The 115,343-nt window shown below is 48.2% G+C and carries 85 protein-coding genes and 1 riboswitch (1 of these 86 running past the window's edge); of the genes, 53 read left to right on the top strand and 32 right to left on the bottom strand.

What is annotated here, in order from left to right; translation table 11 throughout:
- Both ACYVGO_RS00425 and ACYVGO_RS00420 read right to left on the bottom strand, forming a co-directional pair.
- Positions 1-865, bottom strand: the start of a protein-coding gene (locus ACYVGO_RS00425; protein WP_460966703.1) for an ATP-binding protein. 1,274 nt of this gene lie to the left of the window's left edge; only the first 865 of its 2,139 coding nucleotides appear in the window; it begins with the start codon at positions 863-865; its stop codon lies beyond the left edge, outside the window.
- Positions 774-1,508: a LytR/AlgR family response regulator transcription factor gene (locus ACYVGO_RS00420; protein ID WP_460966700.1), complete on the bottom strand. Its 735-nt coding sequence runs from the start codon at positions 1,506-1,508 to the stop codon at positions 774-776. The genes ACYVGO_RS00425 and ACYVGO_RS00420 overlap by 92 nt, the downstream gene beginning before the upstream one ends.
- Positions 1,509-1,677: 169 nt before the next feature.
- Between ACYVGO_RS00420 and ACYVGO_RS00415 the strand changes: the two genes are divergently transcribed.
- The 4 genes from ACYVGO_RS00415 to ACYVGO_RS00400 all read left to right on the top strand — a co-directional run bounded on the left by ACYVGO_RS00415 (position 1,678) and on the right by ACYVGO_RS00400 (position 6,193).
- On the top strand, positions 1,678-2,538 hold the full coding sequence (locus ACYVGO_RS00415) for an SGNH/GDSL hydrolase family protein (RefSeq protein WP_460966698.1): 861 nt from the start codon (positions 1,678-1,680) through the stop codon (positions 2,536-2,538).
- 100 nt (positions 2,539-2,638) lie between these two features.
- Positions 2,639-3,250 carry a hypothetical protein gene (locus ACYVGO_RS00410; protein ID WP_460966696.1) on the top strand — a complete coding sequence of 204 codons (612 nt, stop codon included), beginning with the start codon at positions 2,639-2,641 and terminating at the stop codon, positions 3,248-3,250.
- A 9-nt stretch (positions 3,251-3,259) separates the two neighbouring features.
- Positions 3,260-5,473 carry a VWD domain-containing protein gene (locus ACYVGO_RS00405; protein ID WP_460966694.1) on the top strand — a complete coding sequence of 738 codons (2,214 nt, stop codon included), beginning with the start codon at positions 3,260-3,262 and terminating at the stop codon, positions 5,471-5,473.
- A 150-nt stretch (positions 5,474-5,623) separates the two neighbouring features.
- Positions 5,624-6,193, top strand: a complete 570-nt coding sequence (locus ACYVGO_RS00400) for a hypothetical protein (RefSeq protein ID WP_460966692.1) — start codon at positions 5,624-5,626, stop codon at positions 6,191-6,193.
- Here the strand turns inward: ACYVGO_RS00400 and ACYVGO_RS00395 are convergent.
- On the bottom strand, positions 6,187-7,221 hold the full coding sequence (locus ACYVGO_RS00395; protein ID WP_460966690.1) for a LacI family DNA-binding transcriptional regulator: 1,035 nt from the start codon (positions 7,219-7,221) through the stop codon (positions 6,187-6,189). The two genes, ACYVGO_RS00400 and ACYVGO_RS00395, sit on opposite strands and share 7 nt — an antisense overlap.
- A 439-nt stretch (positions 7,222-7,660) precedes the next feature.
- Here ACYVGO_RS00395 and ACYVGO_RS00390 point away from each other — a divergent pair, with 439 nt between their 5' ends.
- The 4 genes from ACYVGO_RS00390 to ACYVGO_RS00375 all read left to right on the top strand — a co-directional run bounded on the left by ACYVGO_RS00390 (position 7,661) and on the right by ACYVGO_RS00375 (position 15,558).
- Complete coding sequence (locus tag ACYVGO_RS00390) at positions 7,661-8,254, top strand: RNA polymerase sigma factor (RefSeq protein ID WP_460966688.1); 594 nt, start codon at positions 7,661-7,663, stop codon at positions 8,252-8,254.
- Positions 8,255-8,632: 378 nt separating this feature from the next.
- The gene (locus ACYVGO_RS00385) at positions 8,633-9,748 is read left to right on the top strand and encodes a FecR family protein (protein WP_460966686.1); all 1,116 of its coding nucleotides are present in this window, start codon (positions 8,633-8,635) and stop codon (positions 9,746-9,748) included.
- A 401-nt stretch (positions 9,749-10,149) separates the two neighbouring features.
- A complete protein-coding gene (locus ACYVGO_RS00380; RefSeq protein ID WP_460966684.1) occupies positions 10,150-13,737 on the top strand; it encodes a TonB-dependent receptor in 3,588 nt (1,195 codons plus the stop codon).
- 63 nt (positions 13,738-13,800) lie between these two features.
- Positions 13,801-15,558: a RagB/SusD family nutrient uptake outer membrane protein gene (locus ACYVGO_RS00375; protein ID WP_460966682.1), complete on the top strand. Its 1,758-nt coding sequence runs from the start codon at positions 13,801-13,803 to the stop codon at positions 15,556-15,558.
- Between the two features lie 279 nt (positions 15,559-15,837).
- Here the strand turns inward: ACYVGO_RS00375 and ACYVGO_RS00370 are convergent, their stop codons facing one another.
- From ACYVGO_RS00370 to ACYVGO_RS00355, 4 genes are all read right to left on the bottom strand, one after another.
- Positions 15,838-16,179 (bottom strand): L-rhamnose mutarotase, encoded by a 342-nt coding sequence (locus ACYVGO_RS00370; protein WP_460966680.1) that lies wholly within the window; start codon positions 16,177-16,179, stop codon positions 15,838-15,840.
- 110 nt (positions 16,180-16,289) lie between these two features.
- Positions 16,290-17,102 carry a TIM barrel protein gene (locus ACYVGO_RS00365; RefSeq protein ID WP_460966678.1) on the bottom strand — a complete coding sequence of 271 codons (813 nt, stop codon included), beginning with the start codon at positions 17,100-17,102 and terminating at the stop codon, positions 16,290-16,292.
- Positions 17,102-18,139, bottom strand: coding sequence for a zinc-binding alcohol dehydrogenase family protein (locus ACYVGO_RS00360; RefSeq protein WP_460966676.1), 1,038 nt, complete (start codon positions 18,137-18,139; stop codon positions 17,102-17,104). Before ACYVGO_RS00360 ends, ACYVGO_RS00365 begins: the two co-directional genes overlap by 1 nt.
- A 194-nt stretch (positions 18,140-18,333) precedes the next feature.
- Complete coding sequence (locus ACYVGO_RS00355; RefSeq protein ID WP_460966674.1) at positions 18,334-19,281, bottom strand: aldo/keto reductase; 948 nt, start codon at positions 19,279-19,281, stop codon at positions 18,334-18,336.
- A gap of 230 nt (positions 19,282-19,511) precedes the next feature.
- Here ACYVGO_RS00355 and ACYVGO_RS00350 point away from each other — a divergent pair, with 230 nt between their 5' ends.
- The gene (locus tag ACYVGO_RS00350) at positions 19,512-21,146 is read left to right on the top strand and encodes a hypothetical protein (protein ID WP_460966672.1); all 1,635 of its coding nucleotides are present in this window, start codon (positions 19,512-19,514) and stop codon (positions 21,144-21,146) included.
- Positions 21,147-21,298: 152 nt separating this feature from the next.
- On the top strand, positions 21,299-23,689 hold the full coding sequence (locus ACYVGO_RS00345; protein WP_460966670.1) for a heparinase II/III domain-containing protein: 2,391 nt from the start codon (positions 21,299-21,301) through the stop codon (positions 23,687-23,689).
- 26 nt (positions 23,690-23,715) lie between these two features.
- Here ACYVGO_RS00345 and ACYVGO_RS00340 read toward each other — a convergent pair whose 3' ends face one another.
- From ACYVGO_RS00340 to ACYVGO_RS00325, 4 genes are all read right to left on the bottom strand, one after another.
- Positions 23,716-24,342, bottom strand: coding sequence for an MOSC domain-containing protein (locus ACYVGO_RS00340; protein ID WP_460966668.1), 627 nt, complete (start codon positions 24,340-24,342; stop codon positions 23,716-23,718).
- Positions 24,343-24,370: 28 nt separating this feature from the next.
- The gene (locus ACYVGO_RS00335; protein ID WP_460966666.1) at positions 24,371-24,892 is read right to left on the bottom strand and encodes a nuclear transport factor 2 family protein; all 522 of its coding nucleotides are present in this window, start codon (positions 24,890-24,892) and stop codon (positions 24,371-24,373) included.
- A gap of 81 nt (positions 24,893-24,973) precedes the next feature.
- On the bottom strand, positions 24,974-25,513 hold the full coding sequence (locus tag ACYVGO_RS00330) for a carboxymuconolactone decarboxylase family protein (protein WP_460966664.1): 540 nt from the start codon (positions 25,511-25,513) through the stop codon (positions 24,974-24,976).
- A gap of 147 nt (positions 25,514-25,660) precedes the next feature.
- Entirely contained in the window at positions 25,661-26,221 is a 561-nt protein-coding gene (locus tag ACYVGO_RS00325) for a TetR/AcrR family transcriptional regulator (protein ID WP_460966662.1), read from the bottom strand.
- A 220-nt stretch (positions 26,222-26,441) separates the two neighbouring features.
- Between ACYVGO_RS00325 and ACYVGO_RS00320 the strand changes: the two genes are divergently transcribed.
- From ACYVGO_RS00320 to ACYVGO_RS00290, 7 genes are all read left to right on the top strand, one after another.
- Positions 26,442-28,379, top strand: coding sequence for a glycoside hydrolase family 97 protein (locus ACYVGO_RS00320; protein WP_460966660.1), 1,938 nt, complete (start codon positions 26,442-26,444; stop codon positions 28,377-28,379).
- A gap of 84 nt (positions 28,380-28,463) precedes the next feature.
- A complete protein-coding gene (locus ACYVGO_RS00315) occupies positions 28,464-29,249 on the top strand; it encodes a hypothetical protein (RefSeq protein ID WP_460966657.1) in 786 nt (261 codons plus the stop codon).
- Positions 29,250-29,361: 112 nt separating this feature from the next.
- Complete coding sequence (locus ACYVGO_RS00310) at positions 29,362-30,603, top strand: glycoside hydrolase family 88 protein (RefSeq protein WP_460966655.1); 1,242 nt, start codon at positions 29,362-29,364, stop codon at positions 30,601-30,603.
- Positions 30,604-30,808: 205 nt separating this feature from the next.
- A complete protein-coding gene (locus ACYVGO_RS00305) occupies positions 30,809-31,576 on the top strand; it encodes an SDR family oxidoreductase (protein ID WP_460966653.1) in 768 nt (255 codons plus the stop codon).
- Positions 31,577-31,836: 260 nt separating this feature from the next.
- Entirely contained in the window at positions 31,837-34,977 is a 3,141-nt protein-coding gene (locus tag ACYVGO_RS00300) for a DUF1553 domain-containing protein (protein ID WP_460966651.1), read from the top strand.
- Positions 34,978-35,233: 256 nt separating this feature from the next.
- Positions 35,234-36,682 (top strand): DUF1501 domain-containing protein, encoded by a 1,449-nt coding sequence (locus ACYVGO_RS00295; protein ID WP_460966649.1) that lies wholly within the window; start codon positions 35,234-35,236, stop codon positions 36,680-36,682.
- 129 nt (positions 36,683-36,811) lie between these two features.
- Positions 36,812-37,906 carry an NHL repeat-containing protein gene (locus tag ACYVGO_RS00290; RefSeq protein WP_460966647.1) on the top strand — a complete coding sequence of 365 codons (1,095 nt, stop codon included), beginning with the start codon at positions 36,812-36,814 and terminating at the stop codon, positions 37,904-37,906.
- Positions 37,907-38,001: 95 nt separating this feature from the next.
- On the opposite strand, the gene ACYVGO_RS00285 is transcribed toward ACYVGO_RS00290, so the two are convergent.
- Positions 38,002-40,281 carry a DUF5703 domain-containing protein gene (locus ACYVGO_RS00285; protein WP_460966645.1) on the bottom strand — a complete coding sequence of 760 codons (2,280 nt, stop codon included), beginning with the start codon at positions 40,279-40,281 and terminating at the stop codon, positions 38,002-38,004.
- A 146-nt stretch (positions 40,282-40,427) separates the two neighbouring features.
- Here ACYVGO_RS00285 and ACYVGO_RS00280 point away from each other — a divergent pair, with 146 nt between their 5' ends.
- The 8 genes from ACYVGO_RS00280 (at position 40,428) to ACYVGO_RS00245 (ending at position 50,204) form a co-directional block, all read left to right on the top strand.
- Positions 40,428-41,360, top strand: coding sequence for an AraC family transcriptional regulator (locus ACYVGO_RS00280; protein WP_460966643.1), 933 nt, complete (start codon positions 40,428-40,430; stop codon positions 41,358-41,360).
- Positions 41,361-41,424: 64 nt separating this feature from the next.
- Complete coding sequence (locus ACYVGO_RS00275) at positions 41,425-43,932, top strand: glycoside hydrolase family 95 protein (RefSeq protein WP_460966641.1); 2,508 nt, start codon at positions 41,425-41,427, stop codon at positions 43,930-43,932.
- 10 nt (positions 43,933-43,942) lie between these two features.
- Positions 43,943-44,893 carry an SGNH/GDSL hydrolase family protein gene (locus tag ACYVGO_RS00270; RefSeq protein WP_460966639.1) on the top strand — a complete coding sequence of 317 codons (951 nt, stop codon included), beginning with the start codon at positions 43,943-43,945 and terminating at the stop codon, positions 44,891-44,893.
- Between the two features lie 30 nt (positions 44,894-44,923).
- Positions 44,924-45,049, top strand: coding sequence for a hypothetical protein (locus ACYVGO_RS00265; RefSeq protein WP_460966637.1), 126 nt, complete (start codon positions 44,924-44,926; stop codon positions 45,047-45,049).
- A gap of 236 nt (positions 45,050-45,285) precedes the next feature.
- Positions 45,286-46,338 (top strand): LLM class flavin-dependent oxidoreductase, encoded by a 1,053-nt coding sequence (locus tag ACYVGO_RS00260; RefSeq protein ID WP_460966635.1) that lies wholly within the window; start codon positions 45,286-45,288, stop codon positions 46,336-46,338.
- Positions 46,339-46,454: 116 nt separating this feature from the next.
- A complete protein-coding gene (locus tag ACYVGO_RS00255) occupies positions 46,455-47,711 on the top strand; it encodes an alpha/beta hydrolase family protein (protein ID WP_460966633.1) in 1,257 nt (418 codons plus the stop codon).
- Between the two features lie 132 nt (positions 47,712-47,843).
- Positions 47,844-48,671 (top strand): alpha/beta hydrolase, encoded by an 828-nt coding sequence (locus tag ACYVGO_RS00250; protein ID WP_460966631.1) that lies wholly within the window; start codon positions 47,844-47,846, stop codon positions 48,669-48,671.
- An 87-nt stretch (positions 48,672-48,758) separates the two neighbouring features.
- Positions 48,759-50,204, top strand: coding sequence for a GDSL-type esterase/lipase family protein (locus tag ACYVGO_RS00245; RefSeq protein ID WP_460966629.1), 1,446 nt, complete (start codon positions 48,759-48,761; stop codon positions 50,202-50,204).
- A 119-nt stretch (positions 50,205-50,323) separates the two neighbouring features.
- Here ACYVGO_RS00245 and ACYVGO_RS00240 read toward each other — a convergent pair whose 3' ends face one another.
- Complete coding sequence (locus ACYVGO_RS00240) at positions 50,324-51,373, bottom strand: helix-turn-helix transcriptional regulator (protein WP_460966627.1); 1,050 nt, start codon at positions 51,371-51,373, stop codon at positions 50,324-50,326.
- A gap of 344 nt (positions 51,374-51,717) precedes the next feature.
- Between ACYVGO_RS00240 and ACYVGO_RS00235 the strand changes: the two genes are divergently transcribed.
- Positions 51,718-53,244 (top strand): RtcB family protein, encoded by a 1,527-nt coding sequence (locus ACYVGO_RS00235; RefSeq protein ID WP_460966625.1) that lies wholly within the window; start codon positions 51,718-51,720, stop codon positions 53,242-53,244.
- A gap of 45 nt (positions 53,245-53,289) precedes the next feature.
- Here ACYVGO_RS00235 and ACYVGO_RS00230 read toward each other — a convergent pair whose 3' ends face one another.
- The 5 genes from ACYVGO_RS00230 to ACYVGO_RS00210 all read right to left on the bottom strand — a co-directional run bounded on the left by ACYVGO_RS00230 (position 53,290) and on the right by ACYVGO_RS00210 (position 57,287).
- Entirely contained in the window at positions 53,290-53,673 is a 384-nt protein-coding gene (locus tag ACYVGO_RS00230; RefSeq protein WP_460966623.1) for a hypothetical protein, read from the bottom strand.
- 76 nt (positions 53,674-53,749) lie between these two features.
- Positions 53,750-54,712 carry an extracellular catalytic domain type 1 short-chain-length polyhydroxyalkanoate depolymerase gene (locus ACYVGO_RS00225; RefSeq protein WP_460966621.1) on the bottom strand — a complete coding sequence of 321 codons (963 nt, stop codon included), beginning with the start codon at positions 54,710-54,712 and terminating at the stop codon, positions 53,750-53,752.
- A gap of 222 nt (positions 54,713-54,934) precedes the next feature.
- Complete coding sequence (locus tag ACYVGO_RS00220) at positions 54,935-55,327, bottom strand: hypothetical protein (protein WP_460966620.1); 393 nt, start codon at positions 55,325-55,327, stop codon at positions 54,935-54,937.
- Between the two features lie 56 nt (positions 55,328-55,383).
- Complete coding sequence (locus ACYVGO_RS00215) at positions 55,384-56,196, bottom strand: LytR/AlgR family response regulator transcription factor (protein ID WP_460966618.1); 813 nt, start codon at positions 56,194-56,196, stop codon at positions 55,384-55,386.
- Positions 56,196-57,287 carry a sensor histidine kinase gene (locus ACYVGO_RS00210; protein WP_460966616.1) on the bottom strand — a complete coding sequence of 364 codons (1,092 nt, stop codon included), beginning with the start codon at positions 57,285-57,287 and terminating at the stop codon, positions 56,196-56,198. Before ACYVGO_RS00210 ends, ACYVGO_RS00215 begins: the two co-directional genes overlap by 1 nt.
- Before the next feature lie 211 nt (positions 57,288-57,498).
- On the opposite strand from ACYVGO_RS00210, the gene ACYVGO_RS00205 reads away from it, so the two are divergent.
- The 6 genes from ACYVGO_RS00205 (at position 57,499) to ACYVGO_RS00180 (ending at position 64,040) form a co-directional block, all read left to right on the top strand.
- The gene (locus ACYVGO_RS00205) at positions 57,499-58,425 is read left to right on the top strand and encodes a nucleotidyltransferase domain-containing protein (protein ID WP_460966614.1); all 927 of its coding nucleotides are present in this window, start codon (positions 57,499-57,501) and stop codon (positions 58,423-58,425) included.
- The gene (locus ACYVGO_RS00200) at positions 58,422-59,873 is read left to right on the top strand and encodes a B12-binding domain-containing radical SAM protein (RefSeq protein WP_460966612.1); all 1,452 of its coding nucleotides are present in this window, start codon (positions 58,422-58,424) and stop codon (positions 59,871-59,873) included. Before ACYVGO_RS00205 ends, ACYVGO_RS00200 begins: the two co-directional genes overlap by 4 nt.
- A 293-nt stretch (positions 59,874-60,166) precedes the next feature.
- Positions 60,167-61,015 carry a class I SAM-dependent methyltransferase gene (locus tag ACYVGO_RS00195; protein ID WP_460966610.1) on the top strand — a complete coding sequence of 283 codons (849 nt, stop codon included), beginning with the start codon at positions 60,167-60,169 and terminating at the stop codon, positions 61,013-61,015.
- Entirely contained in the window at positions 61,012-61,686 is a 675-nt protein-coding gene (locus tag ACYVGO_RS00190) for a methyltransferase (RefSeq protein ID WP_460966608.1), read from the top strand. The genes ACYVGO_RS00195 and ACYVGO_RS00190 overlap by 4 nt, the downstream gene beginning before the upstream one ends.
- Positions 61,687-61,725: 39 nt before the next feature.
- A complete protein-coding gene (locus tag ACYVGO_RS00185; protein ID WP_460966607.1) occupies positions 61,726-63,246 on the top strand; it encodes a B12-binding domain-containing radical SAM protein in 1,521 nt (506 codons plus the stop codon).
- Complete coding sequence (locus tag ACYVGO_RS00180) at positions 63,243-64,040, top strand: class I SAM-dependent methyltransferase (RefSeq protein ID WP_460966605.1); 798 nt, start codon at positions 63,243-63,245, stop codon at positions 64,038-64,040. The genes ACYVGO_RS00185 and ACYVGO_RS00180 overlap by 4 nt, the downstream gene beginning before the upstream one ends.
- Positions 64,041-64,044: 4 nt before the next feature.
- On the opposite strand, the gene ACYVGO_RS00175 is transcribed toward ACYVGO_RS00180, so the two are convergent.
- Genes ACYVGO_RS00175 through ACYVGO_RS00160 form a run of 4 tightly spaced genes read right to left on the bottom strand, consistent with a single transcriptional unit; the run spans position 64,045 to position 68,130 of the window.
- On the bottom strand, positions 64,045-65,163 hold the full coding sequence (locus ACYVGO_RS00175) for a glycosyltransferase family 4 protein (RefSeq protein WP_460966603.1): 1,119 nt from the start codon (positions 65,161-65,163) through the stop codon (positions 64,045-64,047).
- Positions 65,163-66,185 (bottom strand): glycosyltransferase family 9 protein, encoded by a 1,023-nt coding sequence (locus ACYVGO_RS00170; protein WP_460966601.1) that lies wholly within the window; start codon positions 66,183-66,185, stop codon positions 65,163-65,165. The genes ACYVGO_RS00175 and ACYVGO_RS00170 overlap by 1 nt, the downstream gene beginning before the upstream one ends.
- 3 nt (positions 66,186-66,188) lie before the next feature.
- Positions 66,189-67,151, bottom strand: coding sequence for a GNAT family protein (locus ACYVGO_RS00165; protein WP_460966599.1), 963 nt, complete (start codon positions 67,149-67,151; stop codon positions 66,189-66,191).
- A complete protein-coding gene (locus ACYVGO_RS00160; protein WP_460966597.1) occupies positions 67,135-68,130 on the bottom strand; it encodes a polysaccharide deacetylase family protein in 996 nt (331 codons plus the stop codon). Before ACYVGO_RS00160 ends, ACYVGO_RS00165 begins: the two co-directional genes overlap by 17 nt.
- Before the next feature lie 102 nt (positions 68,131-68,232).
- On the opposite strand from ACYVGO_RS00160, the gene ACYVGO_RS00155 reads away from it, so the two are divergent.
- Positions 68,233-69,108 (top strand): glycosyltransferase family 2 protein, encoded by an 876-nt coding sequence (locus tag ACYVGO_RS00155; RefSeq protein WP_460966595.1) that lies wholly within the window; start codon positions 68,233-68,235, stop codon positions 69,106-69,108.
- A gap of 96 nt (positions 69,109-69,204) precedes the next feature.
- Here ACYVGO_RS00155 and ACYVGO_RS00150 read toward each other — a convergent pair whose 3' ends face one another.
- Together ACYVGO_RS00150 and ACYVGO_RS00145 are read right to left on the bottom strand one after the other, a co-directional pair.
- A complete protein-coding gene (locus ACYVGO_RS00150) occupies positions 69,205-72,558 on the bottom strand; it encodes a UTP--glucose-1-phosphate uridylyltransferase (protein ID WP_460966593.1) in 3,354 nt (1,117 codons plus the stop codon).
- A 64-nt stretch (positions 72,559-72,622) separates the two neighbouring features.
- On the bottom strand, positions 72,623-73,582 hold the full coding sequence (locus tag ACYVGO_RS00145; RefSeq protein WP_142774094.1) for a UTP--glucose-1-phosphate uridylyltransferase: 960 nt from the start codon (positions 73,580-73,582) through the stop codon (positions 72,623-72,625).
- Between the two features lie 776 nt (positions 73,583-74,358).
- Here ACYVGO_RS00145 and ACYVGO_RS00140 point away from each other — a divergent pair.
- The 3 genes from ACYVGO_RS00140 (at position 74,359) to ACYVGO_RS00130 (ending at position 77,738) form a co-directional block, all read left to right on the top strand.
- Positions 74,359-74,922, top strand: coding sequence for an RNA polymerase sigma factor (locus ACYVGO_RS00140; RefSeq protein WP_142774095.1), 564 nt, complete (start codon positions 74,359-74,361; stop codon positions 74,920-74,922).
- A 291-nt stretch (positions 74,923-75,213) separates the two neighbouring features.
- Positions 75,214-76,518, top strand: a complete 1,305-nt coding sequence (locus tag ACYVGO_RS00135) for an APC family permease (protein WP_460966592.1) — start codon at positions 75,214-75,216, stop codon at positions 76,516-76,518.
- Positions 76,519-76,586: 68 nt separating this feature from the next.
- Complete coding sequence (locus ACYVGO_RS00130) at positions 76,587-77,738, top strand: LLM class flavin-dependent oxidoreductase (protein WP_460966590.1); 1,152 nt, start codon at positions 76,587-76,589, stop codon at positions 77,736-77,738.
- On the opposite strand, the gene ACYVGO_RS00125 is transcribed toward ACYVGO_RS00130, so the two are convergent.
- Complete coding sequence (locus ACYVGO_RS00125; RefSeq protein ID WP_460966588.1) at positions 77,710-78,762, bottom strand: uroporphyrinogen decarboxylase family protein; 1,053 nt, start codon at positions 78,760-78,762, stop codon at positions 77,710-77,712. The two genes, ACYVGO_RS00130 and ACYVGO_RS00125, sit on opposite strands and share 29 nt — an antisense overlap.
- Before the next feature lie 349 nt (positions 78,763-79,111).
- Positions 79,112-79,211: riboswitch (SAM riboswitch) on the top strand.
- 489 nt (positions 79,212-79,700) lie between these two features.
- On the opposite strand from ACYVGO_RS00125, the gene ACYVGO_RS00120 reads away from it, so the two are divergent.
- The 13 genes from ACYVGO_RS00120 (at position 79,701) to soxC (ending at position 101,147) form a co-directional block, all read left to right on the top strand.
- Entirely contained in the window at positions 79,701-80,330 is a 630-nt protein-coding gene (locus tag ACYVGO_RS00120; protein WP_460966586.1) for a YceI family protein, read from the top strand.
- Positions 80,331-80,388: 58 nt separating this feature from the next.
- On the top strand, positions 80,389-81,684 hold the full coding sequence (locus ACYVGO_RS00115; RefSeq protein ID WP_460966584.1) for a dipeptidase: 1,296 nt from the start codon (positions 80,389-80,391) through the stop codon (positions 81,682-81,684).
- Between the two features lie 162 nt (positions 81,685-81,846).
- Complete coding sequence (locus ACYVGO_RS00110) at positions 81,847-85,038, top strand: SusC/RagA family TonB-linked outer membrane protein (RefSeq protein ID WP_460966583.1); 3,192 nt, start codon at positions 81,847-81,849, stop codon at positions 85,036-85,038.
- Positions 85,039-85,140: 102 nt separating this feature from the next.
- On the top strand, positions 85,141-86,601 hold the full coding sequence (locus ACYVGO_RS00105; RefSeq protein WP_460966581.1) for a RagB/SusD family nutrient uptake outer membrane protein: 1,461 nt from the start codon (positions 85,141-85,143) through the stop codon (positions 86,599-86,601).
- 114 nt (positions 86,602-86,715) lie between these two features.
- Positions 86,716-88,437 (top strand): tetratricopeptide repeat protein, encoded by a 1,722-nt coding sequence (locus ACYVGO_RS00100; protein WP_460966579.1) that lies wholly within the window; start codon positions 86,716-86,718, stop codon positions 88,435-88,437.
- 35 nt (positions 88,438-88,472) lie between these two features.
- On the top strand, positions 88,473-89,348 hold the full coding sequence (locus tag ACYVGO_RS00095) for a DUF1684 domain-containing protein (RefSeq protein ID WP_460966577.1): 876 nt from the start codon (positions 88,473-88,475) through the stop codon (positions 89,346-89,348).
- 846 nt (positions 89,349-90,194) lie between these two features.
- Positions 90,195-93,359: a SusC/RagA family TonB-linked outer membrane protein gene (locus ACYVGO_RS00090; protein ID WP_460966575.1), complete on the top strand. Its 3,165-nt coding sequence runs from the start codon at positions 90,195-90,197 to the stop codon at positions 93,357-93,359.
- A 21-nt stretch (positions 93,360-93,380) separates the two neighbouring features.
- A complete protein-coding gene (locus ACYVGO_RS00085; protein ID WP_460966572.1) occupies positions 93,381-94,850 on the top strand; it encodes a RagB/SusD family nutrient uptake outer membrane protein in 1,470 nt (489 codons plus the stop codon).
- Between the two features lie 53 nt (positions 94,851-94,903).
- On the top strand, positions 94,904-96,631 hold the full coding sequence (locus ACYVGO_RS00080; RefSeq protein WP_460966570.1) for an amidohydrolase: 1,728 nt from the start codon (positions 94,904-94,906) through the stop codon (positions 96,629-96,631).
- A gap of 53 nt (positions 96,632-96,684) precedes the next feature.
- Positions 96,685-97,851 (top strand): LLM class flavin-dependent oxidoreductase, encoded by a 1,167-nt coding sequence (locus tag ACYVGO_RS00075; protein WP_460966568.1) that lies wholly within the window; start codon positions 96,685-96,687, stop codon positions 97,849-97,851.
- Between the two features lie 9 nt (positions 97,852-97,860).
- Complete coding sequence (locus ACYVGO_RS00070) at positions 97,861-99,300, top strand: APC family permease (RefSeq protein WP_460966566.1); 1,440 nt, start codon at positions 97,861-97,863, stop codon at positions 99,298-99,300.
- Positions 99,281-99,904: a c-type cytochrome gene (locus ACYVGO_RS00065; RefSeq protein ID WP_460966564.1), complete on the top strand. Its 624-nt coding sequence runs from the start codon at positions 99,281-99,283 to the stop codon at positions 99,902-99,904. Before ACYVGO_RS00070 ends, ACYVGO_RS00065 begins: the two co-directional genes overlap by 20 nt.
- A gap of 1 nt (position 99,905) precedes the next feature.
- Entirely contained in the window at positions 99,906-101,147 is a 1,242-nt protein-coding gene (gene soxC, locus ACYVGO_RS00060) for a sulfite dehydrogenase (RefSeq protein ID WP_460966562.1), read from the top strand.
- 259 nt (positions 101,148-101,406) lie between these two features.
- On the opposite strand, the gene ACYVGO_RS00055 is transcribed toward soxC, so the two are convergent.
- The 3 genes from ACYVGO_RS00055 to ACYVGO_RS00045 form a co-directional block, all read right to left on the bottom strand.
- The gene (locus tag ACYVGO_RS00055; RefSeq protein ID WP_460966560.1) at positions 101,407-101,847 is read right to left on the bottom strand and encodes a DUF4395 domain-containing protein; all 441 of its coding nucleotides are present in this window, start codon (positions 101,845-101,847) and stop codon (positions 101,407-101,409) included.
- A 45-nt stretch (positions 101,848-101,892) separates the two neighbouring features.
- The gene (locus tag ACYVGO_RS00050) at positions 101,893-102,489 is read right to left on the bottom strand and encodes a redoxin domain-containing protein (protein ID WP_460966558.1); all 597 of its coding nucleotides are present in this window, start codon (positions 102,487-102,489) and stop codon (positions 101,893-101,895) included.
- Between the two features lie 289 nt (positions 102,490-102,778).
- Complete coding sequence (locus ACYVGO_RS00045) at positions 102,779-103,711, bottom strand: alpha/beta fold hydrolase (protein ID WP_460966557.1); 933 nt, start codon at positions 103,709-103,711, stop codon at positions 102,779-102,781.
- 255 nt (positions 103,712-103,966) lie between these two features.
- On the opposite strand from ACYVGO_RS00045, the gene ACYVGO_RS00040 reads away from it, so the two are divergent.
- Complete coding sequence (locus ACYVGO_RS00040) at positions 103,967-104,839, top strand: porin family protein (protein ID WP_460966555.1); 873 nt, start codon at positions 103,967-103,969, stop codon at positions 104,837-104,839.
- Between the two features lie 452 nt (positions 104,840-105,291).
- Entirely contained in the window at positions 105,292-105,657 is a 366-nt protein-coding gene (locus ACYVGO_RS00035) for a LytR/AlgR family response regulator transcription factor (RefSeq protein WP_460966554.1), read from the top strand.
- A 19-nt stretch (positions 105,658-105,676) separates the two neighbouring features.
- Here the strand turns inward: ACYVGO_RS00035 and ACYVGO_RS00030 are convergent, their stop codons facing one another.
- From ACYVGO_RS00030 to ACYVGO_RS00015, 4 genes are all read right to left on the bottom strand, one after another.
- The gene (locus tag ACYVGO_RS00030) at positions 105,677-109,405 is read right to left on the bottom strand and encodes a sensor histidine kinase (protein ID WP_460966552.1); all 3,729 of its coding nucleotides are present in this window, start codon (positions 109,403-109,405) and stop codon (positions 105,677-105,679) included.
- 314 nt (positions 109,406-109,719) lie between these two features.
- Positions 109,720-110,583 (bottom strand): helix-turn-helix domain-containing protein, encoded by an 864-nt coding sequence (locus tag ACYVGO_RS00025; protein WP_460966550.1) that lies wholly within the window; start codon positions 110,581-110,583, stop codon positions 109,720-109,722.
- Positions 110,584-110,653: 70 nt separating this feature from the next.
- Positions 110,654-113,098 (bottom strand): TonB-dependent receptor, encoded by a 2,445-nt coding sequence (locus ACYVGO_RS00020; protein WP_460966548.1) that lies wholly within the window; start codon positions 113,096-113,098, stop codon positions 110,654-110,656.
- An 83-nt stretch (positions 113,099-113,181) separates the two neighbouring features.
- Entirely contained in the window at positions 113,182-113,388 is a 207-nt protein-coding gene (locus ACYVGO_RS00015) for a hypothetical protein (protein WP_142774119.1), read from the bottom strand.
- Positions 113,389-113,497: 109 nt separating this feature from the next.
- On the opposite strand from ACYVGO_RS00015, the gene ACYVGO_RS00010 reads away from it, so the two are divergent.
- Both ACYVGO_RS00010 and ACYVGO_RS00005 read left to right on the top strand, forming a co-directional pair.
- Positions 113,498-114,388: a helix-turn-helix transcriptional regulator gene (locus tag ACYVGO_RS00010; RefSeq protein ID WP_460966546.1), complete on the top strand. Its 891-nt coding sequence runs from the start codon at positions 113,498-113,500 to the stop codon at positions 114,386-114,388.
- Between the two features lie 67 nt (positions 114,389-114,455).
- A complete protein-coding gene (locus ACYVGO_RS00005) occupies positions 114,456-115,193 on the top strand; it encodes an SDR family oxidoreductase (RefSeq protein ID WP_460966545.1) in 738 nt (245 codons plus the stop codon).
- Positions 115,194-115,343 lie beyond the last annotated feature (150 nt).

Genomic DNA, 115,343 nt, shown 5'->3' with positions numbered 1-115,343 from the left:
AGGTCTTGGCCAATCCCTCTTTATTATCCACTTTCTCATGCTCGGCCAGGGCCTTTAGACCGTACTGGCGGGCCTTCGTCCAGTTTTTCATCTGGGTGTACAGCGCAGCCATGCTGGTCAGTGAAGCCGCCAGTTCACGACGGGCATTAATGTCGGGGTTATGCTGCTGTTGCCGGAGCGCCAAGGCCCGCAAGCCAAATTGGAGTGCTTTGGGGTAATTTTTCTGAATCCGATAGATTTCCGAGATATTATCGAGATTGAGACCAATAAGGTAGTTGTCGTGGGTGGCCTCTGCGTAACCTAAGGCTTCGAAATAATAGTGGGTAGCGGCCGGGTAATTGGATCGGATGTTCTGTTCGGCCACGCCGATGTTGTTGGTGGTGCTGGCCAGATTCCAGGTGTCGCCCAGAGTCTTATAGATACGTACCGCTTTTTTAAAGTAGTATAGGCAAGAGTCGTAGTTGCCTTTATCGCTGTAGGCTCGACCAATGTACCCATTGAAAACCCCGATGCCCCGCTCCCACTTCATACGGGTGGTGTGCTGCAAGCCTAACCGACTGTAGTGCAGGGCCTGGTCGATATTGGTAAAAAACCATTCTTCGGCAATAACCCGATACAACCGACCTTTCACGGTGTCATTGGCAGCCTTAGGCAATTCAGCCACTAACGAATCGATGAGGGCGCGTCCCTGCTTCTGTGCCTGCACAGGGGCGCCAATAAACAACAAAAGAACCAGCAGAAGCCCGTACATCGAACGGGTCGATTGACAAACCTCATGACAATCGGTCGGCCTGCCGATGGGCATATACCCCTTCGAGTACCGCCCGGTAGCTTCGCCCAACCGGCAATATAAACCCCTGAACATAAATCTGTTGACTAACAACTTTATCAATATAATGCGGTTGTACCGCGTAACTCCGATGAATCCGTAAAAACGACTGGAACGGCACCTCCTGAAGCAGCTTTCCAATGGACGACAGCACGGTATACTGCTGGGTGGTCGTTACGATACGGGTGTAATCTTTTAGTCCCTCCAGATACACTATTTCGTAGAGGTTCAGCTTAATCTGCTGATGCCCATCCCGAATGAAGACCGTATCGGCCCCCAAACTCAGGTCAAACAGTTGTGCTTTGCGCGTCAGGTCGCAAAACGTCTGAACACGGGCCATGGTGTGGCCGAACCGCTCAGCCCGAATCGGTTTCACCAGATAATCGAAGGCATCGACCGCGAAACTCTCGGCGGCATAATCGGGATAGGCGGTAATAAATATGCAAACGGGCACCTGCATCAGACTGGCCCGTAACTCCAACCCACTCAGGTCGGGCATATCGATATCGAGCAGCAACACATCGACGGGCCGTTTTTGTAACACGGGCAACGCTTCGGTGGCCGATGAAAACACCCCGTCGATGGTGAGTAACGGGTACTGCCGGGCATGAGCCAGTGTGGTCAGCCGATCAATTTCGTTGTCATCGACAATAATACAGGAATAAGTACTTTGAGGCATTGGCTTACCAACTGGTCGGTTACTCAAATGTATGTGCTTTTTGTATTGCAAATTAACCGCTCGCTCAATTCAACCGGCTGTTAGTCGATTCAACTGGTCGTTGGTCGAGTGTGTGTTGCGAGCCTAGGCGAATTCGGGCAATTTCGGCTATCAAACGTCGATTTCACCCATGAGACACCTCTTGTTTCTGCTACTGCTGGCCGGATGCAGCAGTCCTGCCAATGACCCCAATCCGAGTAATCCAGCCAATCCCATCGACCCAAACCCTGGTGGCAACGGAACCACGGGCAACGGGCAGGCGGGTGTCGTGGGCATCAGTGGGATCAGCGCCTGGGACAATCTGTCGACCACCGAAAAAACGAAAGTGACGAGCTGGAACAGTCTGTTCGTCCATGCTTCGGTTGGAGGGGATCTGGAAGATGGCAGTCAGCATAACGGCTTCAAGTTTGAGTTCTATGACGGCGATAAGCTGAACGACGGGCTGAACGGAACCGACTGGAACTCCATCAACAACGGCAATAACATCTCGAACGGAGAACCCGAGAAAAAACTGGCCGCTTTTAAACGCGAAGCACTCCAGCAAAAAGATAAGCTCCAGATTGCCATTTTCAAGTTTGGCTACGCCGACATCACCGACGCCAACGTAGCGAGTGTCAAAACAGCCTACAAGCAAATGATCGACGAACTACGGTCGAGCGGGATCAAACGGTTCGTACACATCACCCCGCCCCTCATTTACATTGTCACGAAAGACGACGGCAATGCCGCCAAAATGAACGTTGGTCAGTGGATGAAAGACACCTTCAAAGCGCAGGACGTCGTATTCGATTTGCAGGAGATCGAGTCCGATAATGGTGCCTGCAAACTCGGTAGCGTTTGGAGTATTTGCGACAAATACCGCTCCACGGCCAGTTGCCCCAGCAAAGGTCAGGGCATTGATGCGCCCGAAGGCCAGGGCCATATCTGCGAAAAAGAAGCCACCCGCATCAGCAAGGCATTTTTGATGGCAATCTACAACGCCGGAAAATGATTAAAACGGAACGCAGATCGCTATGATCTTTATGATATCCTCGGATAAATATCATTTTTAAATAATACCGATCATACGAATCAGCGTTCCATTAATTTTTATGACAAAAGGCACAAAATTAATCTTGTTTTTTCTGGCATTGGCTGGCCTTAGCTGGGGCGTGTATGAATGTAAGTATTATTACAGTTATTACACTGATTTGAAAGATCGTCCCTGGGCTTACAGCCGGGACGAGAACGCCAAACTGCTTGTCGGTACATGGCAGGGCGAATTCAGCGACCCAAATAATGTAACGAAAACGATCCGACTCACCATTCTACCGCCTGTATCGGACGAAGAGCGGGCGAAAAAAGCAGCCCGACGGACGCGCAAACGCAGTGGTTTAGGGTCCCAAACCGATAAAAAACGGTTCGACGGTATCGCTACCGTGACCAGCCCGCGTGGACAGGAAGCATACGAACTCAACGGCCATGTACAAACCGAAGCAGGAAACCAGCTCGCTGTGATTCACTTTCAAACGGGCGATGAGTTTCAAAGACTACAGAACAATTTCAACCTACTGTCGGCACTCGAAGGGGGGCAATGGCAGGGCGACAGCCTGACGCTCACGCTGGCGTTAGCATACACGACAGCAACCGGCTCAAGCTATTCGAGCAGCGGTGACCCTCGCTACGAAAAAACAGTACCTGTTCATCTTTCGCGCATAAAATAAGCTCTATCTATGAAATCCTTTCTTTCGCTTACCTGTCGCCGGGCACTACTCTTTTCGGGAACATTGCTATTCCTTTTATTCCCGCAATCCTGCAAACAAACCGACAGCACGCCAGCCGCTACATCCGACGGTCCACTGGAAATTCGGTATCACCAGCTCATCATTGAATGTACCGAATTCCCCTCCCAGAATAAGGGGGTGGCCATCCTTGATTTCCGGTTCGATACCTATGCGGGTGGAGTATCAGGCTACGCATCAGGCAAATACCTGTCGTTTGCGACAACGAACTATACACCGATAGACGCGGCTATTCAGACGGCCAGTTCAGACATCGCCAATAAACTCCCGGAGGTAAAAACAGTGCCCACCCTGACCGATTTTATGGTAAACAGGCTCTCGAAAGTGCCCAATTACACGGCTACGAAAGAGCTGAGTATCGAGGCCATTTGGGGAATTCTGGGCCATGAAAAAACAACGATTGCCCACCTGACCACCAAACCGGGTAAATCGTGGTTCAATGTGCAGTCGTTTCTGGCCGCTCTTATTGCCACGCCCGCCCTGGCGCAGGGAGACAAGTCAATACAGGCGGGCACAGGCTATGCCCACAGCAACTACTTCTACAGCCCACCACCACAACCCGGCTCTCCCCTACCCGAATACCGGTTTATAAATCCCGTTACGCAGGCTCCCATGCCGTCTAGCAGTGCGCCCGTGCAGCGCAATTCGCGGGGCGAAACCCCTGCCGAACAGGCTGCCCGTGAGGAAGCGGCCCGGCAGGCTGCTCAGGCAGGCCGAACCAACCGGGGACCGCGCGATATTGGAGATATTTTCAACGGTATTTTTGATCGGCTGGGCAATGCGCTGGGCTTTCCATCGGGCCAGGGCGGCTCTTCCGGCGATCCACACATACGGATGCACGATGGCTTAGGCTATAGCTTTCAGACCATTGGGGAATTTGTGGCCACAAAAGGAGCGAATCTGGAAGTACAGGCCCGGCAGGAGGATAGCTATAAAACCAATCAGGGAACTGTAAACACGGGCGTAGCGGCCAAGCTGGGCAGCGATGAAATCTGCCTTCTAGTCAACCCATCAGATCTCCGGTCTCCCCGTCTGTTTGTCAACAAAAAAGAAACCGCGCTCTCAGCCCTGGCGCAGGTGTCACTGGCGGGTGGCAACAAACTCCAACTGGCCGGATCCGAAAAGCTGTTTTTTAGCAATGCCCAGAATGAAGGGGTGATTATTTACTGGAACACGCCCTATCTAAACTACTCCGTTGTATTGGGCGATGCCCGAAAAGGGAATGTAACGGGTCTGATGGGCAATTACGATGGCAACTATGCCAACGATTTTTTACTTCGTGATGGCTCTTCCGTGGAGTCCATTTTCTCGGTTATTCATGGCTCGTTTGCCGATAGCTGGCGCGTCACAAACGCAACCTCCTTATTCGTGTATGATGCGGGCAAAAACACCGACTCCTACACGGACCGGACATTCCCGAAAACATTTCCGGTCGTTTCGGCGGAGAAATTAGCCTGGGCCGAAGGGGTTTGTACGGCGGCTGGTGTAACACGGCAACCCGAACTGGGCCAATGCATGTTCGATGTGGGACTTACGGGCGATACGCGTCTGGCACAGTCGGCACTGCTGAGTCAGCGGGAATTTCCGGCCAGCCCCGACGTAGCTACCTTTGCCAATCTCAAACTGGATCTGAAAGAAGGGCAGTCTAACGATCCACAAACCCGCAATCTGCTCGATCTCGACAATGGCATGTTCTATCCATTTGCCAAAGGCGCATCAGTGGCTTACGATATCGACGTCGTGTTCGATTATTATTCAGGACCCTGGTTTGCCGGCCCCCGTGCCGTCAAAAACTGTGGGGTTTCCTGTGGAGCGTACACCATCTGGCCCCACATCGATCAGCAGAAATGGCCGTATTTCCAGAACACATTCCTGCGTTACACAAACATCCCGGTCAATCAGTGGGACACGTTTGTGACGGCCGCCGATTTGCGCCGTGCCTGGACGTTCGATTCGGGAGCTGACGAAAAATCGGAGTTAGTTAGCTCGCTGGTCGATCTGAACACCGCTCAACCACGCTCGCAGTACTTGTGGTCATTTAAAACGCAGCAGGGCAAAAAAGGGCTGATTCGGTTCACACAGGCGCAACATAACAAGACAGGCAGCACAGCCTCGTTTACGTTCGACGTCAAAATTGAGCGGTAATACATCTCGTTTTCTCTATGAAAACAAAGGGAGACAGGCAGACTCCAGGTAACGAGGGCGTTCGCAATGGGAAGTAAAAGCTTTGGTTAAATCCGTATCGGATTAAACTTCGTTGATATGTACTATACATAACATACTAACTCAACGGATATGAAAACCCTAACGAACCTCTTTAACCAATTCGATCAACTGGATACGGCAATCAATCGCTGGTTGGTTACCAATAGCATTTTCATTCTGCGCGTGTGCATGGGAATTATCTTTTTCGGATTCGGCATACTAAAGTTTTTTCCCGGAATTAGCCCCATCGAATCCCTGGCCTCCCGCACCACAGCCGTCTTGACTCTTGGCGTATTTACAGGAGCCAGTGCCCGGGATTTTGTTGCCGGTCTCGAATGTATTATTGGTATCTGCTTTATCAGCGGTCGGTTTTTACGGGTGGGCGTGTGGCTGATGGCTGCGCAAATGATTGGCGCAATGTCGCCCCTGTTGATCTTTCCGGGCGAGCTGTTTCCGGGCCCACAGCATTCGCCCACGTTAGCGGCTCAGTACATCATAAAGGATATTATTCTGATAGCTGCCGGTATGGTGATTGCCTCCACCTGGACCGGAGCCCGCATTGTGGCGGAACCAAAAAGCCTGCGCAGTTCATTACGCTCACGCATTTCTGGCGTTCACCGAGCACAACGCACAAACGTATCCGTAAATCAGTCCTACTGAACAGTCAGTTGGCGCATTGATGAGGCCCTGACAATCAGTTGCGTTTCCATCACTTTAGTTTCCTTCGGAATATTCGTATCGGTGGCATTCAATTCGCGCAGGAGCAGCCGTACAGTTTCGGTTCCCATCTCCTGGATAGGCTGGCTAATGCTGCTCAGGGTCGGTGAAAACAGGGCCGATACCGGCTCATTATTGAAACTTACCACAGCTACATCCTCCGGAATCCGTACGCCCTTCTGCTTCATGGCATACATCGCCGAATACGCCATTCGGTCGCTGATAATCACGACGCCGTCGGGTGGTTGTGGCAGGCTCATCAGCGCCAGTGTCTGCATAATCGTGTTCTCCTGCGTATAATCGCAGTGAAATACATATTGCTCGCCAACTGACAGCCCATGTTTGGCCAATGCTGCCCGATAACCCGCCACCCGCTGGTTACTCAATACTAACTGAGTGGGGCCCGCCAGAAACCCAATTCGTCGGCAACCATTTTCAATTAAATGTTCGGTCGCCTTAAAGGCCGCAGCATGGTTATCGACAATGACTTTAGACACGTCGATGCTCTCCGCATAGCGGTCAAACAGCACCAGCGGAATATTCTTGCGAACCAGTCGTTCTACATGGTCATAATTGTCGGTATCGCGCGATAACGAAATAATAAACCCCTCCACCTGACTCCGCAGCAGGTTCTGAATATTGGTGGTTTCCCGTAAATACGACTCGTTCGTCTGGCAGACCAGCACACTATAACCCGCCTGTAAAGCTGCCTCCTCAATGCTGTTGAGCATGGCGGAGAAATAATGGTAGCTCAGGTTTGGCACGATGACCCCAATGGTTTTTGTCCGGCTCTTGGCCAGATTTTTGGCAAGCTGATTGGGCTGATAATCCAGCTCTTCGGCCAGCCGCATCACTGCCTTGCGCGTGTCGGGATGAATCTCCTGCATGCCCCGTAAGGCCCGCGAAACGGTAGAGATCGAAATGTTCAGCGACCGGGCAATGTCTTTGATCGTAACCGGGGTATTTTTCATAGGCTTTGGCCTGGTTGTCTAATTATCACTTTTACAAGATTGGGCTTGATTAGACAGGGATGCACGTCACTTTTACTAAAAACGCGAATAGCAATTATACGAAGAAAACTTTACTCTTTTTAAGTTCATTAGGTCGTATGCAACCGTTTGCGGTAACGGTTGCGGCAACGTTTGCAAATAAAAAGTAATTTCATGCAGCAAAAAGGACTTGACATCTTGTACTAAGCGGGTATATTAGTAGAAGATACCCAGAAAAAGGCTTGGTAGTGGGTTTTGTAGATTTTGTTCTAGCTTCGTGATTCCGCTTACCAATATTGTACTTTATCTGGAAACAAGAGCAATAAAAGATACTATCTGATCCATAAAAATCGGGCTTTTATCTTGTAGAACGTGTCTGTTACACACAGCAAAATTCGTTAACCTTTTTACGTAAAACGGTATGGCTACCTCTCCGTCAATTCCTTCCGATGAAGTGCTCATGGCACAACTCTGGGTTCGTTTTAAAGCCGACGACGAGAAAGCATTCGATCAACTGGTAGAGGCCCGGTATCGCCTGTTATTTAACTACGCAACCCGGTTTACCAGAGACCGTGACCTGATTAAAGATTGTGTTCAGGACCTGTTTCTGGAGCTGTGGAATCGGCGCAAAGCCATTGTCGAAACGCCCTACGTAACCATCTATTTAATTAAAGCCCTCCGCAACAATCTATTGCGTAAACTACGTCGGGAAACGGGCTGGCGCTCAACGACCGAAGAGGGCATCGAAGCGGAATCCATGCTCACCGACGATCTGACGGCCGAAAACGAGTGGATTGCCGGCGAAACGCTGATCAATACGGAGCAGAGCCTTCGACGAGCCGTTGCCCAACTGCCGAAACGACAGCAGGAAGTTGTCTTCCTGAAATTCTACGAAGGCCTTTCTAACGACGATATTGCGCAGGTAATGGAGATTGAAAAACAGACCGTTGCCAATTTTCTCTATCGCGCTATGAACCAATTACGCACCTTCCTCCCCGTGCGCATTTTCTCGTAATACAGTTTAACCACAGAGGCACGGAGAACACAGAGAAAAGGAAAAACCATTCTTCTCTGTGTTCTCCGTGCCTCTGTGGTTAAACTGTATTACAAGTGATCAAGTGATGTCAGGTTCTTCAACCTGACACCTAAGGTTTCTCAAAACCTACTTTACAAAATCACATAGGTTTTGAGAAACCTTAAGTGTCGGATTTAAGAATCCGACACCACGTGTACCCCTTGTGTTCTCCGTGAGACCTCCATATCTCCGTGTTTAATACACCCTCCTTCGCAGATCCCTGCAAGAAAATCACAAAAAAATTTTGTTCCGAACGAGTATGGTCGAAAGTGAGCTGTCTACTTCTTTATAAAAAGGGGGAAACCGTCAGCCTTTCGTATGCCTGATTATACCAACTATACGTTCGAGGATTTTGTACTGGATAGTCGGTTTCGGCAGTGGGTGCTCAGTGATGACCCCGCCGATCGGGACTTCTGGAACAACTGGCTCCAGGCCAATCCGGACAAACTCGATCTGGTGTTGGCAGCCCGGCAATTCGTGAGTCAAATGCAGCAGGCTCAGGAAGAACTATCGGATGACGAGTTAACCAGTGAAGTAAATCGCATACGCATAAACAGGCAGCAAGCACAGGATTGGGAGGGTCGTGTGGCGTACCAACGGAAGGTCGGCTGGTTACGCGTGGCCGCTGCGGTCGTGCTTGTCGGGTTGGGAAGCTGGTTCTTTTTTTACCAGCAATCGAACGATACGCCCCTGAAGGTTTATCAGCAGCTAGCGGAACAGCAAACAGGTTCGCCATTGACCGAAATCAAGAATGAAACCAGGGCTAATCAGGTCGTTCGTTTGCCCGATGGAAGCCAGGTAACGCTTCACCAGGGTAGTCAGATTAGTTTTCCGCGTGCTTTTTCAACTCGGCAGCGCGAAGTATTCCTCATTGGCGAAGCGTTTTTCGATGTCGTTCGTCGGCCTAAGCAGCCGTTCCTGGTGTACACGAATCAACTCACGACCAAAGTATTAGGCACAAGCTTCACCGTTCGCGCTTATGCCAATGATAAAGAAGCGAAAGTGATCGTTCGAACGGGGAAAGTATCGGTTTTTAACACCCCAGCCAACGGAAAGCCGGGGGAGTTGGCCAGTAAAGAACCGGCGTTTATCCTGACCCCGAACCAGCAGGTCACGTTCGATTCACAGGAGAAGCAGATGAAACGCTCATTGGTAGCTGCCCCAGAACCCATTGCAACGCCCACCGCTCAGGCGCAGCTTATGGTGTTCGAGCACACGCCGGTCGTAACGATATTCAAAAAGCTCGAAGCCACCTACGGCATTCTGATGAATTACGATGCCGATCTGCTGGCCGACTGCGAGCTGACCGCTGAATTTGGTTCAGAATCCCTGTTTGAGAAGTTAGACCTGATTTGCCGGGCAACCGAATCGAGGTATGAGGTGATCGATGCGCAGATTGTTATCTATAGCAAAGGGTGTCGCCCAACGAAGTAAATGCTGAAGCTGTTTAAACTTTTCAAATTAACCGCAAAGAACGCTAAGGCAAAGCGCAAAGAGCGCAAAGAAATTCAGTCAGCAAACTTAGCGTTCTTTGCGCTTTGTCTCAGCGCTCTCTGCGGTTAAACTAAAACGCATTGGAGATATAAAAAATAAAGTTTAAACAGGTTCGCTTATAATCCTTAACCAATCCTACTAACCTCAATATGAGAAAACGCTCCCAGTCACCAATTGACCGATCATCGTAGCGCCGTTCCGGCCGCCAGAACAAGCTCCATGTAAGCGAAACGCTTAATTCGTCTCCCAACATCCACCATTTCAGGCTTTTATCAACCCAGTTGACCTGGGTAAGGGAATTCTTTGTGCTAAACGTTTACCAAGTACCTTTTCTTACATTTATGACAACCACTACAAAACCACGGGTGCTATTCGGAAAAATCATGCGAACGGCATTTTATCAGGTCTTTATCCTGGTCTGGTGTTCCAGCCTGGTACTGGCCTTCGACGGAAAGGGGCAGGAGGTACTGAACCGCCCAATTTCAGTCACGATCGAAAACCAGCAGGTCGAACAGGCGATCAAAAAGATTTCGAAGCTGGCATCGGTCAGGTTCATTTATAGCCCGCAGGTGATTCGTTCCGATCGAAAAGTGAACCTGTCGGTGCAAAACCAGCCGCTTTCCGACGTACTCAATACGCTATTGACACCCCTACACGTCACCTACGAAGTCGTTGGTTCACAGATCATTCTGCGTACTACCAGTACTAACCAAAGTTCTGTAACCCAACCCGTACCGGTGAAAGAGGCACCGGTGGCCCCAGCGGACCAAAGCGTAGCCGGAACGGTATCCGACGAAAAAGATCTCCCCTTACCCGGCGTCACCATCGCCGTAAAAGGCACCACACGCGGCACCACAACCGACGCCAACGGAAAGTATTCACTCACCGTGCCCGATAACGCCGTACTCGTGTTCTCTTTTGTGGGCTACGAACGTCAGGAAGTGGTTTTAGGGAAGCAGACAACCCTGAACATTCAGTTGAAGGCCGAAGCGAGGGGGCTGGATGAAGTGGTTGTCGTTGGGTATGGCTCGCAGAAACGGACAACGTTGACGGGTGCCATTGCTACGATCGACAATAAAGTATTTCAGGACAGAGGGGTTGTTGAAAACCCATTGTCGGCCTTGCAGGGCCAGGTACCGGGCGTTATGGTAACCCGTTCATCGGCAGCACCGGGCCGGGCTAGCTGGAACTTCCAGATTCGGGGCGCTTCCTCAACGAATGGTACCGAACCGCTGATTATTATCGATGGTGTACCCGTAAGCAGTCAGGCAGCCCTGAACTCGATCAACCCCAACGACATTGAAAATATGTCGTTTCTGAAAGATGCTTCGGCGGCTATTTACGGTGCCCGCGCTGCGGGTGGGGTTGTTCTGGTAACGACCAAGCGGGCCAAATCGGGCAAGACCGTGGTTCAGTACGACGGTTCCGTATCGCAGAAAGTACTGGGTTTGCAACCGCATTTGCTGAATGTGCAGCAGTTTGGTCAGGGGCTCATCGATGGCACCACCAACGACTATTATGGGGTACCGCCAACGTCTTTTATCTGGTATAAACTGGGGCAGCTGATGGTCAATCCACCGGCCTCAGGTTTCATCGATTACACGATGAGCAATGGCCAGCCTGTTTCACCCGCGAACAACCCGCTGAATCCCGGCTTTGGCGACGTGAAAGATCAGACGTTTTTCAACACCAATGCGGTCGATATTCTGTGGGGCAAAGCGACGTCTACCCAGCATAACCTGAGCGTTTCGGGGCGGGGTGAGCGATCTGGCTATCGGGTCTCGCTGGGTTACTTACGGGATGGCAGTTTGCTGCAATGGGGCCAAAACTCCAACAGCCGCTATAATCTTCGGTTGACCCACGATTATCAGTTCACCAACAAGCTGAAACTGGAATCCAATATTTCGCTGGAAAAGAATGATATCATTCAGCCAACACTGATTGGTACGGTCATGGGCCAATACTCCCAACCGGGCTTCCCCGTCTCAACCGTCGATGGTAAGCCCTATGCCTGGGGAACGCAATACAGCCCCAACTGGCAGGCCGAACTGGGTGGCGAAAATAAAGAATATAACAACCGGGTTTTCACCAACTTCCGCTTAACCTACCAGCTCAATAAGAACTTCACCATAGTGGGTCAGGCGGGGTACAACTGGACTGCTACCGATATAAAGGAACAGCAGAAGGTGATTCCCTGGTACAACTATTTGGGTACCATTCAGGCTGCCGATAATCCAACCCGGCAGAACTCGTATTACTTACGCCGACTCAACAAAGACGCGTACGCCAACCTGAACGCCTACATCAACTACGCCAAAACCTTTGCGCAGAACCATGATATCAGTGTGACGCTGGGCACCAACTACGAGCGCGACGAGGTCGACCAGTATCAGGCGCGTACCAACTACATAGCCAACGACAATGTGCCCTCGCTGGGCCTGGGTATTGGCGATGCTACCACCAAAAGTGTATTAGAAGTCCAAAACCACTATGCCATCGGCTCGTATTTTGGCCGGTTCAACTACGCGTATCAGCAGAAATACCTGATCGAAGTGAATGCCCGCTTCGATGGTTCATCCAAGTTCGATGCGTCCAATCGCTGGCAGCTATTCTATGGCATATCGGGCGGCTGGCGTATTTCGCAGGAGAATTTCATGAAGAACCTGGCGTTCGTGAGCGACCTGAAACTCCGCGCTTCTTACGGAACCGTGGGTAACCAGAGCGGCATTGGCCTTTATGATTACATCCAGCTGTTGAATGTGACGGCCACAGCCGGGGCTACCAGCGCAGGATTCCCCATTATTGGAGCAAGCCCGGCGGTTATCGTATCGCCTACTTCGAGCCTGGTGAGTTTAAACCGGACCTGGGAGCGGGTTGAAACGACCAACTTCGGGCTTGATTTTTCGTTCCTGAACCGCCATCTGTCGGGTAGCTTCGATTACTTCGTGAAGCACAACCGCAATATGCTGTTGGGCCAAACATTCCCGGCGGTTTTGGGTGCCACAGCACCAACGGCCAATATCGGTCACCTCAAAACCTGGGGCTGGGAAGGTAGTATACAATGGAACGATCGGGTTGGCCAGTTTGGCTATCGGGTTGGTGCCAGCCTGACTGATAACCAGAACACACTGGTGAGTTATGGCGGAGCCAACGTGATCAACCAGGGCTATAACACAGCCGTTGAAGGTTATCCCATCGGCTCTTATTTCGGGCTGGAATATGCCGGACGGATTCAGACGGCCGAGCAGTTAGCTACGTATCGGCCCTTAGCTACGGGCAACAACATCAGCATGCCCGTTACAACCGCTACGGTACCGGGGGTGCGGCTGGGCGATAATATGTTCCGGGACCTTAACGGCGATGGCAAACTGACCGTACCGGGCGATTTGAAATACCTGGGCCGCGATGATCCCCGTTACAGCTTCGCCATTAATCTGGGTGCCGACTGGAAAGGCTTTGATTTTCAGGCTGTTTTTCAGGGTGTAGGTCAGCGTACGATTTTCCGGGAAGGGAACTGGCGCGTGCCGTTCGGTTCGATCTTCCAGGGCCAAACCGATTTCTGGGTGGGCAAAACCTGGACCCCGACCAATACCGACGCCTATTACCCGGTGCTATCGACGGGTCAGAATGGAACGACCTACAACACCTACAACTACCAGATTTCGGATTGGTCGGTGGAAAATGGGGCTTATGTGCGCCTGAAAAATCTGGTTGTGGGCTATACGCTCCCTACGAGTATTACCCGCAAAATTGGGGTGGATCGGTTCCGGATTTACTACTCGGGGAACGATCTGTGGGAAATTACCCACATTCGCGATGGCTGGGACCCCGAAGCAACGCGTAACGTGGGGCGGGCCAATAGCGAGAACGGCATTACCCGGTACCCATTTTACCGACTGCATACGGTAGGTGTAAACTTAACCTTTTAGTTGCTGGGTTTACAACCGATTAACAGCCTGCTGTAAACCCGAAATCCCAAACTTCGTTAAACTATGAACTCCTTTCGTAAACTATATCTGCTCCTGCTGGCCGGCACGCTGACGATCACGCAGAACGGTTGCAATAAAGTGCTGGATCTGGACCCGCTGGATCAGCTTTCGGATGCCTCCTACTGGCAAACGGCCAACGATTTTATGCTGGCGGCCAACCAGTTTTATACCTACGAGCGCACATTTGCCGATGTGCTCTACGATACCAACCCGAACAACGCGGCTATCCAGAATTACCATTCCGATTATAAGAGCGACTTTCTGGCTTCGCAAAATCCGTACAGCCGGGGGCTGAATACCGTACAAACCACAGATCCAAACTACTCGACGGATTATACCCGGATTCGGAACATCAACTACCTGCTCGACAAAGCACAGTCGTACGGCAATCAGGCCGAAATTGCCAAATACGTAGCTGAAGCCAGGTTCTTTCGGGCCTATGTGTACTTCGATCTGCTTCAGATTTATGGCGGAGTTCCCATTATCAGCAAGCTTCTAAGCACCAGTTCGGCGGAGTTACAGGCTCCTCGTAACACCCGCGACGAAGTCGTTGATTTTATTCTTAAAGACCTCAACGATGCCATTGCGGGTCTACCCGCGAAAACGGCGCAGAATGCTGCAACGGAACTTGGTCGGATCAATAAAGAATCGGCACAGTCGTTTCTGGGTCGGGTAGCGTTGTACGAAGGCACCTGGCAAAAGTTTCGCAATAATTCGGGGCGGGCCAATACCTTGCTCGATGCGTCGGTGGCTGCCAGCGGTGCCGTCATTACGGGTGCTCAATATCAATTGTTTGCCCCTGCTGCCTTAGGCGATTCGGCACAGAAATACATGTTCATTCTGGAAAATCAGAAGTCGAACCCGGCCAACATTACCAAAACGTCGAACAACGAGTACATTCTGGCCAATCGCTACGATTGGACGCTTCGGCAAATTCGAAATAACGTGTCACGCCAGGCAAACAATGCCAACCCGACCAAGAATTTTGCCAATCAGTACCTGAGTCAGGACGGACTACCAATCGAAAAATCGCCCCTCTTCAAAGGCTACGCTACGTTGAATTCGGAGTTCGCGAACCGGGATAACCGCATGCAATACAGCCTGAAACAGGCCAATGGCTATTACTGGTTCGGTATCAATAACCCACGGGTTGATTGGACGGGTGGAGCCGCCGATAAAGCCACGGCCAATGCATCGCCCTTCAAACCCTACGCGAATACCTTGAGCGGGTATGCGAACCAGAAATGGATTTCGGAACGGGCCGTGGCCGATAATGAAGAAGCCTACGATTATCCCGTCATCCGATACGCCGAAGTATTACTGAACTATGCCGAAGCCGTCTTTGAACGCAACGGAACCATCAGTGATGCCGACCTCGATAAATCGCTGAATCTGGTTCGCCAGCGTGTCAACAAGAAAATGCCGAAACTGAGTACGGCCTTTGCGGAGGCAAATGGGCTGGATATGCGTACCGAAATCCGTCGGGAACGCAACGTCGAGCTTTTTTACGAAGGTTTCCGGGTCGATGATCTGAAGCGCTGGGCCGCTGCCGACGTACTGAAACAGCCGTTGGTTGGCGTTAAATGGACTGGCACCGAATTCCAGTCGCTGTGGCCTTCTCAATCCTCTACCGCCAAAGATGCCGACGGTAATATTGTGGTGGATGGTAGCCGCTCGTTCACCGACAAGAACTACTTGATCCCCATTCCAACGCAGCAGATCCAGTTAAACCCGCAACTCACCCAGAATCCAGGCTGGTAATTTTTCATCATAGGTTAGGTAAAGTAAATGGCCCGTTCAGTTTTGACCGGGCCATTTTGTGTTTAGTTCTCCTTCTCAAACTCTGTTCTCGCTTGGCTTCGCCGAGTGAGGACTATTAGTTCAAGGGCCTCTGGCCCGTTTTCACTATACGTCACCGGCCAGAGGCCCTTGAACTAATAGTCCTCACTCGGCGAAGCCAAGCGAGAACATAAGAACCCGGCATCGGTTCCCGATTAATTAGGGTTTAATTTTTCAGACTGTTAGTAACAGCCAATTCCCTCACTTCTCAAACTGAAAAATCTGATCCATCAGCACCCACTTTTCCCCTTCTTTTGCCCAGGGCAGGGGTTGCTGAAAGGTCCACATAAGTCGTTCCCACTCCTGCACGTGTGGACTAAGGGCATCCAGTTCGGCTTTTTTTTCGAAGGTGAACTGATCATCGGTTTCCAGAATCATGAACATCCGGTTGCCCGTCCGGTAAATCTGAAGGTCCTGAATGCCCGCCTTCAGATCATTGGCGCGCACTTCTGCCCAGCCACTTCCTTTGGCATGCCAGCGTTCGTATTCAGCAATCAGGTCGGGGTCGTCTTTCAGGTCGAGCGATAAACAAAATCGTTGCATTGGGGATGGGTTTATGAATAGTAATTAGATTCGTCAATAGTGTTTTTTTTGTCATGGCTCCGGCCACCCGGCTCGACGCAAGGAGAGATGACAAAAAAACTTCTCGCTACTCAGCCGAAATAGCGATTAAAGGAGTCGATTGTTTGCTTCGCGGCCTGGTCAGGGTCAGGATAGGGAAAAGCCTCAGCCGATATAAAACCGGAATAACCAATTTCGTTGAGCGCAACGGCAACGTCATCCATGGCCGTATGTCCCATACTTATTGGCCGCCGATTGCTGTCAGCAAAATGCACATGGCCAATGAACGGCCCTGCCAGGCGGATGCTTTCAGACAACGATGTCTCTTCGATGTTCATGTGGAATAAATCAGCCAGTAACACCACCTGCTTCGTAGTCAGACTATTGAGCAAGCTAACACCCGATTCGAGCCTGTTTATCAGATTCGTTTCATAGCGATTGAGCGGTTCATAAATCAGGTTTACGCCCTGCTCACCAGCCCGATGCCCCAGCGTGTTCAAGCCATCGGCCAGCCAGTTCAACGCCTGTTCATGCTCGACACCCGGCGCTACATTTCCCTGCATCGACCCGATGATCGCTGGTGCACCAAGTTCGGCCCCAAAGGCAATCATATCGGTGATGAACGCTACGGCTTGCGCCCGAATAGCGGGGTCAGGATCGGTCAGGGTTAGACCATGAATGACTTTCCCGGTGCCAGTACCCACGGCACCGATTTGCAGCTTGTACTGATCGGCCAGTTGGGCTACCCGTTGCGGAGAAATGGCCTCGGCCGATGCGGTAAACAATTCAACCCCATCGAATCCTAATGCCGACGCTTTGGCCATGCTGGCTTCCAGGTCGTTCCAGTAAATCCAGGGGCCTGTTTTAATTTGAGGGACTAACGCAATGGTTACGCAGGATTTCATCAGTTGGATTCAGGATCAAAATTCACCATGATTTTCGTTATCGGTCCCGGATTTTCGGACCAGTCGGCCAGGGCTGCCCCGGCCTCATCCAATGATACAACTTTACTAATAACGGCATCGACGGGAAATTTTCCGGCTTCCAGGTACGAAATCACATCCGGGAAATCGCCCAGGCAATTGCGCGAACCCAGAATCTCGATTTCTTTCCGAACAAAGGTTCCGGTATTATAATCGACGGGCTTTTTGGCGTACCCAATGTACACCACACGTCCGGTATAGGCCACTTCGTCTACGGCAGCGCGGTACGTAGCTGCATTCCCAACAGCTTCGATAATGACATCGGGGCCGTCGCCATCCGTAATTTCCATCAGGGCCTCGTGCAGATCCACCTTCGTTGTATTGATCGTATGAGCTGCTCCCGCCAGTTTGGCCGTCCGCATTTTCGCGTCGTCAATATCAATGGCGATGACGTCGGCACCCCGGCTTACGGAAGCGGCCACAGCGCCCATCCCCACAATGCCGCAGCCAATAACGGCTACTTTTTCGCCCGCCATCACCCGCCCTCTGGCCACTGCGTGAAACCCAACCGTGAGCGGTTCTACCAGCGCCAGTTCCCGAACCGACAAGCGATCAGAGGCATGCAGTTTTTGCCAGGGAACGGCAATGAAGTCGGTCATGGCTCCCGGCCGACGAACACCCATCGTTTTGTTATCCTGACAGGCATTTGGTCGGCCCTTCCGACAGGAAAGGCAGGTTCCGCAATTCTGGTAAGGATTTAGAGTAACCTTCATACCGGGCTTGAACTGATCTGGTACCTGGCTACCGGTTTCCACAACGGTTGCCCCTACTTCGTGGCCCAGCACGTTGGGGTATTCCTGCAATTCGAACAAGCCGCGAAAGCCGTTGAGATCACCTCCACAAAAGCCAACCATGTTGATTTTCAACAAAACTTCGTCGGCGCTCAACTCCGGTATATCAATGGTGCGTACTTCGGTCCTGCCGGGTTCGACCAATACTAAGGCACGTTGTTTATTCATAGTATGTAAGGGCGTAATGGATAATGGACAATGGACAATGGACAATGGACAATGAATAATGGACAATGAATAATGAATAATGGACAATGAGTAAGCTATGATTATTGGCGTATTATTCATTATTCATTATTCATTATTCATTATTCATTATTCATTATTCATTATTCATTATTCATTGCCCATTATCCATTAATTTAAAAAGTTGGCTTAGGAATGTTATTTTCTGGTTTCCCCTCAAACCACATCTGGTTTTTGACCGGAGCAACCAACGTTTCGATCCGTTGACGAAGTTCATCAGGAATCGTGAGCTGTAACGCCCGCAGGTTTTGCGCTACCTGCCGCTGCTCCGACATACCGACAATCGTGGTCGCGATGACAGGGTGATTGACCGCATATCGTAAGGCGACATCACTCAACGCCAGTCCATATTCGCGACACAAGGCCAGCAATTTAGGCTGCATGTCCTTAACGGCCTGCGGTGAACTTTGCCAGACGGGCACCGGCGCATCCGACAGAATTCGTTGCATCAGGGGCGCGGCATTCATCAGACCAAACCCTTTCTGCTGGGCAAGGGGGACTAATTCGTCATTGATTTCATCTTCCAATAAAGTGTAATGCCCCCAGGATAAAACCGTGTCCACCTCCACTTCACGGGCAATCTGGGCGAGGTAGCGAACCGGCAATCCGGAGAAACCCACGTAGCGGGCTTTCCCCATTTCTTTAAGTTTCAGAACGGCCGGAATGGCTTCGTTAAGGACCTGCTCCCGGTCGCCGAACTCAATATCGTGGACCTGCAATAGATCGACATAATCGACCTGCAACCGGGCCAGGGATTCGTCAATGCTTCGCATGACGCGCTCGTACGAGAAATCGAAGACACCCTGTCCGTACCGGCAGCATTTCGTGGCCAGAAAAATGGAATTCCGCTTGGTCTTCAGGGCTTTCCCAAGTCGCGTCTCAGCCAGGGTATCGCCGTAAAAGGGGGCTACATCAAAAAAGTTAATGCCCTGATCGATGGCTGCGTGAACGGCCCGTATACCCTCATTCTCATCGGTCTCATCAAATACATTCCCTAACGGAGACGCCCCAAAACTGAGCTGCGAAACGTTCAGGTCTGTCTTCCCTAATTTACGATACTGCATAATCTGCTTTATAATTTACAAAAACCGGGCGTTTCTTACCCTCGAACTGTGAGGATACTATGGAAGTACATCTGTCTATTAATAATCAAAATCCTCTCGGCTCTACTCCTTTTTCAGCAAAAAACTTACCTCAATGCCTCAATAAAATAATTGCAACCTGACGGTTATCAACCTCAGTCAACCGACTATTTACAGCTAGTCTCAGGCATCGGACAACAAGCCATAAACTTATGAGTAAGCGGAAAATATATTGGCTGTGGTTGTGGGTATGCTTCGGATTTATCAATCCTACTAAAGCTCAGGTTTGGCAATGGTCGGCCCCGGTTCAATCCGTGATTTCGCCCGAGACCAACGACCATCCGCAGGCTTTTTTATGGATTCCGGAGGATTGCCAATACGTACGGGGCGTGGTGGTCGGGCAGCACAACATGCTTGAAGAAGGGATTTTTGAGCATCCGGATTTCCGAAAAACCATGACTAAACTGGGCTTTGCTATCGTCTGGGTGACGCCTATGTTTAATCAAACTTTCGACTGGAACCCAACTGCTACCACAAAAGCCGCGGGCGTTGCGTTTACGGACATGATGAATCGGCTGGCCGATGTTTCTGACTATCGGGAATTGAAATTTGCGCCCGTTGTGCCCATTGGCCATTCGGCGTTGGCCAGCTATCCCTGGAATTTTGCCGCCTGGAATCCCGGTCGTACCCTTGCCGCTATTTCTGTTCATGGCGATGCACCGCTTACCAAACTCACCGGCAGCGGCCGTCCCAATCCAGATTGGGAAAATCGCACAATTGAAGGCGTTCCTGGCCTGATGGTCATGGGCGAATACGAATGGAGGGAAGACCGGCTCGCTCCCGCTTTTGCGTATGTGGCCCAACATCCCAAAACGCCGTTTAGCTTACTGGCCGATGCCGGACGCGGCCATTTCGATACTTCAGATCAGTTGGTGAACTTCCTGGCGCTCTATCTTGAAAAGGTGGCTAACTTCCGATTGCCCAAGACATTCCGCCCGCAAGACAGTGTCGCTTTAAAACCAATTGATCCACAAAAAGGCTGGCTGATCGATCGCTGGAGAAAAGACAGTTTACCCACGGCCAGTGCAGCTCCTTACGCGTCCTATAAGGGCAATAAAGCAGTAGCAACCTGGTGCTTCGACAAGGAAATGGCCGATGCGACCGAAGCGATCTACCGGCAGTCCAGAGGTAAAACGTCACAGTATTTGGGTTTCCTGCAAAACGGCAAATTCCTGGAACCGAAGAAAACCCACGGCAATTATCAGATCTCATTTTTGCCCGATGCAGACGGTATTACGTTCCACCTAAAAAGTGCGTTTACGGATAGTTCACGGGTACGTTCTACGTCCGATCATGCCAGCACCCGCATTTCAATAGACCGAATTTGCGGCCCGGTGAAGAAACTGAATGACAGCACCTTCCAGATCAGCTTCTACCGAATGGGGTTCAACAACCCCAAACGATCCAACGACATCTGGTTACTGGCCTCTAACAACGGCGACAAAACCTACAAAAGCATCGTGCAACAAGCCGACATGCGGTTTCCGTTAACTAACAAAGGGGGCAACCCCCAAACGATCAATTTTCGGCCAATACCGAATCAAAAAGCTGGCGTAAAAGCATTAACGCTCAAGGCCGTTTCAGATTCGCAACTGCCCGTGTCTTATTATGTAAAAGAAGGCCCGGCGGTTATCGAAGGCAATGAACTGATCTTTACAAAAATCCCACCACGTAGTAAACTACCCATAAAAGTAACGGTAGTGGCCTGGCAATATGGGACGAGCGCAGGAGAGAAAGTGCAATCGGCGGTGCCGGTTGAGCGAACGTTTTTCATAACAGAAAAATAGTAAGTAACTGATAATTAATAGCCTGTTTGTAATTCCGACTTCAGGAGGAATCTCAATATCCTCGTTAGTCAAGCTTGAGATTCCTCCTGAAGTCGGAATGACAAACAGGTGCATTTGTAGCACACACTTAATAGTTTAAACAGAAACCTTTTGTGAGCAACTCAACCAAACCTTACCTGTTTCTTTTAACCATCATCCTGCTTTTTGTGCTTCAACTCCCCACGCAGGCGCAAACGCCCAAAGCCCACCCCTACCTGTTCTACACGCCACAACGTACGGAGCGCCTGAAAGAACGAATCAAAACCGATACGCTCCTTGCCAATCGCTGGAACGCTATGCAGAAACGCTGCGATACGTGGATCGGTGAGCCAAAAGGGGGCAATATGGAGCAGTTGGCAATGGCCTACACCATGACGAATGACAAACGCTACGCCGACCGGGCCAAAGCGTTGCTGTTCGATCTGGTAGGTCGCTCAGCCTGGGACGGTATGGACGACCGAACTCCCCGCTGGAATGCGGGACTCGGCACCAGCCATAACAACTGGGCCGCTTCTGTCACCTACGATGCCATCTATACCGCCCTCACCAAAGAAGAACGAAAAGCCATTGCCGAAAAGATTGTAAAGCTGGGCATCGAGCCGTCCATTGCCGACTGGGTGTCGAAAGACAAGCGCATCCAGTCGCTGAACAACATGGGCCACAACTGGTGGGCGGCTGTGGTATTTGAAGCAGGCATTGCCTCGCTGGCCGTGATGGGCGAGGTGCCGGAAGCCAAAAAATGGGCCTCCGATATTATGCAGGACAGCAAGCAATGGTTCGCCTTTGCGGGGAGCGTATTGGAAAACAAACCATCCAATTTCGACCCCGACGGTGGGTTTTACGAGAGTGTTAGCTATGCCAACTACGGCGTATCGGAATACCTGTTATTTCGGGTTGCTTATACGAATGCAACAGCTGCCATTAAAATGCCTTACGACGGATTATTGCAGAAAACCGTCGACTGGTTCATGAATGTGTCTTATCCCCGCACTGGTAAGCCACTGCTGTCACTGAACTTTGGCGATAGCAACGATTTTGCTAATGGCGATCGGCCCGCTAAACTATTGATTGCCTTAGGGTTGGGCAAAGATGATTATTACTGGTATCTGCAACAGACTACCCGTAACCAGTTTGGCGAAGACCTGAATGTGGCCACGCCGATGGGGATGCTCTATCAGCCTGAGAACAAGCCGGTTCCGACTACCCCTGCCCTACCAACGTCTGCTCTGTATTCGTCATTAGGTTGGGGCATGCTTCGTTCGTCGTGGAAACCCGATGCCACAATGCTGGGCGTAAAATCTGGATTTACCTGGAACCATGCCCACGCCGATGCAGGCTCGTTTGTGCTGTACCACAAAGGCGAAAATCTGCTCATCGACGGGGGCGATGTAGGTTACGGCAATCCGGAATACAGTAGTTACTTCGTCACCAGTCGGGCACACAACGTCCTGCTGTTTAACGGCGAGGCACAGGACCCGCGCGATCAATATAGCGCCGTAAAAAACCCCGGTTATTTGTACCACATGCTGGATGGTGGCAACGTGAAGTATATACTAGCCGATGCCACCGGCCCAACGGCGAAGAACTTCCTTCGGAACTACCGCAATTTCCTGTGGATCGGAAATGTCATTCTGGTGATCGATGACGTAAAGACCTACGAGATCGGCAAGTTCGACTACCTGCTGCACTTTGCCGACAAAGCCGTAAAACGTGGCCCCGATCTGGAAATCACCAAAGACAGTGCGGCCATCCTGTTCCGCCCCTTATATCCCGAAACATTGCCCCTCGGCTATCCGCACGACTTTCCCGAAAAAATGAAGTATCGCATTGAACAGGGCATTAAGGACAGAACGACCAATGTGCAGATTCCCTATTACGTCCTGTCGCCCCCCGAAAAAAGCGACCGTACCAAGTTCGTGAACGCCATCATTTTGCTCGACGAAACCAACAAACCCGTGACGACTTTCACCGGTTCATCGGGAGCGAGTGGTGGGGCAGGACGTAGCAATCTGCCAGTGATTGAAAAATTTGAAGGCACGAATTACATCGGTATACGCATCACTCAAAATGGGCAGGTAACCGAAGTATATATCAACCTCCTGGCCGACGGCCGGTTAATGCACCGGAATGCCAATGCGACCATGAGCCGTGCGACCGGTACGCCAGAGCGGGACTGTACTTGGGAAACGGACGCTTACATCTCGGCGGTAACCTTTCCAGAGGGCACCAACCAGCAAGATCCGTCGAAACTAACCTCCTTTTTCATCAGCAATGGCAGCTACCTCCGCCAAAACGGAAAGCCCTTACTGAATTCACTCTCTAAAGTTTTCATGTATGCCGAGAAGGCTGGTAGTCAATTGAACGTGCAGCTACAAGGCCAGCCCTTAATTCAGGCGTCGTTAGGGTTCGATAAAATCAGTAAACTGACTGTCAATAACAAAGCCGTAATGCCACAGTATGATGCGGATAAACTGCTGGTGATTGATCTGGAAGAGGAAAAATAGGTTATCGTGGCGCGGCAATAGACAGGTCAGCGTCCAAACTGACTCCTCAACGAATCCGGCAAATGCGGAAGCGCTACGATTTCGGCCAGCACGTTCGCTTCTACTTTTCGAGTTAAAACGATCTGGTTAATTACGTCAATGGTAATCGTCGTGTCTGCAGCTTCGACTAGTTCAATCGAGTCGCCCGCCTGCACGGTTCCTGGTTCAACAACCCGGAAATAAATCCCTGATCGACCTTCTTTTGCGAAGTGTCGGGTCATGCCGGGATCATCGAATCGAACACTGAGTTTATAGCACGGAAACCGGGGTTGCACCGCTCGAAGCAAAGCCGACCCAACCCGAAACAGATCACCGATTCGTACCTCGGTTTCAAGTAATCCCTCCGTCGTTAAATTCTCACCGAATAAGCCGGGTGCCCAGTCATCGCGCTCAAGTTGGTGCATCCAATGCGTATAATGCGTGCTATCGTAGGCATAAACGGCCTTGTCGGGTCCACCATGAACCGTCAGATCGGCCTGCTGATCACCCAAAAAATTGAGTACGTCGAGTGCGACTGGCCCCTCAACGGGCTGCTTGAAAAAACCAGTCGTAATCGTCCGACCTCTCCATTCCACCGAACGAGGTAAGCCAACATTGACAGACAGGATATTCATGGTCTTCGGCGCGTTAGTAGGTTAGACATCAGACCAATTGGCGTTCGCTGGCCTGAATGGGTAAGTCATTGATGCTGGCAAACCGTTTCCGCATCAAGCCGTTTTCATCGAACTCCCAAAGTTCGTTGCCGTAGCTGCGGTACCACTGTCCAGCGGCATCATGCCACTCATAGTTGAACTGGACAGCCATCCGATTCTCCCGAAAACCCCACAATTCTTTTTTCAATTTGTAATCGAGTTCTTTCTCCCATTTACGTGTCAAAAATGCTTTGACAGCCTCACGTCCGTTAATGAACTCGGTACGATTGCGCCATTCGGTGTCCTCCGTGTAGGCTAAGGAAACTTTTTCCGGGTCTCGGCTATTCCAGGCATTTTCGGCTAGCTGCACTTTTTGCAAAGCCGTTTCAAGGGTAAACGGCGGCACAGGTGCCCGCAAGGCCGGATTGTACGGAGGCTGAGCCAGCACCTCATCCCACATATCGTCGCCACAGGCTTCGTTAACAAAAGGCAAACCGTCCTCAAACGGTTCAATAGACTCGGGCGTGTTCATGATTATAAAAGTTGATTTTGTTTGAAGAGAAAAGTCGTGCAGACCAGTGCCTACTACCTGCACAACCTATTTACATTAGTACTAAACCGTTTCGAGTTCGGCAGCTATTGGAAAATCAATGGGAATCTGCGTCAGGTTATGCAGATAATTCATGGCAATCTTATCGCTTATTTGCAAAATCACGTCAACCAGATTACCATCTGTATACCCTACAGCATAAAAAGCCGCCAATGCGTCCGATGATGCATGCCCTTTGTTTTCAGTAATATCTTTGGTCAATTTAGCCAGTGCATCTAATTTTGGAGTCGTGCTTTGTCCACTCCTAAGATCCAGAATTTGTTCGTCCGAGAATCCATTCATCTTCCCCAGTACGGTATGTGCACTTAGGCAGTATCGGCACCCATTGACTTCGCTTACGACCAAATTAACCACCTCTTTTTCTTTGTTAGTCAGAGACGTTTTGGCACCCTGAAACGCCAGGTATTTTGCCAGCCCATTATCGGAGTGAGCAATTGTAGCGTACAGATTAGGTACGAAACCAAGCCCTTTTTGCAGGTTGTCAAATAAAACCTGGTTGTTTTCTGAAACCTCGTCTCGGGTAGGTACTGTGAAAGTTTTCATTGAAGGAATTAATTAAACGTGAAAAAACAGAAAAAACATTAACTTTTAACAAACTGAAAATCAAAATCATACAAAAACAAACTAGTCAATCCATAAACGGGATTTATTGCATTACAGACCGGTCTGTCTATAATTTGACAAAAAAAATTAGAGCAGCTTTTCGAGCAACGCGTGAGCCGATTGAACTGGCCAGATAGCCTGTTGCGTCTGCCCGGCAATCAATGCCCCCTCAAAGAGCACCGTAACGGCATCTGCCAGCTCCGCGTGAGCTGTTTCTGCCAGCAAGTCGGTAAAAAATTGGCGCATTTTAGCTTTGTGGGTGCGGATCACCGAACGAACAGTCTCACTTTCCAGGGGAACTTCGGAAATGATATTCTGAAAGTTACAGCCGCGAAACGAGACGGATTCCGAGAAGTTAAGCAGCAGATCAAAGGAAGCAAGCACTTTGGCTTTAGGCGTGTCGTAGGGAGATACGTGCTCCGTTAATTGATCGAACCACTCATTACTGGTCTTCGTCAAATAGGCAATCAGTAGGTCTTCTTTTGACGCAAAGTGCTGATACAAACTGGCTTTGGCCACGCCCGCTTCATCGATCAATTGATTGATTCCCGTGAGATTATAGCCCTGCGTATAGAATAGTCGCGCAGCGGTATCCACAATGCGCTGACGGGTTTCAGAGGGACGGAGTACAGAAGCGTTCGATTTCATGTTAATTCCTGTTGCTTTTTCGTAATACAGACTTGTCTGTCTATAAGTTCACGAATGGATAAAATTTCGAATAAAAATGATTTTTGAAGCGACAATAAATCGCAATCAGCGAAAATTATCCTGTACAACGGTTATCCAGACGCCCAACCGGTCTATTTACAGCTAGCAGATTGACAGATTCGGTCAGTGCCGTCTGTGCCGAACTTACCGTTTTAACCAAATGACCATTCAAACCAAATTCCAGCCTTGCTTTCTGATTTTAATCGTTACACTCCTGAGCGTTAGGCCAACCTTCAGCCAGGGCACTGAAACCCGCCTTCAATCGCCCGATGGCAAGCTGGAACTGGTGTTTTCGCAGAAAGAAGTCAGCCCTGGTAAACGCCAGATGCTGTACCGGGTCGATTACCAGAAAAAGCCGGTTATTCTCGAATCAGGTTTGGGTATTCAGATTGATAACCACGTGTTTGAACATGCCATGGCGCACAAGGTGACCACCCCTCCCGGAACCCTGGGCGTCAACTGGTGCGATAATCTGGTCATTAAAAACGTCGTTACCACAACCAAAGACACCACCTGGAAACCCGTATACGGCGAACGCAGCCAGATTCGGGACAACTACAACCAGGTCGAAATTCAGCTACAGAAAGAAGATAGCCCCGATTATACCGTCAGTGTTATTTTCCGGGCCTACAATGCCGGAGTTGCCTTTCGCTATTTCTTCCCCGAACATCCAAACGGGATGTATTATCGCGTAGCGGCCGAAAACAGTGAGTTTGCCTTGCCTGCCAACACCAAAGCCTGGTACACAGCCTGGGCGCAGGGGCCGTATTCAGCGTTGCCCCTGGCGAATTGGCCGGAAAATTCGGAGCGGCCCTTGACGCTTTCGTTGCCCAATGGCCTGTATGCGAGTCTGGCCGAAGCGCAGTTGACGGATTACGCGATGACGAAATTCAAACTCTCGCCCGATAAGCCGAGCACAGTTCTTACGTCCATGTACGAAAGCGCCGACCTGATGTCGGATGTGGGTACGCCCTGGCGGGTGATCATGGTGGCCGAACGATTGGGGCAACTGCTCGAAAACAACGACATCATGCTGAACCTAAACCCGCCCACCACGCTCCAGAATACCGACTGGATCAAGCCAGGTAAGGTGATGCGTGAGGTAACTCTCACCGATGCGGGAGCCAATGCCTGTATCGACTTTGCAGCCGCCCACAACCTGCAATACATTCTGTTCGACTGGAAATGGTACGGCCCTGCGTTTAGCTTCAATTCCGATGCGACAAAGGTGGTCGCCAAAATGAATCTTCAGAAAATCATTGACTACGGCAAGTCAAAGGAACGGTCCGGCGCTCCGGTTGGCGTGATTCTGTACGTCAACTTGCAGGCGCTCTACAAACAGATGGACGAGATTTTCCCGCTGTACAAAAAATGGGGTGTAAAAGGGGTCAAGTTTGGCTTCGTTGAAGTGGGCTCTCACCGCTGGACAACCTGGCTAACGGAGGCCAAGCGCAAAGCCATGGAAAACGGCCTGATGGTGAATATCCACGACGAATACCGCCCAACGGGCACCAGCCGCACCTACCCGAACGTGATGACGCAGGAAGGCATTCGCGGCAATGAAGAATTCCCGGATGCCACGCACGACACCGTTTTACCCTTCACCCGCTACCTCGCCGGAGCGGGCGACTACACGATTTGCTACTATGATAAACGGCTAAAAAATACCCATGCGCATCAACTGGCCATGAATGTCATTTCCTACAGTCCGCTACAATCGGTGTTCTGGTACGACAAACCTGAACTCTACGGCGGTGAGCCTGAAATCGAGTTTTTCGCCAAAGTACCCACCGTTTGGGATGACACCAAAGTCATTCACGACGCCATCGGTGAGTACGTGACCATCGCCCGCCGACGTGGCGACGACTGGTTTGTGGGCACCATCAGCAACAACGACGGACGTAGCCTGGAACTTCCGCTGGATTTTCTGCCGAAAGGAAAAACCTACACCGCCCATATTTATTCCGACGATCCGACGGTGAAAACCAAAACACAGGTGCGCGTAAGCACGAAGAGCGTAAAAGCCGGACAATCGCTGGATATGAACCTGCTGCCCCGCGGTGGGCAGGCGGTTTGGTTAACTCCAGAGGCAAAGTAGCTCTTGTTAACTAGTATACACGCAATGGTTTGAGTAAATGGAACATATTTCAATAGCTTTGATAGCTGTTTATCAATTGCTAGCATGTCCATAGATTCAAAGCTTAAAGTTTTTAGAAAAGTATGCCGTAATGGTTCTAGGGCTGTAATGGATCACGTTATTAAAAACTTTTTATCTAGGTCGGAAGGCAAAGCCATTATCGTCGGAGAACCAGAGATATGTGTATTTTGTGGATCTACAGAAAATATCACTAAAGAGCATGTGCTTCCAAAATGGACTTTTGAAGGCGCTACTGAACGTTTCTTTATTACGAATATGAACGGGGTCAGTCAGACTTATAACAAAACCACCGTACCAGCTTGTAATATTTGCAATAATGATTTGCTTTCCGATTTGGAAAAGTATATCACGAACCTTCTTGTAAATACAGATACGAAAAATTTAAACTTATCAACATCTGAAAAGGCAAATGTTATAAGATGGCTAGAGACAATCGATTATAAATTTCAAATACTTAATATTCGACGTAAATTCCTGAGGTTTGCCTCTGGAAGCTACATACCGTATCTAGCGGATTTTCCTCTTTCACTGCTGCGGTTGGATAATGTCCATACAGATCATTCTGTTATTGCCGAGATAAGGCGATCACGTAAAAGGCTAATAGTTAAAAATAAAAACCAGTCTATCAATTCTCTTGTAATTATTAGAACAAGGAATAAAAGCTTTTACTTCTTTCATGAAATGGATGATTTCATATTTCTTGAATTACCCCAATATGGATTAGCCTTATTTTATTTTTACAATAAAATATTTGAAACTGCCCAAGCAGCTCAGAATGAGGCAAGAATATTAGTTGAAAAGCATTACTAATTGTTTATCAAATTAAAATACATTAGAATTCAATCTTTTAAAAGAGTACAGATTAACCGGGGAAGACTATTTATATCCGCTAAACTTTTATATATGGTTAGCTAATCAGCCAATGTCTTTTCCCCGTTTCAAGAAAACAACCATGTTGCTCCCGCTCGTAGGCAGCATAGGCTTGTGTCTCAACCTCTCAATCCAACTCAATGTCGATCAGGCATTAACGTATTGTGTAGATCAGGCAGCCAAAACATCGGCAACGCTCCCCACAACGGCACCGAACCTGCCCCGAAACATCCTCAACGGCAAAACGCAGTGGAAATACATCGACTACAAAGACTGGACGAGCGGTTTCTGGCCGGGGACTCTGTGGTACGTCTATGAATACACGAAAGACCCGAAATGGAAAGCCAAAGCCGATTCATTCTCGCGTGAATTGACGCCTTTAGCCTACAGCAAAGCCATCGACCACGACCTGGGCTTCCAAATGTATTGCAGCTTTGGCAATGGCCTTCGACTGACGGGGAATCCAGACTACAAGAAAATTCTGCTGGCAACAGCGGACACACTGGCCACCTTGTTCAATCCGAAAGTGGGTACGATTTTGTCGTGGCCCCGCCCCGTACCGAATATGGAATGGCCACAGCACAACACGATCATGGACAACATGATCAACCTCGAACTTCTATTCTGGGCATCGAAGAATGGGGGATCGAAGACGTTATACGACATCGCCGTTTCCCACGCAACAACGACCATGAACAACCATTTCCGACCTGATTATACATCTTACCACGTTGTAGTGTATGACAAGGAAACCGGCAAAAAAATTAAGGGCGTTACTCACCAGGGCTATGCGGACAACAGTATGTGGGCCAGGGGCCAAAGCTGGGCTATTTACGGCTATACGATGACCTACCGGGAAACCAAAGACCCCAAATTTCTGGATTTCGCTCAAAAAGTGTCGGATGTGTATCTGGAACGCTTACCGCATGACCTGATTCCCTATTGGGATTTTAGTGCGCCCGGCGTGGATTCGCCTGACCGACCAAATGCGCCAAAAGATGCCTCAGCTGCAGCTGTGACGGCGTCTGCCCTGCTGGAACTCTCTACCTTTGTCAAGGACAAAACGAAAGCGCAGATGTACCGAACCAAAGCGGAGCAAATGCTGGAAACACTGTCGTCTGCTGCCTACCAGAGTCGGTCAGTGAACAACGCCTTTCTGCTGCACAGTACGGGTCACAAACCCAATAATAGCGAAGTAGATGCATCGATCAACTACGCCGATTATTACTACATCGAAGCGTTGTTACGAGCGAAAAAGCTGCGAGAAGGGAAGGGTGTTTTGTCAAAACTATAGTTGCTTTTTTGTCATGGCGTCGAACCGAGGATACGGAGAAAGGAAGGGGGTTTTGTCTAAATTTTAATTGTATTTTTTTGTCATTTCGACGTCAGGAGAAATCTCAAGTCTCGTAATAATCAAGCTTGAGATTTCTCCTGACGTCGAAATGACAAAAAACGCAATTCCAAAAAACACAATTGAGTCAATTTAACCAGTATCATCAATGAGTAGTCTAAACCAATTCAGCCTTGCTGGTAAAACCGCCTTAGTGACCGGCAGTAACACCGGATTAGGACAAGCGATGGCTATTGCGCTGGCCGAAGCCGGGGCCAATATTATTGGCACATCCAATTCCGGTGTCATCAACGGGGGAGACACCGAAAAAGCCGTCACGGCCTTTGGTCGAACGTTCGACGGGTATCAGGTTGATCTTTCAGATCGGGATGCTCTGTATCAGTTTATCAACGCCGTAAAAGCAGCCCATTCCATTGATATTTTAGTCAACAATGCGGGGACAATTCTGCGCAAACCCGTTGCCGAACACCCCGATGAATGGTGGGATAAGGTGATCGCGGTCAACCTGGATGCGCAATTTATTCTGGCCAGAGAGTTTGGTAAGGACATGATTGCCAGAGGGTCGGGCAAAATTATATTTACCTGTTCCTTATTGAGCTTCCAGGGCGGCATCAATGTGCCGGGCTATACCGCCAGCAAAAGTGCCGTGGCCGGACTAGTTAAGGCGTTTTCGAACGAATGGGCGTCTAAAGGCGTGAATGTGAATGGCATTGCGCCGGGCTATATTTCGACCAATAATACAAAAGCACTACGCGCTGATCCGGATCGATCAAAATCCATTCTGGATCGGATTCCAGCCGGTCGCTGGGGTGAACCTGAAGATTTCAAAGGGCCAATCGTATTCCTGGCCTCGGACGCAAGCGCTTATGTCCATGGTACCATCCTGACGGTCGACGGGGGCTGGATGGGGCGATAGTCGGATTTGTGTAAAACAACCTCTTATTTGTGTATTTCGATTTGCCCGTTTAAATCCTATTTTTGCTACCGATTAGACAATTGGTAGTGATAATGGGAAAGGATTCGTTTTCAGGGTTGTTGAAAAGGGGTAGGACTGGGTATGCCATATCTTGGAGATGTGGCATACCCAATCCTACCCCTTTTCAACAACCCTTCTTTTTTCTTCTAACAAGCTTCGCTTGCCTCGTTACCATTGGCTTGCTACAAAGCTGCAACCGCGTGGAGAAACCCGCAGCCATTGCAAAGCTGGCGGATAAGCTTCCTGAAACCGTTGATTATAACCTCCACGTCAAGCCCATCCTTTCCGACAAATGTTTCTTTTGCCACGGCCCGGACAAAAACAGTCAGAAGGCAGGTTTAGAACTGGCTACGCCAGAAGGTGCCATGGCCGCGCTGAAAAAAGCCAAAGGCAAACACGCCATTGTGCCCGGCGATCTGGCCAATAGTGAAGTTTACCACCGCATCATCACTGCCGATGAGCATGAGATGATGCCGCCCAAAGCATCGAACCGCGTTTTGTCGGATTACGAAAAAGCGGTGCTCATCAAATGGATTGAGCAGGGAGCCGAATACAAACCGCACTGGGCGCTCATCAAACCCCAGAAGCTGGACTTGCCAACTGTGACTGACGCACGCTGGCCCAAAAACGGGATTGACAACTTCGTGCTCCAAAAAATGGAGGAAAAAGGATTAAAACCCGCTCCCGAAGCCGACAAAGAAACACTGCTCCGACGGGTCTCACTCGATCTTACCGGCCTCCCGCCTACCCTTGCCGAACTGGACGCTTTTCTGGCCGATACTTCACCAAACGCCTACGAAAAAGTGGTTGATCGACTATTGCAGTCACCCCATTACGGCGAGAAAATGGCCGTCGACTGGCTCGATCTGGCCCGTTATGCCGATACGCATGGCTACACCGTTGACCGCTACCGACCTATGTGGCCCTGGCGCGATTGGGTCATTAAGTCGTTCAACCAGAATCAGCCGTTTAGCCAGTTTCTGACCTGGCAATTGGCGGGCGATCTCCTCCCCCAGCCCAGCCGCGAACAACGCCTGGCTACGGGCTTCAATCGCAACCATTCTCAAAATACGGAGGGCGGCATTATTAACGAAGAGTTTCGGGTGGAATACGTTGCCGACCGTACCAACACGTTGGGCACCGCCATGCTCGGTATGACCGTAGAATGCGCCCGCTGCCACGACCATAAGTTCGACCCGATTTCACAGAAGGATTATTACAGCCTGTTTGCCTTTTTCAATAACGTAGACGAAGCCGGTCAAATCTCCTGGGACGATGCCATGCCCGTGCCCACGATGCTCCTCTCTGAGAAAAAACAGGACAGCCTGCTCACGTTTATCGACACCAAAATCAAAACAGCAGAAACCGCGCTGAATCAAACGAAACAGGCCGAACAAACTACTTTTACTCAATGGCAGGCAAACACTGGCAACAACATCGCGTTCGATCTACGTAAAGGTTTACAGGCCCGGTTTACGTTCGACAAGCTGGTGGATGGAAAGTTTGTCAGTGACGTTTCATCCACCGACAAAGGCACTGTACTTGAGCCGGTTCTGGCAGCGGGCAAATTCGGGCAGGCTTTCCATTCCAATGGCGATGATATTCTGAACCTTGGCAAGGTGGGCGTTTTCAACCGATCGCAGCCGTTTTCGATTGGTGTGTGGGTAAACATTCCCAACGACCTCAACAAAGGCGTCATTCTGCACAAAGGTCAGGGCGATATTCTGTATAATTTCCGGGGTTATTTTCTGAATATCCGCGATGGAAAAGCCGAACTCCTGATGGCCCACACCTGGCCTTACAACAGCATCATTAAGGTGAGCCAGCAACGGCTACCAAAGCAAACATGGGTTCAGTTGACGATGACCTACGATGGGTCGAGTAAGGCATCTGGCCTGAAGCTCTACATCGATGGGAAAGAGGCCGCGATGGTGACTGAAAAAGATAATCTCTACAAAGACATCATCTGGCCTAAAGGCAAACACATGGGGAAAGACCAGCCCGGTTTGCAGGTCGGGGCCGATATGCGGGGAACGGGTTTTAAGAATGGGCTGGTCGATGAGCTGGTTGTCTATAGTCGTGAACTCACCGCGCCAGAAGTAGCTCTATTGCCCATATCAGCGGGTGTTACGTCGCCTATATCAGTCAAAAAACCTGATACTAAAACCCTGTTCCCCTACTACTTAGCTAACGTATCGGCGTCTTATCAGCATCAACGCGATGAACTGCTGAAACTTCGGGCCGAGCGCAACCGGGTTGTCGAAGAGATACCGGAGATTATGGTGATGGAGGACATGAAAACACCGCGCCCTACCTACCTGCTCAAGCGGGGGGTGTACGATGCCCACGGCGAACGGGTTCGTCCTGATGTACCCGCCAGCATCCTCCCCTTCTCGCCCGAATTTCCCCGCAATCGGCTTGGCCTGGCAAAGTGGTTGCTACACCCTGATAATCCACTCACAGCCCGCGTCGTGGTTAACCGCTACTGGCAAACCTATTTCGGAACGGGGCTTCAGAAATCGTCCAATAATTTCGGAAATCAGGGCGGCTTGCCCACCCACCCCGAACTGCTCGACTGGATGGCCATTAACTTTAGAGAGTCGGGATGGAATGTAAAGGCGATGCAGAAGTTGATCGTACTATCGGCAACTTATCAACAATCGTCCCGTGGCACGCGGGAAGGCCTGGCGAAAGATCCCGAAAACACCTGGTTATCACGTGGCCCACTGTCAAGACTAACCGCCGAAATGATTCGGGATAATGCACTTGCGGCCAGTGGATTGCTGTCAACAAAAATGGGTGGCCCGAGTGTAAAACCCTATCAACCTGAAGGCCTTTGGGCCGTTAACAGCGCGGTGTATGAGCAGGATAAAGGCGAAGGTTTGTATCGGCGGAGTTTGTACACATTCTGGCGTCGGACGAACCCACCCCCATCGATGAATACGTTTGACGCACCTTCGCGCAGCTATTGCGTGGTACAACGACAGAAAACCAGTACGCCTTTGCAAGCCCTGATTCTGCTCAACGATCCGCAGTTTGTAGAAGCCGCCAAAGTGGTTGCCGAACGATCAATGAGCCAGTCCAAGCCCCTACCGGACCAACTCACGGAGGTATTCCGGCTTTTGACCAGTCGAAAACCCCAGCCCAAAGAACTGGCGATTTTAACCCGACTCTACGAGCAGGAATACCAGACGTTCAGGAAAAGTCCGGCCAAAATGCAGGGTTGGCTGCAGGCTGGGGAGCATAAATCAACAGGCATTAGCGACCTACCAGCCTTAGCCGCTGGAGCCGTAGTAGCGAGTACAGTCATGAATTCGGAAGCGTTCGTGACGAAGCATTGAGATGTAAGAAGCAAGTCAGTGATGTCGGTTACTTATAACCGACACGCGAGGTTTCTCAAAACCTCCTGTCATTAGGTTTTGAGAAACCTAACCAGCTGTCAGGTTCTTAACCTGACAGCACAATCAGGCAACTGACACCACATAAAGGCCTCTGGCCTGTTTATTTTATTTAATACGGGCCAGAGGCCCTAAAGAATAGTCCACACTCGGCAAAGCCAAGCGTGAACAACAGCGTGAACGAAACGAACCAAAACCAATGACCAACAAACTAGCACAAACTCTGGCCGACACATTCAACCGGCGGTCGTTTCTGACCAAGGCGTCTATTGGCTTAGGCTCATTGGCCTTAGGTTCGTTGTTGCCGCGCAACCTATTCTCGACTCCCGGTCCAGAGCCAACGTTACTGGTTCCGCATCGGGCACCGAAGGCCAAACGGATTGTGTATCTGTGCCAGAGTGGGGGGCCATCTCAACTGGAAATGTTCGACTATAAGCCCTATCTGGAGAAAATGCACGGTAAAGACCTGCCCGCTTCGGTTCGGAAAGGGCAGCGGCTGACGAGCATGAGCGCTCAGCAGTCGGTATTGCCGCTGGTGAGTTCGCCCTATACATTTGCCCAGCACGGGAAAAGTGGGGCCTGGCTCAGCGAATTGATGCCCTACACTGGCAAGGTCGCGGATGAGTTGTGCTTCATTAAGTCGATGTACACCGAGCAGATTAACCATGACCCTGCGCTGACGTTTTTCCAAACGGGAAACCAGTTGGCCGGACGTCCCAGCATCGGCTCCTGGATCAGTTACGGACTGGGTTCAGCCAACGAGAATCTGCCTTCCTTTATCGTACTGGTCTCGAATGATGCGCCTAAAGACCAGCCTCTCTACGCCCGGCTTTGGGGAAACGGCTTTCTGCCCTCCAAGCATCAGGGTGTGCAGTTTCGCTCGGGGGCCGATCCGGTATTGTACCTCAACAACCCGAACGGCTTCACCACCTCCGACCGGCGCTATATGCTCGACGCCCTGAAAGATCTGAACCAGGTGCAGGAAGGAATTTACGGCGACCCCGAAGTGGCGAACCACATTGCCCAGTACGAAATGGCGTTTCGGATGCAAACGTCGGTGCCCGATGTCAACGATATGTCTGATGAACCTGATTGGGTATTTGACCTGTATGGCCCCGAAGCGCGTAATCCGGGAACCTTTGCCGCCAATTGCCTGATGGCCCGCCGATTACTGGAACGCGACGTCAAATTCGTGCAACTCTACCATCAGGGCTGGGACCAACACGGCGATTTACCAAAAGGCATCGCCCGTCAATGTAAAGCTACCGACCAGGCATCGGCGGCCCTGGTTCAGGATCTCAAACAACGGGGATTGCTGGACGATACGGTGGTCGTTTGGGGCGGAGAATTTGGCCGAACGAACTATTCGCAGGGGAAACTGACGAAAGACAATTACGGGCGCGACCATCACCCCCGCTGTTTCACGATCTGGATGGCCGGTGGCGGTATCAAACCCGGCATTACCTACGGCGAAACCGATGAGTTTGGGTATAATATCGCCCACAATCCGGTGCATGTACATGATTTCCAGGCAACATTGCTCCATCTGATGGGCATCGATCACGAGAAACTGGTTTACGAATTTCAGGGCCGACGCTTCCGATTGACGGATGTGGAAGGCAAGCTCGTGAAGGGAATTTTAGCGTGACTATCTAGTAAGCATAGTGTTTTTGTCATCCCGACGTCAGGAGGGATCTCAAGCTTGACTAATGCGAAACTTGAGATCCCTCCTGGCGTCGGAATGACAAAAAACAGGTTCATTAAAGCTAAACCAACCATGACTCAAACTCGCAGAACCTTCCTTAAAAACTCGACTGCTTTGGCAGCCAGTTCGTTGGCCGTGAATCTCGTTGGCTACGCTCGCAATACCGATCATGAAATTATCGGGCATGGGGCTTATCGCTACCGGGTCAATAAAGAATGGGGTGTCCTGGACCCGACTAAAACGCCCGTTTTCAACTGCCACGAAATGGTTAAAGACTCGAAAGGTCGATTGATCATGATCAATGATGAGGTCAAAAATAATATTCTGGTGTACGACAAATCGGGAAAGTTACTCGATTCCTGGGGGACGCGTTATCCCGGTGGTCATGGCCTCACACTGGCACCGGAAGGTGGTGAAGATGCGCTATTCATTACCGATTGCGGGTATTTTTTCGGGCGGGATAACAAGTGGCACGCGCAGTCGGGAGGGGTTTTCAAAACCACTGTTGATGGAAGTCTGATCTTTAGCATTGGCCACCCGTCGACCATTGTCGTGTACAAACCGGAGCAGAAATTCATGCCTACGGAAGTCGCTGTAGCGCCCAACGGTGATTTTTACGTGGCGGATGGATATGGTTCGGATTACATCATTCAGTACAATCAACAAGGGCAATATATCCGTCATTTTGGCGGCCATGACAATAAGAACTCTGCTCACAACCTCAACAACGCCCACGGTGTAGCGGTCGATTTACGGCAACCCAATAACCCAAAACTCATCTGCACCTCCCGGGAAGACAACGCCTTTAAATTCTTCACCCTCGATGGCAACTACCTCGAAACCGTTCAGCTACCCGGCGCTTACGTTTGCCGCCCTGTCATCAACGGGGAAAACATCTTCGCCGGGGTTTGCTGGTCGAAATCGCGGGAAACAGGGAAGCGGTTCGACAATTCGGGTTTCGTGACCATTCTGGACAAGAACAATAAGGTGGTATCGAATCCAGGCGGAACCCAGCCCGAGTATAAGAATGGGCAGTTACAGCAACTGTTTCAGGACGGGAACACCTTCTACCACGGCCACGACGTCTGCGTCGACGAAGATCATAATCTGTACGTCTGTCAATGGAACGCCAACCGAACGTATCCGGTGAAATTGGAACGGGTGTAGTTTTTTGTCATCTCGACGTAAGGAGAGATCTCAAGGTGGCAATGTTGAGATCTCTCCTTACGTCGAGATGACAAAAAAACGAAGAAAATCGTCAATTAGCCATTCGGCAAAATCACATCCTTAGCCCGTTCCTGCGGGGTAACGATCAACTTCTCAACCTTGCCACTCACCACACGCCCTTCTACAATCGTGTTGTAAGGCGCGTGTAGTTTGAATGTTACGTTCCAGTCCTTAGGCCAGGCGGGGAGCAGCCGGATGGTTTTTCCATCGGTTTGCATCAGCATTTCCTGCAAACCGATCATGGCCGAACCACCCCAGTTATGATCGGGTGTCCAGTCGAAGCCGGGACCCCAGAACGTCGGGAATCTGTGCGATGAGTTTTTGAATTTCAGTTTGGTTAGGCTGGCGGCTTCTTCTGTAAGGCCCAGGCGAGCGGCAAAAATGTTATGCTGCCGCCAGCCAACGTGACTCCGGTATTTAACGACTAGTGTATCGTAGTTCCAGGTATTGATGGCTATGTCTAAATCGGGTTTCCCAAGGCCGTAAATGCCCCACGGATAGACTGGATACAGTTGTGGCGATTCGGAGTTTTGGATTCGGGCCCAGGCTACAGCGGGCGCTAATGTCTTATGTCCATCATAGTCCTGAAACGGAAGTGGTGGAATCCGTTTTAACATCGTTCCCCATTTTTCGCGCTGTTTCGTATCCAGGTACTTGTCAGGCAGTTCCAGCATTCGGCCCAGAATTACCTTAAGGGCCGAAATCACCGTCGCCGAATTATAGGTCATTTTGTACGTTTCACAGGCCGAAGTCGGATACAGAATATAGTGTCCCTGTGCATCGAAAGGTCGGATTCCTCGCTTTTTCGCCAGTTGCTGGTAATGCTCATCGTAAAACGTCAGGCAACTTTCAATGAACGGAACGTACTCGGTAATGTCGCGACCTTCGTAACGCTCAGTTTCCAGCATCATCAGGCAAAACTCAAACACGGTGTCCCACTCATACTCCAGCCAGGCGTTGTATTCCATGCCGGGATCGTAGCCGTCGGGGCGTTTCGTGCCGTATTCGGTGATATTCGGCAATCCGAAATTTTCAATTTGTTCCGTAAAGCAGGCCCCATTATGCTGCCAGTACACCTGACTCCGAAGCTCAGCGTTGGTCTGATTTCGGAGGTAAAAATCGAACTGCGACTTTAGCATGTCGAAATCCCCGCTTTTCAGCATCGGATGGTAGACCAGCCGCTGATTCTGAGCCGTCATGGTGCCTCCGCCCCAAAGTCGAAAATCGGGTGAATACGCGTATTTGGCATCGACGTATTCCGGGTCGAAGGTGAACAGGCCGCCGTTGAATTTAGTCGGCCATTTTCCGTAGGCATTGCAGCCCAACTGATAGCGAAACAGTTGATAATTTCGGGAGATCGCAGCCACTGCTGAGTCTTTGCTGTCAATCGAAATATAGCTCCGATTCCAGAATTGCTGCCACCAGTCGCGGCTGGTTTGCTGCGCCGTTTTTTTCGTCCGGTCAGCCTCGTTCATGATCCTGGTTAACCCAGCCTTCCACTCATCAAGCGTCGTAGTTTGGGCAACGTTAAGCCCTATTTCAATCTCCTGCGAACGTACTGGTTTTGCGGTAGCGATCCTCCAGGCCCTGAAAGGCGCGTGTGCATAGGTGCCCGTATCTGTTCCAACAGGCTTCATACCATGCCCCCGCATCAACCCACCAAACGTGTTATTGTTCAACGGGTTAAACAACTTTCCTTTCACCGAGTCCATGCCTTCCAGCCGCACGGTATAATCGAAAATATTCTCGACATCACTCCGGTTTCGATGATAAAACAATACCTCGTTGTCCTGAAAAGCAATGTCATCTTTCCGCGTTATGACGTCGAATTTCTGCGGGGCTTTATAGGAGTTTGTTCTGAATTCAGTGCCTTGCACAACGTGGTCTTCGTATCGCCAAGATTCATAAGCGGCTGTTAGGCTAACGGGTTTGGTACTTTGCAAAGCCACATGCACCACAGGCCGTAATACATCGACCCAGAGGTTAACCTGCGTGTTGGCTCCGCTTATCGTTACGCCCCCTTCGGTCAGCTTTAGCTCCTGCTTAAAATCGGTTCCGGTAAACGGGTTGGGCGATAATTTCAGCCGCACACGTCCGAGTTTGAGCATGGCGTTGTTCTCATCGAATGTGCCACTTCTGGATAAATAGAACAGTACGTCACCTTTTTCCACCCATACATTTAACCCAATATCGCCACCACCACAAGGCATCGACTCCGACGAGTTTTTGCTCTGGCTCGTCCAGATTACGGGCTGCGCTGATCCTGGCAAATAACCAGTGAAAATTAGCAATAGGCTCCAGAGAATGTAGTTCATGGTGGATGGAACGCAGATTTTTATGATCTGTATGATTTAATAATGATGTCAAAAATCCAGAAACACGCCTAAAAATCATAATTGATCTTAGCCGCACCGGTGCCCGGAATCATAAAGATCTGCGTTCTATCGTCATTAGTAAATTCATGATAACGGCTTTCTTTTACACGATTCCGACTTTCACTGTTTACCGACTCTTACTATCTGTGTTTGATATCATCAAAAGTCTGCAACTGAGTCTTCTGCATATGGGCTTTATCCAGTTGGATTCTCGCTGGCAGTACGACAACGTAATCAGCCCCTTCTCCCGGCTTTACCTGATTACGGCTGGCGAGGGTTGGGTTTTGCATAATGGTCAGAAGTTTATTCTGAAACCGGGGCACCTCTATCTCATTCCCAGCTTCACCTACAGCCGTTACCACTGCGACCAGTTTCTGGAGCAATATTATATCAGTTTCTTCGATGAATTACAGGAAGGTTTGTCGATTTACGACCTAAAATCAATGGCCTATGAGGTCGAAGCCAGTCCGATTGACTACGCCCTGATGGAGCGGCTTTTAGCCCAGAATCCCGGCCGAGCGATTACCGAATCAGACCCTAAGGCCTATGATAATCGGCCGGAAGTGTTACCCTTTAATCAGCCAAAATCAACTCAGTCGATGAGTGCGTATGTTGAAACGCATGGTATCCTGCTCCAACTATTTTCCCGCTTTTTAGGCGCAGAGAACGATAAAGACCAACAGCGGGCCAAGGGGTTTCATCAACTAGCATCGGTCTTGCAATACATCGACAGTCATCTCCACGAAAAATTAACCGTGGAGCAACTAGCCCGGAAGGCGAACTTGAATGCTGATTATTTCTCCCGTTTATTTCTGAGCATTGTAGGTATCCGTCCCATGGATTACCTGATCAACAAACGACTGGAGCGGGCACAACGCCTGATGATGACATCTTCGATGGCCCTAAAAAGCGTTGCCGAATCGGTTGGCATTCCGAGTATCTATTACTTCTCCCGGCTGTTTAAACGTCGATTTGGTAGTCCACCCGGTCAGTATCGCGAAACGGCCTGGCATATGTAGACCCCTAACCCAGCTCGTACAGACGCATCAAGTAGCTAGCAAAGACAAAAGCCTTTACTAGTCAATGAAGACGTTATTCTCCCTACTCACAGCCGTACTCTTCGCCGTTTCGGCCTTTGCTCAAAGCCCAGTTCCATTAAAATTATGGTATGATAAACCCGCCAATACCGTCTGGACCGATGCCCTGCCCATTGGTAATGGCCGATTGGGTGCTATGGTTTACGGCAACGTAGCCAATGAGACGATTCAATTAAATGAAAGCACGGTCTGGACAGGCAGTCCCAACCGCAACGATAACCCCGATGCCCTGGCTTCCCTGCCCGAAATCAGGCAGTTAGTCTTCGCCGGAAAACAGCGGGAAGCGCAGAAACTGGCCGAACAGACGATGCAGTCAAAAAAATCGAACGGGCAGATGTATCAGCCTGTGGGTAATTTACGGTTGCACTTTCCCGGTCACGAAACCTATACCAACTACTACCGTGAACTAGATATTGAGAACGCCATAGCAACAACTACCTATACGGTTAATGGCGTAAACTACACCCGTAATGTGTTTGCCTCTGTGCCGGCTCAAACAATCCTGGTTCGGCTGTCGGCAGATAAAACCGGAATGATTTCGTTTACGGCGGGTTTATCGACTTTGCAGAAAAATGCGATTATCGCCACTCAAAAAAACGGGCTGGTCATCAATGGCATGACGGCAGGCCATGAAGGTGTGGACGGAAAGGTTCGATTCAACGGCATTGCGCATATCCAAACCGAAGGCGGTACCTTATCAATCACCGATTCGACCCTTCAGGTTCGACAGGCGAACTCGGCCCTGATCACGATTTCCATCGCCACTAATTACGTGAACTATCACGATCTGAGCGCTGATGCCATTAAACGGTCTGAAAAATACCTGGCTGCTGCCACAAAACAGCCCTATCTGCAAGTACTGAACGAACATATACGTGCCTACCAAACCTATTTCAACCGGGTAAAAATCGATCTCGGCAGCACAGATGCGATTCGTAAACCTACGGATGTACGGCTGAAGGAATTTGCCAAGGCCAACGATCCGCAACTGGTAAGCCTGTATTATCAGTTTGGTCGGTATTTACTCATTTCATCCTCACAGCCTGATGCCACCCTGCATACCGGCGACGGCTTACATACGCAACCCGCTACGCTGCAAGGGCTCTGGAACGACCGCATGGACCCGCCCTGGGACAGTAAGTACACCATCAATATCAACACCCAGATGAATTACTGGCCTGCCGAAAAAACCAACCTGAGCGAGATGCACGAGCCTTTGTTGCAGATGGTCCGGGAGCTTGCCGAAACAGGACCGGAAACCGCACGAGTCATGTATGGAGCCAGAGGTTGGATGGCCCACCACAATACGGATTTATGGCGAATTACCGGCCCGGTCGATGCCATTTACTGGGGCGTATGGAGCATGGGCGGAGCCTGGCTTTCGCAACACTTATGGGAGCGGTATCTGTATTCCGGCGATAAAAAATACCTGGCATCAATCTATCCGATTTTGAAAGGTGCTGCCACCTTTTTTGTCGATGATCTGGTAGAAGATCCCAAACGTAAGTACCTGGTCATCAACCCTGGCACGTCGCCTGAAAATGCGCCGGATTTCCGAAAAGGGGTTTCATTCGATGCGGGCTGCACAATGGACAATCAGATTGTATACGATATGCTGACAGTAGCCATGCGAGCCGCCCGGACATTGAACAAGGATGACCGATTTGTTGACACCTTGCTTGCTGTTCGGCAGCGGCTCCCGCCCATGCAAATAGGTCAGCATGGCCAGTTGCAGGAATGGATTGAGGATTTAGACGACCCAAAGGACAAACATCGGCACATTTCTCACCTCTACGGCCTATTCCCTTCGCAGCAGATTTCTCCCTACCGAAACCCAGACTTATTCAGTGCGGCCCGAACAACGCTTATCCAGCGCGGGGATATTTCGACCGGCTGGAGCATGGGCTGGAAAGTAAACTGGTGGGCACGGATGCAGGATGGTAATCATGCTTACAAACTAATCCAGAACCAGCTTACGCCCGTTGGCCTCAACGAAGGCGGAGGTGGTACGTACAACAACCTGTTCGATGCCCATGCGCCTTTTCAGATCGACGGTAATTTTGGCTGCACATCAGGCATTACCGAAATGCTAATGCAAAGTCACGAAGGTGCCATTCATCTCCTCCCCGCCTTGCCCGACGGCTGGAGAAATGGCCATATTTCGGGAATTAGAGCGCGGGGGGGATTCGAGATCGTTTCCCTGGAATGGAAAGATGGCAAAGTGGCTAAAGTGGTTATCAAGTCAAATCTGGGTGGTAACTGTCGCCTGCGTTTGCCTAACTCTCTACGTGCAGATGGCCTTGAAGTTGCTCTGGCGCAGGGGCCTAACCCAAATCCACTCTACGCCATTGATGGTATTCCCAAACCGCTGATTTCACCCAAAGCAACGGCGATTCAACCCGTTGTTATTGCCGAAACTCAGTTGGTTGAATTCGATACACAGGCCGGGAAAAGTTATACGTTGGTGAATGCAGGTACTGGCGGCAATAAATAAGGAAAAGGCCATGGAACGATACAAACCATCTATAAACCGCTTTATCCTAGTCTGTTACCTCCTCATTTCAGCCGCCTTTGCATCGGCACAAACCACTGCGCCCTTCCCGAAAGATACCAGGCGTATCCTGTTTCTGGGGAATAGCATTACGTATGCGGGTACGTATGTCACAGCTATTGAGGCTTATTTTATTGCCCACTATCCAACCCAATCCTTCGAATTCATCAATGTTGGTCTGCCAAGTGAAACGGTCTCCGGCCTGAGTGAACCGAATCATGCCGATGGCCGATTCCCCCGCCCTGATCTGCACGAACGGCTGGCCAGAGTACTGGAACAAACCAGGCCCGATGTCGTTTTTGCCTGCTATGGCATGAACGATGGCATTTATCTCCCACTTGATGAAGCGCGCTTCCGTCCTTACCGCGAAGGCCAAAAATGGTTACACACCGAGCTGGAAAAGATTGGGGCAAAACGGATTATCTTCCTGACTCCCCCCGTTCATGATGACAAAAAACTGGGTACACAAGGATATAACCTGACCCTGGACAAGTATGCCGAATGGCTGCTCGCACAACGGGATTCATTAAAATGGGAAGTGGCAGACATTCATTTCCCCATGAAGCGTTATCTGGAAGAAAAGCGAAAGATAGACCCTTCTTTTAAGCTGGCCAACGATGGCGTTCACCCCGGCGACGAAGGCCACTGGCTAATGGCACAAGCGGCATTAAACTACCTCGGCGAGAACGTAGCGAATACTTCCGATATACACACGGCGCTATTGGTCACCCCTCATGGGGAAGACATCCTGAAGCTGGTAAGCGAACGACAAGCCATTATGAAAGATGCCTGGCTTAGTGCTACTGGCCATAAGCGCCCTGAAATGCGCCAGGGAATTCCACTAACAGAAGCCCGAAAACGTTATGATGAATTGGAGGAAAAAATTCGGTCAGTGGTAAAATAGAGATATCCACAACACGACCTCAAACCCGATGTGCTGAGTATATTAATCGGCATTAAGGATGGCATTCACCCGACTGTGTTTGCCCATGAACTGATGGCACGGGAATGGCTAAAGCAGGTCAGTACACAGCTTAAATTCCTGAAGAAATATCGGTAAGTTAAGTGAATGAATAGTGAGTAATGGATAGTAAGCAATGGATAATTGATAATGTACAATGAATAATGGACAGCCTCAACATATTCATTATTCATTGTACATTATCAATTATTCATTGCTTACTATCCATTACTCACTATTCATTACCCATTATCCATTATCCACCATCCATTCACGTGTTGGGAACCGTATTCGGGTTTAAAGCGATTGTAACAGCATATCAGCAATAACCAATCATGGAATTAGGAATCAGTAGTTTTGGCGATGTTCGGCCGGATGGCGTAGCCGGTAAAGCGGTGAATGCACATCAGCGTATGCAGGAGCTTCTCGAAGAAATAAAATTGGCCGATGAAGTTGGTCTGGATGTCTTCGCCCTGGGGGAACACCACCGCCCCGATTTCGTCATCTCTGCCCCCGAAGTGATTCTGGCCGCTGCGGCTACGATCACCAAAACAATAAAGCTTTCCAGCGCCGTTACGGTACTAAGTTCTGCCGATCCGGTCAGGACATTTCAGAACTTTGCCACGCTGGATCTTATTTCGAACGGGCGGGCCGAAATTATGGCTGGGCGCGGGTCATTCATTGAATCCTTCCCCTTGTTTGGCTATGATTTACGGGATTACGATGAGCTGTTCACCGAAAAACTGGATCTGCTGGTTACTATCAATCAGCACGAAGTTGTCGATTGGGTCGGTAAACATAGGGCTTCCATACAGCATCTGGGCGTTTATCCCCGCCCCTATCAGGAATCCCTCCCCATCTGGCTGGCCGTTGGCGGTACACCTGCCTCAGCCGTTCGGGCAGGTACGATGAATCTGCCCATGACCGTGGCCATTCTGGGCGGCCCGCCAGATCGGTTCGTTTCGTTTGTCAACCTATACCGGCAGGCGGCTCAACGAGCAGGGCATGATGTGAGCAAACTTCAACTGGCCATCAATTCTCATTTTTATATGTCCGACGAATCGCAACAGGCTTCGGACGAGTTTTTCCCGACTTATGCTCTGCTGATGAATCGGGTTGGAAAAGAACGCGGCTGGTCACCCATTACCAGAGATCAGTTCGAGTACGGTCGCGAATACGGCCCACTAATGGTGGGTAGTCCCCAGCAACTCATCGACAAGATTCTGTACTTTCATGAATTGTTCGGCAATACCCGTTATCTGGCTCAGATGATCAGTGGACCCGATCTCTCGCATACCAAAATGCTCCACGCCATCGAATTATTCGGCACCAAAGTAGCGCCCGAGGTTCGGAAGGCACTGGCGCAGAAAACAACGATAGACCACTGATTATCATGATTTTTATGACGAGTGATGATTTAAAAATAATGGCAAAAAATCATGATTAATCAAAAGGATCATAACAATCAGCGTTCTATCATTCCAGTTTAACCTTACCTCCCGGAATGCTAAAAACAATCCTCTTCTATTCTCTGCTTTATGGGGTAGCCCTGCCCCTGCTTGCCCAGAAGCACCCGTTGCCCGACCCATTGATGCTCAATAACGGCAAGCGGGTAACCAGTGCGAACGAATGGCGATCTCAACGACGACCGGAATTACTGGAACGTTTTGCGAATGAGATGTATGGGCACTCGCCCAGTAAACCATCGGGTATGACGTTCGAGGTATTTGATACCGACCCGAAAGCACTGGGTGGAAAAGCAACGCGGAAACAGGTGGCCGTCTATTTTAATGGAAAGCATGAAGGTCCCCGAATGGATGTGTTGATCTACATTCCCAATCAGGTGAAAGGGCCCGTTCCAGCCATCGTCGGGTTGAATTTTTGGGGTAACCACAGCATTAATTCCGATCCCGGCATTCGCATTTCGCCAAGCTGGATGGAGTCGAACCGGGGGAATCCGTACATTGATGTTTCCTGTGTAGTCAACCACCGATCAACCGAAGCCTGCCGGGGCATCAATGCTCGCCAATGGCCCATCGACAGTATTTTGGAACGGGGATATGCACTCGTGACCGCTTACCGGGAAGACATTGCGTCTGATGAACCAGCCATGAAATTCACAACGGGCGTTCATACGCTGTACCCTGAACTCCAGAATCGGGGGGATAATTTTGGAACGGTTGCCGCCTGGGCGTGGGGCTTGAGTCGGATTATGGATTATGTGCAAACCGATAAACGTATTGATGCCAAACGGGTCGCCGTCTTTGGCTGGTCGCGACTGGGCAAAGCGGCTCTTTGGGCAGGCGCTACAGATGAACGGTTTGCACTGGTTATCAGCCATGAATCGGGGGCAGGCGGTGCCAAACTATTCCATCGGGGCGTAGGCGAAAACATCCGGCGGCTCTGCACAGTCTTTCCGCATTGGTACGCGGGTAATTTCAGGAAGTACATGGATCAGGATACCCTCCTCCCCTTCGACCAGCACCTGGTAATTTCACTGGTTGCGCCCCGTCCAGTCTATGTGGCGAGTGCGGAGCAAGACAAAGGCTCTGATCCCGAAGGTGAATTTGACGGAGCGAAAGCCGCCAGTGCAGTCTACCAATTTCTAGGAACGACAGGATTACCAACGGCTCAACTACCGCCTTTACATCAGTCTGTGCAAGGGCAGATCGGTTATCATATCCGCCCCGGCGGTCATGACGTTACCAACTACGACTGGGCACAGTACTTAGACTTTATGGATAAACACATCAAAAAGTAACGAGGCAATCTGGCACTGGTAGAGACATAAAAACAGCTATTTTGTCATTTTTTTGTACAAATTATCCATCCCACTAAATAGTCAACTACTTTACGAATCTTCCTACTTTACCCTCTATTTTATCAAACCAATATGAATGCCCTTCGTACATTCCTCATCATTAGCCTTTTATCACTAGCCAACCTTAGCCACGCAGCTAAGATCGATACGGTGTCTACTTATAGCCCGTCGATGAAAAAGACGATTAAAGCTGTAATCATGACTCCAGAGTCGTACACGCTGGGTAGTGAGTTTCCGGTGGTTTACCTGCTGCACGGTTACAGCGGCAATTACAGCGATTGGGCTAAAAAAGTACCGAATCTTGGCCAGATTGTGGACGCGCAACAACTCATTGTTGTTTGCGCCGATGGCAACTTCGGTAGCTGGTATTTCGATAGTCCGATTGACCCTGCCTTTAAGTACGAAACCTACGTAGCCAGCGAACTGGTGTCGTGGGTAGACACCCATTACAAAACCATTAAAAACCGGCAGGCGCGCGCTATTACAGGCCTGAGTATGGGCGGACATGGTGCATTATACCTCGCGTTCCGGCATCAGGATGTGTTCGGGGCAGCGGGCAGCATGAGTGGTGGCGTCGATATTCGCCCGTTTCCGAATAACTGGGACATGGCGAAACGATTGGGAACCTACGCCCAGTTTCCCGAACGATGGGAGCAAAATACGGTTATTAATCTGCTCCATTTGCTCACACCGGGAGCTCTGTCGCTAATCGTTGACTGTGGCACCGACGATTTTTTCTTCCGGGTCAATAACAACCTCCACGACAAATTATTGGAGCGCAATATTGCCCACGACTACATCACCCGCCCCGGCGCTCATAACTGGAATTACTGGGCTAATGCGGTAACGTATCAATTGCTGTTTATGCGGCAGTATTTCGACAAACAGAAACGGGAATAACGGGTGTAGAGCCGACCGTCCCGGTCGGTAGCGAACTCGTTAACTTCACAACCGACCGGGACGGTCGGCTCTACAAATTGCACTTATATGATCTTTCCCACCTGCTACCGATTTTCGTTTCTCCTATTTTTCTTATTGTCCGTATCAGTCTACGCCCAACAGACAATTCGGATCGCCTGCGTGGGCAATAGCATTACCTACGGAGCTACCCTTAAAAACCGGGAACAGGATTCCTATCCCGCCCAGCTTCAAAACCTGCTTGGGGCTGGCTACGAAGTGATGAATTTTGGCGTGAGTGGCCGAACTCTGCTTCGGGATACGCCAAGTGCCTATACGGCGACGGAGCAATACAAAGAAGCGCTGAAAAGCAACCCAACCATTGTGTTCATTAAACTTGGCACCAATGATAGCCGGTTACCGTATCGCCTGAAAATCGACCAGTTTGTAGGTGATTATAAATCGCTGATTCAGTCGTTCAAAACCCTGCCTTCCAATCCCCGCATCATTCTACTACTGCCCGTAACGTCGTTTCTGACCGATACTACCCGCCAGGTCGATGCTGCCATCAGGAAACTGATAATTCCCCGCATTCAACAAGTGGCTTTCGAGGAAAAGCTGGAGTTGATCGACTTACACGCCCTGACCGTAACCGACAGCCTTTTATTCCCCGATAAACTGCACCCATCCGCTCCTGTGATGACCACCATTGCCCGGCGTTTGTACGAAGCGGTTACGCTGAAAACACAACCGAATTTTGACATCTTCCCGAAAATCAAAGAGCCCATGACGGTCTCCTCTTTCTACGGGTATGATTGTGCCGATTTCACCTTCGAAGGCAGAGCCTGTAAGGTAGTTAAACCGCGTGTTGTGGCCGCCGGAAAACCCTGGATCTGGCGGGCGCGTTTCTGGGGACATGAGCCACAGACCGATATTGCCTTGCTGGATCGTGGTTTTCATCTGGTGTATTGCGATGTGGCCGAACTCTTTGGCAATGCGGAAGCCGTTTCGCTCTGGAACAAATTTTACAAGTACCTGCACAAAGCTGGCCTATCTGATAAAGTAAGTCTGGAAGGCTTAAGCCGGGGTGGTATCTATGCGTACAACTGGGCTGTTGAAAATCCGAAGAAAGTAGCTTGTGTGTATGTCGATGCGCCTGTTCTGGACCTAAAAAGCTGGCCGGGTGGCAAAGGAAAAAGCAAGGGCAGCCCAAGCGATTGGGAGATTTTCAAGAAAGATTACGGATTCACCACAGAGGAGGAAGCAGTTAACTTCAACGGGAATCCCTTAGACCGGGTGGCGCAGATTGTAAAAGGGAACTTCCCAATGCTACACATTGTAGGTGATGCCGACGATGCCGTACCTGTCAGCGAAAATACCGAACCGTTTGAAAAACAAGTGGTAGCGTTGGGCGGCAACATCACCGTTATCCATAAACCCGGCGTCAACCACCACCCACACAGCCTGCCTAACCCAACACCCATAGTTGTGTTCATTTTAAAATCGGCAGGGCAGTATGTGTCTTTTGCTCAATAAGCGGCAGTTGGTTCGAAGTAATTGGTTCATGACATTTGACCTCACGGCAGCGGCCCCCGTTCTTGCTTGGTAAAGCCAAGCAAGAACGGGGGTAACCAACTTTAGCCCCTTCCCTTATTTCAAGGGGAGGGGTTGGGTGGGGTATTATCAGTCCCTACAACTTTATAGGCATCCAGCCCAGCCTGTAATCGTTTCTGAATAACCCGCCGAAGTCGTTCAGGCTCAAGTACGTGCATGCCCTCACCGAAGCCCAGAATCTCCTTCTCCAGCTCAAAATTATGCTGTACCCGAAGTTGAATAACAATGCCCTGTTCCGTTCGCTCCACAACGTGCTGCGAATGGTGAAGCGGTTTAGTTTCAACATAGGGGGCATGCAGCCGATTAACAAATAACTTCACGTTAATAGGCCGTAGATTCTCGCTGACCGATACGCCAATCACGTCGTGATAATGTGCATTAGGGTCGATGCTCTGATTACATACATAGTCAACCTCAGGGTCAACACGAATAGAGAGCATCCGATCAAGCGCCAGGTTCATGAGATACCCTTTACCATCGCGCACGCCAACGGCAAACCAGCGGTTTTTAAACTCTTTCAGCCACCAGACATGAAAGCAAAAGGTTTGTGATAGCCGCGCGGAAAAGGACTGGTATTCAATCTGGAGAGTCCGCTTCTGGATAACCGCCTGATACAGCTCGTCCAGAAAATGAAGCCCTTTGAGGTGCTCGTTTTTCTCAAAATCAATAACCGGCACCGACTTCTGGGCCGTTGAATACACATGATCTTCCAGCTTCTGGACCACTTCGTTAAGTGCCGTAAAATGCGAAAATCCTTTAAATTGCTTTAAAACCTCTACGGCTTCGTTCATCCGTGACAAGTCGCCGTCCGACAGCGGAATGTTGGTAATGCTGTAGTTCGGGTCTTCGTAGGTATAGTATTTTTTATCCAGTACAACAATGGGAGCAAAGTAACCCAGCTTATCGCTTCGCATCAGTTGAAGGTCAGCCTGAACGGTACGCCGGCTGATGCCTTTGTCGATGCCTTCGTACTCATAAAGGGCTTCTGAAACCGCTTCAATCAGGTCATCGAGTGCCCATTTGCGCATCCGATTGCGTAGGCAGGCATCCAGCGTTTTGTAGCGTACAAGGGCATTTCGGTTAGCAGGCATATTGATTTACGACTTTTGACCGCGCGGGTGGCCCCGTTACGATTTACGAGGTCTGGTTGCTGGTCAGTTTATTCAGTGTATCGACTAAGTCTTCGCTTTTTTCAGAAAAATGAAAAAAAGTACCGAACTACGCAAAAAGACTGCGCAATAACCAGTAACCTTTGAGTCATAAAGTTAATCATCCTTCGAATCGCCGTGGGGAAGTTGACTTAACAGCAATAGAACGCTGATTTTTAGGATCAATACGATCTGTCCTGATAAACTACAATTTTAGGCTAATTTATTGATTGGCCTAAATTATAATCATCCTAAAAATCAGCGTTCCAGCACAACAGTAAAAGACAATGGAAACACCAATTTCACTAGACGATCTATTAACATTGGGGCCAATCCCCGATCAGTTGCAGGGAACGTTTCTTCGCGTGGCAAATGGCCTGGTACAACGGGCCGGATACCCTAAAGAAAAAGTAATGGGCTTGCTGGCGCAGATGCTCCAGAATCCTAAAAAGTACGCTTACTCTAAAAACAAGGTCACTAATCTGGCCCAGTCGATCTATGCGTTGAACAAACAGGGTATAGCCGTTCCACTGAGCGAGACAGGCGTAACGTACCTGCCTCCTGACCCAGCACCGTATGTGGTAACCGCTCAGGGAGAACAAGCTGAACAAACCTTCGACCTGCGTACGGGACCACTCCCCTATGCTGTATTTGGGCGTGAGCAGATTGAAGAAGGTGCGTTAAAACAAATGGAAACAGCCGCTAGCCTACCCATTTCGGTAGCGGGTGCGCTCATGCCCGATGCCCACCAAGGGTATGGGCTTCCTATTGGTGGCGTACTGGCTACAGAAGCGAACACGGTCATTCCGTTTGCGGTTGGGGTCGATATTGCCTGCCGAATGTGCCTGTCGGTTTTCGATTTACCGCCCGCCTTTTTGAAACGCGAACCGCATTTATTGAAGAAGTCGCTGGTGGAGCAAACCAAATTCGGAATTGGGGGCGAAACCCGCGAGAAAATCGACGAGAGCGTTATGGATTTACCCGAATGGCAGGCCACCAAAGTGATCCGCGATTTAAAAGACAAAGCGTATAGGCAGTTGGGAAGCTCGGGCACAGGCAACCATTTTGTGGAGTGGGGCATCGTGGAGGTATATGCTCATGACGATCTCCTGAATCTGCCATCGGGCGAATACCTGGCCCTGTTATCGCACTCAGGATCGCGCGGATTTGGGGGTAATGTGGCCAATTATTACTCAAAACTGGCCATGCAGAAAACCAAACTACCCAAACAGGCTGCCCATTTAGCTTGGCTGGATTTGGCTACGGAAGAAGGACAGGCATACTGGATTGCCATGAATCTAGCGGGCGAGTATGCCTCTGCCAACCATCATGAAATCCATAGAAAACTGGCAAAAGCCCTACGTGAAAAGCCATTGGTGATGGTTGAAAACCACCACAACTTTGCGTGGAAGGAGAAACTGGCCGATGGCCAGGAGGTGATTGTTCACCGAAAAGGAGCCACACCCGCCGGATCTAACGTGCTGGGAATTATTCCTGGATCGATGACACAACCGGGCTTTGTGGTGCGGGGAAAAGGCAATGCAGAATCGTTGAATTCAGCCTCGCACGGAGCTGGCCGACTGATGTCGCGAACCCAGGCGTTTAATACGCTCACCCGCTCCCAATGGAACAAAGCCTTAACAGAAGCCGATATTCAACTTATTGGCGGGGACCTGGATGAGGCCCCAATGGTTTACAAAAACATTGAGACCGTCATCAACGCGCAAAGCGACCTGGTTTCGGTGCTGGCAAAGTTCACGCCCAAAATTGTTCGGATGGCCGATGCCAACCGGAAGGAAGGACGTGAAGATTAACCCTATGAAGCGGTCGAACCAATTCGACCGCTTCTATTTTTAGCATCAGGACCGTTGCCGACGGCGTTCTTTTAGCTGATTCATCATCTCCTCTTTAATGGTCAGGTATTGCTTAAACTGATCTTTGTCCAGAACCTCCTTCAGTTCCTTATCCTTATTTTTCATAATGGATTTGGCTTCCCGTGCGGTTTTTAAATTTCGCCCACCAGTTTCGATCACCGATTGCATCTGTTTGGCATACTTAAGATTGATGTCAGACACGGAAGTTTCCTGCTCGGGCGATAGCTTCAGCGTTTCTTTCATGCGGGCCGTTTGGCGCGTAGCTCGCTCTTCGGGTGTGCCAAGTTGACTACCACGTTGGGCAAATGAAGCAATAGAAATGAGAATCAGGGAAACGGAAAGAATGAGTGTTACAATATTGCTTTTCATGATGATTTGATTGGTTTGAATATCGTAGCGTGGCCGGGACTGGCAGACAAGATGCTGGTACGCCAGCCCGGCCGCGTTACTTAAGTGAATAATTCTTAAAAAAACTCCAGAGGAGGTCATTATTGACGAAGGCTGTGGAAGGTTCATCGCCAATAAAACGAACGGCTTTCGTACCACCCGGCCAGGAATGGCCTCCATCGGTGGTCAGGTAATACTGAATTTCAGCCCCATCCTGACAACCCGACCATTTATAAAAGCTGTACTTGTCGGTGGTTTTGACAGTCTCCTTTGTGGTCGAGCACCTGGCTAGTTGCGCAAAAACTGTCAAGGTGCTATCTACCGGCGAATTCCATTGCTTATTGATACTTTTCGTGCCAACGCCCCCTGTATACGGCACATTCCGATCCAGTTGCGAATGAATGTGAAGAATCGGTATGATCCGGTTGGGTTTACAGGCAGTTTTTAATTGCATAGTTCCTGAATTGGCCGCAATAGCCGCCAGTTTATCCGGTAACTCACAGGCTAACCGGTAGCAGAGCATAGCACCATTGGAATGCCCCAGCGCATATACTTTCTTAGGATCGACTCGGCGGGTAGCCACTAGTTTATCAATCAGCTTTCGGATAAACCCCACATCGTCACTGTGCTGAACCGACGCAATTTGCCCACAACACGCGCCCGCATTCCAAGTGCGTAAGCCTAACACACCAGGGTTTTGCAGCCCATCCGGATAAACGGTAATAAATCCTTCCTGATCCGCTTTTTCGCTCAGCTTCGACTGTGATTCAAACTGCTGACCACTACCCCCTCCCCCATGCAAAGCGATAACCAGGGGCAACAGCTCATCATGTTGCTTGTAGGCAGGTGGCAGGTGTAGCCAATAAATTCGCGTCTGCTCATCATACCGCAACGTATCGCGAACACTCAGTTCTGGTGGCGAAACAGGTGCCAACTGTTGAGTTGAAACGTAATGGTTAACAGGCGAATACCGTCCAAGTGAAGCCCAAAAGGCCAGCATAATATAAAGCAGCTTACTCATGATAAAACGAGTTTTGTCGTGTTGCCAGATCTATACTCCCTAGTTGTTTCATAATCACAGATTGGTTTTAGTTGTTCGTCTGTTAGGTGATTTAGACGATACAAACCTATCGCTTTGACGAGGTGACTGCTGAAAAACAAAGGTGAAGACGACAAATTGGACAGTTAAACCGCTAATGAGCAAGTTGACTGTGGCAATGCTGGTTATACCAATCTACTATGATCAATGATGAGATATTGCTTTCTTATCCCGATGGTAGGAACGATAGGCAGCCACTAAATACGCTAAGCTGGCTACTATATAGGCAATGGGCAGTGCTTTTTTACCATCCTGCAAATACAGAATACTCACGATGCTTAAAACGATAGCCTCAACCAGAAACACCAACGCATCGAAGCTTTTGATATACTTTGCCAGTCGATGATGATAAATGGTTAAGCCGATGATAACCACGCCTATACCTATTAATACTGAACCCATTATCTCATGGTGATGCTCAATTTTATCAATCCCTTTAATACTGATAATTACACCTGCTAAGGCATGAGCCATTTGCTTCCGGGTTTCTTTCGATAAGGCCATCAGATCGTTTTTAGTAAAGAGTGTATAGTTCAATTAGCAGTAACAAATCGTATAAATTACCCTACGTAAGTATACAAATAAAATTAGTGTCAAAAGTCCTCCATCCATTTTTTAAATAGACTAACCCGCTCTTTACTAATAAACACTAGCTCTCTGGGCGTCGGTTGAAGCTTGAGTTGAAGACGCCCATTGACATACAGTTCGGCCTCCCGAATACTGTTTCGGGACACAATATATTGGCGGTTGGCCCGAAAAAACTGTTGTGGGTCAAGCTGGGCATCCAAGTCCTCCAGTTTCAGATCGATGGGATAACTGAGTGGGCGGTCCGTCGCACGGTGGTCCGTCACACGGTGGTCCGTCGTGCGATCAAAAAGGGTTGCCGAAACGACCCCACCGGCAATGGAACAATAGGCTACATCAGCCACTTTAAGCGGCAGCAACTTATCGCGAAACTGAATCAGAAAACTTTGCCGATACGTGGGAGTCAGGAAAGTCTTTCCACTTAACAGGATTTTTACCTGCTGAACCAGTTCGTCGGCAACGGGTGTGGCAAGTGACCGGTATTTTTGTAGACTGGCTTGTAGAGCATCACGCTCAATCGGCTTCAGTAGGTAGTCTATACTATTATGCCGGAACGCCCGGATTGCATATTCATCAAAGGCCGTTGTAAAAATGATCGGGCAGGCTACAGGCACCTGCTCCAGCAAGGTAAACGACAGTCCATCAGCCAGTTGAATGTCCGAAAAAATAAGATCGGGCTTGGGTAGCTGAGGCCATTGTAATTGGCCTTCCTCAATGCTATCAAAGACAGCGAGTACAGTTACCTCTGGCTCAAGTTCGTGCAGCAAGGCCGCTAAATGGTTAGCCGCTGTCTGTTCATCTTCAATCAGGAGAACACGCATCAGGTTGCTGGAATAATGGGTAAATGGACGATAAATTCATCATCCGTGCGCAAAATTTGAATCGACTTGCCAGTTAGCAGGTGAAATCGACCGTCAAGATTCGTAAGCCCGCTTCCCATTCCATCTGAGGGGTCGAGCTTGGGCTGATAGGTATTACGCACAATAATACACCCCCTGGCAACATCCGCACTCAACTGAATTGCAAGGGGTCGGCTGGTAGAAACGATGTTATGTTTTACTGCATTTTCAATCAGCAGTTGCAGCGACATAGGCGGAATCTTCCAGGGAGCATCCGTGGGCAATTGATTGTTGATGTGCAAGTTGCTTCCAAATCGAATTGACAGTAGATAGGAAAACGCAGATGTGAATTGGAGCTCATCGGCAAAAGAAACCAGCGATTGTTGTTGAACCTGCAAAGAGTAACGTAACACCTGCGATAATTTAGCCAGGTACTGTTGGCTCTTAGGTTCCCCTTCCCGAATGAGCGAGCTAAGTGCGTTCAGCGAATTAAACAGAAAATGCGGATTTAACTGGTTTCTGAGCGTATCCAGTTGTGCCTGTAAACTTTGTTGTTTCAGTTGTTGGTTCTCGGCCTGCATCAGTCTGTTCTGCTGTAATACGTTCAGGAAATTACCAATGAGTAAAGCAGTTACCCAAACAAAAAAAGTCCGAAAATAAGAGGTAGCCATTACTAATATGGGTCGCTCTAGATACCAGGATAACAAGACAAAGGCAAATAAACCAGTCAGGAGTAGAAATAACAGGAAGTTGAGCGCATACCAGCTCAATACACTAAATCGGGGGTGATGGGGTTGATCCGTTAACCCATATCGGTCTTTCGTGACCCGGTCTTTCGTGACCCGGTCTTTCGTGACCCGGTCTTTCGCGACCCGGTCTTTCACAACGCGATTCAGTTCAATAAAGAGAAACGTGAATACAATATGAAAGCATAGACGACCCATCGAAAAACCTGCATCAGGAATACCCGGCATCCCAACCCAGCGAGAGCGGGCTGTTAAGGTGATCAACGGTAAATCAACTAATACAGCCACAATAACGGATGCAAACCCGGCAATCTGGCGCCAAGACATACGAGTATTCATACGTCCAAGATAAGAAACCAGGTCAGCACTTCTGGCCAGAAAGCAGGTAAAGCTGGAAAATCCGTTAGTCAACCAGATAAATTAGTGCCTAAAGATTCATGCCTCTTCTTCTCTTCTACTGAGTGAATTCTTTTTCGCCAACTACGCAACCATCCAGACGGCCCCAACGTACCGAGTAACATATCGAAGCCCGGTGACTATGCAAGACATAGATGTAGAGGAATCAAATTTCAGCATTCGTACACAAGAAACCTTACAGATTCTTGTGTACTCTGATGTATTCCAGTATCCACTCACAAAAAAAGAAATTTATGAACGAGGCAAAATAACGGTCAACGAATTAGAACTATGTTTAAATAAATTAATTCAGGAGAACAAACTATATTTAATAAACGGCTTTTACACATTACATAATGACAACCAACTAGTTAGCACCAGGCTAAAACGAAATCAATTAGCCAAAAAATTTATGACCTCTGCCATTCTCATGACAAAGATTATTGCCAATTTCCCCTTTATAAGGGGTGTATTTCTGTCTGGATCAATGTCGAAAGAGTGTATGGATGAAGATAGTGATATTGACTTTTTTATTATAACCAGCCCAAAAAGGCTGTGGGTTTCTCATTTGTTTTGCAGTTTATTTAAGAAAATATTTTTATTAAATGAAAGAAAATATTTTTGCTATAATTATTTTATCGACAGCGAACATCTGAAAATAACAAATAAAAGTATTTATACAGCAATAGAGCTAAAAACGCTAATTCCTTTATACGGATATTCATACTACAAGCAACTGCAAGATGAAAACAATTGGGCAACTGATTTTTTTCCTAATTATCCTCTTTTAAAAAACAATGACGTATTTACAAAGCAAACTTATTTTCAAAAAACACTTGAATTCATATTAGATAATAAACTAGGGGATTGGATTGACCAGCGTTTTTTAAATTGGTCTGTAGCCAGGCGAAGAAAAAAGCTTGATCCAAAATTATTTCAAAATGCAGATTATTATACTAACTTACAGAGTTACGTTGCTAAAGCGCACATAACAGATACGCACCCAAATATCATTAATGAATACGCTAAAAAGTTACAGTATTACTCTTACTTTGAAGCTGATAAATGAAAACAAAAATCTTATTCAGCAATACCTATTTTTATCGTTTTGACAAAAAACAGTGGGAAAGCAAAAAGCCGTATCCGCCCTATGGAACTATGCTTGCTGCTGCTATAATGCGGAGTACTGGTTATGATGTAGAATTGTTTGACGCTAGCCTGGCAAAATCACCTGCCGATATTAGTGATTGCTTAACTAAATTTCAACCAGACTATTTAGTCATTTTTGACGATAATTTTAATTATCTAAGTAAGATGTGCCTAACGGTGATGCGAGAAGCCTGCTTTGAGATGATACGGTTAGGCAAAAAAGCGGGTTGTAAGGTAGCTGTAAATAGCGCCGATGCAACCGACCACTTTGATAAATATGTACAAGTTGGCGCCGATGTAGTCATGTTGGGTGAAGCAGAACAGACTTTACAGGAATTAATTAGTCAAAATTTTACAAAGCCAGATACTATAAACGGAATTGCTTTTAAAGATGGAGAATATATAGTAACAACTCCAAAAAGAAAACCGTTTAATAAGCTAGATTCATACCCAATACCTGCATGGGATCTACTCTCAATAGGTGAGTATAAACAAATATGGGAAAAATCGCAAGGTTATTTTTCTCTGAATATAGCCACCACCAGAGGTTGCCCTTTTAAATGTAACTGGTGTGCGAAACCCATATACGGCAACAAATACAATTCCAGGTCTCCTAAACAAGTAGCTGAAGAATTAAAACTTCTAGTAGAAAAAGGAGCCAGTCATTTTTGGGTATGTGATGACATTTTTGGGTTGAAACCCGGTTGGGTAAACGAATTCAAAAAACACATACAAGAAATAGGCTTGAAAATAAAATTAAAAATTCAATCACGAGCCGATTTATTGGTAAAAGAAGATGCTATTCAAGATTTGGTAGACGCTGGCCTTAACGAAGTCTGGATAGGAGCAGAAAGTGGATCACAGAAAATTTTAGATGCGATGGACAAAGGCATTACACTAAATGAAATTGAAGTAGCCACACAGCTCTTAAGGAATAAAGGCGTAAAAGTCGCCTTTTTCTTGCAGTACGGATACATAGGTGAACAATGGGAAGATATTCAAAAAACGTTAACAATGGTAAAGAAACTATTGCCAGATGATATAGGCATTTCAATCTCTTATCCATTGCCAGGGACTTTATTTTACTACAAAGTAAAATCTCAATTACAAAGCAAACAAAATTGGGAGAACTCCAATGACCTTGCCATGATGTACAAAAGTACGTTTTCTCCAAGATTTTATCGGCAATTATATAAATATACGCACAAAGTTTATCGGAAAGAAATAGCGATGAATAACGTTAAAAATTATTCATTGCTGGCAGCGGTGAAGCTGCCTTACCTATGGTTACAAGAAACAATAAGTAAAAATTACATCTTACCATATTTAAGCGACAAAAGCCTCAAGAAGCAAGAGTCGATTAATTAGCTTACCATAGCTATATCATATAGAACTAGCCAGCCCTAACCGATTTGTGAGGGAGTTAGTAGTAAACAAGTTGAACCTGTTTAAACTTTATTTTTTATATCTCCAATGCGCTTTAGTTTAACCGCAGAGAGCGCTGAGACAAAGTCGCAAAGAACGCTGAGTTTGCTGACTGAATTTCTTTGCGCTCTTTGCGCTTTGCCTTAGCGTTCTTTGCGGTTAATTTGAAAAGTTTAAACAGCTTCGTTAATTAAGGCTTCCAAAGCCAAAAGAAATGATATATATAAAAAAAAAAAATGAAAGAAAATAATACTAACACCAAAAATGCAAAAATTGCTTTTGATACTCAGTCTATCATCTTTGATAACCTATATGCAGACAATTCAATTATAGACTATAAAAGGGCAAGAACTAGATCTCACTTAGAAAAATACCTGATAAAGGAAAGTAAATTATTAGAATTAAATGCAGGAACGGGCCAAGATGCTGTTTATTTTGCCCTTAAAGGTCACCGGGTCCATGCAACAGATATATCAGATGGCATGCTCTCCCAACTGGCGAAAAAAATAGTAGAAAAAAATTTATCTAAATCAATTTCATACGAAAAATTATCTTTTGATAAGCTTAGCAGCATACAAAACAGAGGACCATACGATGCCATATTCTCAAATTTTGGCGGATTGAATTGTACAGATAGATTAGATAATGTACTAGATTCATTCGCGCCATTACTTAAGCCAGAAGGAACAGCAACGCTAGTTATAATGCCTCCTTTTTGCTTTTGGGAGTTTATGATGCTTATTAAAGGAAACTTTAGATTAGCCTTCCGTCGATTATTTGCAAAAAAAGGCACCAGTGCTCATATAGAAGGAGTATATTTTTCATGTTGGTATTACTGGCCTTCTTTTATAATAAATCGATTAAATACGAAATTTAAGATGGTGGAACTTGTAGGTTTATGTACAATTGTGCCGCCTTCTTATCTTGATAAATTCCCGCAAAAATACTCAACGCTATATAACCTTCTTATAAATCTAGAGAATAAACTAAAAAACAGGAGTCCATTCAAGTATATTGGTGATTATTACATTATTACACTGAAGAAAAATGCACAAAACTACCACTTACCAAATTCTGCAAAATGAATGTAGTGAAAGGTATTCGAAAGGCTATTGGGAGGTGGGTGTTGGTCCCTTTGACAAAACAGTATTTATCTAAGGACAGGTATGTGCAGATAGTAAATATACATTTGAAAGTACCAACAGGCGTTTTTCACCCTACTCTATTTTTTAGCACTAAATTCTTGCTTGATTACATAAATAGTCAGGTAGTATCGCAGGCAAGTGTCCTGGAACTAGGCGCTGGGTCGGGGCTTTTATCTATAGTATTAGCAAAAAAGGGAGCACTAGTTACTGCATCGGATATTAGTGCCATAGCCTGTAAAACAGTGGCCTACAATGCAACGGTTAATGATGTTTCCATTGAAATCATCGAGTCCGATGTCTTTGATGATTTTGCAAATCAATCTTTTGATTTAATAGTCATAAATCCACCATATTACCCCATAAACCCAAATACAGAAGCAGAAAAAGCCTGGTATTGTGGCGTCGATTACGACTATTTTCATAAATTATTTGGTCAATTAGCAGCCTTTATGGCAAAAGACGGATTTGCCGTCATGGTACTTTCGGAGGACTGCAATAGTAAGTTGATCAGCCAATTAGCAATTAAGTATGGATATGAATGGGCAGAAATCCGTCGAAAGAGATTTAGATTTGAATGGAATTATATTTTTAAAATCAAACACACAAATTAACTAGCCAGTAATTATAAAGATGCAGATCATTTTGTCTTTATGAATAAGAAAAATAAAATTCTTTTATTCAATCCACTTGTAACAAAATTCAAGGCACGGCTACCGCTCTCTATTTTACAGGTTGCTGCATCTGTTTATGGACAATATGATTTTGTACTGGTAGATGGGAATCGCGAAAAAGACGCCTGGAATAAAATAAAAAACTATCTTGACACAGGAGATATTAGTTATTTTGGATGCACTGTTATGCCTGGGCCACAATTACGGCAGGCTATACCTTACACAAAACAAATTAAAGAACAGTATCCTTATATTACCACTATTTGGGGTGGTTATTTTGCATCAAATCAGTACAAAGTTTGCATGGATTCAGGTTATGTAGATTATATTATAAATGGAATTGGGGATTTAGCTTTCCCTGCTTTATTATTTGCTTTAGAAAATAAACAACCTCTATCAACTATTAATAATCTAATTTTCAAGGAGAATAACAAAGTAGTAAAAACGCATAAAATTACATCGCTTGATATGGATGCCTTACCAGCATTACCTTATCAGCAACTTGAAGCCCACTACCCTATCCAATCTTATTTTGGCAAAACTCACCTTGGCAACAAAACTTCATTATACCATAGTAGTTTTGGTTGCCCATTTACATGTTCCTTCTGTGGAATAGTGCCAATTTTTGAAGCAAGATGGAAAGGTGTATCTGCTGAAAGGCTATATCATGATGTAAAATATTTAAAAGATACTTATGGTGTAGATTCTATTGAATTCTGCGATAATAACTTCTTTGTATCTGAAAAAAGAGTTAGTTCATTTTGTGAATTAATTAAAAACGAAGGTATAAACTGGTGGGGAGAAGCGCGTATAGATACCCTTGATAAGTTTTCTGATAAAACGCTCGCTGCCATGGCAACTGCCGGATGTAAAATGATTTTTCTTGGAGCTGAGACGGGTAATGAAGAAACCCTCAAAGCTATTGACAAAGGTGGCACCCAAAACGCAAATCAAATGATCCGGTTTGCGGCCCGGCTTAAACAGTTTTCTATTATTCCTGAATATTCATTTGTACTAGGTTTTCCTGCCGAAAATCCGGAAAAAGTAATGGCAATGATAGATGAGGACATTCGTTTTATTAAACGCGTAAAAGAAGCTAATCCTGATACAGAAATCATACTTTATGTGTACAGTCCTGTGCTAACAGAAGGTAGTGACTTATACGAGCAGGTAAAAGCCAGCGGCTTCCAGTTTCCATCCAAATTAGAAGATTGGCTGGAGCAGGAATGGAAGGGTTTCGACTTACGTAAAAACCCATTGACACCCTGGCTTACAGCATCTATGATTGATAAGATCAGAAATTTCGAAGTTGTATTGAACGCACGCTTTCCAACTGCACAGGATGTTAAATTAACCAACTTCCAACGAAAGTCTATTTCTTTGCTCTCAAAAATAAGGTACCAAACCAACTTCTTCCACTTCCCTTATGAGCTTAAATTTTTACAGCGGTATTGGCTCAGGTATCGACAACCTGAGATTGAAGGAGCAACTGTATTATGAACACTAATTTACTAGCTGTTATAAAAAAAGAATCCTATTCATCAGATGAGGGGGTACCATTATTGACTGAGTATTTACCTAAGCAAACCCATGAAGAGTTTTATTTGAAACTTAGAGCAAAAGAAAATAGAATCTTAACTGATGACATTGTAAAAGCATTACCAAATATATCTAAAGCGGTTCCACATTCTGATGAATGGTCATTTCGGAAAGCTACTTCAGATCAATTTTGCAAAAATCTATGTGACCAAAACAAAATGGCAAACGTCCTTGACCTAGGTTGTGGGAATGGATGGTTCTCTGCTAAAATGGCATCGCACTCATTCATACATGTTATTGGAATAGATTTAAATTTACCAGAGTTAAAACAAGCTCAACGGCTTTTCGCTTCTCCTAATTTACAGTTCTGCTATGGAAATATTTTCGATGATATTTTTTTAGAAAAACAGTTTGACTATGTTGTATTAAACGCATCTGTTCAGTATTTCCCTTCTACATCTGCTTTATTTAATCTTTTATTCACTTTATTAAAGCCATCTGGACAGATTCATATTCTTGATAGCCCATTTTACGAAGCCAACGATCTGGAGCAAGCCAGAAAAAGAACATCCATATATTATCAGTCAATGCATCAGCCCGAAATGATAAATTATTACTTTCATCATAGTTTTAATAGCCTGATGCCTTTTAATCCTATTTATACAAAAATTAAACTTCCATTTTGGCATAAAGTAATTAAAAAATCGATACACCCATTTTTGTGGGTTACCATAAAAAACTCGTTAACATCATAGGTAATTAATTAGCAAGTAAGCTTTTATACAAGTTCGCATATTTCTCTGACTGAGCAGTTAAATCATGGGTTTTGCTCCAGGCAATCCCATTTAATCTAAGCTCATTATATAATTCTGGTTTCCTGATTAATAGGAGCACGTTTTCAACTAAAGCATTTATATCACCAACAGGAGCCGCTAATGTAATCCTATTTTCTAAATCGTCGATAAGGCCAACGCGTGTTCCGCATACAACTACGCCTGAAGCCAGCGCTTCATTAACAGCTACAATTTGAGCATCTGATAAGGCGGTATGCAATAAAATGTGTGCTTGTCTAAGATAAGTAGTGAGTTCCCGATTGGGTTGACGTCCATGAAACGTAACTTTATCGCTTAAATCCATTTGTTTTGCAAGCGCCTGTATCTCTCCATCTAGTGTATCCAATCCAAGTACATCCAGTTGAGCATCCACATACTGAGTTATTTTTTGGAATGTTTTAATAAGTGTTGGCAAATCTTTTACTTTATTTATATCACCCAGGTAGATAAACTGATAGGGAGATTCTAGCGTTTTTTCCGTGACAGGAAATTTTGCTAAATCAATACCAAATGGTATAACCACAATTTTTCGGTATGAGAGCGCGCTGTTCAGTTTCTTTGACTGATAATGGGAAGGCGCGATTAGTACGTCAACGTATTTAGCCGTGTACTTTATAAAGTTCTTGGTCAATCCGGATTGAAAAAGGCCATAGTTTATGGCTGGAATACTAGTTACTTCTCCTCCCGCAACCGTAATAGCGGTTTTTATACCCAATAGCTTGCCAATCATTAAAGCCAATGTACCAGACGGAAAGGCCCAAAAAGCATGAATAATCGTGTATCTATATTTAACACAAAAATAAATTAACTTAAAAAACAGATAGATAAATCGGATAAGTACGTGTGTGTACCCTTCAAATGGTATCCCAATTAATTTATAACCTTTAGGTTTAAAATCTGGCACAACTCGTACGAACGAAAAAACGGTTAACTCATAGCTCTTTGCTATTTCTTCACACAACTCAATAAACCAGCAATTGCCTTCCCCCTTATAATTTCCGCCTATTCCTCCATTTACGATGAAAGCAATACGTTTTTTTTTCATTATCTAATCAGCAAACTTTCTGCAATCGAAATGATCATTTCAGGTGAATAACGGCTTAAACACAAGGGCACCTGCCCAAACTGGCAGTGAGTTTTCATACAATTTCCACAAGGCAAATCATCTGAATTTAAAATATGTACATTTTCCCCTTCTTGTGCGCTTCTATTTTTATGGGTTGATCCAATTAGGGCTACGGTAGGAATTTTCAAGAGCCAGCAAATATGTAATAGTCCAGAATCTTCAGAAATAAGTAACTGCACTTTTCGGGTAATCAAAAATGCTTGTAATAAAGAAGTTTTTTCTGTTAAATTAATTAATCTTTCCCCTAGTTCTGCCTTAATGTACGCACTTTTAGTGTTTATTTTTTCGGTACCAAGCATCAGGAATTGAGTATGTGGGTATTTCTCAAGCCAAATCCTGGCGAAAATTACGTAGTTTTCTATTGGCCAGTGACGGCTCGGAAAAGCACCTGCTGGATTCAGGATTACAAGTTTTGAGTGGCCGTCCCACCCATTATCTACTAAAAGCTCAGTAGTAAGTTTCGAATCCGTTACCTGCAAGTCGGCCTGCTCATAGGTATTCAGTAATCCGCATCGTTCAATAGTTTGAAAGTACCTAATCGAGCCCATTTCATCACCTAACGGGTCGAATTCGGCAAATGCTTTTGGGGCTAAAATTTTTCTGATCCACTGGCTTACCGTGTGATTTTGAAAATCCAATACTACTTCGTAACGCTGTGGAATAAGTTTAATCGCCAACCAAATGGCATGGAAGAGCTGCCTAAACCGTTCGTTTGAATCAGTGAGTGACCAAACGTTACAAAATATACCCACGTATTCTGCTACTTCAACTTTTTCGTACTTTGTTAATAGATCAATCTGAGCCGTGGGATATTTATTCTTTAATGCCTGTAAATATGGGTAAATCCCCAGCACATCACCAACTGCCTGAAAACGCATAGCGAGAATACGCTTAGGTGGTCGATTTAATTGCCAGGGCTTTGTTGAAATTTCTTTTTTCATATTTCAGAAAGTATCTAAATCCGCATAGGTGCATCTAAAGAGATGGTATGGTACATTAGAATTAAATTTTTTATATAATATCGGCATTGTTTCCATTCCCTGATAATACGTAGCAAACAACGATTCTTCAAAGCTGCCTTCATGAGTTTGAAAAATAATAGCATCAAGTCCGCTCCAGTAACAAATGGATCTTAATTTTCGCATTGCCTGTTCGAATCTCTCGGATGAATGTGTTTTTAAATCGCCAATAAATAAATGCTGCCCACGAACTTTTATCCAAAATGTAGTGCCATAAAGGCTAATAAAAAAACTACCCATTTTTGTTTTATAATTTACAAATTCAGGTGTCCGATTTATGGTTAAATATTCATTACTATCAAATGAATTAAAGGGTTCAGGGCAACATTGATATCGCTTTAAACTTTTCTCTGCTTGCAGTGAAATCCATTCGCCCAAACCAATCCGGTTCGCCACTTTCCAGACTGGTATATGTCGTAACGTAATACTATAGTTTTTAAAAATACGCCCAACCTGATAGCCTAGTTTATTGACAGCAATCCCATACGAATTTTGATTAGGCAAACCTAAGACACCTGTTATACCTTCAGCAGGTAGTTGCCGAAACATATAGTCGTTCAAAACAGCCCATAAGCCTTTTTTTGCATAGTCGGGGTGCGTTGCAGAATCACAGGATTGTACGCCTGTATAAGCCTCTCCTTTGTATAATAGTGGGACTAACAAGCCCATTTGATGGCTGACTGCAAGGTCATCATCAAAAGCAGTATAACCCACATTATTAGTCCCTAAGAACTGAGTGGCATACTTTTTTTGTAAGGAATCCTGATTAAAATTTGCCCTCGAAGCGGCATTAAGCAATTTACTTATTGCCAGATAATGCGAACTATTCGATCGTTCAATCCGAAAACCATTCCAATTTTCGGTTACGGGTTTAGAGGTAGCGCTCATTCAGTAGGCACCAGATTTGGTTATTTACTGATAAAAATGGGTTATTGCCGAACCGTTTTTGTAATTCAGGTATCTGCTCATCTGATTCACAATTTAAATTTCCGGGTAACTGCCTGCGGTAGCCCAGCTCGTTTGCAGCTTTCACCACATCCAGATTATAGAGTCCATACGGAAAGGCAAACGAATCAATTTCGGTATTTGTAATACGCGTTAGCCATTGCTTTGAAAACCTCATCTCCTCAATGACTTCGTCAAGAGGCCTTCGGGTTAAGTCAGCGTGAGTATGCGTATGTGATCCAATGGTTGCATAAGGTGATTTTGCCATAGCAGCAATTTGCCCCTCCGTCATTTGCAAATAATAATCCTCAGGAAAGTCACTCATTTTCAGGCCTAATTGAGCTTCCATTTCCTGCATAAACTCTTCAATTTCACAGAATGGAAGCTTCCTCAATTCAAGATGCAACGGGTCAGCTTTTTTTTGGGAATAAAAAACCCTGTGTTGGTTTTGGCTGTAGCTTTCTCCTTTAAACACAAGGCGCTGGGCTTTAAAGCGCAACATGTCGTAAAAGTCCGTCCAAAGATAATCGTAGCCTTTCTCTCTAATGGCAGTGACAAAAAAGGTGGCCGGTACTTGATATTTTTCTAAAATGGGTAAAACACGTGTATAGTTATTTTTGTAGCCATCATCGAAGGTTAAAGCAATAGTCAGTCGGTCAGTTGGAAGTGTACTTTCATAATACTCCTTTAATGGTACAATATTGAAATTTTCTTTATAATATCGTATCTGTTGCTCAAATGAATACTCACTAATAAATCGGCTATTAAAGTCTTGTAAGCCCACAGCATCGACCCCATGATAGACCATAATACGTTTACCAGAAACATGTCTCAACAGCTGATCTTTCCCACCAACAGTACAAATAAGATCGTTGAGCGGATAACGTATTTTTCGATAGATCTTTTCGACGAATGCCTTCATCTCGACCACATCTTATGTTCAAATTAAGTATTTCCTAGAGCCCAGATAAATAAGCTTCTAAATATAGCAGAAAAGCACGATCAATTTGAATCGAAAAAACAAATGTTTAGTATAATTACAATAACATATAACAGAAAAGACCTTCTGAAAATTGCGATCAATTCCGTATTAGCGCAATCCTACAGTGATTTTGAATTTATTATTATTGATGACGGATCGACCGATGGCACCCGGCAAATGGTTACTGAGTTTATCGACTCCAGAGTTAGCTATTATTATGTAAATCATATTGGCTGGCTCTCTAAAATCAGAAACATTGGTCTAGCCAAATCGACTAGAAGTATCATTTGTTTACTAGACTCCGATGACTATTGGCATGTTAATTATCTTCAGGAATTAAGCAGTATTTACGCCAATAAGCAGATAAATTCTGTTATTTCAAATGCGTTAATCTTTAACAATACTACAGAAAAAACTTTATTTTATGCTTCAGAATTACTATTAGGTCCGGGGTATATTTTAACGTATAGATTAAAAAATCACTCTCCCCTTATTTACCCAAGTTGCTTCTCATTTCTCAAAAAACCAAACCTGCGATTTAATGAAAATTTAAAATGGGGTGATAACGATCTATTTTTACGTATTTTAGCTCTTGGAGGCACTTACATAAGCAAATCAGAGCTGGTTTTTATTCAAAAACATGACAAAAATATGAGTAACAATAAAACTAAGGATTCGCTATTTATACAGGCGTATACTGAAGAGTTTATTACACTTAATTATTTAAAAGATAATAAATTTATTAGTGGATATTTGTACAGAGAGACTTATTCAACTTACCTGTATAAACAAGGAAATAATTTTCTAGAAATTGGCCTCAAATCCGATGCGTGGTTAGCTTATCTGAAATCATTTATACTGTTTCCGCTAAGGCTAAAACCATTTTTCAAGCTCTTCTTAATCCACCGATATGTTTAGGCCAGGGCAAGTAGATAGTTAACAGGCACAAAAAAAGAGACTACTCGAATGGGTAGCCTCTTTTTGTACAAATTGCAACCAGTTGACACGGTGCGTTTACTGGTTTACATCCGACGGAACAAACGTACCCAACGACGCTACATACGCTTTACTGCCATCGGTAACCCAGGAATCTAACTGCGCGGGGTCTTTCATCTGCTGCCCACGGTATCGGGGAACCTCAATGTAGCCACACTTGACATCCGGTAGCGCCGACATATCGCTCCACAGTTTTTCAATTTGTGCAACTGGGTAAATATCTTCCTGCCCGTGTCCCCAGCGATATTTTACATCTTTTATAGTCACGTAGGTCGGAATCCGATGCGCTACACTTCGTACCGCTTTGGCCAGTTGAGCCTCATCTCCGGTTTGCAAATCGGCGCGCGTCAGGCCAAATAGTTGAAGGAGTAAGTCGATCTGAATCCAGGTTGTATTCGTATTGTAATAGCTCAGATTTAATTCATCCTCCTCTCGGGGTTGCGCTAACCCTTCTAACAGACGGAGCTGCCCATTAACCCGAGCCAATCCCCCCCCACGATCTTCAATACGGCGGGGAACAACCTCAAACGTAAGCGCATTGCCCGATTCGAGATGATACCCAAAAGCAGCCGGATCGATGTCGGCTCCGAGCGTATCAATATTATTCAGTATAATGGTTTCCACCTGCGGGTGCTCGGTAAGTAGTCGGGCCAGGGTTCCGTTACGCAACAAATTTGACACCTCATACCAGTGACCTAATGGCGAAAACCGTTGGGCAGCAATATTATCCACATAATCGGTGCCCTCTCCTTTTGATTTAGCCCAACTGATCATCGACTGGCGCACAGCATCCCGAACTTTTTGCTTATTTTCATCGAGCGCTTCCTGCGGCATCTCTTCCCATAAAAATCGCAGATCCCGCTCCATGGGTACAAACCGCTGCCCAATGGAACGACCAGGTGACAGGTAGGTTGGACCCTGGTATCCGAAATTACCCGTTTGCTCCAGTTTTTTTCGAATGGGTTCGTGCGTCAGATAGCTGGTGGCCACAATGTGCGGAATGGTAGCACCGTATTTTTCGGCCAGTTTCTGCGTTTTAGCCATGTGTATTTCCAGAAAGCTCCGATGTACACCCTCTATCTCGACAAAGGGGTTAATCGCTTTGATGACCCCAGCCCCTTTGGTCCATCGGCTGCCTACACCAGCCGCCAGATTCATAACTGCAACTTTACCCGCCCGAATGGCCTCTTCCCCAACGCTGGTTAACGACCCTAACGCTTCCAGTTGAGCAATATCTCTCGGCTGAACATCGTCAATCGTTGTTTCGGCCAGCAACCGGTTACGGGCTAATCCTATCCGGCCTTTTTGCAGTTCTTCCCGAATTTCTTCGTGCTGAATGTAATCAAACCCGTTTTGTTTCTTAATCCGATCCGCTTTTTCATTTTCAACACTTCGATTACTCTGCGATGTGGGGTCCGAAACGTTGAACAGGTTACTAATAATGGTTCGCAATAACGGATAGGCCAGGTTATTTTTTTCGCAGTAGGTGGTGAAGTAATCTATTTCCGCCCGACGAACATACGGGATCGTAGTTGGGTCTTTCCGAACCAGTTCCGATACATGAATGCCGTAATATTGCTCTGGCATCAGTGCTTCGTTTCCCTCGTGCAGAGTTGCCCATGTACCTTTCGGGTTGATACTCCAATTATATACCACTGGTTCCATGGCAAACGGAAGTGAGTCCGATAACTCCCGTTTGGTCTTCAGAAGAATGTCCAGCACCTGCATTTTGTAGTCTTCATACCTGGCAGGGTTAACAAACATCCCCATTCCCCCGCCCGACATTCCGCCGAGCATCAGGAAACCATAGTAATCGGATCCAAACTGCTTTTTAGCTTTGGCAATAATCTGTTCGGTAAAATAGGTTGAGGCCCAGGGAATGATCGTTTTAATGGGCCCTTCCCAGTTTCGGGCCGTATTGGCACCGAGCTTTTTAATATCTCCTTCCTTAATAGCATCCAGAATCGTATCGAAGATCTGATTCGTTTGCTGGCGCGCAGCCCATTCGTTATCACCCCGGAGCAGATATTTTTCGGATACCATTTCCAGGATCGGGCCAACGTTGGAGGCCATACCGCCATGCATAAGCACCAGCGAATTCATAATTTTATCCTGAATCTCGGGATGCACATCATCGCCCTGTAGTACGCGGTGACGCGGCAATAAAGTCCCCCGGCTAATACCGTATTCAGGATCGCCTTCCTGCGCAAACGTACCCTGAATGGCCTTGATTCCTGGCCAAACCCCACCAGAATCCTGCCAGCCACCGCCAGAGCCTCCAATCCACTCGCCCAGAATAGCCCGTGAGGCAACCAACCGTCGTTCACTTTCATCAAGCCCACCTTCCAGGTGTCGGGTTTGTCCCGTAGCACGCATCAGCAAACTAATGATTGACCCTAGCAGGTTGGTAGAAACGGCGAAGCGGGAACCCTTGGGAATGTCATTTACTTTTGTGACAAGTTCAATTCCCATTCCGGGAGCCACAATACGGGTCAGAATTTCCGCTAAGGATTGATTGGTCCCCTCAAACGATGGAGGAATTAGTCCGGAGGCAATAACCCCGGCTTTCACCAGACTCAGGTAATCATTACCGAAATTGAACAGATCGGCAAGGTCATGAATATCTTTGGTCGTATTTAAGTCAACACTGGTCAGGCGCAATACCGGCTCCGAAATAACCCGCACATAACAATGCAAGGGCGGGCGAATATCCTTGTCGCGACCAAACACGCCCAGGTCGATGGATGTATTAATGACGCGTGCACCTTCGGGATAATCCATCCCCAGAAAGAAGATATCAGACCAGCCGCTGTGCGTTAAGTCCATCCGGACGGATGTTTGCTCATGCAGAATTGGGTAGAAAAGGGAGTTCTCTGAACGCTGTAGCAGTTTTGCGTGCAACCGAATGGGGTGTTCGTCCTGATGCCCTACCCGAAACATCCACTGATTGCCTTTACTGGAACGAACGCTTTTCCGCACCTGATCGGCCAGCGTCTGGAACGATAACTGGTGGTAACTATCGGCCAATGCACTGAACAAGGTAGCATTTGGGCCATGTTTATCTAAATCCTGAAGGAACGTTGCAATAGCTTGCTCAAATCGGCGAGATAATAGATCCTCAAAGCCTGCATAGGGAATTTTGCCAATAGTTGGTGTTTCACTGGCTTCCATCAGGAAAAAGCGAAAACCGGCGTACAAGAAGAGAATAGATCTAACTTTATCGTATAAACTCGGCGTAGACTTTCTGAATTCATCCAGTTCACGCAGTGCTTTTAATAGGTTTTGAGTAGATAAATTTCGGCTTAATTCAAAAAAGGATCGATTACGTATAGCAGGGTCAGGAGAAGTAATTGTTTCTATAAGAACATTCATAGTAGCTTAGTTAGAATCCAGGTTGACATGTGGGCTCAGGGTTGATAAGGTTGCAAGTAATTACCTACTGAACGAGCTGGGTTTTTCGCGCATTGGTTTCGGCCAGGAGCTCTACCATGGTTGTTAGGGTTTCATCGTGGGCTACCCCTGCCAGTCCCAGGGCTATTTGAGCCCGTAAAAGACCTTGCCGTCCGCTTAAATCATACCGGTTCCCTTTCACTTCCAGGGCAAGGTACTTCTCCGTATCAGCCAACTCCTGTAAGGTGGGCGTAAGGGGGGTATTTGTTGAGCCCAGGGCTATATGTTTCTCAAGAATGTCAAAAACGGTAGGCGTAAGCACATGCATCCCAAAGAAACAGAGATAATAGCCAACTCGTAAACCAGGGGTTAGTAATTCAAGCTCCGCCAGGCTCAAGGATGGTTTTTCAATTAGCTTTTCAATTTGATAAACGCCTATCTGATTTGGCACATGTTTGCCCGTTAAGGTACCATATCGGCCTATTTGATGCTCAATGGTGGGGTTAACGGCCGATACTGAACAGTTTTCCTGGGTAGCCAGCTCAATTAGCTGGGCAGCACACCGTTTGCTGGTACTGTTCGAGACATACAGGTAATCCCCTAAGAGCAATAGAAAAGGCTCATTATCAACAAATTCTTTGGCACAATAAACGGCGTGACCATAGCCAAGGGGCTCTTTTTGTTCAGTAAACTGAACCCGGCTAATCAGATTATCAATTTTATCGGCTTCTTCTTTAGCCCAGTCAACACTTTTAAATGACTTAACTAAATTGTCGCGTAAGGATGTGAAGGCATTGATGTATCGCTCATCATCCCCTGGCGCACAAACAACGCAGATTTCCTCAATGCCGCTTAAAAAGGCCTCTTCGGCAATTGCCTGAATAACTGGTTTGTGCAAACCATCGATATCAATAACCGGTAACATAGCCTTCTGTATCGTATCAGCTACCGGATACAAACGTTCTCCGCGAGCGGCTGCGGTAATAACTGCTTTTCTTACTTTCATTTATCAAGATGTATGAATCATCGAATATAGGGGAACTACCTTTATTTAACCAAAGTGTATGTTACTGAAATGAGTTAATGAGCAAAAAAATTGCTTAGTGAACGGGTACAAAGAAATAAAATGGCAATCTATAAACAGTACAGCCCCATCAATAACGATGGGGCTGCTTTCAAATGGAATGGCGGTCTTATGGGTTAGCGTTCTTGTAAACGTAAACTTATGACTGAAAAATGGGGCTTCTGGTAACAAAAAAACGCCGACTCAATATGAATCGGCGTTTTCTAGTGTTCACTCTCCCTAAGAGTGTATAACTTGAAATTGACCAGTAATGGCCAGGCTTTTACCATTTACAGGCTTATATTGACTATAAACTTTAGACGTAAACTTGCTTGATAGGTAACGCTTGAGAACAAGATAAACTGCTGCTATTCTAAATAATAACTAATTGGCTAGCCGGGACACCTAATGACTGGTCGGTCGTTTTTTATCGGTGCTACTTTCACAAAAAGTTCTCCAGACCCGTTATCCAACTGCTATGGTTAGCCGGTAAACTATGTTTAATTTCTTCAACAAAAAATCCCCAAAGTGTGGATATATGACTACAGCAGTATATTCACCCATTAGGAATAGGGCTCCTTTTCTGCGTCTGTACCTACATTAACTACGCACTGGTTACACTGGCATGATTTTGTTAGGAAAAATACCATAACCGATGTTTATAAACCTTCTCCGTTTTTAAGCAACTGGTTTGTTCACGTTCCTACCTGTCTGCTTGAATGAACGCTACTTCACAAACCGAAACAAGTTTTGTACTTGCCTTACAAACACATCGTTCGTCTGACTTTTCCCTGCTATATAATGCCTATGCACCAGCCCTGTATGGGGTTCTTCTTCGCCTGGTCAATGATCCGGCTCGGGCTGAGGATCTTCTTCAGGATGCGTTTGTAAAAATATGGTCGAACAGTCATCAGTATGACCCCAAACAAGGTCGTTTGTTTACCTGGTTATTAACCATTACCCGGAACATAGCGATGGATGAATTAAGGGCAAGGAAGGTTCAGGTTAAGGCTGCTTCCTATCTCTACGAGCAATCGGAACAAACAACTGTAGCAAACGTTCCTGAGGGACCAGTTCATGGATCACTTCTGAATCATCTGGCCCCTAAATATCGGGCTGTCGTTGAGTTAATGTACTATCGGGACTACACGAGCCAAGAAGCCGCTGACCAACTAAAAATTCCTGTTGGAACCGTTAAAACGCGTATACGAACCGCATTACAACAATTAAAAGTACACTTTAACCAGGATATCCATCATTACCTGTCCTGGTATCGCGCTTAAGCACTTTCGGTACTTTAGTATATATTACCTACATGAGAAGCCCAATCTCAGTGGGTAAATCCCCAACATAGAATCGCCCGCTTAGCTCTCAGGTTAAGCGGGCGATTCTATGTTGATCACCTAATATGTACTAAGCCGCTTAGAATAGGTAACTATTTTTACCGCAACCCAGAGCCTATTCTCAATCTGGATAGCCTATATTAGCAATACCGAAGCTGCTCGGATTTAAACGTGTGTAATTAGTAGACCTGCGTTTGATCCAGCATCGGTTACTAAATTAAACGTAAAGGATTGACTCCTCCACCTACTTCATCAACTCCCCTTCGGCGTGGTATTGGTCGTTTTGACTTTATCGCCCTCATCATCAACATCACGATTGGCGCGGGTATTCTGGGACTGCCAGCAAAGATATACGCGTTGATCGGCACCTGGAGTTTGCTGGCCTACGGGGTTAGTGCGGCTGTAGTAACGCTCATTATACTCTGTTTTGCAGAAGTGAGTAGCCGCTTTAGCGGAACAGGTGGGCCTTATCTGTATACACGCATAGCCTTCGGTCCCTTAGTTGGCTTTGAGGTTGGCTGGTTGTTCTGGCTGTCACGCATGGCTGCATTTGCCTCCATTTGCAACCTTTTTGTTAGCTACGCATCCCTCTTCCGGCCCCAGTTGGGAGAGGGATGGGAGCGCACCGGTCTGATGACGGTATTGGTTGTTGGTCTGGCTACCATCAACTACATCGGCGTAAAGCAGTCGGCGCGGGTAAATACCCTGTTTACAATCAGCAAATTGCTGGCCATTGGCTTATTTGCCATCGGGGGCTTGTTCTTTGTGGATACAAACGCGTTTACATTCCCTCAACTCCCTACTTATACACCTTTTTCACAGGCTGTACTCCTACTGATTTTCACGTTCTCTGGCTTCGACGTGGCGGCTATTCCGTCCGGCGAAGTGCAACAGCCGCAACGAACCATCCCGCTTTCCCTGCTGGTATCTATTGGGACAGTAGCTGTGCTATTCATGGCGGTCCAGATCGTCTGCATCGGAACATTACCTGATTTAGCCCATTCTGAGCGGCCCCTGGCAGATGCAGCCGGACAGTTCATTGGTCCAAAGGGGGCCCGGCTGATCACCATCGTGGCCTTAGTTACGGCACTGGGCACCCTCCATGCCCTGATGCTGACTGGCCCCCGACTCCTGTTTGCGATGGCGGAACAACAGCAGCTACCCAACTGGTTAGCAACCACTCACCCCCGTTTCCGAACACCTTATGTAGCTATTTTACTGACGGCCTCTCTCCAGCTCCTGCTAGCCGTTACGGGCACGTTTCTCTATGCTCTCACACTCAGCACCCTTATCCGCCTTTCTTATTATGCGCTAACCTGTGCAGCTCTACCGTTACTTCGCCGACGGACTGATGTACCCATGGCGCAATTCCAGATAGCGGGTGGAGTGGTGATCGCAGGGCTGGCCGCGTTGCTTTGCGGTTGGTTGCTGAGTAACAGTTCAGGACGCGAAGCGCGAGACGCAGCGATTGCCGCTGCGGTGGGTTTGACTATTTTCGCGGTTAACAAACGGTTCAGGATCAAGAAACTAAAATGAATAATATCGTACGAATCACATTATCCATTATTCATTTTACATTATCCATTACATAGTCCGGATAACTCATGCTTCATCAACCTATTGCCTCTGTACCTGCCCGAACAACCGAACGTGTTTGTGAAGTTGCCTGGTTTTCCGATCTCTGTGGTGAAGACACCGAATTTATAAGCATTCGCGATCCTGCCCGCAGCACATTTTCGCACTGCCGCGACATTGCCCTAACCGCCGAACGATTAGGATTTAGCAATCTTCTCCTGCCAACCTCCTACATGATAGGGCAGGAAGTAATTCCCTTTGCAGCGGGTGTTGCCCCTGATCTTCACCGGATTAATCTTCTCACGGCTATTCGTTGCGGAGAGATGCACCCACCCATGCTCGCCCGGACACTGGCGTCCCTCGATCAGATGCTCGAAGGTCGGCTGACAATCAACATTATCAATTCCGATTTGCCCGGCTATCGGGAAGACGCCGATTTTCGGTACCAGCGTTGCGCCGAAACAATTCAGATTCTGAAACAGGCCTGGTCGTCTGATCGCATCGAACACGACGGGCCAGTCTATGGCAAAATTTCCTTAGCAACTGACCCAGTCAAACCCTACCAGCAAAACGGTGGACCACTACTATACTTTGGCGGAACATCGGATGGAGCACGGGACGTTTGCGCCCGCTACTGCGATGTATTTCTGATGTGGCCCGAAACCGAGGAGTTACTGTATGCCAACATGCAGGATGTTTCAGAACGGGCAGCTCGCTACGGTCGGCAAGTAGATTTTGGATTACGCATTCATCTTATCGTTCGCGAAACCGAGGCCGAAGCCCGCGCCTGGTCCCGGCACATCATGTCGAAGTTTGACCCCGTTCGCGGGGCCGCTATGAAAAACGCATCGCAGAGTTCCTGGTCACTGGGGGTCCGGCGGCAAAACGAACTCCGCGAAGGAGCCGACACCAACGGATTTGTGGAACCGCTACTCTGGACCGACATTGGCAAAGCTCGTTCGGGAGCGGGTGGTGCTTTAGTGGGCAGTGCCGATCAGATCGTCGAAAAAATAAATCGCTATATGGATATGGGGATACGGGCCTTTATTTTCTCCGGGTATCCCCTCATCGAAGAAGCGGAGTGGTTTGCCCGCCTTGTTCTGCCTCGCTTACCCAATACATCCCTGTCGCGGTTACAGGGCCGCACCCCGGTTAGGCCCGAAACTCATGAGCCGTCTTGATGGCCATTTGCAAATTCTGAATCGGGATATCCGTACGGACGGTGCAATTAGCACCTAGAATCACCTGGGTTGGTGCATCCTTTAGGACCAGTTCCACAGCTTTCTTAACATCGGCTGGCGTACCAGTCGACAGCACCCCATGCCGGTCAATACCGCCCATAACCGGCCGTTTAAATAGATCAGCCGCCTGCGTGAGCGATAGGGGTTTGCCTTCTGCGGCAAGCGGCACATTCACGATCTGGCCGGGGTAGTCGTGAAAGCGGGGACCAAATTCGGCGTAGGCACCCTCGTAATCGCAAACATGCAGGATATTGAAGGGTGTCAGCTGCGCTACTTCTTTCTGAATCAACATATCATAGTTCTTAATCACCCGATTAAACAACGTACGATCGGCTACCGCACTGGCCTCCCCACCCTGCGAACAGGTGTAGAAACCATCCACCCCAGCGCGTACAGCCGCCCGTACATAATTCATGACCGAGAGCGTAACATTTTCCATACCCCGGCTTACCGCTTCGGGATCTTCCTGCACATGCTTCAGTAACGTCTCTTTGGGCACAGCCTGTTTAGCCATCTGGTAAGGCGAATACATCGTTGGCAGGATCAATGCCTCCGCCTTAGCCGCCTTCACCAACCCCTTGATGATATACAAACTAGGCGCAAACCACTCCTCGGTAAGGACCGGAATTTTTGCCCAGTCATCTGCCGTTTTCACCTCCGGTAGTTGAGGGTAGCTTTGCTCAAACTGGATCTTCACGAAATCCATGCCCGTAGCCCGGAAATAATCAAGATGAGCCTTGATGGCAGCATCGCCCGTTCGCTGTTCGGGCGGGAAGTGCAGGAAAAAGCCAGCCGGGATGTAGTTTGGGTTACCTGACTTATCAAGTACCTGCACCATCAACTCACGCTTCGATTTGGCAGGCGCGTTTGGCCGGGAAAACCCCTCTGACAAGGGCCCAACGGAAGCCACAGCCAATGCAGAAGCGCCAATAAACTCCCGCCGACTGATAAAGTTTGATACCATTTTCTTCATATTATTTGAGACTATTACTTGTTCAGAGGATACCATACTATTCCTGATGAGTAATTCGGGACAAGGCCATTTCGCTTCGAAAAGCAAGTATACTGATTATAAACAACAACCCAAGACAATATACTGATTAACAGATAATTACCCTAAAGTCTATCGAGTTTTACTGTTTGTAGCGGCCTTATTATTGCATTAATCAATTATAATTTTGATCGCAATAAAGACAAAATCTTTTTTCTACAAAATTTATAGATCAAGTTTGGAAATATAAAAATAGCCGCTTTACCTTTATAGCATCTTACAATTACTACTGCTCCAGCAGCCCGGCTGCAAAGTAGCTGTGGATTTATAGGGAAAGGGGGAGAGACAGGCTCTGCGAACCCTTAGCAACTTGCCAGTTGGTGATAGTGCTAACCTGCCTACCTAGTTAGGAACTATAAATTTACAACCGCCCTGGCGGACCGCCATGTCTAGTCAATTTTCGTCCCGAAACGCAGAACCTATTATGAATCTGCATCCTGTAGCACAACCGTCTTGTTGCTGTTGTCAGTAACTAGTTCTTGCTGAACGGATAGGTCGCATTATACCATTCGTTGGGTTTTATACCTGCCTGATTCGGCTCATCTTGATCTAATCAGTGAACCAATATCCTACTTAATCCATAGAATAAAAGTATCTTTACTTAATTTAATCTTCCGTATGAAAACAACTACGATTGCATCACTCGCTGGCCTTGGCGATACCTTTCTGAAGGCCCAGTTAACTCGCCGAATCCTCGTCGACATAGCAGATAGATTTTTCATTCACGGTATTCTGTCCCCGGTGGGCCGTTTGAGGCATGTTTTATTAGAGCGTTAGTCCACCATAAACAGAATGCCAAAAACTGAATACAGTCAACCAGAACCACTAAAACTCGCTCCGGCGGATCAACAATGAAAAAGACAATCCAACTTCTGTTCGGCCTGACGGCCCTCTCACTTGTTTCCTTCGCTATTCCAGTTCCTAAAAAAGGAAAAGAAGCTACCTACAAAGTAGATATCCAGCAAAGCAGATTGGTCTGGACAGCTAAAAAAGTAACCGGCGAACATACGGGAACAGCCCCGATCATCAATGGCTCACTAGCCCTGAAAAGCGGCAAGTTGAAAGGCGGATCATTTGATATTGACCTGAAAGCCCTAACGGTAACGGATATTACCGACGCTGATCAAAACGCCAAATTAGTAGGCCACCTCAAAAGCGACGACTTCTTCTCGGTTGAAAAACACCCCACTGCCAGATTCGTGATTTCGTCGGTGTCGCTCACTGGAAACAGTACCTATGATGTAGCCGGTAAGCTAACAATTAAAGGCATCACGAACGACATCACGTTTCCGGCGCAGGTTAAAACCGAGGCTGGCAAGCTAACAGCAACCGCCAACGTAACGGTCGACCGAACCAAATACGATATTAAGTACCGCTCGAAAAACTACTTTGAAAATCTGGGCGACAAAACGATTTATGACGACTTCACCCTCGCGATTACGCTTGTAGCAACGCCATCGGGAGGTGTCGCCAGCCGATAAGAATAGGGATATTTCATCACTTCATCAACAAACAAAAATCAATAAATCACCCGATCCCATGAACAAACCTTCCTCTTATTTTTTGATAATCCGGGTTCTTATTTCAATAACGTATGCGTATACCGTTAGCGCACAGTCCTCCCCGCCTGCCCCCGAATCTGTACCTGATGCGGTAGTTCGTCGGGTTCATAAATCTGCCCTGACGATTGATCCTCATCTCGATATTCTGGTCGATTTTAATACCCCAGGCAACGACGCTGGCACGGATACCAAAGGCCAGTTTGACCTTCCCAAACTCGAACGGGGTGATCTGGATGTAGCCACGGTGGCACTGTTTGCAGGCACGGCAAAAAAAACGCCCGAAAACATTGCTGCGGCCCGGAAAGAAGTAGATACGAAGCTGGCCGCCTTGCGTCGATTCGTGAATCAGCACCCCGACCGACTGGAGTTTGCCTATACGGCGGCTGACCTGGAACGTATTCCGGCGAAAGGAAAACACGCCATTCTGCTGAGTTTCCTGAATGCATTTTCGCTCGGCAAAGACATCGCTCAACTCCCAATCCTTTACCGCGATGGTGTTCGGGTGTTTGGGCTTACCCATGCCGGAAACAACGACTGGGCAGATTCCTCCCGGCCTTCGCCTGGTTTCGGCGACAAACCCGACGAGTTGGGTGGCTTATCAGCACTGGGTAAACAATCTGTGGCAGAATTGAATAAGCTTGGGGTGATTATTGATGTATCTCAATTGACACCCCAGGGAGTTTTCCAGACGATTCAGTTGAGTCGGGCTCCAGTTATTGCCTCTCATTCGGCCGTACGGGGGCGGGTGGATGCGACGCGAAATCTGAACAACGATGAACTGAAAGCCATTGCAGCCAGCGGTGGGGTTGTCAGTATCGTAGCCTTCTCGTCCTACCTGCATCCGTCTCAGGAGCAACTGGCGACCTACAAAAAGAACGTTTGGGAACCCTTCGGACTACAACCCGGAGACGATGCAAAGTCGAAACTTGATCCCGCGGCTTATCAGAAATTCCAGGCCGCTTACCGAGAATTTTCGAGTAATGGCTACAAATACACAACCCTGGCCGATTACCTGGATGCTGTTGATTATACCGTACGGCTCATCGGCATTGACCATGTGGGGCTGGCATCAGACTTCAATCATGGTGGAGGTGTTATGGGCTATACACACGTGGGCGACTCCCCCAATGTAACGCGTGAACTGCTCAAACGAGGCTATTCGGAAGAGGAAATCCGAAAGCTCTGGGGCGGCAATTTTCTGCGTGCCTTTCACGACGTAGAAGCAACGGCCAAAGAACTACAACGAGAATCAAAACTAGCGGTGAAGCAATGAAACGGTTTGTATAGCCCTTTACCACCTTTTCTGCAACACGCACCAAAAAAGCCCTACCGCACCGGCAACCCGGTGATCCGCCAATGCGGACTGCGCCCGACCTCAGTAGTGAGGTCAGCGCGGTAGGCACAATCCAGAATGTACAACCGAACAGATAAATCAATGACAAACAGAATTTTACGTCAACTACACAACGCGATCCGGCTAAGTATTATCCTCTTATTCGTGGTTAGCCAGGCCCATGCCCAGGGACAAAGCGTTTCCGGGACGATCAAAGACAAACAAACGGGTGAGGCCCTACCGGGCGTTTCCATTGTGGTAAAAGGAACCACAACCGGTACCACTGCCGATCAGGAAGGTCGTTTCAAACTGAATGCGCCCGCGAACGCCACCCTTATTTTCTCGTTCATTGGCTACTCGCCGATTGAGCAAGCCATCCAGAACCGTTCGGTCATCAACATCGACCTTACTGCCGACACCAAGCTACTCGGTGAAGTAATGGTGGTTGGGTACGGAACCCAGACGAAAGCTGAATTTACAGGGTCGGCCGTGCGGGTCAACGGCGATGCCATTAAAGAGCAGCCCGTACAAAGTTTCGATCAGGCGTTACAAGGCCGGGCAGCGGGCGTAAGTATTGCGCAACCCAATGGCGTCCTGAACAACCCGCCCGTCATTCGGATTCGGGGCGTAAACTCGATTTCGCTGAGTTCGTATCCGCTCGTTGTGGTCGACGGAATCCCCATTAATACGGGTAACGTATCGGCCAGTACAGCCGTACCCAACAACCCACTCGGCGACATTAATCCCGCGGATATTGAGTCGATTGATGTGCTGAAAGATGCGGCCTCAACCTCCATTTATGGTTCCAGAGCGGCAGCTGGTGTTTTACTGATTACCACCAAACGGGGAAAAGCCGGAAAACCCCGGATCACCTACGAAAGCTGGGTAGGTTCTTCGGAAGCGGTTCGATTGCCAAAACTGCTTAACGCCGAACAGTTTATTGCCATTAAGAATGAGGCCGTTTTGAACGCTAAAATTCTGGGTGGTAATGAGAAGAACGATAACGTAGCATCGGCCTTATTTTTCCCAAATAAAAACGCGGATGGATCGGCGGTAGATACCCGATGGTACGATTACATCTACCGAACGGGCGTATCACAAAGTCAGAATATCAGCGTATCGGGCGGCACGCCAACTACAACCTATTACTTTTCAGCGAACTATACCAAGCAAAACGGCATCCTGAAAGGCAACGAATTTGCCCGGAAAGCGGCCCGCTTTAACATTGATCAGGAAATCACGAGCTGGCTGAAACTGAAAGGAAGCATATCGTACAATACCAGCAATAACCAGTCGCCCTACTCGGGATCAACACCTAACACAACATTCCTGCTGGTTTCGGCGGCCCGACTCGCCATTGCCCTCCCTCCTAACGTTACGGCTTACAATGCCGACGGAAGTTATAACATCAACCCAGCCAGCCCCAACACCATTGGCGTAGGAAACAATCAGTTTGTCAGCAACTTCGGCAACCCGGTGGCCTTATTGGATTTAAACCGCTATACGTCCGTCAATGACCGCATCATTGGCAGCATCGGCGCAACGGCCAAGCTCCTGAAGAATCTGGACTTCGTAACGACCTACTCCATCGACCGGCTGCGAACCGACAACGTCAGTTTCGATAGTGCCATTCAAGGCAACGGATATTCCAGCAAGGGATCAGTTGATAATGCCACGGCCATCCGCGACAACTGGGACTGGGCCAGTACCTTAACGTATAACCAGACATTTGACGGCAAGCATGCCATATCCTTACTGGCGGGTTACGATGCACAAAAGTTCAACAATTCGTCCTGGGGTGCTACACGTACTCAGACTTCCGATCAGTCCTTTCAGAATTATCAGGGTAACTGGGGCGTCATCACAGCCTCCGACAATGACCTGAGTGAGCGGGCTTATTTATCGGTCTTTTCGCGCCTGACGTATGATTTCAACAAGAAGTATTTCGTAACGGTCAACTTCCGGCGGGATGGAAACTCGGCGCTGGGGACGGGACGTAAATACGGTAATTTCGGCGGGGTATCAGGCGGTTGGGCCTTGTCGGAAGAAGGATTTTACAAGAACTCCCGACTGGCGGCTACGCTCACGAATGTGAAACTTCGCGCCAGTTGGGGACGGGTTGGCAATGGCAATCTGAGCAATGCCTACAACTCGCAGGAGTTATACAGTGGCTCGCTGTACGGAAGCGTTCCCACCTGGGCCATTTCGCAGGCAGGCAACCCAAACCTGGGCTGGGAAACCAGCGACCAAACGAACATTGGTGCCGATCTTGGCTTATTCAATGATCGTATCCAGGTCGATCTGACGTACTTTAACAACAACGTGAATGGCCTGATCCTCAGCGCTCCGCAAGCCGTTTCGAAAGGTATTCCGGGCAATGCGATTCTGGGCAATGTAGGGGCGATGTATAACCGGGGAATTGAGATTGGTATAAACGGTACGGTTCTTCGTAAAGGTGATTTCTCCTGGAGCGCGGGTTTCAACTACACCAACCTGCGTAATAAAGTAACGGCTCTTTCGGATGGAAATACCGACATCGTGGGCACAACCATGGTGGCCTATGAGACCACCAATATCACGCGGGTTGGTTACTCAGTGGGTAGTTTGTATGGTGCCAAAACAGCGGGGGTGAACCCCGACAATGGCCGCCGTATTTTCATCAACGCCAAAGGCGAGCAGGTTCAGTATAGTCAGGTAGTAGCGCCGGGCGAAAGCCAGTGGACGTACCTGGATGGTAAGACGGCGGCTGCGATCACAGGTGCCGATTATTACCTGATTGGCAATGCACTCCCGAACTGGTACGGCGGTTTCTCGAATAATTTCAAATACAAACACTTCGATGCTGGCTTCAACCTGACGTTTTCGGGGGGGAACCTGATCATGAATGGCACCCGCGCAACCCTCCTCGACCAACGGGCCTACAACAACTCCACCGAAGTATTGACCCGCTGGCAGAAACCGGGCGATATCACCGACGTCCCCCGCCTGGTCTATAACGATCAGACGTCCAGCGGTTCGTCGTTCCCCGTCTCGACCAATGCCCAAAAAGGTGATTTTCTTCGCCTGCAAACCGCATCGGTTGGCTATCGATTGCCCAGCTCAATTTTTGGTAAAACGGGCATTAGTTCAGTTCGGGTGTATGCACAGGGATCAAACCTCTTTTTACTCACACCCTACAAAGGAGCCGATCCAGAATCCTCTTCGAACGGCAATTCCAACACCACTCCTGGTGTCGAAAAGAATTCCATCGGTCAGGCCAGAACCTTCACATTTGGCCTTAACGTAGGGTTTTAGAATTACCCCCAACCCCCTAAAGGGGCAATGCTCCCTCTTGGACAGATCCCCCTTCAGAGGAGGTTGGGGGCAAAACTATAGAATACACCAACTACAATCATCATGAAAAAACAGACCTCAAATACATCCATTCGCCGTTTTAGTCGCTATCTGAGCCTGGGTTTAGCCCTAACGATCTCGGCTTGTACTGATACGGAATTACTCAATCCAACACCTGCTACAGCCATCAGCGGGACAAATGCCTTCGACACACCCGACCGGATTCTGGGATTGGTCAATGGGATTTACAAATCCGTTAAAAGCGCCAATTTTTACGGGGGTAACTACTTTACCTATTCTGAAGCGCGGGGTGAGGAATTCATCAACCGAACCAGCAATACGTTCACAGCTTATGAAGCCTGGAATCAGACCCTGAATTCAGGATCGAACTTTGTGGCAGGATTCTGGGCGGCTGGGTATGCAGCCATCAACAACGCAAATATCCTTATAAAAGGGCTGGTCGACAATCCAACTAAGGTAAGTGCTACGCTGACCAAACAGTATACCGCCGAAGCGAAATTCCTTCGGGCCCTTAGTTATTATAGTCTGGTCACGCTGTATGCCCGGCCCTACAACGAGAATAAAGGCACATCTCCGGGCTTACCGCTTCGTTTACAGGCCGAAACAACGACCGCTAATAACGACCTAAAACGTAGTACAGTAGCCGAAGTCTATACCCAGATTTTGAAAGACCTGGACGAAGCCGAAGCGGATCTTCCCCTAAACTATTCAACCGCGTTACTCAACACAACGCGGGCACATCGGAACACCGCCATCGCTCTAAAAACACGTGTTTACCTGAACAGCGGCAACTGGGCCAAAGTGATTGAGGAAGCGAAGAAAATCGTTTCGACAACGACTCCCTATTCGGCGGCAACGGGCGTGAACCATAAGTTGCAGAACATTACCGAGATATTCACGACGAATTACACCAGCACCGAGTCGATCCTGTCGGTACCCATGACGGAGTTGGACAACGTAACCGGTCAGTCATCGTTCCCGTATGTGTTCAATGCTAATTCGGAGTACAACCTGAATCCCAGCGGAATATGGGGAGAAACCGAATGGAAATCGACCGATGCCCGACGCACATTTGCCCGTACAGCCTCGGGCGTTCAGTTCCTGACCAAATACAGCAAACCGTCGCCGTTTCTGGATTACCTGCCCATTATCCGCTACTCGGAAGTGCTGCTAAACTATGCCGAAGCGGCAGCTCGCACGGGAGATCTAGCCACAGCAACGAACTTATTGAAAGCCGTTCGGAATCGGTCGGATGCCAGCTATACATTCCCTACCAGTGCCGTTGATACCCAGGACGCTTTGGTCAATACGATTCTGAAAGAACGGCGCATTGAGCTGCTGGGAGAAGGGTTCCGGTCCAATGACCTGCTCCGAAACCTGATGCCCTTACCCGCCAAGTCGAGCAGTTCGAACAGTGCACCGACGGTATTGCCCTCGCAGAGCAACTACATTTTCCCATTGCCCAACACCGAGATCACGACCAATAAACTGCTGCTGAATTAAGGGCGGATTAAACACAGAGCCATAGAGAACACAGAAAAAACAGGAAAATAATAATTATAACTCTATGTCCTCTGTGGCTCTGTGTGTAATCTAATTTATAAGCTACTACATTTCATGAAACTCCTCATTCTATTCTTCTGTCTAATCGCTTGTAGTGCGCTGGGGCAGCGGGTTCGCCAGGCCGATCATGTCCACGATGTGCAGGATGGCGACAGCCACGATCTCGGCCATAACCACCTGAGTCATATTCAGGATTATCGGAAAGAGACAGTGTATGTTCACAACTTACCCGCACCTGAATTACTAAGCGGCATTGGCACATCGGACCTGACCATAAAAACCAAATCACGGCAGACGCAGACCTACTTCAAACAGGGAGTTTCTCTGCTCCATTGCTTCTGGGATTTCGAAGCCTACCGCGCCTTCAAGGAAGCAATCTGGCACGACTCAACCGCCATTATGCCGTATTGGGGACTATATAGTGCCATTGGCGCTATTGAAGGAACGGACTTTGCAGCCGATAAAAAGCTGGCTATCAGAAAGCTAAAAGCCCTGAAAGATTCGGCCTCTGAACACGAGAAACTCTATGCTGAGGCCATTCTTGTCCGCGACGCCGATACTGATAACAGCAAGAAGGAATACCAGAAAAAGCTGGAAATCATTGTTCATAAATACCCCGATGATGTAGACGCCAAACTCTTTCTGGCCCTGAGCAAAATGGGTGGTTACGACACGGACCTGAATCCGCGGGAAGGCCAGCTCTACTCCGAATACCTGTTGCGCGATTTGCTCAAAACCCATCCCAACAACGCGGCCGTCCATCATTACTGGATTCATCTGATGGAAAACTGCTGCCCCGATCAGGCGGTCGAAAGTGCAGAACTGTTGCCTAAACTGGCTCCCGCTTCGGGGCATATGGTGCATATGCCGGGCCACATTTATTACAAAATCGGCGATTACAAGAAAGCCTACGACGCCTTTGTGGCCTCGCTGGCGGTGGATTCGGCTTACATGAAAAAGCAGCACATTCCGGAAGTCGATGCCTGGAATTACATCCACAACATCAATTATCTGCTGTCGAATTGTGCCGAAGATGGCCGCTATGCAACGGCGCTGTATTATGCCGAGAAGCTGAAAGCCATGCCGGCAACCAAAGAGCGAAAAAAGAAATACGAAGGCCGCTTTTTCTATCAGGGCGTTATTGCCCCAGCAAAAATGGAGTTGTGTTTTGGGTTTTATAAGAAAGCGGCCGACCGGCTGGAGGCTATTAAGCTGGATAAAGACAGCCTGTTCACCAATAAAGCCATTGCCTACAAAGACGGGCTGTTCTACTTCGCATCGGGCATGGAGGCCGTTAAGACGAACCGAATCGAGGATGCCAAACGGTTTGCCGATGCACTCGATGCAGCGCTTTGGCGCAACGCAAACCAGCTATCGGCCGACGCGGTGATTGCCCCCCGCCGACTCAACGATTTAAACGTAGCCTCGCTTGAATTGCAGGGGGTCATAAAAAGCGCGGAGAATAAATACAAAGAGGCCGTTGCGCTGCTGGAGAAAGCCAAACAAAAAGAGGATGAGCTTGGCTACAGCGAACCGCCAACCTATGCCCGTCCGGTGCTGATCAGCCTGGCCGAAACCCATTTAAAAGCAAAGGAATATACCAAAGCAATTGCGGCTTACACGCAATTGCTGGAACGACATCCGAATTCGGCCAATGCCTATTGGGGGCTGTATAAGGTGTACAAGCAAAAAGGCGATATCACCAAGTCCAACGAATATGCTGGTCATCTAAAACATATCGCCCAGTTTGGCGACAAGACCTTATTTCCTTTATAGTCAATAGCTTACAAATCAATAAAATATAGACAATCATGAAAAAGCAAACAAACTGGTTATTTCTGGCACCTCTACTGTTGTTGGCGTTTACGGCGGATTTACCCTACGAAGAGGAGATCAAACAGTGGCACCAAAAGCGGGAGGAAGACCTGAAAAAAGAAGAAGGCTGGCTTAACCTGGCGGGCTTGTTCTGGCTGAAAGAGGGCGACAATACCTTCGGGGGCAGCGACAGGAATTCAATTGTATTCCCGTCTGATCACAGCGATGCCAGACTGGGAAAAATCAGCCTGAAAAACGGGAAGGTTACGCTGGAAACGGTAGCTGGAGCGCAGATTTTTGAAGGCGATAAACCCGTGACAACCCTGGATATTTTCCCCTATACGGGCAAACCCATCGTCCTGAAACACAAATCGCTCCGGTGGTTTGTGATCCAGCGGGGCGATAAATACGCCATCCGACTGCGCGACCTGGAAAGCCCATCAGTTAAAGAATTTAAAGGCATCGACACTTATCCGATCAGTACCGACTGGCGCCTGAAAGCGAAGTTCGTACCAACGCCGGGCAAGAAAATTGCGATCACGGATATTACTGGTCGGACAAGCGATCAGGATTCGCCAGGGCGATTGCTGTTTACAGTAAATGGGAAAGAGTATGGCCTCGACGCGACCGGGAATCTCAATCATTTGCACTTCGTTTTCGCCGATCTGAGCAATAAGCATGATACATATGGAGGTGGCCGGTTTTTAGACGCCCCCGGCCCTGACGCAGATGGCTATACGTATCTTGATTTCAACAAAGCCACCAATCCGCCCTGCGCCTTTACGCCCTATGCAACCTGTCCAACGCCACCCAAGGACAATAAACTGGCAGTGGCCATTACTGCGGGAGAAAAACGCTACGGCGATCATTGAACGTGTTAGCATAATAGGTTAGTAAGTGCCTTACTACGTCAGCCGACCTTACCAGGTTAGGGTCGGTCTGGCGATAGTTTCGGTTATATGACTACGCAATGCTCACTAAAGCCCTATTGGTTTGATCAGACCTGACAATGGATTGATTGAAACTAATAGGGCTTTGCTGTACGTACCAGCCAGGTTAAACCAGCCTAAAACCAGATATCCCCACCTACGCTAACTAACTCAATCTCTAAAACTTAAAGGCAATTTAAGGCCTTTTAGCACAGCCCTCAGTTAAGTAGAAAGACTTATCGACTGCTGGCAATAACAGTATTTCTCGATAGACTAATAGCTAATTACCTGATAACCATTTTTTTACATTTTTTTGGAAAAACGAAATCAACTATTCACCTTTGCCTACTAATTAACAAGATTAGTAATGAGTTCGCCATGAGTACGTCCTGAAAATCCATCCTTCACCGGTATCTATACCCCCCCGTTTTATCGCCGATTGCACAGACGAAATCAGAACGTGCACTAGGCTTAAATCCTTCGTTCGATAGCCGGGTCTGATACCTGCTTAACAGAAGCGGAGCAACACGCACCAGCCTAACATATATAGCAACCAATGACATACTAACTAAGTAGACAGCTATTTATTCTATAAAATCAATCGAATAGATAGTTTTATAATTTCACCGATAAGGTGAATTCCGGTAAGAATGTAAAAAAGTACGAGTCTCGTGGTCCAGCGGCAACTGGTCTACGAGGCATAAAAAAGCCGAAACGGCGGCAACCGTTCCGGCTGGCTAACAATAAGGCTCTGACCGGCCTCATTTTTCACATAACCAAGACAAAGTAATGCAAAAACTTTTATTTGCGGGAGTAGTCTGGCTACTCTCGTTTGGAGGATTGCTGGCACAATCAACCGGGTCACGTCTATCCGGTACCGTTCGGGCTGATAATGGCGAGCCGCTCCCAGGTGCCAACATTGTTATTCAGGGTAGTACCATCGGAACCCAAACCGACAGCAACGGCAAATTCTCCCTCCAACTACCCCAGGGCGCAAAAAAACTGGTTGTTACCTCCATTGGATTCACAAATCAGGAAGTACCCATTACCAATGCCACTAACCTCGACATTGCGTTAGTAGCCGATACGCGCCAACTCAGCGAGGTAATCGTGACGGGCTACTCCAGCGAAAGTAAAAAATCGTTTACGGGCTCGGCCGCTAAAATTGGCGCGACCCAATTGGAGAATCGCCCGGCGCAAAGTTTAGACCAGCTTCTGGGCGGGCAGGCGGCTGGTGTCAACATTGTACAACCCAGCAGTGCGCTGAACAACACGCCGGTGTTTCGTATCCGGGGCATCAACTCCATCACTTCATCGGTTTACCCGCTCTTTATCGTCGATGGGGTCACGGTGTTTACGGGTTCGTCTGGTGGCTCTGTGGGAAACAATCCATTGTCGGATATTAATCCGTCTGATATTGAGACCATTGATATTTTGAAGGATGCTTCGGCAACGGCCATTTACGGATCGAGGGCGGCTAATGGGGTTGTTGTGATTACCACCAAGAAAGGCAAAAAAGGCCGTACCAAAGTAACCTACGATGGCTGGGCGAGCTTTAATACGCCCTACAATTTACCCAAAATGCTAAGCCCGGCCGACTACGTTACTATCAAAAATGAAGCGAGGGTCAATGCGGGCCTTACCCCCGGTTTTGTGCTGGGCAAAAATGCAGACGGGAGCGATGTAGGCACGAACTGGTACGATGTGGCCTATCAGACGGGCGTTTCCCAGAATCATACCATTAGTGTTTCCGGCGCGAACGATGCCACCAATTATTTCCTTTCGGTCAACCACTCCGACCAGAACGGCATTCTGCGAACCAACACCTTCAAACGCGAATCGGCCCGGGTCAATCTGGAGCATAAGCTGAACCGAAGCATCAGCATCGGAACGAACCTGACCTTCAGCAAATCAGTGAACGCGGGACCAAACTCGGGCGCTATCGGCCCCAATTCGGTTGCGTCCTCGTCGGGAAATAATGTCAATACTCAGTACATTGGCTTACAACCGTTGGCGCGCTTGACCTACATTCTACCGCCAAACGTTCCTGTTTATAATGCCAACGGAACCTATAATATTAACACGGCCAACGGCAATATTGGGTATGGCCCAAACAGCTCGACGCTGGGCGTTTTCAACGCGTATAACCTGCAAACCATTTTAGATCTGGACAAGAATTCATCGGCCAATACCACCCTCATCGGGAGTCTGTTCGCTGAAATTGAGCTACTGAAAGATCTGAAGCTGAAAACGGTTTACGGCCTGGATAACTACGTGGTTGAAAACAAGGAGTTCCGAAATCCGTACAGTGGCGATGGATTTGCCACCAATGGAGCCGCCACCAACTCGACAACAACCTATTACCGCTCCAACTGGACCAATACGCTGTCGTACAACACGACCTTCAACGAAGATCACAACCTGAGACTATTAATTGGGCACGAAGAAATCTACCGGAAAGTGGATGGCTGGGGCGCTGCCCGCACCGGTCTGGCCGATCCGTTTTACACGAACTATCAGGGTGGATTTACCACCATTACCCCCAGCGCGAACGTCTACTCAGAAAATGGTCTGCTGTCGTATTTCAGCAATGTAGGCTACGATTATAAGCGCAAATACATGTTCAGCTTCAACTTCCGGCGGGATGGCCTGTCGGCACTGGCTGCGGGCAATAAGTGGGGAAATTTCGGGGGCGGATCGGTTGGCTGGAACCTATCGGAGGAATCGTTTTACAAAAACGCATCGCTGGCCAAAACACTTAGCGACGTCAAAATCAGAGCCAGTTACGGGGTTGTCGGTAATAGTAGTCTCAACGATTACGCATCGCTGTCACAGTTTAGTTCGGGAACGTACTCGGGCGTAGCCAGCCTCTATTTCGGGCAGGCTGGGAATCCTGATTTGCGCTGGGAAACGAGTAAGAAAATCGACATCGGCTTGAACCTCGGCTTGTGGAATAATCGCGTCACCATCGAGGCCGATTATTACAAAAACACCATCGATGGCCTGATTCTGAACGCCCCCCAACCCTCATCGAAGGGGATTCCGGGCAATTCCATTGCTGCCAACGTAGGCTCCCTGTACAACCAGGGGATCGAGCTATCAATCGGCGCGAACATCATTAATAAAGGCAAATTCCAGTGGAATGCCAATTTTAACATCGCTACGCTCGAAAATAAGGTCACGTCCTTAGGCACCGGGGGTGATATTTACCCGACCTCCCTGAGCACCTTTGGGATTCAGAATATTACCCGTGTGGGCTATTCAGTTGGGTCTATTTTCGCCGTGCCAACGGCAGGCGTGAACCCAGCTAATGGCAATAAATTATACATCAACCGCAACGATCAGGTTGTTCAGTACAATGCCGTAACCAAAAGCTTCTCGACCCTCGATGGCGCTACGGCCCCGGTTATTGATAACTATGCCGATGGCCGGATTCAGGGGCCTTCCCTGCCTACCTATTATGGCGGGTTGAACAACAACCTGACTTACGGGCCTTTCGATCTAGTGGTGGGCATCATCTTCTCGGGTGGCAATAAACTCTATAACGGAACGCGGGCCACCATCTCCGACCAACGTTATTTCAACAATGGTACGTTCATTCTGAACCGCTGGACAACCCCCGGCCAGGTAACTGACATTCCCAAACTCGTTTGGGGCGACAGTTTTACCGGCGGCTTCTCATCGGCCAACACTACGAATGTTGAAGATGGCTCGTTCGTCAAGCTGAAAAATATCTCGCTGGGGTATCGGGTGCCCGTGCAGCAGCTCGGTATCAGCAAATTCATTTCATCGGCGCGGGCCTACGTGCAGGCGTCGAACATTTATACCATCACCAAGTACACCGGCTCCGACCCGGAGATATCCATCAACGGAAACTCCATCAACTCGGGCAAAGACCAGAATTCCCCCGTCAATGCCTCGGTCTATACCGTCGGTTTAAACATTGGTTTTTAAGACTTTTTCAGTTCGTAACTCATGAAATCAATAAAAACAGTTAAGCACTATACAATCCGGGCCTTGGCCATCCTGCCTATTTCGGCGGTGTTGTTGACTGCCTGCCATAAGGATATTCTGGAGGCCGTACCCGTTACCAGTATTTCCAACGAATCGGCCTACAGTACGCCGGCCAAGATTCTGGCTCAGGTAAATGGCATCTATTCTCAATTCAGTGCGGCGTCGTTTTACGGGGGCCGGTTCCAGGTCTTTAACGAACAGCGGGGTGATGAATTCAGCCAGAATGACGGCAACAACTCCACCGGTGCCAACGTCTGGAACCAGTCCATTTCGGCCTCGGGCGACTTTGTCAATGCGGTCTGGAGTGCGGGGTATACCACCATCAATTCGTCAAATCTATTGATCGACAATCTGGCCGCATCAACCGTTATTCCTGATTCAGTTCGGAAGGGGTATATAGCCGAAGCGAAGTTTTTGAGGGCCTTCAGCTATCTAAGTCTGGTACAAACCTATGCGAAACCTTACGCCCAAAGCAGCACCAGCCCGGCCCTCCCCCTTCGACTGAAAGCCGAAACGTCCAGCAGCAACAACGACCTGGCCTTTAGTTCGGTAGCGGATGTATACACGCAGATCATCAAGGACTTAAACGAAGCCGAAACGGATCTTCCGGTTTCGTACTCAAGCGCGTTACTGAATGCTTCACGAGCCCACAAAGCTTCAGCAATTGCATTGAAAACCCGTGTCTATCTATCGAAAGGTGATTATGCCAGCGTCGTTACCGAAGCCGCTAAACTCGTCTCGGCTGCGGCCCCGTTTCAGTACGTTTCGGGTAGCCTGACCCACAAGCTTGAGGCCAATGTAGCCACCGTATTTGCCGGGTCGTATGTGGGTAATGAAGCCGTGTTTACAATTCCGTTTATTAACCCGGCCGAAGCCCCCGCCCTGCAAAGTGCGGTGGCAGCAAACTACCTGACACCCGTTGTCTACCTGAATTCGGCGGGAATTGCGGCAGACCCGGTTTTCGCATCCGCCACCTCGGTTGATGCCCGGAAAGGATTGATTAGCACGAATGCAACCGGACAGAAACTGGTGAAGAAGTTCCCAAAAAACTCCGCTCCCTACACAGATTATATCCCGGTGATCCGCTATGCCGAGGTGTTGCTTAACTACGCCGAAGCCGCTGCGCAGACCGGCGATTTAACGAAAGCAACAGCCTTATTGAAAGCCGTTCGAAACCGATCCGATGCTACGTACACTTTTACAAGCGGCATCGACACGAAAGAAAATCTGGTAACTACCATCCTGAACGAACGGCGCATTGAACTCCTAGGCGAAGGTTTCCGAACCCCTGATCTGCTCCGACGTGTCCAAGCCCTACCCGCCAAAACCGGAACCGCCGGTACCGCCCCTGAAGTCCTACCCACCGCCAGCAATTACGTATGGGCTATCCCTAGTAACGAACTGGCGTATAATGGCTTATCGCCGAAATAAACTGTAGCGTGGGCTGCCCGTGCGGCCCATGTCACTAACTACATCCCAACTCAATGAAAAAGACATTCCACTTACTTGCCATAGCCGCTCTACCCCTACTGGCATTGGCCAAAGGCCCTGGCGATACCGTAAAGCCAGCCAAAGAAACGGCGGATAAGGTTTACATCAATGGCAAGATTATTACCGTTGATGCGAAGAACTCGACGGCCCAGGCCGTGGCCGTAAAAGCGGGCAAAATCCTGGCCGTTGGCTCGGTCAGTGACATCAACAAGTTGAAAGATGGCAAAACGATTGTCGTAGACCTGGGTGGCAAAACGGTTATTCCCGGCCTGATTGATGGTCATAGCCACTTCATGAGCCTCGAATGGACCAAAACAGCTAACGTAGCCGCTCCCCCCGTTGGACCAGTAAAAACCATAGCCGATCTGGTTGCGGAACTGAAAAAATACAAGGCCGAGAAAAGTATCCCCGATGGCGAATGGATTAACGGCTTTGGCTACGATGTGGACCAACTGGCCGAAAAACGCCACCCGACTAAAGACGATCTGGACGGTGCATTTCCCAACAACCCGGTTGTAATTACACACGTTTCCGGACATATGGCCGTGGCCAATTCAGCCGCGCTGAAATCGGCAGGAATCGACAGCGCCACCAAAGATCCTGCCGGGGGTATAATTGTCCGGAAAGATGGCTCCAACGAACCGGCCGGTTTACTTCAGGAGCGGGCGCAAGGGCTTGTCCGGCGCAACCGCCCGAGCAAAACGCCTACGCTGGACGAACAGCTCAAAACGCTCAAAGATCAGCAGTTGTACTATGCCAGTCAGGGCATCACGACCGCTCAGGACGGCAGCACCAGTTTTGAATCCCTGCAATTGCTCAAACAAGCCGCCGACCGGGGCGAGTTACTCATCGACATTGAAACCTTACCGTCGTATGGCATTATCGACAAAGTGCTGGGCAACCCGGAGTTCAAATACGGAGTATTGGACAAGCATCTGAAACTGAATGGCTTTAAGTTCATGTCGGATGGCTCGCCACAAGGCAAAACGGCTTATTTCGGTCAGCCGTATTTAACTAAGGTACCGGGATGTGATAGTGAAGTTTGTCGGGGATTTCCAGTTACCACGCAGGAGCAATTCAACGCAGCGGTAAAAAAGGGGTTCGAAAACAACATTCAGGTATTTGTCCACTGCAACGGCGACGCGGCCATCGACATGTACATCGAGGCTGTTGAAAACGCCAATCGGGAGTTAAAAACGACCAGTACCAACCGACGGCCCGTCGTGATTCACTCACAATTTGTGCGCCCCGATCAGTTGGATAAGTACAAGCAGTTAGGCATGTTACCAGCCTGTTTCACCAACCACACCTTCTTTTGGGGCGATGTACACGTGCAAAACCTGGGCGAGAAACGGGCTTTCTTTTCGAGCCCCCTGAAAACGGCACTCAAAAAAGGCATCATTGCTACCAACCACACCGATTTCCCAGTAACACCTGTAAATCAGCTATTTCTACTGTGGACAGCCGTCAATCGGCAATCCCGTTCAGGCAAAACCATTGGCCCCGACGAACGACTAACGCCCATTGAAGGCTTGCGAACCATTACGATCAATGGTGCTTATGAATATTTCGAAGAAGCCACAAAAGGCTCTATCGAACCCGGCAAGCTGGCCGATCTGGTTGTCCTTTCCGACAATCCACTGACCATCGATCCGCAAGCCATTAAAGACCTGATTGTGCTCGAAACCATCAAGGAAGGCAAGACCATCTACAAGCGTTAGGACAACCAGTACAGGACCATCCTGCCTACCAATCCGTTAATCTGCACATACGAATGACTTTATCCAAAATAGAACCGGTATCTGTCCGAACCCCACAACGCGTTGCTGAAATTTCGTGGTTCGATGACATTATTGGGGGCGATACCGAATACCTGGGCGTACTGGACAACAGCCGCCGGAGTAATTTTGAGCACTGCAAGGATATTGCGCTGGAAGCCGAAAAACTAGGGTTCAGCTCAATCTTATTCCCAACGGCCTATACCGTCGGACAGGACCCGCTGACGTTTGCAGCAGGGATTGCCACCCTCACCCAGAAAATCAACTTACTGGTGGCTATACGCACCGGCGAATTTCATCCACCTATGCTGGCCAGGGCGCTGGCGTCGCTCGACCATATGCTCGGAGGGCGGCTAATTTTAAATATCATTAATTCCGATTTGCCCGGCTTCCGCGAAGAACCGGGTCTGCGGTACGAACGCTGCATCGAAACCATCGAAATTCTGAAACAGGCCTGGACGCAGGATCGCATCAATTACAAAGGCAAATACTACCAGGTCAATTTACCAACCGACCCAGTAAAACCCTACCAGCAGAATGGCGGCCCACTGCTCTATTTTGGGGGTACATCCAGTGGATCGCGCGACGTTTGCGCCCAATACTGCGATGTCTTTCTGAACTGGCCCGAATCGGAAGAAAGCATGTATGAAACCCTCAAGGATATGAGCGCCCGGGCCGCCAGCTATGGACGAAAAATTGATTTTGGCCTCCGTATCCACGTGATCGTTCGCGAAACGGAAGCCGAAGCCCGCGCCTACGCCAAGCGCCTGATGTCGAAGTTCGATGATCAACGGGGGCTGGAAATCCGGGCTCGGGGGGAAGATTCACGCTCATTGGGTGTACTTCGGCAAGACCAGCTCCGCGAAAACGCCGATGAAGACGGGTACGTTGAAGACATCCTCTGGACACACATCGGTAAGGTATTTTCCGGCTGTGGGGGCGGGCTGGTTGGGAGTGCGGACCAGGTGGTGGCCAAGCTGAATCGGTATATGGACATGGGGTTTCGGTCGTTCGTGTTTTCCGGGTTTCCACTGATCGAAGAAGCCAACTACTTCGCCAAGCTGGTATTACCGCGCCTGCCCAATGTATCAATGCCCCGCTTACAAGGCCGAATCCCAGCCGAAGAACCCGTTACCCCGTTAACCACCGCCGTGCTCGTTTAACTATACACCATGACTAAAGGAAAGGAACCCGTTGAGATGAAGCGGGAAATTGGCCTGATCGACGCGACCCTGCTGGCAGCGGGCGGCATGATTGGCTCCGGCATTTTCATCGTCAGTGCCGATGTGACGCGCACTGTTGGCTCCGCCGGGTGGCTCATCGTTGTCTGGCTCATTGGCGGGTTCATGACCCTGATTGCGGCTGTCAGTTATGGTGAACTCAGCGGCATGTATCCCAAAGCAGGTGGGCAATATGTGTACCTCAAAGAAGCCTTCAACCCGCTGGTAGCCTTCCTTTACGGCTGGAGTTTATTTGCGGTTATTCAAACTGGAACGATTGCCGCCGTGGGCGTTTCCTTTTTTAAGTTCCTGGCGTATTTCATTCCCGAAGTGAGTGAAGACATTGCTTTGTTTTCCATCGGGAGCTTTCACATTTCCCCGGCTCAGCTACTGGCCATTGGCATTATTTTCCTCCTCACCTACATCAACACCAAGGGAGTTAAAGGCGGCAAAATAATTCAGACTGTTTTCACGGCAACCAAAGTATTGAGCCTGATCGGATTGATTGTTTTTGGCCTGATCTATTTGAAACCGGAAGTTTGGGCAACCAACTGGGCCAATGCCTGGCACCTGCAACCACTCAGCCGCGATGGGTCGTTTGGTAATTACATCGGCCTACCGGCACTGGGGGGAGCCATTGCGGCTGCACTTACGGGCACTGTTGTTAGTTACGACGCCTGGAACAACGTGACGTTTGTAGCCAGCGAAATCAAAAATCCACGCCGGAATATTGGGCTGAGTTTGTTACTGGGCACGTTGCTCGTCACGCTGCTCTACGTATCGCTCAACGTCATGTTCACCGCTGTGCTGCCGTTGGCGGATGTTGCCGGGGCCGAAAAAGATCGCGTGGGCATCACGGCGGCTCAGGCCATATTCGGGAACGCGGGTACCGCCGTCATCGCCATTACCATCTTAATTGCCACGTTCGGTTGTAATAACGGCCTGATTCTATCCGGAGCACGCGTCTATTACAGCATGGCCAAAGACGGATTGTTTTTCAGAAAAACGGCGCACCTCAACAAACACGCCGTACCCGAATTTGCCTTGTGGATCCAGGCGGTGGTCGCTTCACTGCTCTGTTTGAGTGGGCGCTATGGCGATTTGCTGGATATGATTTCGTTTGTTGTCGTGCTGTTTTATATCCTGACCATTTGGGGTATTTTTATCCTTCGGAAAAAGCAGCCAACGATCGCGCGTTCGTACAAAGCGTTTGGGTATCCCGTTTTGCCAGCATTGTACATCGTGATGGGTGTTGCATTTTGCAGTCTGCTTATCATTTACAAACCCACATACACCTGGCCAGGGCTACTGATCGCCCTGATTGGCGTGCCAATCTATTACTGGTTAGTGAAACACAACACCGTACTGACCGATGAAGAAATACATGTATAGCCTTCGGATGCTGAGTGGTGCGCTCTTACTCATAGCCCTGGATGGCTGTTTTCAGGCAAATGGAAAAGAACGTTCCAGTCTACCGGTCTCGACAACTGCGTTGATTAGCCAAGCCGATACCCTTCCCTGGCCTGCCAGCTTTGGGCTGGGACGTCCGGCCACGCAGGCAGAGATTGCCCGGGTAGACATCGACGTTCGGCCGGATGGAAAAGGATTACCACCCGGAGAAGGAAAAGCCGCTATTGGAAAAGTAATTTTTGCGGCCAAATGTGCGGCCTGCCATGGCGCTGGGGGCATAGGAGGCCCAAACGGTTCGCTGGTGAGTACGAACGATCCTACCCGAAAGCGACCCGAAAAAACTATTGGTAATTACTGGCCCTACGCAACTACCGTCTTCGATTATATCCGGCGGGCCATGCCGTTCAGTCAGCCTGGTTCCCTCACCAATGACGAGGTCTATAACCTGACGGCGTATTTGCTGAACGCTAACGGCATCATCGATGAAAAAACCGTCATTAATGCACAGACCCTGCCGAAGGTAGTTATGCCCGCACACAACCTATTCGTTCCCGACGACCGGACAGGAGGCCCAACCATCAAGTAAGATGAAGAAGAAAATCAGTCAAATCGACCAGCTTACGGGTAAAATTTCGCGTCGCACGATGCTCGGCGGGGCGGCAACGGCGGCTGTGGCCATCGTTCAGACGGCATCGGGCAAAACGATTCAGGCAGGTGTTTCGGTAGCTGAATTACTACCCGATGATCCAACAAAGCAAGTCGGTACGCTGGCGGGTGAAGTGGGGACCCGGTCGGCATTTGAAAAACTCGTCAAGAAACCGTCCGACATTTCGTCGCGCTCGCCCTTACAGGATTTTTACGGCATCATTACCCCATCCGACCTTCATTTTGAACGCCATCACGCGGGGGTTCCGGTCATTGACCCGGCCAAACACGAACTGCTGATCCATGGAATGGTTGATAAACCACTCATTTTCAACGTTGCCGACCTAAAACGATTCCCATCTGTTTCGCGGATTGCGTTTCTGGAGTGTTCGGGTAATTTCCGAACGGGCAAAGAAACCATGTCGCCACAGGATGTTTGCGGTCTGACCAGTCAAAGTGAGTGGACAGGCGTTAAACTCTCGACCCTGTTTCGGGAAGTGGGCGTTAAACCCAACGCCAGCTGGTTTCTGGCCGAAGGATCCGATGCAGCCGTTATGACCCGCAGTATCCCGGTCAAAAAAGGCTGGGACGATGCCATTATTGCCTACGCCCAGAATGGCGAGGCCCTCCGGCCCGAGCAGGGTTATCCCGTTCGGTTGTTTCTGCCGGGTTGGGAAGGGAATACATCGGTAAAATGGCTTCGCCGGATCGAACTCTCCGACCAACCCTACATGACCCGCGAGGAAACCTCCAAATACACGGAACCCATCAAAGCCGGAAAATACCGCCAATTCAGCTTCGACATCGACGCCCGCTCGATCATTACGTTTCCATCCTATCCTAAAAAAGTGGAGAAGGGCTATATCGAAATTCGGGGTATTGCCTGGAGTGGTCGGGGAAGAGTTGTTCGGGTGGAGGTGAGTACAGATGCGGGTAAAACCTGGAGTCCGGCAACCCTTCAGGACCCCGTTTTAGACAAAGCACACACGGCCTTCCGGTACCTATGGCAGTGGAACGGTTCGGAAACGGAAATTTTGAGTCGCGTAACCGACGAAACGGGCTACACTCAACCGACACTCAAGCAGTTGGTTGACGCCAGGGGAAGCGAAGTGGGTTATCATTTCAATCCCATTACAGCCTGGCAAATCAAGGCCGATGGCCGGGTGTTGTTCAAACCTGAATAGCATTTACGCTTATGTGAGTGACTTATCGTCTACGTATAATTTGGTCTAATATCATCTTTTCGTTGACAGGATAAACAGGTTTGATTTTGTCGATAACAATCCTGTTTATCCTGTCAACGAAAAAAGTCACGAGCCTTATCGAAAGAGCCAATACGCAATCCCCAGGGTTACAAAATCAGTGAACGGCTGGTAGGTACCAGCGGATGGCATTTAATACGCTTGTCTGGCAAATCTATCCTTCCTGAAACTGAGCAGACTATTAGGCAGTTCTGGGAAACAAACGCACATAGAAGGTATATACATAGCAACCCGCACAGAAGCCAACGATAGACTCTAAAGCAGCAAACAGGACAAGTGTCGCAGTAGGCACAAGGGTGGATATATCCGCCAGGTGAAGACCTAAAATAAGTAAGCTGAAGGCCAGTCCGATTCGGGCAGCGAACCGTTTAGGAGCCTGATCGGTACCTTTGTAGGGCAGATGCAGCGTCTTTACCAGCCCTTCGGCCAGAGTACCGAATGGACTATATTTACCCAGATCGAAACTCCGCAGCCCAAAGTCCAGCACCAGTCCTAACGGTATTATAAGCCAGTCACTCAGTAAATACGCGAGCCCACTGGCTAACACGAATCCAGCTACCAAACGGACTTTCGTTTCATTAATTTGTATCCCGTCAACGGGACACTCAAGGTTCGTATTCATAATCGTTTCTATTACTAATCTGCCAAAGGGAAGCACAAATCACACTTATTGCGGCAGTGCGCTCAACACATCTTCCTGCTGAGTAAATCCCTCAAAGTTTTCGTCCAGGAAATGGTATTGAATTCGGCGAAACCGGTCGATGACGTATACCGCAGGTACGTATACGTCTTCCGAAATGCCTGATACGCGATCCCAGATGGGGTCTGTTTCCGAGTAAACCCCGAACCGTCGGGCTACTGAGTTATCGGCATCGTACGCCAACAACATGGTCGACAGATCTGTCTGCTGTACCAGATACTTCGGATTCTGATTGGTAAATACCACCATTTGACCGCCTTTTGCCCGAACCTCGGTAGCCAGTTTTGTTAAGGAAGCCAAAAACGGGCGGGCGTAACCACCCCAGCAAGGGCAATAAAAACTAATTACAATTGGCCCCCGGGTTAGCATCTCAGGTAAGCTTACCGTCTGATGGGCGGCATCAACCGTTAGAAGGGATGCTTGCCAATAGTCAGCCGTATCAACCAATGAGAAAAAGGGAACAGATTCTCCGATTAGTAAAGGACGCACCCGCTCCACAGGCTGGCGATCTTTTACAACGACTGCCCGAACATCGCCCAATTCATTAACCATTTCCAGTGTCATCGCGTGTATTGTTTATGTTTTTAATACTGTTAATCTATATATTAAATAGATTTATTTAGAAAACAAAGAAGCCAGTTGCGAAACTGACTTAAGTTACCCGACTTCAACTAGGCGCTGAAATCGTATTGGCAACAAAGGTGATACGCAAATTTTACTTCTGCAAGAAAAATATAAAAAAATGATTATCAACCAGTTAATCAATAGTCTATCGGCTTTAGGGGTTTTCCTAGTAAATCAGTTGGCTAACTAGGAAAACCCCTGATTGTGTAGGCTGCTTTATAGCCTTTATTTACTTTTTTAGATAGGTATCCAGCCAGTCAAAAATAGCCTGCCGATTAACATCGCTATCGAACATAGTACCGTAATGGGGAGCGCCTGGCACGATGATGAGCCTGTTTTTAACCTTTGCCAGCGTCAGCCAGGAACTCAGCAAAACAGACTGCGCGGCTGGCACCGACTCGTCTTTCTCGCCCTGAATAATCAGAAACGGGGGATCTTTCGTATCAATATAGGTGACGGGGCTGGCAATTCTCGCCAGGTCTGGCCGACGTAAGGGAGATGCCCCTAACAGGCGACTTTCAGAAGTAGCCACAGCCGTATCCGAAAGCGGAGCATCCCGTCGAATCATCGCCAGCAAATCGGCCGGGCCATAGAAATCAACGACGGTTTTGATCTGGAACGACGGCTTTTTCCGATTGGCGTAAAAGGCAGGTATGAAATTATTGGCCGATAAAGCGAGTAATGACGCCAGGTGACCGCCCGCGGAGAAACCCATTAACGCAATTCGATTTCGGTCATACCCATAGGTAGCCGCCTGCTGGTATAGAAACTCAAGTGCCTGATTACAGTCCTGTAGTTGAGCCGGAAAAGGTGCCGTTGTACTGTACCGATAGTCGATAGAAGCAAAAGCGTAGCCTTTTTCCAGAATGGATCGAACGGTGTTTTTCATGTAACTCATGTCGGCGTACTTGTCGTTAAGCATCCAGGCGCCCCCGTGTACCCAAACAACCAAAGGTGGATTGGCACCCGATTTGGCGGGTAGATAGATATCCAGTAAATGCCTCTTTAGGGTATCGCCTGCATAGGGTACGTTCGCCACAAAGCGGGTATCTGCCGGGAAAATCGATTTAACAGGATTGGTTGTCTGGGCCAGACTCGCTGTAGCAGTCATGACCATCAGCAAACAGGATAAAGCAAGCCACTTCAATTGCCGGTTCAGCATAGGAGATAAGGAGAATTTTAGGATTGGATAACGAGTTCAGAAAGATACGTGTCTGTTGGGGAATCGCATCATTCAGAGACTAGCAGAACTATTTTTTCGCCTATACGTTGGGTTGTTCACGCATTGGATCCCTCGTTCCAAGGCCGTCTTTATTCAGTTCATCCCGTGGAACTACCAGTTCAAACAATCTGGTGCTGGATGCAGACAGGTAAACACCCAATTTTGGTGCCGTAAACAACTAAAACTACGTGCATCATGAACGTCCTCTTTTCCTTCGTTACGCTTTCTCTTGTTTCTCAAAGTCTGTTGGCTCAGCCCAAACCGGCCGCACGCAAGCCAATCCCTGCTAAGCGCCCGGTTACTACACAATCAGCTACTACCCCGGTTAAGAAACCAGTTGCCACAACGACACTCTCCGCAGCTCAGCCAGCTAAAGCGGCTCCTGTTGAACAGGAACAGCCGCGGCCGGAACAACCAACTACTACATACATAGCGCCTAAACCGCAGGCTGCACCCGCCAATCGCCCGGCAGTTCAAAACACCCCAACTACCACCAGTCAATCTCATTTTAGGATTGGTTTCCGGCTCGGGGGCAACTCATCAACGATCGGCGGAACTGATATTTCGGCCTTGGGAGAGGGCGTTAAACTGGCCCGGGTAACCGGTTTTCACGGCGGAGTTATCGTCAATATCGGTGGCCCCAACTTTTCGGTACAACCCGAAATTCTCTATACCCAATATGGAGTTCGCGTGGCGGCTGGCGCTGATTATTTCCAGCTCAAATACAACCTCGTTGAAGTGCCGATATTGCTAAAAGCTAGCTTTGGTCAACCAAACCTTCGGTTCTTTATCAATGCGGGTCCGGTTGCAGGCTATACCACAAGTGGAACCATATCCGTTCAGGAGTCGGGTCAATCCCAGTCTCAGGCACTAGACGTGACCTCCTCTGGCCGACTGTCATTTGGCGCATCGGGCGGAGCTGGTGTTGCGTTGAAAGCCGGTCCGGGATCGGTTCAACTGGAAGCCCGTTACTCATACTTGTTCTCCAGCAATGAGGATGGCGTAGCGCTGAATCCGCAAAATGCGATGCTATCCGTAGGTTACCTCATTCCGCTGGGTGGGAAATAAAGTAGTGTAGGGGCGTTGGCGATACAGGAACCCCTGGCGATATAGTTTCTACCCCAAAAGCCACTATTCCACAGACGGACTAACCAACAGGCTGTTTCGGCGCTTATACCCGCCCCTTTTGGCTATTCTTTGCTGCCAAACGCTTTTCTATAATGATCGGTATAGATCAGAACGGTATCTCCTTACCTACTGTCTCAATGCCATTTTTAGCACATTCCGCTTGCATTTGGCCTCTATCAGCTCCCTGAGTCCTTTTCTGGAAAAGTCCAGGCAAACGCCTTCCGTTTAGAACATGGAAAGCGCTATTGTATCAATTGACTGGTCCTTGTAAGAACGGTTCACACGGCTATTTATGCATTCCAGACAATCCTTACTACGTTCCAAACCAATCAATACCGGCTCAGGCCATTCTGAACGCTACTTTTAAGCGACAAACAACAAATAAACTACTAATGGAAACTATTCTCTTACCCGACTTTACTATCAAGCGATCCGTTTCGGTGGCCTCCATCGAGTATATCGAAGCAATGGGAAATTATTCGCTGGTTCACGTAAGGAATCAGAAGCCTATGCTAGTGGCCATTACACTTAAACGCCTGTCGGAACGCCTGCCTGCCTTTCTTCGCATTCATAAAGGAATTTTGGTGAACCCTGACTACATCGTGGCTTATCATACCCGCTATCTGGACACGCCTTATGTACAGCTCTCAAAAAACCGCCAGTTGCCTATTTCCCGTCGGCAGATCAAACAATTAAGGCCTTATCTGGCAGCTTTTCCCGTAATCTCACCGAACCGACGTTCACCTGTTTGTGCATGAGCGTACGAGCAGAGAGTGCCTACACCGGGCAGCCGATCGGCAGGTTAACCGTAAAGGTCGTTCCCTTTCCTTCCTGGCTCTTTACAGTCAACTGACCGCCATGACGTTCAACGAATTGCCGGGCAATAACCAGGCCCAGGCCGGTACCCTGTATGCCTGCCGTGTTACTGGCCCGGAAGAAAGCCTGAAACAACGAGGCCTGATCACGAGCCGGGATGCCCATTCCTGTATCGATCACCTGTAATACCAGACTGTCGGGCTTAAACTGAATGCACAGAACCGGAGGTGTATTTGTGGAAAACTTAAAGGCATTCGACAGCAGGTTGATTAGCACATGGCTGATCAGTGTGGCATCCAGATCAACCCGACAGGGCACGCCCTCGATGGTAAGCTGAACATTCCGCCGATCAGAGCGACCACTAAAATGCGTATCAATCAGGATCTCGCAAAGGCTAACGATATCTTCTGACTGAGGAGCATAGGCTACTTTCCCGGCTTCGATCTGACCAATGGTCAGTACATCGGTCAGTAACGTCGTGAACTGGTCAACCTGTTTTTCGATCACACCCAGGTGTTTTTGAATGGCTGGTCGGCCATTGGCAGCAGGGGTATCCAGATACAGTTTGATTAACTCGACACTGGACTGAATCGTTGCCAGTGGGGTGCGGAATTCGTGGGAGGCTGTGGAGACAAACTGTGACTTAAGCTGGTTTAATTCCTGCTCACGTAGCAGGGATTGCTGGAGAACGAGCTCCTTATCTTTCTGGCTGGTCACGTCATTGGCGATACCAATGTGTCGAACAACCTTCCCCGCTTCGTCCCGGATAATAAAGGTGCGAATTAATAGCCAACGCAGCGGCTTGTTTTTCAGTTGCAGTCGATAATACAGTTCCCCGTCTATTCCGGCCTTGTACTGGTCAATAAAGGCCAGAACTGCGGGTCGGTCTTCCGGCAGAACAGTCTCCATAAACGACAATGGGTCTTCGTGTGATCGCTGAAAGGTAGTCCCCCAGACCCGTTCAAAGGCAGGGTTTACATAGAGTAATTGAAATGGGTTGGCCGAGTGAATCCAGAATACCTCATCAACATTTTCGGCAATTTCCCGAAATCGTTGTTCGCTCTCCTGGAGCTGCTGCTGGGCCTCCTGTTGCTCTACTTTAGCCTGGAGCAACTGTACATGAAACGCTTGCTCCTGTAGTTCCTGTCGTTGCTGGAGTACCTCACTGGTTCGTGCCTGGACCTGATGTTGTAAGACCATTTTTTGTGTCTGTATCCGATTGACACGTAACCAATATACCCAGTACAGACCTCCCACCACGAACAAGGCGACCAACACCCGAAACCAGTTCGTTTGCCAAAACGGGGGAATAATATGTAAGTTGACAAACGTACCAGTCTCATTCCAGACTCCGTCGTTATTGGCCGCTTTGACCCGGAATACATAGTCGCCCGGGTCCAGGTTGGTATAGGTGGCTGTTCGTTGAGTACCCGCCTGAATCCAATCCGAATCGAAGCCCTCAAGTTTATAGGCATACTGATTCTTAGACGAAACGGTGTAACTCAAGGCGGCAAATCCAAATGAAAGAACCGATTGGTGATAGGAGAGCGTAATGTCGTGGGTTTCACTAATTGGCTTCTTCAGTACGGACTCCGCATCCTGCATATGTACCGACTGGTTAAACAGTTGAAAGTCGGTAATATAGACTGGAGGAATGAACGAATTATACCGTAAACTGTCGGGATAAAAGCTATTAAGTCCGCTTAAGCCGCCAAAAAAAAGCTGCCCAGTCCGGCTTTTGTAACAGGCCATCCGGTTAAAAGAACTTTCCTGCAACCCATCACTCGCGTCAAAATTACGAATGGTGTGTGTCTTCGGATTAAAGGCACTCAGGCCTTTGTTGGTGCTCAGCCACAGAATTCCATGTTGATCCTCCAGGATACCCTGAATCACTTCGTTGGCCAGGCCGTCTCGCAGATGGTACGTTCTGAACGTTTGGGTATGGGCATCATATTGGTTTAATCCAGCATTGGTACCCAGCCAGAGTTGCCCTGTACTGCTTTCAAAGAGGATATTTACCTGGTTGCTGCTGAGGCTTCTGGGAATTGGGTCCTTATGCAGATACTGGGTAAACTTATTTTTGTCGGGGTGGAATACATTAACCCCTCCCCCATCGGTACCCAGCCAGATGTTTCCCAGCCTGTCTTCCCACAAGCTAGTAATGGTTGGATAGTTCAGTTTACCGGCCTGTCCTGCGTTTGGCTGGTATCGGGTTATTGCACCCGTGTTCTGATCATATCGAATAAGCCCTTCCTCAAAAGTACCCAGCCACATAATTCCGTTCCGGGCCTCCAGAATCGCACTAATACTAAGGGGACTAAGCTTACCTTTCGATTCAAAGGTGCCTTTGCTTCGATTAAACAGCGTTAGCCCTCCTTTATAATTACCCGTCCAGATACGCTTTTTCCGATCTTCATAAATTGTTAGCACAAAATTACTCCCAATGGTAGCAGCATAACGGCTTGTATCCTGGTAGGCCATAAAAACGGACTTACTTTTTTTGAGCACATTAATGCCTCCTCCATCGGTACCCAGCCACAAATCGCCCCGGTCATCCTCTCGAACTGCCAGTATATTGTTATTCGTCAGCTTGTTCGTATTGATTCGTGTGCGTTGATAGAGCTTAAATTTCAGGGGAGCGGCATCCAGTTTATTAACTCCTCCCGAATACGTGCCCACCCACATTGTACCCATTCGATCCCGGTATATGGAATAGATCGAGCCACTGTTGAGACCCTGATTGTTATCGACCTGATACGTATAATAGGAAAATGTACCATCAGGGTGTAACAGGTTAATTCCACCGTTTTGGGTTCCAATCCACAGAGTATGGTCGTTGTCTTCGGCCAGAGCCTTCACATCATTATGGCTCAGCTGAGCTGGCAAACCCGTTGTCTGTTGAAAGCGCTTAAAAATTCCATTGGCTCGATCGAACTGGTTTAAGCCCCCTTCTGTAGCCACCCAGAACCGCCCCTGCGAATCTTCAAAACAGGAGGTCACCCGATTTTGACTTAACGAGTGCGGATCAGCCGAATTATGTATGTAGTGGGTAAAGGATTTCGTTTTCGGGTCCAGTCGATTTAAGCCGCCACCCAGGGTACCGGCCCAAACTATACCAGCACGATCGATCAGTATAGAGCTTACCTCATTATGACTCAGGCTAGCGGCATTTGAATTCTGATGGCTAAAGTGCGTAAAGGTTTTGTGTTGAGGATCAAACCGATCAAGCCCACCCCCAGCGGTACCCACCCATAGATCTCCTCCAGCATCCTGAGCGATGGCCATAACTTTATTATGAGAAAGGCTATTGGGGTGCCCAAGTAAGTGTTTGTAACTGGTAAAGGTTTCGGTATCGGGATCAAACAAATTAAGGCCACCATCATCAGTGCCAATCCACAATTGTCCCTGCTTATCCTCGAACAGGCTGTGTACATAACTATGACTCAGGCTAGTGGATTTTAAAGGGTCGTTTCGATAGAGCGTATAACTATAGCCATCATATTTATTAAGTCCATCCCGTGTACCAAACCACATAAACCCTTTTCTATCCTGCAAAATGCAGGTTACGTTATTTTGGGAAAGGCCCTGATTCGTGGTCAGGTACGTAAATCGGGCCTGTTGCTGCTGGGATTGAGCAGGCAGCGTGATCCAGAACCCAGCTAGCAGGAAGCAAAAGAAACGAAAGGGCATTATGGTTAAGGTAGTTGTAGCGTACGGCGGAAGGTATTTTATTTTATAAATTTAATAACATATAATATACTCTTTGCAATTAAAGTATCTTTATATAAATGAATATTGGTGTAGGAAATAGGGCTGAGTAAAGGGTTCCTGCCCAATTTAGTCAGCTGATCGACTGTATTTATTCGAATAAATACAGTCGATCAGCTAGCTCCTTCACGCTTATACCGGCAACACAGATAAAACGTATTTTACCCGATGCTATACTCGTTGAGGTATTCGGCCGGGGTTATAAACTCCGATGAACTAACCAGCAGGTACAGTACTTATCCGAAATTCTGTCGGAACGCTTCGGGTGTATAGCCAGCGTGTTTCCTGAAGAACCGGATGAAATAGGAAACGTCTTCGTAGCCCAGCTGGTCGGCAATATCTTTTATTTGATCAGGCGTTGCCAGCAGGTACCGTTTCGCTTCCAGAATAATCCGTTCATTGATTAATTCAGAGATAATTTTGCCCAGGGTTGTTTTGGTGATTTCGTTCAACTGATAGAGCGATAGATTCATAAAACTGGCGTATTGAGAAGCGAGCTTATGGGTAGTTATGTGCGTTTCCATCAACGCTAGAAATTCCTCCAGGCGCTCCTGCGTATACTGATTAATTACTATTGGCGGTCCATTCGGATTCGGGCTTTGCCGGATAAATTCGATAAAAAATATCTCCAGATTTGCCTTAATGACATCTTGATAGCCCTCCTCTTTATTTGTGTATTCCAGGAACATGGATGTTAACGTAGCCTTTATTTTTTCAAACCGGCTGGTCTCCAGTTTACAATAGTTTTTACTGCTGGCTTTCCGTACTCGCTGGATGGAAAGCTTCGTAGTTGGGCTGTAAAACTCGGCGTTATATTCGACTAAGAATCCAGTGCTACCCACTTTCAGGTTAAGCTGGTGTACCTGCCCAGGGCGCAAAAAGAAAATAGAATTACTACGAATCGTATAGGGTGTAAAATCTATTTCATGAACTCCATCTCCAGTTTGCAACGCAAGAATAAAAAAGAAATCATGTCGGTGCAGATCATGGATTAAATCATGTTCACCCACTATATCCTGAACCTGGCGAATCGTAAACCGTTCGGCTGTTTGTACGTCGGGATACGCTGAATTAATTTGCCTGATGGGTATTTTCTTCATGGTATGGTCGCCTTAATCAACACCTGCCTTTGTCAATAGTAGTGATAAAAGAGAGAAGACTGCTGTTACGTTAAAAATACAGCCGGTACAACAGGTTGGGAACCAATCCCCGTTGGGTCGTATGCCCTACGGAACCAGGCTGACCTGGGTCGTAATATTCGGTTATCTTGCCCTGATTGTTGGTGAGATTATCCATGTTCAGGAATAATTCATGCGTGGTTCGGGCCTTGTTCCATTTGTAGCTCACCGAGAGCACTATTTTGGACAGGTCACTTAAGGACGTTTCGTACGCTTTGCCATAATCCCAGAACTTATTCCTGGCCGGATCAACCGCTAAATTCCCGGCAGCATCTCGTAATAGCGGAATAATCGGTTTAGCGCCACTGAAAAACACTTTCGCATTTATCCCCAGAACCTGATTCTTCTTCTTGCCCAGCTTAACAAACTCTTTCCCAGCTAATAGATTGACCAGATAATGACCATTATAAGGCGTGTTGCGCTCTTTGCCTTCTAGCGTTTGGTAGGTAGAACTATATAAGGAGCCGTTGACTAAATAATAGAAGTTATGGCTAAAGTAGCGTTCCAGAGTCAACTCAATGCCATAATTCCGCCCGGTTCCTTTGTTGACTAAAGCAACATAATTAAAATCAGGACCTTCATTAATGGTCGCAAACGTACTCGTCGCACTGTTTTCGACTGGCAACTGGTAAAGGGACTGGTAATACACTTCTGCTTTAGCCACCAATGCCTGTGTGAAACGCTTTTCGTAGCCCAGCACAACATGGTGGGCTTTGAGCAAACCCAGGTTTTTGTTTGGCTCGCTAAGTTGGCCATCTGCCGATTCAACCTGGGCAAAATAGTTATGGGCACTTTCCATCGTGCTGTGTTTGCCATAACCAGCCTGTAACGAACTGGTCGGACTAAGCTGCCAGTTCAGGGAAAATCTTGGTTCAAGGGTACTTTTATGGTTCAGCAGCACATTCATGTTATGGATACCCGTCACCATAGTAATCGCGTCAGTGAAGCGGTGTTTCCAACTGATGTAATTCCGGATCGTACCCACCTTTTCCTGGAAATTGAGCAAATACACTCGGGTTGCCGCATCGCCCTGTAATTGGCTTTGCTTGTAATCATACCCGGCAAGCGAATACTGCGCACCGATCTGGATAGTATTCCGGGCATTTAGTTTAGTGTGGTAGGTAAGGCCACCCCGATAGGTCGATTTGAGTAAGTGGCTTTGAAAATTAGGGTGAGTCGTTAACACCGAATCTCTCAGGTAGGCCCCGCTACCGTCATATTGTTTTTCGATGCTGGATTCAAAAACCTTATCGTTGATACCTTCCTGCGAATACGACAACGTAGTATGGAGATAGCTTTTGGCACCAAGCGGCAAGGTATGGGTCAACCCCAGGTTCAGTAAGCTAGACCCCTTTTCCATATCTTCCCGAATACCGGCCAGCATGGAGCGATCACCGGGTGTTTCCGCAATTTCGGGGGTTACTTCTTTCAGGAACGCGCTGCTGGAACCACCCAATCCGAACAGAGAAAAGGCCCCGGCTTTTTTGGTGGGCAACAAAACCTTAAACGCGGCATCCTGAAACTTAGGCGATCCCTTTACGCCCGTTAAACCCAACTCTGTTAGCAACGAAATGGTGGAGTAGCGGTAATTCACCAGATAGGAACCCCCATAGCCTTTTTTGAAGGGGCCTTCAACGGTTAAATCCGTACCCAGAATACCCACGCCCAACACCGCTTCCGTTTTTTCGTTATTCCCGGCTCTCAATTTCACATCATATACACCGGATAACACATCGCCGTATTCGGGGGCAAACGCACCTGTGTAAAAATCGGAAGTGGCCAGAATGTTATTATTCAGCGTGCTCAGCCCACCGCCGATAGCGCCCTGGTCGGCAAAATGGTTCGGGTTGGTGATTTGGATGCCTTCCAGCCGCCATTGTACATATTTGGGCGAATTACCCCGTACAATAATGTCGTTGTTTCCATTCGGGTTGTTGGCTACACCCGCAAAATTGGACACAATCAGGGAAGGGTCGTTAAACCCGCCCGCATACCGATTCGTTTCTTCGGGAGAAATGGACCGGGCACTGATCAGGGCCATTTCGTTCTGCGCCTGGCCTTTTTCCAGACTGGCCTTCACCACAACTTCGGCCAGTTTCAGAGTTGATTCCTGCATGGTCAGGTTAAGCACCACTTCTTTGCCGGAGTTGACCACAATATCCGGGATGATTTTGGGTTCGTAGCCTAGATAGGATAATTGCAGGCTGATACGTCCGGTAGGGATGTTGCTTAATTTGAACTGTCCATTCTGATCGGTTGTGATACCAACGAGGGGTTTAGACCCTACAATGAGTAAAGTTGCCCCAATCAGCGGGAGCTGGCTATCCGAATCAGTGATGGTACCTCGCACGGTTTGAGACAAGGCCTGCGCCTGGCCCAACATCGGGCTAAACAAAAGAAAAAAGAGGAAGACGAGTAGTAATAAGATGTATTTCATGGGATTGGGGATTTTGAATTTGTTTGGGGGATTTTCTTAGGTAAAAAGAGTATAGACATCGAGGCAACTAGCTGGGCCATCGACTAGCCAGCTTCCAGCGTATTGACCGAAATGAGCTTCAGATTTAAGTTCAGGATGAGATTCAGGATACCGTGCAAATGCGCGTCGTCTTTTATGACCACCTGCAGAATGGTCTGATTATCCTGATACCGGATGGTCATTCCGTCAAAGCAGTCTTCCCATTTTGGGTCGAGGTGTTCCTGTATTTTCAATTCGGTTAAGCCCTTCATAGTGATCGTTAATTGGATTCAAAAGTAGGGGTGCCCCAAAACGAAAAAACCACCCGCGCGGGTGGTTTCAGAGGGTGAATTTTAAGGAATAAAGCCATAGCTTTAGCCAATGCAAGTACTTAGTAGCAATCCGCACGTGCCGGTTTATTCGTTGGAGCCGGACGAGGTAACTGGCAGCAACCAGTTTAGAGTGTATAATTTTGAAGGCAGTTTACCCACCGAGTCCGATCTGCTTATACCGCACCGAAAGAACCATTACCTGGTTGTGTTTATCAGGCGAGCGGGTAGCCGTCATTGGATTGACATGACACCTTATGTCATTAAAGACAACACGATTTACTTTTCGGGACCCAATCAGATCATCGTAAAGGAAGGATATGAACAGTTATGGAGCACCGGAATTGCGTTTACGGAGGAGTTCCTGGCCTTGCAGGAAAATGCGTCAATAAGTAAGCTGCCGCTGATTCAAAATCCGCATAACGGCCATGCATTACAGCTTACGGAGGCTGATATTGATTTTGTAGAGGATATGCTGACCCGGATCAATACTGAGAATCAGCATCCTAGCGACTGGCAGCAACGCATGCTGAGTGCTTACCTGACTGTACTGCTTACGTATCTGAGCCGGTTATATACAGAGCAATTTACGGGTAACGATACCTCAGTCGATACGCTATTACTAAAGAAGTTTCAGGCGAAAATCAACGAATGTTTCCGCGAATTGCATGAAGTGAGTGATTATGCGTCAATGCTTCATATTTCTGCCGGGCATTTGAGCGAGGTCGTGAAAACACAAAGTGGCAAACCAGCCATCAAACATATCCATGAGCGACTGGTGCTGGAAGCCCGGCGGTTGCTTTTTCATACGCCCCATTCGCTGAAGGAAATTGCCTTTGATCTCGGTTTTTCGGAGGCCTCTTATTTCAACCGATTCTTCAAACGCGAAACCGGCGTCACCCCTGCCGACTATCGGACTACGATCCGTAAAATGTACCAGTAATGCCGAAAAATGTGTTCCAGCCGAGCGTAGATTACGCGGTAGCTTTGCACCGTTAACAACTAACAGGATGAAAACAGTACTGATAACAGGCGCAAACAAAAGCATTGGCTTTGAAACAGCCAGACAATTACTACAGCAAGGGTATTATGTATACCTGGGCAGTCGGGATATACAAAAAGGCCAGCAGGCCGTTAGCCAGCTACAGGCCGAGGGGTTAACGCAGGTAGAGCCTATAGCGATCGATGTAGATGACATTGAATCGATAAAGGCGGCCCGCGACGTACTTGGGCAAAAAACTAACGTGCTGGACGTATTGATCAATAATGCGGGTATCGCCGGTGGGTTTCCGCAGACTTCATTAGAAACGAATTTCAGCGTATTTAAGCAGGTATTCGAAACCAACTTTTTTGGCGTCATTGAAGTAACACAGGCGTTCATAGACCTGCTGAAGCAATCGCCCGAACCCAGAATCGTTAACGTTACTTCAGGTCTGGGTTCGCTCACGTTGCATAACGATCCTTCCTGGAAGTATTACCAGGTAAAGGGTGCCGTATATGTTTCGTCTAAAGCGGCCCTCAATGCCTATACCATTGTGCTGGCTTACGACTTACGCGATACAGCCTTTAAGGTAAATGCCGTTGACCCAGGCTATACCGCCACCGATTTTAACCATCACAGCGGCCCCGGAACCGTGCCCGATGCCGCGGCCAGGGTGGTAAAAGCAGCTACGTTAGGGTCAGATGGCCCGACTGGTCAATTCTTTAGTGACGACAATTCGCCTGAAACAGGGATTAGCCCCTGGTAAACGTGCACCTGGTAACGATACCGAGGATACTTTATCCTCGGTATTTTTGAAGACAGATCTACATGTAACCTCAAATAGGGCTCTTTAAGGCAGGTTAAACGCATTAAAATAGTGGCATTTTGTCCTAGTTCAGATCTTTGTGACATGAAC

The organism is Spirosoma migulaei, assembly GCF_054776855.1.
Note: the sequence above shows the minus strand (reverse complement) of the source record. Positions and strands in the feature narration are given on the sequence as shown.

Excerpts from the sequence above, each read along its gene's own strand:
- ACYVGO_RS00420 (WP_460966700.1), bottom strand. The coding sequence starts at position 1,508 with ATGCCTCAAAGTACTTATTCCTGTATTATTGTCGATGACAACGAAATT.
- ACYVGO_RS00415 (WP_460966698.1), top strand. The coding sequence starts at position 1,678 with ATGAGACACCTCTTGTTTCTGCTACTGCTGGCCGGATGCAGCAGTCCT.
- ACYVGO_RS00410 (WP_460966696.1), top strand. The coding sequence starts at position 2,639 with ATGACAAAAGGCACAAAATTAATCTTGTTTTTTCTGGCATTGGCTGGC.
- ACYVGO_RS00405 (WP_460966694.1), top strand. The coding sequence starts at position 3,260 with ATGAAATCCTTTCTTTCGCTTACCTGTCGCCGGGCACTACTCTTTTCG.
- ACYVGO_RS00400 (WP_460966692.1), top strand. The coding sequence starts at position 5,624 with ATGAAAACCCTAACGAACCTCTTTAACCAATTCGATCAACTGGATACG.
- ACYVGO_RS00395 (WP_460966690.1), bottom strand. The coding sequence starts at position 7,221 with ATGAAAAATACCCCGGTTACGATCAAAGACATTGCCCGGTCGCTGAAC.
- ACYVGO_RS00390 (WP_460966688.1), top strand. The coding sequence starts at position 7,661 with ATGGCTACCTCTCCGTCAATTCCTTCCGATGAAGTGCTCATGGCACAA.
- ACYVGO_RS00385 (WP_460966686.1), top strand. The coding sequence starts at position 8,633 with ATGCCTGATTATACCAACTATACGTTCGAGGATTTTGTACTGGATAGT.
- ACYVGO_RS00380 (WP_460966684.1), top strand. The coding sequence starts at position 10,150 with ATGACAACCACTACAAAACCACGGGTGCTATTCGGAAAAATCATGCGA.
- ACYVGO_RS00375 (WP_460966682.1), top strand. The coding sequence starts at position 13,801 with ATGAACTCCTTTCGTAAACTATATCTGCTCCTGCTGGCCGGCACGCTG.
- ACYVGO_RS00370 (WP_460966680.1), bottom strand. The coding sequence starts at position 16,179 with ATGCAACGATTTTGTTTATCGCTCGACCTGAAAGACGACCCCGACCTG.
- ACYVGO_RS00365 (WP_460966678.1), bottom strand. The coding sequence starts at position 17,102 with ATGAAATCCTGCGTAACCATTGCGTTAGTCCCTCAAATTAAAACAGGC.
- ACYVGO_RS00360 (WP_460966676.1), bottom strand. The coding sequence starts at position 18,139 with ATGAATAAACAACGTGCCTTAGTATTGGTCGAACCCGGCAGGACCGAA.
- ACYVGO_RS00355 (WP_460966674.1), bottom strand. The coding sequence starts at position 19,281 with ATGCAGTATCGTAAATTAGGGAAGACAGACCTGAACGTTTCGCAGCTC.
- ACYVGO_RS00350 (WP_460966672.1), top strand. The coding sequence starts at position 19,512 with ATGAGTAAGCGGAAAATATATTGGCTGTGGTTGTGGGTATGCTTCGGA.
- ACYVGO_RS00340 (WP_460966668.1), bottom strand. The coding sequence starts at position 24,342 with ATGAATATCCTGTCTGTCAATGTTGGCTTACCTCGTTCGGTGGAATGG.
- ACYVGO_RS00335 (WP_460966666.1), bottom strand. The coding sequence starts at position 24,892 with ATGAACACGCCCGAGTCTATTGAACCGTTTGAGGACGGTTTGCCTTTT.
- ACYVGO_RS00330 (WP_460966664.1), bottom strand. The coding sequence starts at position 25,513 with ATGAAAACTTTCACAGTACCTACCCGAGACGAGGTTTCAGAAAACAAC.
- ACYVGO_RS00325 (WP_460966662.1), bottom strand. The coding sequence starts at position 26,221 with ATGAAATCGAACGCTTCTGTACTCCGTCCCTCTGAAACCCGTCAGCGC.
- ACYVGO_RS00320 (WP_460966660.1), top strand. The coding sequence starts at position 26,442 with ATGACCATTCAAACCAAATTCCAGCCTTGCTTTCTGATTTTAATCGTT.
- ACYVGO_RS00315 (WP_460966657.1), top strand. The coding sequence starts at position 28,464 with ATGTCCATAGATTCAAAGCTTAAAGTTTTTAGAAAAGTATGCCGTAAT.
- ACYVGO_RS00310 (WP_460966655.1), top strand. The coding sequence starts at position 29,362 with ATGTCTTTTCCCCGTTTCAAGAAAACAACCATGTTGCTCCCGCTCGTA.
- ACYVGO_RS00305 (WP_460966653.1), top strand. The coding sequence starts at position 30,809 with ATGAGTAGTCTAAACCAATTCAGCCTTGCTGGTAAAACCGCCTTAGTG.
- ACYVGO_RS00295 (WP_460966649.1), top strand. The coding sequence starts at position 35,234 with ATGACCAACAAACTAGCACAAACTCTGGCCGACACATTCAACCGGCGG.
- ACYVGO_RS00290 (WP_460966647.1), top strand. The coding sequence starts at position 36,812 with ATGACTCAAACTCGCAGAACCTTCCTTAAAAACTCGACTGCTTTGGCA.
- ACYVGO_RS00285 (WP_460966645.1), bottom strand. The coding sequence starts at position 40,281 with ATGAACTACATTCTCTGGAGCCTATTGCTAATTTTCACTGGTTATTTG.
- ACYVGO_RS00280 (WP_460966643.1), top strand. The coding sequence starts at position 40,428 with ATGATAACGGCTTTCTTTTACACGATTCCGACTTTCACTGTTTACCGA.
- ACYVGO_RS00275 (WP_460966641.1), top strand. The coding sequence starts at position 41,425 with ATGAAGACGTTATTCTCCCTACTCACAGCCGTACTCTTCGCCGTTTCG.
- ACYVGO_RS00270 (WP_460966639.1), top strand. The coding sequence starts at position 43,943 with ATGGAACGATACAAACCATCTATAAACCGCTTTATCCTAGTCTGTTAC.
- ACYVGO_RS00260 (WP_460966635.1), top strand. The coding sequence starts at position 45,286 with ATGGAATTAGGAATCAGTAGTTTTGGCGATGTTCGGCCGGATGGCGTA.
- ACYVGO_RS00255 (WP_460966633.1), top strand. The coding sequence starts at position 46,455 with ATGCTAAAAACAATCCTCTTCTATTCTCTGCTTTATGGGGTAGCCCTG.
- ACYVGO_RS00250 (WP_460966631.1), top strand. The coding sequence starts at position 47,844 with ATGAATGCCCTTCGTACATTCCTCATCATTAGCCTTTTATCACTAGCC.
- ACYVGO_RS00245 (WP_460966629.1), top strand. The coding sequence starts at position 48,759 with ATGATCTTTCCCACCTGCTACCGATTTTCGTTTCTCCTATTTTTCTTA.
- ACYVGO_RS00240 (WP_460966627.1), bottom strand. The coding sequence starts at position 51,373 with ATGCCTGCTAACCGAAATGCCCTTGTACGCTACAAAACGCTGGATGCC.
- ACYVGO_RS00235 (WP_460966625.1), top strand. The coding sequence starts at position 51,718 with ATGGAAACACCAATTTCACTAGACGATCTATTAACATTGGGGCCAATC.
- ACYVGO_RS00230 (WP_460966623.1), bottom strand. The coding sequence starts at position 53,673 with ATGAAAAGCAATATTGTAACACTCATTCTTTCCGTTTCCCTGATTCTC.
- ACYVGO_RS00225 (WP_460966621.1), bottom strand. The coding sequence starts at position 54,712 with ATGAGTAAGCTGCTTTATATTATGCTGGCCTTTTGGGCTTCACTTGGA.
- ACYVGO_RS00215 (WP_460966618.1), bottom strand. The coding sequence starts at position 56,196 with ATGCGTGTTCTCCTGATTGAAGATGAACAGACAGCGGCTAACCATTTA.
- ACYVGO_RS00210 (WP_460966616.1), bottom strand. The coding sequence starts at position 57,287 with ATGTCTTGGCGCCAGATTGCCGGGTTTGCATCCGTTATTGTGGCTGTA.
- ACYVGO_RS00205 (WP_460966614.1), top strand. The coding sequence starts at position 57,499 with ATGCAAGACATAGATGTAGAGGAATCAAATTTCAGCATTCGTACACAA.
- ACYVGO_RS00200 (WP_460966612.1), top strand. The coding sequence starts at position 58,422 with ATGAAAACAAAAATCTTATTCAGCAATACCTATTTTTATCGTTTTGAC.
- ACYVGO_RS00195 (WP_460966610.1), top strand. The coding sequence starts at position 60,167 with ATGAAAGAAAATAATACTAACACCAAAAATGCAAAAATTGCTTTTGAT.
- ACYVGO_RS00190 (WP_460966608.1), top strand. The coding sequence starts at position 61,012 with ATGAATGTAGTGAAAGGTATTCGAAAGGCTATTGGGAGGTGGGTGTTG.
- ACYVGO_RS00185 (WP_460966607.1), top strand. The coding sequence starts at position 61,726 with ATGAATAAGAAAAATAAAATTCTTTTATTCAATCCACTTGTAACAAAA.
- ACYVGO_RS00180 (WP_460966605.1), top strand. The coding sequence starts at position 63,243 with ATGAACACTAATTTACTAGCTGTTATAAAAAAAGAATCCTATTCATCA.
- ACYVGO_RS00175 (WP_460966603.1), bottom strand. The coding sequence starts at position 65,163 with ATGAAAAAAAAACGTATTGCTTTCATCGTAAATGGAGGAATAGGCGGA.
- ACYVGO_RS00170 (WP_460966601.1), bottom strand. The coding sequence starts at position 66,185 with ATGAAAAAAGAAATTTCAACAAAGCCCTGGCAATTAAATCGACCACCT.
- ACYVGO_RS00165 (WP_460966599.1), bottom strand. The coding sequence starts at position 67,151 with ATGAGCGCTACCTCTAAACCCGTAACCGAAAATTGGAATGGTTTTCGG.
- ACYVGO_RS00160 (WP_460966597.1), bottom strand. The coding sequence starts at position 68,130 with ATGAAGGCATTCGTCGAAAAGATCTATCGAAAAATACGTTATCCGCTC.
- ACYVGO_RS00155 (WP_460966595.1), top strand. The coding sequence starts at position 68,233 with ATGTTTAGTATAATTACAATAACATATAACAGAAAAGACCTTCTGAAA.
- ACYVGO_RS00150 (WP_460966593.1), bottom strand. The coding sequence starts at position 72,558 with ATGAATGTTCTTATAGAAACAATTACTTCTCCTGACCCTGCTATACGT.
- ACYVGO_RS00145 (WP_142774094.1), bottom strand. The coding sequence starts at position 73,582 with ATGAAAGTAAGAAAAGCAGTTATTACCGCAGCCGCTCGCGGAGAACGT.
- ACYVGO_RS00140 (WP_142774095.1), top strand. The coding sequence starts at position 74,359 with ATGAACGCTACTTCACAAACCGAAACAAGTTTTGTACTTGCCTTACAA.
- ACYVGO_RS00130 (WP_460966590.1), top strand. The coding sequence starts at position 76,587 with ATGCTTCATCAACCTATTGCCTCTGTACCTGCCCGAACAACCGAACGT.
- ACYVGO_RS00125 (WP_460966588.1), bottom strand. The coding sequence starts at position 78,762 with ATGGTATCAAACTTTATCAGTCGGCGGGAGTTTATTGGCGCTTCTGCA.
- ACYVGO_RS00120 (WP_460966586.1), top strand. The coding sequence starts at position 79,701 with ATGAAAAAGACAATCCAACTTCTGTTCGGCCTGACGGCCCTCTCACTT.
- ACYVGO_RS00115 (WP_460966584.1), top strand. The coding sequence starts at position 80,389 with ATGAACAAACCTTCCTCTTATTTTTTGATAATCCGGGTTCTTATTTCA.
- ACYVGO_RS00110 (WP_460966583.1), top strand. The coding sequence starts at position 81,847 with ATGACAAACAGAATTTTACGTCAACTACACAACGCGATCCGGCTAAGT.
- ACYVGO_RS00105 (WP_460966581.1), top strand. The coding sequence starts at position 85,141 with ATGAAAAAACAGACCTCAAATACATCCATTCGCCGTTTTAGTCGCTAT.
- ACYVGO_RS00100 (WP_460966579.1), top strand. The coding sequence starts at position 86,716 with ATGAAACTCCTCATTCTATTCTTCTGTCTAATCGCTTGTAGTGCGCTG.
- ACYVGO_RS00095 (WP_460966577.1), top strand. The coding sequence starts at position 88,473 with ATGAAAAAGCAAACAAACTGGTTATTTCTGGCACCTCTACTGTTGTTG.
- ACYVGO_RS00090 (WP_460966575.1), top strand. The coding sequence starts at position 90,195 with ATGCAAAAACTTTTATTTGCGGGAGTAGTCTGGCTACTCTCGTTTGGA.
- ACYVGO_RS00085 (WP_460966572.1), top strand. The coding sequence starts at position 93,381 with ATGAAATCAATAAAAACAGTTAAGCACTATACAATCCGGGCCTTGGCC.
- ACYVGO_RS00080 (WP_460966570.1), top strand. The coding sequence starts at position 94,904 with ATGAAAAAGACATTCCACTTACTTGCCATAGCCGCTCTACCCCTACTG.
- ACYVGO_RS00075 (WP_460966568.1), top strand. The coding sequence starts at position 96,685 with ATGACTTTATCCAAAATAGAACCGGTATCTGTCCGAACCCCACAACGC.
- ACYVGO_RS00070 (WP_460966566.1), top strand. The coding sequence starts at position 97,861 with ATGACTAAAGGAAAGGAACCCGTTGAGATGAAGCGGGAAATTGGCCTG.
- ACYVGO_RS00065 (WP_460966564.1), top strand. The coding sequence starts at position 99,281 with ATGAAGAAATACATGTATAGCCTTCGGATGCTGAGTGGTGCGCTCTTA.
- soxC (WP_460966562.1), top strand. The coding sequence starts at position 99,906 with ATGAAGAAGAAAATCAGTCAAATCGACCAGCTTACGGGTAAAATTTCG.
- ACYVGO_RS00055 (WP_460966560.1), bottom strand. The coding sequence starts at position 101,847 with ATGAATACGAACCTTGAGTGTCCCGTTGACGGGATACAAATTAATGAA.
- ACYVGO_RS00050 (WP_460966558.1), bottom strand. The coding sequence starts at position 102,489 with ATGACACTGGAAATGGTTAATGAATTGGGCGATGTTCGGGCAGTCGTT.
- ACYVGO_RS00045 (WP_460966557.1), bottom strand. The coding sequence starts at position 103,711 with ATGCTGAACCGGCAATTGAAGTGGCTTGCTTTATCCTGTTTGCTGATG.
- ACYVGO_RS00040 (WP_460966555.1), top strand. The coding sequence starts at position 103,967 with ATGAACGTCCTCTTTTCCTTCGTTACGCTTTCTCTTGTTTCTCAAAGT.
- ACYVGO_RS00035 (WP_460966554.1), top strand. The coding sequence starts at position 105,292 with ATGGAAACTATTCTCTTACCCGACTTTACTATCAAGCGATCCGTTTCG.
- ACYVGO_RS00030 (WP_460966552.1), bottom strand. The coding sequence starts at position 109,405 with ATGCCCTTTCGTTTCTTTTGCTTCCTGCTAGCTGGGTTCTGGATCACG.
- ACYVGO_RS00025 (WP_460966550.1), bottom strand. The coding sequence starts at position 110,583 with ATGAAGAAAATACCCATCAGGCAAATTAATTCAGCGTATCCCGACGTA.
- ACYVGO_RS00020 (WP_460966548.1), bottom strand. The coding sequence starts at position 113,098 with ATGAAATACATCTTATTACTACTCGTCTTCCTCTTTTTTCTTTTGTTT.
- ACYVGO_RS00015 (WP_142774119.1), bottom strand. The coding sequence starts at position 113,388 with ATGAAGGGCTTAACCGAATTGAAAATACAGGAACACCTCGACCCAAAA.
- ACYVGO_RS00010 (WP_460966546.1), top strand. The coding sequence starts at position 113,498 with ATGCAAGTACTTAGTAGCAATCCGCACGTGCCGGTTTATTCGTTGGAG.
- ACYVGO_RS00005 (WP_460966545.1), top strand. The coding sequence starts at position 114,456 with ATGAAAACAGTACTGATAACAGGCGCAAACAAAAGCATTGGCTTTGAA.